This window comes from Paenibacillus sp. FSL H8-0122 (assembly GCF_038005345.1).
Taxonomy (GTDB): domain Bacteria; phylum Bacillota; class Bacilli; order Paenibacillales; family Paenibacillaceae; genus Paenibacillus_AQ.
The window spans coordinates 4,035,892-4,151,234 of the sequence record NZ_JBBOTB010000001.1 but is presented as its reverse complement, the minus strand read 5'-3'; the positions used below and the strand labels follow the sequence as shown (position 1 = coordinate 4,151,234).

General features: G+C 53.4%; 84 protein-coding genes and 1 tRNA gene (1 of these 85 running past the window's edge). 72 read left to right on the top strand and 13 right to left on the bottom strand.

Annotation, left to right across the window (positions count from 1 at the left end; all coding sequences use genetic code 11):
* Positions 1-331 precede the first annotated feature (331 nt).
* Both NSS64_RS17985 and nspC read left to right on the top strand, forming a co-directional pair.
* Entirely contained in the window at positions 332-1,531 is a 1,200-nt protein-coding gene (locus NSS64_RS17985) for a saccharopine dehydrogenase family protein (RefSeq protein WP_036702452.1), read from the top strand.
* A 26-nt stretch (positions 1,532-1,557) separates the two neighbouring features.
* A complete protein-coding gene (nspC, locus tag NSS64_RS17980; protein ID WP_341142838.1) occupies positions 1,558-2,694 on the top strand; it encodes a carboxynorspermidine decarboxylase in 1,137 nt (378 codons plus the stop codon).
* A 177-nt stretch (positions 2,695-2,871) separates the two neighbouring features.
* Here nspC and NSS64_RS17975 read toward each other — a convergent pair whose 3' ends face one another.
* Complete coding sequence (locus tag NSS64_RS17975; RefSeq protein WP_341141014.1) at positions 2,872-3,006, bottom strand: hypothetical protein; 135 nt, start codon at positions 3,004-3,006, stop codon at positions 2,872-2,874.
* A gap of 172 nt (positions 3,007-3,178) precedes the next feature.
* Positions 3,179-4,711: a stalk domain-containing protein gene (locus tag NSS64_RS17970; protein ID WP_341141013.1), complete on the bottom strand. Its 1,533-nt coding sequence runs from the start codon at positions 4,709-4,711 to the stop codon at positions 3,179-3,181.
* 192 nt (positions 4,712-4,903) lie between these two features.
* Between NSS64_RS17970 and NSS64_RS17965 the strand changes: the two genes are divergently transcribed.
* Entirely contained in the window at positions 4,904-5,527 is a 624-nt protein-coding gene (locus tag NSS64_RS17965) for a deoxynucleoside kinase (protein ID WP_340942078.1), read from the top strand.
* A complete protein-coding gene (locus NSS64_RS17960; protein WP_341141012.1) occupies positions 5,524-6,177 on the top strand; it encodes a deoxynucleoside kinase in 654 nt (217 codons plus the stop codon). Before NSS64_RS17965 ends, NSS64_RS17960 begins: the two co-directional genes overlap by 4 nt.
* A 93-nt stretch (positions 6,178-6,270) precedes the next feature.
* On the opposite strand, the gene NSS64_RS17955 is transcribed toward NSS64_RS17960, so the two are convergent.
* Positions 6,271-6,960 carry an SDR family NAD(P)-dependent oxidoreductase gene (locus tag NSS64_RS17955; RefSeq protein ID WP_340942075.1) on the bottom strand — a complete coding sequence of 230 codons (690 nt, stop codon included), beginning with the start codon at positions 6,958-6,960 and terminating at the stop codon, positions 6,271-6,273.
* A 154-nt stretch (positions 6,961-7,114) separates the two neighbouring features.
* On the opposite strand from NSS64_RS17955, the gene NSS64_RS17950 reads away from it, so the two are divergent.
* From NSS64_RS17950 to NSS64_RS17895, 12 genes are all read left to right on the top strand, one after another.
* Positions 7,115-7,702 (top strand): TetR/AcrR family transcriptional regulator, encoded by a 588-nt coding sequence (locus tag NSS64_RS17950; RefSeq protein WP_341141011.1) that lies wholly within the window; start codon positions 7,115-7,117, stop codon positions 7,700-7,702.
* A 353-nt stretch (positions 7,703-8,055) separates the two neighbouring features.
* Positions 8,056-13,647, top strand: a complete 5,592-nt coding sequence (locus tag NSS64_RS17945) for a hypothetical protein (protein WP_341141010.1) — start codon at positions 8,056-8,058, stop codon at positions 13,645-13,647.
* 27 nt (positions 13,648-13,674) lie between these two features.
* On the top strand, positions 13,675-21,444 hold the full coding sequence (locus NSS64_RS17940; protein ID WP_341141009.1) for an S-layer homology domain-containing protein: 7,770 nt from the start codon (positions 13,675-13,677) through the stop codon (positions 21,442-21,444).
* A gap of 85 nt (positions 21,445-21,529) precedes the next feature.
* Entirely contained in the window at positions 21,530-30,250 is an 8,721-nt protein-coding gene (locus tag NSS64_RS17935) for a chitobiase/beta-hexosaminidase C-terminal domain-containing protein (protein ID WP_341141008.1), read from the top strand.
* A 30-nt stretch (positions 30,251-30,280) separates the two neighbouring features.
* Positions 30,281-30,970 (top strand): S1 family peptidase, encoded by a 690-nt coding sequence (locus NSS64_RS17930; protein ID WP_341141007.1) that lies wholly within the window; start codon positions 30,281-30,283, stop codon positions 30,968-30,970.
* A gap of 265 nt (positions 30,971-31,235) precedes the next feature.
* On the top strand, positions 31,236-31,598 hold the full coding sequence (locus NSS64_RS17925) for a LytR/AlgR family response regulator transcription factor (protein WP_340992155.1): 363 nt from the start codon (positions 31,236-31,238) through the stop codon (positions 31,596-31,598).
* A gap of 87 nt (positions 31,599-31,685) precedes the next feature.
* A complete protein-coding gene (locus NSS64_RS17920; RefSeq protein WP_341141006.1) occupies positions 31,686-32,867 on the top strand; it encodes a MalY/PatB family protein in 1,182 nt (393 codons plus the stop codon).
* Between the two features lie 148 nt (positions 32,868-33,015).
* Positions 33,016-33,972 (top strand): nucleoside hydrolase, encoded by a 957-nt coding sequence (locus NSS64_RS17915; protein ID WP_341141005.1) that lies wholly within the window; start codon positions 33,016-33,018, stop codon positions 33,970-33,972.
* Positions 33,973-34,113: 141 nt separating this feature from the next.
* Positions 34,114-35,364, top strand: coding sequence for a stalk domain-containing protein (locus tag NSS64_RS17910; protein WP_340942064.1), 1,251 nt, complete (start codon positions 34,114-34,116; stop codon positions 35,362-35,364).
* A 163-nt stretch (positions 35,365-35,527) separates the two neighbouring features.
* The gene (locus tag NSS64_RS17905) at positions 35,528-36,481 is read left to right on the top strand and encodes a radical SAM protein (protein WP_340942061.1); all 954 of its coding nucleotides are present in this window, start codon (positions 35,528-35,530) and stop codon (positions 36,479-36,481) included.
* Between the two features lie 79 nt (positions 36,482-36,560).
* On the top strand, positions 36,561-37,595 hold the full coding sequence (locus NSS64_RS17900) for a bile acid:sodium symporter family protein (RefSeq protein WP_341141004.1): 1,035 nt from the start codon (positions 36,561-36,563) through the stop codon (positions 37,593-37,595).
* 257 nt (positions 37,596-37,852) lie between these two features.
* Positions 37,853-39,886, top strand: coding sequence for a methyl-accepting chemotaxis protein (locus NSS64_RS17895; RefSeq protein ID WP_341141003.1), 2,034 nt, complete (start codon positions 37,853-37,855; stop codon positions 39,884-39,886).
* Positions 39,887-40,021: 135 nt separating this feature from the next.
* On the opposite strand, the gene NSS64_RS17890 is transcribed toward NSS64_RS17895, so the two are convergent.
* Positions 40,022-40,615: an ankyrin repeat domain-containing protein gene (locus tag NSS64_RS17890; protein ID WP_341142837.1), complete on the bottom strand. Its 594-nt coding sequence runs from the start codon at positions 40,613-40,615 to the stop codon at positions 40,022-40,024.
* A 454-nt stretch (positions 40,616-41,069) separates the two neighbouring features.
* Between NSS64_RS17890 and NSS64_RS17885 the strand changes: the two genes are divergently transcribed.
* The 9 genes from NSS64_RS17885 (at position 41,070) to NSS64_RS17845 (ending at position 52,739) form a co-directional block, all read left to right on the top strand.
* On the top strand, positions 41,070-41,345 hold the full coding sequence (locus NSS64_RS17885; protein WP_209991123.1) for a CD3324 family protein: 276 nt from the start codon (positions 41,070-41,072) through the stop codon (positions 41,343-41,345).
* 485 nt (positions 41,346-41,830) lie between these two features.
* Positions 41,831-42,817, top strand: a complete 987-nt coding sequence (locus tag NSS64_RS17880; RefSeq protein ID WP_341141002.1) for a phosphotransferase enzyme family protein — start codon at positions 41,831-41,833, stop codon at positions 42,815-42,817.
* 129 nt (positions 42,818-42,946) lie between these two features.
* Positions 42,947-44,248, top strand: coding sequence for an ABC transporter substrate-binding protein (locus tag NSS64_RS17875; protein ID WP_341141001.1), 1,302 nt, complete (start codon positions 42,947-42,949; stop codon positions 44,246-44,248).
* Between the two features lie 92 nt (positions 44,249-44,340).
* On the top strand, positions 44,341-45,234 hold the full coding sequence (locus NSS64_RS17870) for a carbohydrate ABC transporter permease (RefSeq protein WP_341141000.1): 894 nt from the start codon (positions 44,341-44,343) through the stop codon (positions 45,232-45,234).
* Positions 45,235-46,068, top strand: coding sequence for a carbohydrate ABC transporter permease (locus NSS64_RS17865; RefSeq protein WP_340942049.1), 834 nt, complete (start codon positions 45,235-45,237; stop codon positions 46,066-46,068).
* A gap of 20 nt (positions 46,069-46,088) precedes the next feature.
* The gene (locus tag NSS64_RS17860; protein WP_341140999.1) at positions 46,089-47,870 is read left to right on the top strand and encodes a family 43 glycosylhydrolase; all 1,782 of its coding nucleotides are present in this window, start codon (positions 46,089-46,091) and stop codon (positions 47,868-47,870) included.
* A 44-nt stretch (positions 47,871-47,914) separates the two neighbouring features.
* Entirely contained in the window at positions 47,915-49,237 is a 1,323-nt protein-coding gene (locus tag NSS64_RS17855; protein WP_341140998.1) for an ABC transporter substrate-binding protein, read from the top strand.
* A gap of 30 nt (positions 49,238-49,267) precedes the next feature.
* On the top strand, positions 49,268-51,079 hold the full coding sequence (locus NSS64_RS17850) for a sensor histidine kinase (protein WP_341140997.1): 1,812 nt from the start codon (positions 49,268-49,270) through the stop codon (positions 51,077-51,079).
* A complete protein-coding gene (locus NSS64_RS17845) occupies positions 51,072-52,739 on the top strand; it encodes a response regulator (protein ID WP_341140996.1) in 1,668 nt (555 codons plus the stop codon). Before NSS64_RS17850 ends, NSS64_RS17845 begins: the two co-directional genes overlap by 8 nt.
* A 367-nt stretch (positions 52,740-53,106) precedes the next feature.
* On the opposite strand, the gene NSS64_RS17840 is transcribed toward NSS64_RS17845, so the two are convergent.
* A complete protein-coding gene (locus tag NSS64_RS17840; RefSeq protein WP_341140995.1) occupies positions 53,107-54,387 on the bottom strand; it encodes a histidine--tRNA ligase in 1,281 nt (426 codons plus the stop codon).
* Positions 54,388-54,674: 287 nt separating this feature from the next.
* Here NSS64_RS17840 and NSS64_RS17835 point away from each other — a divergent pair, with 287 nt between their 5' ends.
* From NSS64_RS17835 to catA, 3 genes are all read left to right on the top strand, one after another.
* Positions 54,675-55,328, top strand: coding sequence for an HD domain-containing protein (locus NSS64_RS17835; protein ID WP_341140994.1), 654 nt, complete (start codon positions 54,675-54,677; stop codon positions 55,326-55,328).
* Between the two features lie 90 nt (positions 55,329-55,418).
* A complete protein-coding gene (locus tag NSS64_RS17830; RefSeq protein ID WP_341140993.1) occupies positions 55,419-56,870 on the top strand; it encodes a DEAD/DEAH box helicase in 1,452 nt (483 codons plus the stop codon).
* A gap of 105 nt (positions 56,871-56,975) precedes the next feature.
* On the top strand, positions 56,976-57,650 hold the full coding sequence (gene catA, locus NSS64_RS17825) for a type A chloramphenicol O-acetyltransferase (RefSeq protein ID WP_341140992.1): 675 nt from the start codon (positions 56,976-56,978) through the stop codon (positions 57,648-57,650).
* A gap of 89 nt (positions 57,651-57,739) precedes the next feature.
* Here the strand turns inward: catA and NSS64_RS17820 are convergent, their stop codons facing one another.
* Positions 57,740-59,455: an ABC transporter ATP-binding protein gene (locus tag NSS64_RS17820; RefSeq protein ID WP_340942035.1), complete on the bottom strand. Its 1,716-nt coding sequence runs from the start codon at positions 59,453-59,455 to the stop codon at positions 57,740-57,742.
* A gap of 219 nt (positions 59,456-59,674) precedes the next feature.
* Here NSS64_RS17820 and NSS64_RS17815 point away from each other — a divergent pair, with 219 nt between their 5' ends.
* From NSS64_RS17815 to NSS64_RS17725, 19 genes are all read left to right on the top strand, one after another.
* Entirely contained in the window at positions 59,675-59,779 is a 105-nt protein-coding gene (locus tag NSS64_RS17815; protein ID WP_340942033.1) for a YjcZ family sporulation protein, read from the top strand.
* A gap of 192 nt (positions 59,780-59,971) precedes the next feature.
* Positions 59,972-61,204, top strand: coding sequence for a CynX/NimT family MFS transporter (locus tag NSS64_RS17810; RefSeq protein WP_341140991.1), 1,233 nt, complete (start codon positions 59,972-59,974; stop codon positions 61,202-61,204).
* A 157-nt stretch (positions 61,205-61,361) separates the two neighbouring features.
* Positions 61,362-62,372, top strand: a complete 1,011-nt coding sequence (locus tag NSS64_RS17805) for an ABC transporter substrate-binding protein (protein ID WP_341140990.1) — start codon at positions 61,362-61,364, stop codon at positions 62,370-62,372.
* 123 nt (positions 62,373-62,495) lie between these two features.
* On the top strand, positions 62,496-64,106 hold the full coding sequence (locus NSS64_RS17800) for a helix-turn-helix domain-containing protein (protein ID WP_341140989.1): 1,611 nt from the start codon (positions 62,496-62,498) through the stop codon (positions 64,104-64,106).
* A gap of 99 nt (positions 64,107-64,205) precedes the next feature.
* Positions 64,206-64,289, top strand: a tRNA-Leu gene (locus NSS64_RS17795).
* Between the two features lie 290 nt (positions 64,290-64,579).
* Positions 64,580-64,825, top strand: coding sequence for an acyl carrier protein (locus tag NSS64_RS17790; RefSeq protein WP_076078321.1), 246 nt, complete (start codon positions 64,580-64,582; stop codon positions 64,823-64,825).
* 12 nt (positions 64,826-64,837) lie between these two features.
* The gene (locus NSS64_RS17785; RefSeq protein WP_341140988.1) at positions 64,838-66,166 is read left to right on the top strand and encodes a hypothetical protein; all 1,329 of its coding nucleotides are present in this window, start codon (positions 64,838-64,840) and stop codon (positions 66,164-66,166) included.
* A gap of 33 nt (positions 66,167-66,199) precedes the next feature.
* Positions 66,200-67,309: a hypothetical protein gene (locus tag NSS64_RS17780; RefSeq protein ID WP_341140987.1), complete on the top strand. Its 1,110-nt coding sequence runs from the start codon at positions 66,200-66,202 to the stop codon at positions 67,307-67,309.
* On the top strand, positions 67,263-68,441 hold the full coding sequence (locus NSS64_RS17775; RefSeq protein ID WP_341140986.1) for a radical SAM protein: 1,179 nt from the start codon (positions 67,263-67,265) through the stop codon (positions 68,439-68,441). Before NSS64_RS17780 ends, NSS64_RS17775 begins: the two co-directional genes overlap by 47 nt.
* Before the next feature lie 2 nt (positions 68,442-68,443).
* Complete coding sequence (locus NSS64_RS17770) at positions 68,444-69,328, top strand: hypothetical protein (protein ID WP_341140985.1); 885 nt, start codon at positions 68,444-68,446, stop codon at positions 69,326-69,328.
* Positions 69,328-70,239 carry an FkbM family methyltransferase gene (locus NSS64_RS17765; RefSeq protein ID WP_341140984.1) on the top strand — a complete coding sequence of 304 codons (912 nt, stop codon included), beginning with the start codon at positions 69,328-69,330 and terminating at the stop codon, positions 70,237-70,239. The genes NSS64_RS17770 and NSS64_RS17765 overlap by 1 nt, the downstream gene beginning before the upstream one ends.
* Before the next feature lie 10 nt (positions 70,240-70,249).
* The gene (locus NSS64_RS17760) at positions 70,250-71,233 is read left to right on the top strand and encodes an ABC transporter ATP-binding protein (RefSeq protein ID WP_341140983.1); all 984 of its coding nucleotides are present in this window, start codon (positions 70,250-70,252) and stop codon (positions 71,231-71,233) included.
* Positions 71,230-72,033 carry an ABC transporter permease gene (locus tag NSS64_RS17755; protein WP_341140982.1) on the top strand — a complete coding sequence of 268 codons (804 nt, stop codon included), beginning with the start codon at positions 71,230-71,232 and terminating at the stop codon, positions 72,031-72,033. The genes NSS64_RS17760 and NSS64_RS17755 overlap by 4 nt, the downstream gene beginning before the upstream one ends.
* A gap of 90 nt (positions 72,034-72,123) precedes the next feature.
* The gene (locus NSS64_RS17750; RefSeq protein ID WP_341140981.1) at positions 72,124-72,846 is read left to right on the top strand and encodes an ABC transporter permease; all 723 of its coding nucleotides are present in this window, start codon (positions 72,124-72,126) and stop codon (positions 72,844-72,846) included.
* Positions 72,847-72,873: 27 nt separating this feature from the next.
* Entirely contained in the window at positions 72,874-73,932 is a 1,059-nt protein-coding gene (locus NSS64_RS17745) for a Gfo/Idh/MocA family protein (RefSeq protein WP_341140980.1), read from the top strand.
* A complete protein-coding gene (locus NSS64_RS17740; RefSeq protein WP_341140979.1) occupies positions 73,922-74,176 on the top strand; it encodes an acyl carrier protein in 255 nt (84 codons plus the stop codon). Before NSS64_RS17745 ends, NSS64_RS17740 begins: the two co-directional genes overlap by 11 nt.
* Entirely contained in the window at positions 74,170-75,660 is a 1,491-nt protein-coding gene (locus NSS64_RS17735; RefSeq protein WP_341140978.1) for a discoidin domain-containing protein, read from the top strand. Before NSS64_RS17740 ends, NSS64_RS17735 begins: the two co-directional genes overlap by 7 nt.
* A 116-nt stretch (positions 75,661-75,776) precedes the next feature.
* Complete coding sequence (locus tag NSS64_RS17730; protein ID WP_341140977.1) at positions 75,777-78,221, top strand: glycoside hydrolase family 38 N-terminal domain-containing protein; 2,445 nt, start codon at positions 75,777-75,779, stop codon at positions 78,219-78,221.
* A gap of 393 nt (positions 78,222-78,614) precedes the next feature.
* The gene (locus NSS64_RS17725; RefSeq protein WP_341140976.1) at positions 78,615-80,168 is read left to right on the top strand and encodes a response regulator transcription factor; all 1,554 of its coding nucleotides are present in this window, start codon (positions 78,615-78,617) and stop codon (positions 80,166-80,168) included.
* 573 nt (positions 80,169-80,741) lie between these two features.
* Here NSS64_RS17725 and NSS64_RS17720 read toward each other — a convergent pair.
* The 3 genes from NSS64_RS17720 to NSS64_RS17710 all read right to left on the bottom strand — a co-directional run bounded on the left by NSS64_RS17720 (position 80,742) and on the right by NSS64_RS17710 (position 84,520).
* A complete protein-coding gene (locus NSS64_RS17720; RefSeq protein ID WP_341140975.1) occupies positions 80,742-81,695 on the bottom strand; it encodes an ROK family protein in 954 nt (317 codons plus the stop codon).
* Positions 81,685-83,511, bottom strand: coding sequence for a class I mannose-6-phosphate isomerase (locus NSS64_RS17715; protein ID WP_341140974.1), 1,827 nt, complete (start codon positions 83,509-83,511; stop codon positions 81,685-81,687). Before NSS64_RS17715 ends, NSS64_RS17720 begins: the two co-directional genes overlap by 11 nt.
* Positions 83,512-83,620: 109 nt before the next feature.
* Positions 83,621-84,520 (bottom strand): AraC family transcriptional regulator, encoded by a 900-nt coding sequence (locus NSS64_RS17710; protein ID WP_341140973.1) that lies wholly within the window; start codon positions 84,518-84,520, stop codon positions 83,621-83,623.
* A gap of 81 nt (positions 84,521-84,601) precedes the next feature.
* Here NSS64_RS17710 and NSS64_RS17705 point away from each other — a divergent pair, with 81 nt between their 5' ends.
* The 7 genes from NSS64_RS17705 (at position 84,602) to NSS64_RS17675 (ending at position 95,460) form a co-directional block, all read left to right on the top strand.
* On the top strand, positions 84,602-86,134 hold the full coding sequence (locus NSS64_RS17705) for a response regulator transcription factor (RefSeq protein ID WP_341140972.1): 1,533 nt from the start codon (positions 84,602-84,604) through the stop codon (positions 86,132-86,134).
* A gap of 156 nt (positions 86,135-86,290) precedes the next feature.
* Positions 86,291-87,988, top strand: a complete 1,698-nt coding sequence (locus NSS64_RS17700; protein ID WP_340992194.1) for an extracellular solute-binding protein — start codon at positions 86,291-86,293, stop codon at positions 87,986-87,988.
* Positions 87,985-88,875: an ABC transporter permease gene (locus NSS64_RS17695; protein WP_340941995.1), complete on the top strand. Its 891-nt coding sequence runs from the start codon at positions 87,985-87,987 to the stop codon at positions 88,873-88,875. Before NSS64_RS17700 ends, NSS64_RS17695 begins: the two co-directional genes overlap by 4 nt.
* Positions 88,876-88,890: 15 nt before the next feature.
* The gene (locus tag NSS64_RS17690; protein ID WP_341140971.1) at positions 88,891-89,772 is read left to right on the top strand and encodes a carbohydrate ABC transporter permease; all 882 of its coding nucleotides are present in this window, start codon (positions 88,891-88,893) and stop codon (positions 89,770-89,772) included.
* A gap of 79 nt (positions 89,773-89,851) precedes the next feature.
* Positions 89,852-91,621, top strand: coding sequence for a sensor histidine kinase (locus NSS64_RS17685; RefSeq protein ID WP_341140970.1), 1,770 nt, complete (start codon positions 89,852-89,854; stop codon positions 91,619-91,621).
* Between the two features lie 213 nt (positions 91,622-91,834).
* On the top strand, positions 91,835-94,918 hold the full coding sequence (locus NSS64_RS17680) for a PAS domain S-box protein (protein ID WP_341140969.1): 3,084 nt from the start codon (positions 91,835-91,837) through the stop codon (positions 94,916-94,918).
* Between the two features lie 146 nt (positions 94,919-95,064).
* The gene (locus NSS64_RS17675; RefSeq protein ID WP_341142836.1) at positions 95,065-95,460 is read left to right on the top strand and encodes a NusG domain II-containing protein; all 396 of its coding nucleotides are present in this window, start codon (positions 95,065-95,067) and stop codon (positions 95,458-95,460) included.
* On the opposite strand, the gene NSS64_RS17670 is transcribed toward NSS64_RS17675, so the two are convergent.
* The 3 genes from NSS64_RS17670 to NSS64_RS17660 are packed head-to-tail and all read right to left on the bottom strand — an operon-like array spanning position 95,461 to position 98,414.
* Positions 95,461-96,318, bottom strand: a complete 858-nt coding sequence (locus tag NSS64_RS17670) for a TIGR03943 family putative permease subunit (protein ID WP_341140968.1) — start codon at positions 96,316-96,318, stop codon at positions 95,461-95,463.
* Between the two features lie 37 nt (positions 96,319-96,355).
* Positions 96,356-97,345 carry a permease gene (locus NSS64_RS17665; protein WP_340941984.1) on the bottom strand — a complete coding sequence of 330 codons (990 nt, stop codon included), beginning with the start codon at positions 97,343-97,345 and terminating at the stop codon, positions 96,356-96,358.
* Positions 97,346-97,376: 31 nt separating this feature from the next.
* On the bottom strand, positions 97,377-98,414 hold the full coding sequence (locus tag NSS64_RS17660; RefSeq protein ID WP_341140967.1) for a CobW family GTP-binding protein: 1,038 nt from the start codon (positions 98,412-98,414) through the stop codon (positions 97,377-97,379).
* A 215-nt stretch (positions 98,415-98,629) separates the two neighbouring features.
* Between NSS64_RS17660 and rpmG the strand changes: the two genes are divergently transcribed.
* From rpmG to NSS64_RS17625, 7 genes are all read left to right on the top strand, one after another.
* Positions 98,630-98,779 carry a 50S ribosomal protein L33 gene (gene rpmG / locus NSS64_RS17655; RefSeq protein ID WP_036702285.1) on the top strand — a complete coding sequence of 50 codons (150 nt, stop codon included), beginning with the start codon at positions 98,630-98,632 and terminating at the stop codon, positions 98,777-98,779.
* 48 nt (positions 98,780-98,827) lie between these two features.
* Positions 98,828-100,036 (top strand): GTP-binding protein, encoded by a 1,209-nt coding sequence (locus NSS64_RS17650; protein ID WP_341140966.1) that lies wholly within the window; start codon positions 98,828-98,830, stop codon positions 100,034-100,036.
* Positions 100,037-100,456: 420 nt separating this feature from the next.
* Entirely contained in the window at positions 100,457-101,164 is a 708-nt protein-coding gene (locus NSS64_RS17645; RefSeq protein ID WP_076078376.1) for a metal ABC transporter ATP-binding protein, read from the top strand.
* The gene (locus NSS64_RS17640; protein ID WP_445321994.1) at positions 101,116-101,976 is read left to right on the top strand and encodes a metal ABC transporter permease; all 861 of its coding nucleotides are present in this window, start codon (positions 101,116-101,118) and stop codon (positions 101,974-101,976) included. Before NSS64_RS17645 ends, NSS64_RS17640 begins: the two co-directional genes overlap by 49 nt.
* Positions 101,970-103,169: a metal ABC transporter substrate-binding protein gene (locus NSS64_RS17635; protein ID WP_341140965.1), complete on the top strand. Its 1,200-nt coding sequence runs from the start codon at positions 101,970-101,972 to the stop codon at positions 103,167-103,169. Before NSS64_RS17640 ends, NSS64_RS17635 begins: the two co-directional genes overlap by 7 nt.
* Before the next feature lie 21 nt (positions 103,170-103,190).
* Positions 103,191-103,460: a 30S ribosomal protein S14 gene (gene rpsN, locus NSS64_RS17630; protein WP_076078385.1), complete on the top strand. Its 270-nt coding sequence runs from the start codon at positions 103,191-103,193 to the stop codon at positions 103,458-103,460.
* Positions 103,461-103,631: 171 nt separating this feature from the next.
* Positions 103,632-104,255 (top strand): class I SAM-dependent methyltransferase, encoded by a 624-nt coding sequence (locus tag NSS64_RS17625; RefSeq protein ID WP_341140964.1) that lies wholly within the window; start codon positions 103,632-103,634, stop codon positions 104,253-104,255.
* A gap of 115 nt (positions 104,256-104,370) precedes the next feature.
* Here NSS64_RS17625 and NSS64_RS17620 read toward each other — a convergent pair whose 3' ends face one another.
* On the bottom strand, positions 104,371-104,955 hold the full coding sequence (locus tag NSS64_RS17620; protein ID WP_036702276.1) for a helix-turn-helix domain-containing protein: 585 nt from the start codon (positions 104,953-104,955) through the stop codon (positions 104,371-104,373).
* 199 nt (positions 104,956-105,154) lie between these two features.
* Between NSS64_RS17620 and NSS64_RS17615 the strand changes: the two genes are divergently transcribed.
* From NSS64_RS17615 to NSS64_RS17565, 11 genes are all read left to right on the top strand, one after another.
* The gene (locus NSS64_RS17615; RefSeq protein ID WP_036702274.1) at positions 105,155-105,442 is read left to right on the top strand and encodes a Dabb family protein; all 288 of its coding nucleotides are present in this window, start codon (positions 105,155-105,157) and stop codon (positions 105,440-105,442) included.
* Positions 105,443-105,661: 219 nt separating this feature from the next.
* Positions 105,662-106,102, top strand: coding sequence for a DUF86 domain-containing protein (locus NSS64_RS17610; RefSeq protein WP_340992208.1), 441 nt, complete (start codon positions 105,662-105,664; stop codon positions 106,100-106,102).
* Between the two features lie 43 nt (positions 106,103-106,145).
* Positions 106,146-106,811: a helix-turn-helix transcriptional regulator gene (locus tag NSS64_RS17605; protein WP_341140963.1), complete on the top strand. Its 666-nt coding sequence runs from the start codon at positions 106,146-106,148 to the stop codon at positions 106,809-106,811.
* 99 nt (positions 106,812-106,910) lie between these two features.
* Positions 106,911-107,390, top strand: a complete 480-nt coding sequence (locus NSS64_RS17600) for a YtxH domain-containing protein (protein ID WP_340941967.1) — start codon at positions 106,911-106,913, stop codon at positions 107,388-107,390.
* A gap of 202 nt (positions 107,391-107,592) precedes the next feature.
* Positions 107,593-108,399 carry a glutamate racemase gene (racE, locus tag NSS64_RS17595; RefSeq protein WP_340941965.1) on the top strand — a complete coding sequence of 269 codons (807 nt, stop codon included), beginning with the start codon at positions 107,593-107,595 and terminating at the stop codon, positions 108,397-108,399.
* Between the two features lie 265 nt (positions 108,400-108,664).
* Entirely contained in the window at positions 108,665-109,873 is a 1,209-nt protein-coding gene (locus NSS64_RS17590; RefSeq protein WP_341140962.1) for a M14 family metallopeptidase, read from the top strand.
* Between the two features lie 633 nt (positions 109,874-110,506).
* Entirely contained in the window at positions 110,507-111,865 is a 1,359-nt protein-coding gene (locus NSS64_RS17585; protein ID WP_341140961.1) for an FAD-dependent oxidoreductase, read from the top strand.
* The gene (locus NSS64_RS17580; RefSeq protein WP_340754807.1) at positions 111,862-112,800 is read left to right on the top strand and encodes a carbohydrate ABC transporter permease; all 939 of its coding nucleotides are present in this window, start codon (positions 111,862-111,864) and stop codon (positions 112,798-112,800) included. Before NSS64_RS17585 ends, NSS64_RS17580 begins: the two co-directional genes overlap by 4 nt.
* A 25-nt stretch (positions 112,801-112,825) precedes the next feature.
* Positions 112,826-113,662, top strand: coding sequence for a carbohydrate ABC transporter permease (locus NSS64_RS17575; protein ID WP_036702263.1), 837 nt, complete (start codon positions 112,826-112,828; stop codon positions 113,660-113,662).
* A 102-nt stretch (positions 113,663-113,764) separates the two neighbouring features.
* Positions 113,765-115,129, top strand: coding sequence for an ABC transporter substrate-binding protein (locus tag NSS64_RS17570; RefSeq protein ID WP_339255327.1), 1,365 nt, complete (start codon positions 113,765-113,767; stop codon positions 115,127-115,129).
* Between the two features lie 82 nt (positions 115,130-115,211).
* Positions 115,212-115,343: the start of a sensor histidine kinase gene (locus NSS64_RS17565; RefSeq protein ID WP_341140960.1), read on the top strand. 1,617 nt of this gene lie beyond the right edge of the window; only the first 132 of its 1,749 coding nucleotides appear in the window; its start codon is at positions 115,212-115,214; its stop codon lies beyond the right edge, outside the window.

Sequence of the window (115,343 nt, the reverse complement as noted above, 5' to 3'; positions counted from 1 at the left end):
AATAAATAAGTTGAACAACACCGCTGTTGTGATATAATTATCCGGTTGGCCTGATGCACTGGAAATGGACGGGACCCCAAGCTGTTTTCCATTCGGTTAAGGTTAAAAGCGAAGGAAAACGAAGGATTTCAGTGCAATGAAGTGAATTACAGAGTATTAATGTAGAAAACTGCAGATTTTACACGGAAGATCACAGTTTTTGTCGGATTTTATTGATTTATTAAGAAAGTTTCTGTATAATCAGCGTTGTTGATTTTTCATAGGATGTAGCCTGTTCCAGAGCAGCAAGGCTAATAACTAATAACTTAAGCATAATTAGGGGGTTATTATTTTGGGAAAAGCGTTAATTATTGGCGCTGGCGGTGTAGCGAGCGTTGTTGTTCATAAATGCTGCCAGAACCCGGATGTATTCGAAGAGATCTGCATTGCCAGCCGTACGGTGTCGAAGTGCGATGCGCTCAAGGAGAAGCTGGACGGGGGCCTGACTAAGATTTCTACGGCCAAGCTGGATGCTGACAACACGGAAGAAGTCATTGAGCTGATCAAGAGCTTCCAGCCGGATGTCGTGATTAATGTGGCTCTTCCTTACCAGGATCTGACGATCATGGATGCCTGCCTGGCTACCGGAGTGCACTATGTGGATACAGCGAACTATGAACCGCAGGATACGGCGAAGTTCGAATATTCCTGGCAATGGGCTTACAAGGAAAGATTCGAGAAGGCCGGAATTACAGCGCTGCTCGGCAGCGGCTTTGACCCTGGCGTAACCGGTGTGTTCACGGCTTATGCGCAGAAGCATTATTTTGACGAGATTCATACGATTGATATTGTAGATGCGAACGCGGGCGACCATGGTTATCCCTTCGCCACCAACTTCAATCCTGAGATTAATATCCGCGAGATTACTGCGAACGGACGTTACTTCGAGAATGGCGAGTGGATTGAGACAGCGCCGCTGTCTGAGAAGAAAGTATACGATCTCCCGGAGATCGGCCCGAAGGATATTTACCTTTTGTACCATGAAGAGTTAGAATCCCTGGCAGTTAACATTCCTGGCGTGAAGAAGATCCGCTTCTGGATGACCTTCTCGCAGAACTATCTGACTCACCTGAAGGTGCTTGAGAATGTCGGCATGACTTCTATTGAGCCAATTAATTACGAAGGTAAAGAGATTATTCCTTTGCAGTTCCTGAAGGCCATTCTGCCTGACCCGGCTTCCCTGGGACCAAGAACCAAAGGTAAAACCAATATCGGCTGTATCATTCAGGGCACCAAAGACGGCCAGCCCAAAACCTATTATGTCTACAATGTCTGCGATCACGAAGAGTGCTACAGAGAGGTTGGCTCCCAGGCCATTTCCTACACTACCGGCGTTCCTGCCATGATCGGGGCAATGATGATTATCAAAGGCATCTGGAACAAGCCGGGTGTACACAATATCGAAGAGTTCGACCCGGATCCATTCATGGATGCTCTGAACAAACACGGCCTGCCTTGGCAAGAAGATTTCTCGCCGACGCTGCTGGATTAAGGCGCATGACCATGAAGAACAAGGACATCGATATTGATATCAGCAATCTTCCGTCCCCTGCGTATCTGGTGGATGAACGGCTGCTGACGAAGAACCTGGAGACCCTGAATTATGTGCAGGAGAAGAGCGGAGCCAAGATTCTGCTTGCGCAAAAAGGCTTCTCCATGCACGCCATGTACCCGCTGGTCGGCAAATATCTGCATGGCGTAACCTCCAGCTCCCTGTTCGAAGCCCGGCTGGGCTTCGAGGAGATGGGCAAAGAGGTGCATGTCTATGCACCAGCTTATGTAGACCGCGAGTTCGATGAGCTGCTTCGCTACAGCGATCATATGGTGTTCAACTCGTTCGACCAGTGGAGCCGGTTCAAGCAGCGCGTGCAGAACGCGCCGAAGCAGATCAGCTGCGGGATTCGTGTCAATCCGGAGTATTCCGAGATTGAAGTGCCGCTCTATGATCCTTGCTACAACTTCTCCCGTATGGGCGTAACCCTGCCGAACTTCCGGCCGGACGAGCTGGACGGCATTGACGGCCTGCATTTCCATACGATGTGCGAACAGAACTCGGATACGCTGGAGCGTACGCTTAAGGTCGTAGAGGAGAAGTTCGGCCAATATCTGCACGGCATGAAATGGCTGAACTTCGGCGGCGGGCATCATATCACCCGTCCTGACTATGATCTGGATACCTTGATTAAGTGCATTCTGCATATGAAGCAGACATACAATGTGGAGATCTACCTGGAGCCGGGCGAAGCGATTGCCCTGAACACTGGTTATCTGGTTGCAACGGTCCTCGACACTATGCATAACGGCATGGATATCGCGATTCTCGATACTTCGGCCGAATGCCATATGCCGGATGTGCTGGCCATGCCTTACCGTCCGGGCATTATCGGTGCCGGAGAGCCCGGCGAATTCGCCTACACCTACCGGCTTGGCGGCATGACCTGCCTGGCAGGGGATGTGATCGGGGATTACTCCTTCCCGGAGCCGCTCAAGTACGGCGATAAGCTGATCTTCACCGACATGGCGCATTATTCCATGGTGAAGAACCACATGTTCAACGGCGTTAACCTCCCGGCCATTGCTTCTTATAATGAAGCAGAAGGCCTTAAGGTGATCCGCGAGTTCGAATACAGTGACTTCAGCGGCCGGTTGTCTTAACGAATAGCTGCGAATGAATATATAGATGCATAATAGAAGCGCCCCTTCAGCTTTGGCTGTTGGGGCGCTTTTTGGGTGCGCGGATAGGCAGGGGGAGCTTGCTTGATTGGCAGCCTGCGATATTGCCAATTTGCTATTTTTCTGATGAATCTCCGCTATATCCCCGCTAATCAGTAATTAGTCCTGCTCACCGCTCACCGTTACTTTCCCGGTGCCGCGCTGCTTTCCCTGCCGCTGGAAATGCTGCAATAAATGCAACAATGCCGCCGCTGATCCACCGGTCTGCGCGAAATCCTGCACAAAATTCAACAATATGCTGATCTCATCCGCTAATCCACCGGAAATGCTGCAAAAACTACAACAATGCCTAGATTAGTCCCCTAACCAGCCAATAATCCTGCATTTAGTGCAACAATGGAGGTCGAAGAGAACGCTATATCATGTGAGATAGCCCGTTTTGCTCTTTTATGGGAGGAAGACCTTCTTACTTCATACTAATCGCAATTCTGCTCTCCTGCGGCAGCCAGTCAACCTTCGCCCCAAGCTGTTCGCTGATGAAGCGCAGCGGCAGGTAGACGGTGCCATTCACTACAAACGGCGGCGTTGCCAGAGTGACGCTTTTATTATTTACGGTGGTGGCTCCGTTCACGGTCTTGATGACGATGGTTAGCGGAGTTTTGTCGGCAGCGGTACCGGTAATCGTTACTACTTTGTCCATGGAATAACCGATAGTAGCTCCCATCTTGGTGAACAGCGAACGCAGCGGAATGAAGTTCTGTCCGCCCCGGGTAATGACACCATTGGTGAAGGCGATGGATTCGCTATTCAGGGTAACAGAGATCGGCTTCTGCATTGGGACCGGCTGCTTATAGCTGAATTCATAAGTACCGTACCCGAGCTCAGCATTCTTGTTCACGCCCCAGCCCCAGAGAGTGCCGTCATTCTTCTGCATAATGACATGTCTTCCGCCGCCTTTTATCGACTGGATATCGGAAGCAAGCAAGGTGAACTTTGCATTCGGCGACATAAGCTCTGCTGCAATCGAAGCTGCATAGACCTTGCCGTCTGAGGTCAGGGCGACAATAGATTGTTCAACGATGTATGCATCGGTCACCTTGCTGATTCCTGAGAAGACAACCGGAACGGGTTCATCCTGATATGTGGTTCCATCCGAATATCCGGTGACCGTGGAGCCCCAGAACCATAGACGGGATTGCTTGTCAATCGCGAGCCGGCTGCGCCCGTTGTTGTACAGGGCCCGAATATCTTTTAAGCCGGAGAATGGAGTTGCAGTTAACTGGGCCGGGTCACTATAGGTTTCCGGTAAATAACTATCCTGGTCCGGCCAGGTCCAGACGCTGCCATCCTTGCTGAGTGCATAATTCTGTTCGAGCTGGACAATATCCTTCAGATTGGCGACGGGTGTAAAAGTGGCAAGTTCGTCAATGCTGGTCCAGACCGTCCCGTCTGTCTTCAGGAACAGATAGCGCTGCCAGTCGCTATCCTTATTGTTAAGCTTATTGCTCTCGTAATATTGAGAGATAGCTGCAACGTGATCCAGGCCCGGAACAGGCGCAAACGGTGGGGTCGTATTATCGTCAGTTGACGTAACTGAAGTATATACCGTACCCTCTCCGGTGACTGCTAAATGACGCGGGTATCTGCTTTGGAAATTGCTCATTTCCTTCAATTCCGGCACAGGCGTAACTTCGATGGCCATAGTCCGGGCATTGCTAGTCCATTTCCAGACCGAGCCATCCTTGGTGGTTACCAGCGCACCATTCCATAGCGGAAAAGAAGCCTGTACATCACTTAGTCCATGTACCTGTGTAGGTACAGACTTCGTCTCACCCCAGACCCACAGGGAACCGTCATCCTTGATCAGATAATCGGGTCCGTAGGAAGCGATGCCGGAGCCACCGCCACTAGCTGCTGCTGTTGCAGCCTCGGGAGTCCCAACAGTCAGACACGCCGTCAAACCCATCACCATGCTCACTAGCAAATTTCTTTTTTTCATCAAGATATCCTCTACTCTCTTTAGGAAATTACTGAATTAGGTAAATAAAAGAATATATTACCTTGAATATAGACGCTGCTTGTCCCTGAAAAGTTTCTTTGAAAATTAACCGTTCTTGGCGGCGCTCCTGTGGTACAATAATTTAGTCTGTTTTTTTGGAATTGTCCGTACTTGAGGAGGAAAATAGCGTTAATGAAACATGCACCTTTTATAGCCGTGGAAGGCCCGATTGGAGCCGGTAAAACCACCCTCGCCACGATGCTCGCCACCGAACTACAGCTTCCGGTCATCAAAGAAATTGTTGACGAAAATCCGTTTCTGGACAAGTTCTATCAGAATATGGACGATTGGAGCTTCCAGCTGGAGATGTTCTTTCTCTGCAACCGGTTCAAGCAGCTTGAAGACACGACGATCCAGTACATAGATCAAGGGAAGCCGGTCATTTCGGATTATCATATCTATAAGAATCTGATCTTCGGGGAACGTACACTGAAGGGATCGAAACGGGACAAATACCGGGAGATCTATCATATCCTGACCGATGATTTCCCCAAGCCGAACATTATTCTGTATATCCGCGCGGATCTGGATACGCTGCTGGCCCGGATTGCCAAGCGCGCGCGTACGTTCGAAGAGATCATTGCCCCTGCCTACCTCCAGCAGTTAATTGAAGATTACGACGATGCAATGGCATCACTGGCCCTCCGCGAACCGTCCACCGTAATCGTCACGATCGACGGAAACCAGGTGGATTTCGTGGAGAACCCGGAAGACTTCACCGCCATCGCGGAACAAGTAAAGGAGCTTATGAAATGAACAGTTACAATATCCCGAACAATGCCATTATCACTGTGGCCGGAACCGTAGGCGTTGGCAAATCGACGCTGACCGCAGCACTGGCAGAACGCCTGGGCTTCCAGACCTCACTGGAGCAGGTGGATCATAATCCTTATCTGGAGAAGTTCTATCATGACTTCGAACGGTGGAGCTTCCATCTGCAGATCTATTTCCTGGCGGAACGCTTCAAGGAGCAGAAGAAGATGTTCGAGCTGGGCGGCGGGTTCGTGCAGGACCGTTCGATCTATGAGGACACCGGTATTTTCGCCAAAATGCACGCCGACCAAGGCACCATGTCCCCGACGGATTATGCTACTTATACCAGCCTATATGAAGCCATGGTGATGACGCCATACTTCCCGCACCCGGATGTGCTGATCTATATTGAAGGCAGTCTGCCCTCCATCCTGACCCGGATCAATGAGCGCGGGCGCGAGATGGAGATCCAGACGGACGTCTCCTACTGGGAACATATGCACGGCCGGTATTCCCAGTGGATCAACGAATTCAGCGCCTGCCCGGTGCTGCGCCTGAACATTGACGAGTATGATGTGAGGGACCCGGCTTCCATGTCGGAGATTTTGACCCGGGTCAGCGCGGTAATTAACCGGACTGCTGTGGGGAAATAAATAGTTAGAGTGAAAAAGCAGCACCAGGGGTTGATCCTGGAGCTGCTTTTTTGATCCACCTTCCTGCAATGAGGCCAAATCCATCACAGAATGTTAAAATACAATGGTTTCGGGGGTTACACCCTTGGGATATTCTTCCTCCCATACGGTTTTGTCCATATAGGCTTGATACCACATGTCGCCAATCACATCCGGATCATTGATTGCGCCAGTACCCGACTCCTTAATCAACAAGCCTAAAGAACGGTGACCAACAAAAATGCCTTGAGCAGCCAATGAAGTATGAAGATTAGCTACATAATTGCGCAGTCCTGAAAGAGCAATACCGATATTCCCCATCATTGGGACGGGGTACATGGCAGATAATCCTGTGGTAAAGAGTAGGGAACCCTCTTTCTTAGCGAGCATATCAGGGAGAACAGCATTGACAACTTGGATGGCACTGACCACATAGGCCTCAAATGAGTCCCTTACATTCTCTACTGTTAACTCCAATACAGAGGTAGGAGGATAGTTGCCTGCTGTAGGACTGAATTCCAGCACATCAATCTGGCCATACTGTTCTTTAATATTGGTGATCGCCTGTTCAATCTGTTCTTTACTGAAAATATCCGCTATGAAATAAGAGGCTTCAATACCCTCCGCTTTCAATTCATCCACCATTTCTTGCAGCTTTGCGGCGTTTCTTGCGACTAATGCCACTTGGAAGTCATTTTTTCCAAAGCTTTTCGCAATAGACATTCCTAATCCCTTACCTGCACCAATGATCGCTAGTGTTTTCATATCTGATTCTCCTTTTATGAATACGTGAGTGTAATTGACAACTATAATAGTAAAATATACAATTATAATGCTCAATGGTTGATATAATGCGACATGACATTTAAACATCATTTTATATAAATTTGACTATTATTTATGAAGGAGTGGCTTATTATTGAGTAAGGATAAGGTGGATCTGCGTATTCTTAAAACGCGAAAAGCGATTAAGGAAGCCTTCTTGAGACTAATGCAAACCAAAGGCTACGAACGAATTACTGTACAAGACATTGCCGACGAAGCGATGATAAACCGAAACACATTTTATTTACACTATGTAGATAAACCTGAGTTCATGGACAAGTTATTTCAGGAGAGCGTACAGAATTTGAATGCTTGCTTGAGCCTGGAGGTGAGCTCGATCCATGAGATGGACAAGGATATGTTCGGTGCGATGATAAAAACGATTTTCGACAATATTGATGCAAACATGATATTCTTTAAAACCATGCTGACTCAAAACATCCAACCCAACTTCTCCATATATTTAAAAGATGCTTTTAAAACGTTCATCTTCGCCGGAATCGGCGATTATCACCACGATGAAAAAATGAAAATTGGTCTCGAGTACATGATATCGGGATTGGTAGGTGTGATTTGTCTATGGATTGTTGAACGAGAGAATTATAAGATGGATGGCTTTATCGAGCATCTGAGTGAAATTCATTATCACAACATGGTTGACTTGTTGAAGAATACTAGGTAGCAAAACAACACCAATAAACCGCAACTGAGCCGTTCTCAGTGCGGTTTATTTTGCTTTTCAGACATTTTCTCTTAAAAATTCAGGACTTTTTTCGTTTTCCGAGTGTATTAACCCTATTTTGGGGCGTTTGACGCAGATTTTGTCGAGATTTGTTAAGAGTTTGTTTAGAGCTGCCTGATAGAATAAACGCAGATATGAAAAAATAGGTAGTTTATAACTAGTATTTTTTGTCCACGGGAGGGCAGGGCGAAAGGAGAATGCGGAGCCATAGGGAGTGAATCTTAGACTACAGCGAAGCTTGCTGCACGCCGGACAGGAAATGATGAACGAATAAGGGGGAGCACCAATTGTTAATGAGCAGGAGATTGAAGAGATATACCTCGCTAAGCTTGATTCTTAGTATGTTGTTATCGTTAATACCCAGTTCCTTTAGTGGACTGGCAGAGGCTGCGGGTGATGATTTTGAGGTCACGTTTCCAAACGGACAACATGTCGGAAATCTAAGCTACCCTGCGGACAATACGTTTCTTAACTTTTATACCAAGGTGCAAGGCTTTAAGCAGACAGAGGAAGATAAAGATGCCAAGTACGACTGGGCTAAGGGAGATATCTTTGCCGGTGTCGATGATAATGAGGCTACGGTTCGTTTTCAGGTGAAGGTAGCCGATAATCCACTTCTGAAGAATATGGCGGAGAGCGGACATGCCGAGATGCTTACAGGCTTCTCTGTGCTGCGACGTCACTCCGGGGTCTTCTGGACGCGGCGTTCGGAAATTCAAGTGAGTATTGATGGAAGAGACATAATCAGTGAAAAAACCGGCAGCAGTCAGAAATACAATAAGTCAGCTAAGGCTATCATCAAACCTGACTCTATTATTAATATAATGGTGTATGGCCAAGGCGATGACGACGGTGAAGCAGCCGGTGTACGCGGATTCTACCTCAAGTTCCAGGATCTCAAGCGTCCGGTCATCGATAACTATACCTTCACCGGCAATGGTGCAGAGCGGCTCAACGAGAAGATTAATCAGAAAGAGCTGTATGTCAAAAGGGACGAGAACATCACGCTCAGCTACAACTTCAGTGAGCCGGTCAGACCGACTTCGGTAGTGAAGGCAAATTCTGATTACTTCCTGCGGCACAAGCTATTCGTTAATGATCCGGGCACTGGACTTCCGGCAGCCGGACAGCAGCAGTACCTGCAGAATATATCGTTCAATGAGAATAATCTGGATTCCTATCAGAAAAAAATTGCCTACAGATATACGGGAGTTCCTTTCCACAACAGCGGCAATAATCCGCTGAGACCGTTAATTACCGGAGGAACCACCGGCGGAGCGCAGATGGATCTGTCGCTGGATAATAAATTGAAAGAAGCGGTGCTCAGTGATGCGGCAGGCAATAAAGCGGTTGTCAATCTCAACACCGTACCGAGCAGCGGCAGCAATGCCTGGCTGGACCGGAAAAGCGGGAACCCGTTTGACTTCGACCGGGGCGGCTTCCGCGTCATTGTCGATGCCGTGCGTCCGAAGTATTCCAAGACAGCGAACGGCATTCAGCCGGAGATTCTGACCGGGGTTACGCTCAACAAGGGAGATGTGATTGACTTCACTCTGCAGATGACGGAAGAGGCGATTGCCAAGACCGGCTGGGACGAGAAGAAAACCTTCATCCTCTTCAATAACGGCATGAAAGCCTATTATGTTATAGGCAGGAATACACCGAATTGGAGCTTCCGCATGACTGTGCCTGATGGCAAAACTGTGGAAACCCCGCTTCTCAAGGCTGTAGCTATATCTAATGATGCCAAGGGTGGCAGTGAGCCCATCCAGATGGATACCGATGTTATCCAGGATTACGCAGGGAACCTGATGATTCAGCCTGCGAACTACGATGGAATCCATAAAGAGGAAATTAAACCTTACGGCAGTGATGATTCGCTCGCCAACTCCAAGATTGACTGGGCGAACCTGTTCATCGACAATACGGAGCCGGTGATCGGTTACCGGTTCGAGACTGGCGGCGCTACTGATCAGGAGTATGCCAAAAAAGGCAAGGTTACAATTGACGCCAACGATCCTTCCATTAAAGTACCGCATCTTGATCCTACCGTCCCTGACCGTGGTACGGAACGGCCGAGCCGCGGCATCTACCGCCCTTCCAACATGAGTGCGGAAGCTTCTCCTTCTGTGGGCCTGGTGTACTACTGGTGGAGCCAGGATAAGGCTGATCCGTTCGCCGGTGTAGCCGGAGATCATTATGCAGCACTCAAGCGTTACGCACTCTCCGCCAAGCAGCCGTCGGATGAGCTGTATCCCGGAGAATTCGAGAATATAGAGCTGTCGGTAGTGAATAACAAGACGAACCTGCTTGCTCCTCCGGCGGAAGCCTTCGAGGAAGGGAACAGCGGCGAGTGGTATCTGCATACCTGGACTGCCGATATGTCCTGGGATTCAGCCAGAGAATTGATGCAGCATGAGAAGAAAGATGTATACAAGAAAACCCATCAGGCGCAGTACGATGCTTGGATAGCAGAAGCGCCGGGTGAAGAGGCAGATAAGATCTTCTATGCCGACAATCAGGCTCTGGCCGCCGTTGGACAATACGGCGATAAGAGTGTCTGGCCGCTTGAAGATTTCAAGAAGGACGATTCTAACTGGAAGCATGAAGTTGGCGTTCTTAAGCTGGACAACCAGGGACCTGCCATTACATTGGCAGGCGAGGATACCGCAACGGTACAGGCCCTCGTGAAAGACCCGCATAGCGGAGTCAGCAGTGTACAGTATCAATGGGTTAAAGACGGGGATTCCCCGGACAGCGGGAAGTGGGCAGATACGCCATACACCGGTTCGACCGTAACCCGGTCTACCTATGAGGATATTGATGAGGACGGCTCGTACTGGCTCTATCTGAAGGCACTGGATAAAGCGGGCAATGAGACGATCAAGACACCGCAGGAAAGAGCGGTGGTTGTAAGTTCTGAGGCGGCTATTCCGACAGAGTTCACACCAGAAGCCAATCCTAACTATGTGAAAAGTCATGATGTTACATTCCGGATCAGCGGTGTGCATCCCGATTATGCGGGCTATGCCATCAGCGACAGCTCGCTTCGTCCAAAGGATAGTGATTTCACCGGACTGGAGGTTTCCGAGTCATCCGGCATATCTCCACTGTCTGAGAAAAGCTTGATTCAAGACGGAACGGAACCGGCAGAGCCTGGTGCCCCTACAGAGCCGAGTGCTCCGGCAGAACCGGAAGTTACAGCAAGCATCGGGCCGGTTGCCATTATGATGAAGTTCTTGTCCTCAGTGCCGTCAGCGCCTACGCTGACCCCGCTTGAACCGGAAGAGACTCCGGCACCGGATAACAGTGCTGAGCCGGTAACGACTCCTGCTGCTTCGGCCGAAGCAACTGAACCGGCAGTGACACCTGCGGTTTCGCCAGAAGCATCTGAACCGTCGGCGGCACCGGAAGCCAGCCCCGATGCCAAGCTGGCAGCCAAGGGTCTTGGCGCTTCAGTAAGTGAAGCCACTTACAGCTATGTCATTCCTGCTGATAAATTAAAATTGAACGGCACGCAATACATTCATCTTATGGTGAAGCACAGCGACAAAACGTACTACTACTCGAAGGCTTATTATTTTGACAATGAAGCACCGGTAGTATATTTCAGCCCTGATAGTGTTGCTTACCCGCTGCCGCTGCAGAAGACGAAGATCAGCGTGTCGGAATTCTACAGCAAAACAGGACTGGTCAGCAAGTATCAATGGGTCAGACAAGATGCAGGTGCAAAAGTACCTACAGAGTCTTCTACCAAATGGGAAGATGTTCCGGCAGGCGGCTCAGTATCCATCGACGACAAATCGCTGGATGCAGGAGAAATCTCTGAGTTCCGCTTATATGTACTCGCGGTTGATGGAGCTGGCAACAGCACGATCAAGGCAAGTGCAGGAACCTTCAAGGTCTCGGCAACGACCAAGCCGGATGCGCCGGTGTCGGATGCCAAGTCTTCTCTGATCTATCTGTCCGGTGATGCAGCGGACGGCTACACAGCCATTATGAAGCTGAGTCTCGAAACGGAAGACAAGACCGGTTACGAATATTCAGTCTCACCGGATAACGGGGTGAGCTGGCTGAACTGGAAGCCTTATACGAACTTCGTAGCCGTGAAGGTTCCGACGAGTAAGGCTGAGGAGCTTCAGGTGTGGGTCAAGTACAGAACGCCGGGCGGTCTGATCAGCAAGCCGGCCCAGCTTGAAATCAAGCTTCCTCTTACTACCGTACAGCCGGTCTATGCGCTTGCTTCACTCAGCGTGAACAGCCCGGTTAATGCCAAGGTTGGTGCGGATATTGAGATTACGCTCCCGCCGGGTATCCGTGTAACGCCTTCGAAGATTAACCCTTCGGTGCCTGTGCGGACCGGCAATTCATTCAAGATCTACGAGAATGGTTACTACAGCTTCGATCTGACTGATCTCAGTGATCCGGACCGGACAGATACTCTATATCTGGTCGTGAAGAATATTGACGGTACTGCTCCTGAAGGAACCGTTGAATATTCATACATGGAGAGTACGAACGGTAATGTGGTTGCCCTTCTTCAGAGCACCTCTGAGCCGGTGACGGTTGTGAACAATGGCGGCAAGACAGCCTACACCTTCACGGAGAACGGCAAGTTCGAATTCGAAATTAAGGATGCTGCCGGAAATGTCAATAAGGTTGAAGCAACGGTTGCGAACATTAACAAGGAAGTGCCTAGGGTGAAAGTTGTCCGTTCCTACCAATATGGCGAGAATGGAAGCCAGACCTTCGGCACCCTGAAGGATAATAGCGGCAATGTGCTGTTCTCCACAGGTGTAACACTTAACGTAGAGAAGGCAGATGCATCGGCTAAGGCATTCAATGTCATCAGTCCCGACAAGAGCATTACACTCATGGAGAATGGAACGGCTTCATTTACTGTGGTGGATGTGTACGGCAATACGACAGTTATCAAAGAGAAAGTAACCAATATTCTCTCTGCGCCGCCGGTACCGGACAAAGTGGCCTATACCTTTGTAGATGCCGAAGGCAAAGCGGTTCCGGCCGATCAGATTGTTACCATCGGCGGACAGAAATATGCCAAGGGCAAAGTGAAGGTCACGCTTAGTGGCACAGTAGCTGCCCCTAACCAAATGTTCTCAGGCGTAAGACCTATTTCAGATGGAGCCGCGTATACGAACCAGATCAGTAAAGCGGATGGAACGTACAGCTACTCGCGTGCTTTTGAGAGCAGCGGATCAGCGGTTATTGCGATCTCGGATCTGCTGGGCAATGTGAACAAGGTTCCGGTGACCATAGCCGGACTTGATAACATAGCGCCTGAGCTGACACTGAACAAGGAAACCGTAGGAATTGTTCAGAACAAGAAAGACTTTAGCTTCCGTACGGATCTCGGCGGGTTCACCGTATCTGATAATGTATCGGCTGAGGCTAACGTGAAAGTATCGGTCAGCGGGCTGGATCTGAGCAAGCTTGGACGCCAGCGCGTAGCGTACACTGCAGTTGATCAGGTAGGCAATAAGTCGGTGGTCTATCAGGATGTGGTGGTCGTGAAGGACGGCGGATTGCTGGTCTTCGGTAACGATACCTTAATCTCGGCTTCATCCGGCGAATCCGCATTGTTCAATACCAACACCATTACCTTCAAGGTATCCGGCTTCAACCTGATGAAGGTAGGCGGAGTAGACAAGGTCAATCAGGCAGGAACGTTCGATATTCTGTATTACCCTGGTCTGTACCGCGAAGGACAGCTGAAGCTGGTGAAGCAGAAGCTGACCTATGCTGAGCTGGTGAGCAGCAATTTCAAGGTCACCTTCCCGAAAACAGGCTGGTACACCATTGTGGTGAGAACCCAGGAGCGGGACCGCGAATTTGCTACTTTCTTTGTCGGCAATCTGAAATAGTTGAAACAAGAACAGGGGGAATACTTGGTGAAGTTGTTGAAACGCACAGTAGCGGTAATGCTCACCTTAATCATGGTATTTCTGTCCACCTCCGAGAGCTTCCATGCTCTCGTCGAGGCGGCCAGCAGTACCAAGACAACCATGATCCAGAATGACTTTATTAAGGTCACCGTGGATAACGAGACGGGCCGCTACGGCATTCGCACTGTAGAGGGTCAACCGATCCGCAAGAAAGATAATAATGTTAACCTGCTGTTCCAGGGTGATGACCCGGAGACGTCGTTCACGACGTTCCGGATCGATGGAACGGATTATATTTACGGCAATAAATACAAGTTCGACAGCAGCCATTATTCTGAGACTACTGCACCTAAAGTGGTAGGAAATTCAAATGGCACCAAGCAGCTGGAGATGATCTGGAAGATTAAGGGCGTAGAGATCAAGCAGATTCTGATGCTCTACACCGACAGCAAGGATGCTGTGAATTCCGGTAACGTCAACATCCGCTATGAAGTGAACAACAAGAGCGGGGCGCAGGTGCAGATCGGCAGCCGGATTCTGCTGGATACGATGGTCGGCGGTAACGACGGGCCGCAGTTCCAGATTGGCACAGCCTACAAGTCACCGCTGCAGGTAGAGCGGAAGCTGGTGCATAATCCGGAGGACGATAAGGGGATTCCCTTCGAAGATAGAGCTTACTTCAAGATTCCTGCTTATTGGGTGATGCGCGACAAGCTGGATCTGACGAATCCTCAGGCAACCAATGTGGTGGCCTACGGTTTCAATAACTTTGCCGAACAGAATATTAATATTGTGGATGAAATGATCGTCGGGCACTGGAACGGCCTGGCGAATACGAAGTGGGATTATAAAATTAATCCGAATCTGGACTTCACCAGAGATACCAATGATTTCGGTACGGCGGATTCCGCCGTTGCCTTCTACTGGAATCCGGAGAAGCTGGCACCGGGAGGCTTCCAGAGCTTCGAGACCGTATATGGCCTGGGTGAACTGACAGCCCCGGATAAAGTGTTCTCGATCCGTTATGTAGATCAGGTTCAGCAGCTGGCGACAGCTTCGCTGGGAACGGGGGAGACCGTTCCGTCGAAGTATGTGGATAATGGTGTCTTCACGATTACAGCCGAAGTAGAAAACTTGCAGGCCTACAATATGGAGCACTCCAAGATTGAAGTGGAGATGACGCTGGAGAGTGGTCTCAGCTTCGTCAGGCAGGATGAGTTGGGCCAGGATGTTAAGGATGCCAATGGCAATCCGGTCCTGGAGAATTCCCGCAGCAAAATGCTGGAGTTCAAAAAGTCAGCCACACCCGACGAAGCAGCCATGGGCATTGAGCCGAAGTACAAGCCGGGTGACGCAATTACCGCGACCTTCCGCGTTCAGGCCAAAGGCAGACCTTGGCCGGTTACCCGGGAGTATATGATTTCCGCGAGAAGCCCGGAAACACAAGGCAAAATCGAAGGCGTCAAGGATGAGGGCATCAAAGCCCAGTATGAATCGACCCGTACCAACTTCATTCTCCTGCCCCCGGTAGGAGAAGCAACAGCTACGTATTCCTATGCACTCGCTCCGGCAGAGCTGTATAGCACAGATGTGAAATATCTGACGGTCAATCTGTCGAATATTGAAGCTTACAATACGGGCAATGCAACGACCGCTCCGAACTTTGACCTGTACCTCAAGAATAAAGCAGACGGTAACCGGTATAAAGTCAATGTCCAGGATGCAGTGGTGATGCAGCCGACGGATGACGGATTCTCCGGCGCCATGCGGATTACGTACCGCGGTGGTGACCAGGTGGATTCAGGCGGCAATGTGCTGGAAGCCGGGCTTGGACCGGAATTGCCGCTTGGTGAATATCAGGTGGAGATTGATTACAAAGGCGACGCCGGAGGGGACGAGGAAGTAGCGGCTCTATATGATATGACGACTCCGCAATCCTTCCTGGTCACCGATAATAACGACACACGAATCCGTGAGGCCGGAGTGATGGCAGTCTATAAGGAAGCTGTAGATATCAGCGGCCTTGCGAACGGTGCTTCGGTAAAGGATGAGCTGGTGGATCAGCTGAACTCTCTGTTCCCGGGCAAGCCTTTCAAGGATGGTTCGTTCCTGTACAAGGCTGTTACCGAATATAAGAAAACCAAAGCCTTATTCGGCGCAGCGAGCAAAGCGGTTGATCCGAAGTTCGATATCAGCGAATTCATGGATGATGAAGCGCTGAAAGAGACTCCAATGTATGCTTACAAGCTGTTTGCAACGGAAGAGGACTTTGAGGAATTCAAGGAAGAAGCGGAAGCCAAGGACCCGGAATTCGACCGTGAGATTCTGGTTACCGTCCGCGGCATGATCAAGCAGGTGGGTACAGGTGATGAAGAGCAGGTCATCGTGGATACCAAGACAGAACCGGCCATTATTAATGATGCTGTAGCTTATAAAGGTAAGGACCTGTCTTTTGTACGCGGCAAGCTGGATATCTTCGGCAACACCCTGCCTGGCGATCTGCCCTTCCTGGATACCCTGTTTGTCAAGGGTGAAGGAACGCTGAGCGTAGCGAGCAGCGGATTCGTCTTCCATAAGGGCGAATGGACGCTCGATTTCTTCAACGGCTTCAACAAGTCGCTTGGAGAAGAGGACTTCGATCCGACGAAGGAAAAAGAGGAAGAGGATAAGGACAAGGATGACGATAAGAAGGACGAGAAAGGCAATGACGGCAATCCGGAAGACGACAGTCAGAACGGCAGCCTGAAATGGGCCATCGGCGGTGTGGGTGACAGATTGAATCCGCTGCGCCAGATTATGATTGAGGATGTGTACTTCAACAAGCAGTCTTTGTTCGGGGCACCAAGCTTCTCGATCGACGGCTTTGGCTTCTCCTTCAATGACTTCATTCTTAGAGAGAATGGGATTTCCTTCGGAGGCTCGCTGTCCCTGAAGATCATTAACTCCGAGATCAAGAATGTCATCTTCAACAGTGCCGGCTTCTATGGCGTCGATGCCTCACTGGGCTTCGATCTCAATCAGGAGATGGGCTTGTTCGGACCGGATAAGAAGAAAGATGCGAATAAGAAAAAAGGTCCGGATGCTCCTAGCGGCAAGGTTACGATCAAGCACGCTGTACAAGGCGGAGGCGTAGGCAATGAATACGGCCTGGAGTTCGCCGCACAGCTGAAGAATATGATGGGTGTGGAGATTGAATTCTCACTCAAAAAAGTAAAAGACGGCCGGATTCTTCCGGATGTGATTGCCTTCGGGGCAGAGCTTCCGCAGCCGGGTATCCTGGTGACGGGTGCAACGTACCTGACAGCAATACGGGGAGCTGTACGTGAACTGGCGGATACGATTGCCGGCGGCACGGCAGAAGACCCGTTCCCGTTGACGATTCAAGCAGGCGTAGGCATGCGGTTCGGGATTGCTCCGGCGTATTTCTTCGGCGATGTGGACCTGACGGTGAAGCGTACCGGCCTTAAGGTGGAAGGTAGGCTGGATTTCGCCGCCAAAGCCGATGCGGAGAAAGATGACCGGCTTCCAATGCTGACCAAAGCGCTGCTCGAAGCGCAGTGGGTAACCCCATGGTTCGTGCGCGTGGAAGCAGAGATGGATATCGGCGGATGGGATATCATCATCGGGAAGGCTGGTATCTTCGTCGGACAGAATCTGGAGAAGAACCGCACGGATTTTGAAGGTTATATCAGCTCCAAGGTGCAGATTCCGAACGATGTACCGGTTGTCGGCGGCATGCCGCTGTCCAGTATGTTCCTTGGGGTCAACAATGACAAGGTCTGGGGTAGCATCGGCATTCTGCTCATCTCCTTAGGCATTACCTACTACTGGAGTGGAGGCATTGAATTCGGTACTTCTACAGATCAGCTGCCGGAAGGTATGATCCATCTGGTGGTGGATGATCCTGAGCTTGGACCGCGTCTGATGGTGATTGGGGCAGGCGTGCAGACGCTGGCCACATCCAAGGTGGCTTCCGAGGAAGAGAATCAGGAGATTATCTACCGTGAGGTAGAAGAAGGCGTTAAATATGTCGAGAACGGCTCGATCAATGTCGGCGTAGGCGGCATTACGGTCAAGAACGGCGGCAGAATCCATGAGATTCCGATGGACGGCGTAGCCGGCAATGCCATCATTGAGATGGAGTACAGCAGCAAGGAAATGCCGGAATTCAAGCTGCAGGATGCATCAGGCAAATTGTATCCGGTGAAATTCGATAACACGAACACTGATCCTATGGCAAATGCTTTTACACAATATATTCCTGCAAGCTATAAAACAGATAATGGGTCCAAACTCAGCAGTGAAGTGGACATTCGCAGAGCATATATCATTATTCCTGAGAATGAAGCCACAAAAGGCGGCACTTGGAAGCTGACAGCCGTCTCGGCTGTTGACACCAAGCTGCTCAACGTTCCTACCCTGCCTACTCTGGGTGAAGTCAACCTGGCGAAGGACAGCTCGAATGCGAATAAGTTCACAGCCTCCTGGAAAGTCGCCAACGCAGCCGAAGGCGATACAGTGAACCTGTATCTGGCAGAGGATGCGGTGACAAACCGCAAGGAAATGCTGAATGGTCAAGAGATTCTGCAGACGGGTGATCCTGGTATGCTGATCGCCAAGGATGTACCGGTCGCAGCAGGCGGCTCGGTCAGCGGCGGAATCACGAGCGGCAGCAAAGTGATCGATGTCACCAATGTAACCTTGATGGGGAACCCGGAAGATATCCGCGGGCTGCTCAGGCAGGGCAACTATTACCTGCGGGCCGAGCTGAAATCCAGCTCGAACTTCGGGACGAAGACATCGCCGCAGCGCTTTGAGATCATTGATCCGCTGGCACCACAGAGTGTCAGTGATGTCATTGTTGAGCCTGCCGGCAACGGATTGTTCTCACTCTCCTTCAAGCCGGGAGCGAAGAAACCGGGACACAGCGGCTACGAGCACAGCTATGTGGTCGATGCGAAGCTGGATGATGGAAGCAAACTGGGTGAATATGCTCCGTTTGGAGAGCTTTTGTATACCGAACAGGAGCTTAAGCCTTACTGGAATGCCTCCACAGGCAAATACGAAGGTCTGTTGATTGGCGGCTGGAAGGCTGTATCTACAACAGATGAAGTCTATAAGGGCAGCCTTGAAGGCTCAGTGATTGATCTGAGCAAGGTGAAATATGTCGGCCTGGAAGTGAAGAAGAATTACGTCATCGGCGTCACTTCCGCAACGGTTCCAACCGAGGATGCCGACAAGCATCAGAACTATCATTATGCCGAGCGGCGGGACAGCAGCAGCACCTTGCTGCCAACTCCGAATCTGCCGGATCTGAAGGTATTGAGTTCATCGGGGACAGTAGATGCCTCCTCCGGGAACTACGTGAACCTGTTAACGAATGAAACGAAGCAGAAGCTGACGCTCTCTTCCAAACAGTCCAATGTGACGGTGGAAGCATTCTATGCTGACAAATCTATCGCTACATTGGCCTTGACGGACAAGGCTGGCGGCGGAAGCGAAGGCATACTGAATCTCGACCAGTTCCAGACGGACGGGCCGTATGCAATTGAACTCAGGGCCAGAAATACGGTGACCAAGGATATCTCAGTGACTATGCTGTATCTGACTGTAGATACAATCGCACCGGTCCTGTATCTGACGGAGCCGGTAACGGGCGAACGTACTGCACAGGGTGCCGTTCGTGTAGCCGGAACGACAACTACAGGAACGAAGCTGAGTGCAGTTTATACCGTGAGCCAGTTGCAGTCTGACGGCAAATACAAAGACAAGGTCATCTCCAAGGAGCTTACGGTAGATCCGAAGACGGGAGATTTCAATGGAATGGTGGAAGTGAATTCTGAGGAGCCTTCAGTGGCGCTAAGCATTGTCGCAACTGACGGTGCTACTAATCAGAACACAGCCATTGTGGATATTACGAATGCCGGATTCAAAGTACCGGTTGCCCTGGTTCTCAAGGGGGCGGAGACGCTGACGCCGGGTGCGGCAGGCCAAATCCAGGCTTATCTCAAGGTTTCGGATGGCAAGGACGGGAACGGCAAGCCGAAATTCAAGGAAGAGCCGATTGCTGGTAAAGATCTGCAGAATCTGACTTATGAAGTCACTGTAGGTGATGCAGTGTCATTGCTCGCAGATGGCAGTGTTACGGCACTTGCCACCGGCTCCAGTCTGATTGAAGCAGAGTACAAGGTGTCCGAAGGTGTAACGCTTAAGGGCATGCTTGCAGCAACCGTAGCTGTTCCAGATACGAAAGAATTGGGTACTGTGCAAGCTGTATCTTCTCCAATTGGCGGAGACAGCAACCGTACGAAGATTACAGTGACTTCCGCCGGAGATATGACTGGACAGCAGATCGCTTACAAGGTCTTCTCGTCGGGTCCGGCAGAACTGAAAAGGGATGACAATGTAAGCTCATGGAGTCTGCTTCCGCTCGATGGTATCGTGTCCGCTCATCCGGGCGCCACTGTTGTGCTGGCCAAGCGTACCTCCTTGGACAAGCTGGTTAGGGCTTCCGGCAGTGTAGCTGCATCGGTCTGGACCAGCAGCGGTTCAGGCGGAGGCGGCGGTGGTGGCGGAGGCGGTGGTGCCGTACCGGGAGTTGTTGAAGAACAAGCACCGGAACAGGCAGCCCGGATTACCGTCAACGGCCAGGCCGTGACAGCGGAGTGGGATGGACTTACAGCTATCGTCCGGATTACGGATAAAGAAGCTGTAGCAGGCAGTGACCTCACAGTAAGCTCCGCCGATCCGAATGCCAAAGCATTCAGTATCCGTGTAGACCAGAGTGTGGTTCAGCAGCAGCTGAGCGCGAAGAAGAAGATTGTGATTGAAGTTCCAATGGGACAACTGGTGATTGCTCCTGAGAATCTTGCAGGTGTAACTGCCGGACTTACTATCGGTATTGGTGCCAACAGTGCTGCCGATCAGCAGGCTATGAAGGCTATCGCCGATCAGCAAGGCTTCACCCTGATGGGGGCTGGCCAAGGTGTAACGGTGAACGTTAACCTGCCGAAGGGCAGCTGGACGCCGGCGCTTGCAGCCAAGATTGCCATTCCTGCGCCGCTTGCGGCCAAGGAAATTACAGCCATGGTGCTTAAGGATAAAGACGGCAACTGGACAACGGTACCGTGGAAGCTGGACAGCAGCGGCACGGCAGTGAATGTACAGCTGACAGGCGAAGGCAGCCTCTTCTTCATCCGCAACCTGAAGACCTTCAAGGATATGCCTTCAGGCTGGGGCAAGGAAGGCATCGCAGCGGCATCTGCCAAGCTGTTCGTGCTAGGGAAATCTGCGGAACTGTTCGATCCGTCAGGTAAAGTGACCCGGGCAGAATATCCAACCATTCTGTTGCGTGTTGCAGGTCTGATGAACAAGCAGGCAGCTTCGGCAGGCTTCAGTGATGTCAGCGCCAGCAGCTGGTATAACCGCAGCGTCTCCATTGCTGCAGAGCTGGGTATTATCACTGGTCTTGAAGGCGGCAAGTATGCGCCTAAGGATACGCTGACAAGAGTTGAAGCGATGACGATGCTCGGAAGATTGCTGAATCAGGTGAATCCGGGCAGTGAACTCAGCGAGGCCGAAGTCACTTCGATCCTCAGCGGTTTCACTGACAAGGGCAAGGTTCCGGCATGGGCAAGACAAGCAGTGGCAATGAGCATTAAGAACGGCATTATTCTCGGAGAAGGCAACAAGGTGAACCCGTCCACTCCGCTTACGCGTGAGCAGGCGGCAGCCATTGCCATCCGTCTGGATCAGTTCATTACAGCCAAGCAATAACTAGGATGTGCCCGTTCGCTCGCAAGCGGGCGGGCACACTCTGCTGGGAAATCCCTAATCACAATACTATTCAGGTGGTGTCAACATGGCTTTGAAGCGAAGATCATGGATAGGTTATCTAATAGCACTGGCGGTAATTGTCGTTGCCGCAGTTGCCGGAGGCATCATGGCCAAGGCTGATCCGCAGACCTGGGACAGCACGGCCGATACCAGGTGGTATGTGCCAACGAATGATACCTTCAAAATTAAGAATGCTGAAGAGCTGGCAGGTGTAGCCAAGCTCGTCAATGAAGGTACCGTAAACGGTCTAAGCGGTAAAATTCTGGAGATTACGGACAACCTTAATCTCTCTGCTTACCAGTGGGTGCCCATCGGTACCGCTGAGCATCCATTCCGGGGAACACTCATCACCGAGAACGGGTTGATGAAGAAGATTAACGGGTTGAATGTAGTAGCAAACCGTTCTTATCAGGGTCTGGTAGGGAACATGGTAGGCGGTACAGTAGGCGGCCTGATTTTTGAAACAGGTACCATCTCTGTTACCGGAGTGACCTATGATGTCTATGCAGGCTCTGCTGTAGGTAAAATGAGCGGCAGCAGCATTGTGTTTGACATTACTAACCAGATCAATATCACTTCGGACGCTTCTCCATACCACTCCTACGCGGGCGGTATTGTCGGCATGGGCGAAGGGATGATCTCGAATTCTATCAATAACGGGACGGTTACAGCGTATGGTTCAGCCGATGTTGGCGGAATTATGGGCTATGGCGATTCCAGAGGCATTATCATCAAAAAAGTGGTCAACAATGGAGCGGTTCTTGCCCAGGGAACGGACAGTTCTGTGCTTACCGCAGGCGGGATCGCAGGTCATACTACAGGACCGCTTCGTCTAAATGATGAAGACACTCCAATCATCAATACGGCGGCTGTTACCATCGCCGGAGGGAATCAGGTTGCAGCAGGCGGGATTGCCGGTAAAGTAGACAACACCGTCGTCTTCTCCAACATGACTACCAATAATGGTGCAATTACCGTGAATGCAGCAGCGGCAGTGAATTCGGCAGCCGGGGCGCTGGTAGGTGCAACAGGTACGGTAGCAAGCGAAGCGGCTTCCATTACCTTTGTAAATACAGCGCCGGTTACCAATAACGGCGGCAAGAACGTATATACAGGCGGGATTGCCGGATATACCGGCAGCAAATTCACCTGGACGCATCCTTATGCGAATACTCAGCAGATTACAGCAACAGGCGCAGAGAATGTAGCTACCGGCGGATTCGTCGGATATGCCGCAGGCGGCTTGGTTACCAGCAACGCTACGGCAGGAGTATTCGAGAATAGAAAGCTGATCTCAGTTAACGGCGGTAAAGGAGTCTACACAGGCGGAATTGCCGGTTACGATGCAGGCGGGAACATCACCCAGACCTCTTCCACAGGTGAACTGAAGGTTAATGGTACTGCGGATGTATACACAGGCGGTACCGTTGGTTACGAAATGGGCGGAACCATTGCTTCATCAGTTACCGGCACGACAGAAAGCAAGCCTCTGGCCATCACTTCCGATGGTACCATCGGCGGTATCGTTGGCTATCTGGAAGGAACCTTGAGTAATTCTTCTATTAAATATGCAACACTGCAAGTCACTTCTGCAGGCGGGGTTGCCGGCGGGATCGCCGGGAACGCACAAGGAACGGTAAGTGGAGTCACTGCCGGTGATGCTGAATCGGCAGGCTACAGCACTTTGGTGCTTCAAGCTGTGGTAGCGGATGCGGCAGACGGGCAGGACAATATCACATTCGGCGGACTCGTGGGCGTGAACACCAAGCCGCTGACGCTGACCGGCAGTAAGGCCTCGCGGATCAGCTTCCTGAATGAAGCGGGAAGAAGCGGGTATATCATCGGCGGCGCAGCAGGTAAGCTGAACGCTGATGCGGTAGTCGGGTCTGCTGCTGTGCCTGTGGATGTCCAGGATATCGTTACAGAGCTGAAGGCCGACAAGGTAAGCTTCGGCGGCGGCGCAGGGCATAACTCGGCTGCCCAGTTCAACGGGCACACGAACCGGATTGAGATTAAAGCTACAGGCGCTTCGGTAAAAGCCGGCGGTATGTTCGGCGAGAACCATTCGGCCGCAGCCGCTCCGTTCAATCATGCGGAGAATGTAGTTATCACTGCAAGCGGTGCGGATAACCAGCTTGGCGGGAATACCGGCTTCAATGCCGGACAGCTGGTTAACGCTACAGTGACTCAGTTGTCTATTCAAGCAAAAGGTGTACGCGCTGTAGCTGGCGGGATCACCGGATATTCGGCGGGGACAGAGACTCCTGACGCACGTGCAGGAATTACTTCTGCTGTGCTGAATGTTCCCGGAGCTGATCCGATGATTACGCTGACAGCGGCGGATGCCAAAGCGGGGGCGATCGTAGGTGCTGCTGTGACAACGGATATTACAGCACCGGAAGTGAATGCGCAAGATGGCGCGCTGATGCTCATCCAGGCGCAAGCAGCGAAGCCGTCTGTCGGCGGTCTGGCAGGTACCCTTACGAACAGCAGCATCAGCAGTGACAGCAAAGTCGTCAATGTAGAGAATATGCTGATTCTGGCAGGGCCAGCGGCTGCTGATGCCTATGTTGGCGGGATTGTAGGCTACAATGAGTCCTCCAGGCTGGAACGTCTAGTAGGTTCAGCGGTGAGTCTGACCCTTAATGCACCGCGCGCTACTGCAGGCGGAGTGGCCGGATATAACCACGGCAGTGCTACAGGCATTATTGTAGACACTTATATCAGCGGTCTGAATCTGAAGGCTAACGACGGTGCAGTCTCCTCTTATGCCGGGGGCATTGTGGGCCTCAATGCGGCTCAGAGTATTGATCCGGTACTGAATCCTGTGACCTCGGTCAGCACGATTCAGAATACCCGGACACTGGGTACGGTCTCAGCTACCTCCGCCAATGCCATTGTGGGCGGTATGGTTGGCGAGAACCGTACGCTGATTGCCAACAACAGCATTACCGATAAAATCTCGGTGATCTCCAGAGGCAATTCCTCCCTCATTGGCGGTCTGGCAGGTGTGAATACAGCATCAGGAACACTCTACTACACGTACTCCAATGCGAACCTGACCATTGAAGGGACAGGCACACATGCCGGAGGATTAGTAGGCAGCAATGCCGGTGCAGTCATTGGCTCTTATGTAGATATTGATGTGACGGGCAATGCCCAAGGAACATCAAGCGGTTCGGTCTACCTGGGCGGACTGATCGGCAGAAATACAGCCGGTACGGTGGAGCAATCCTACTCCGCTTCCAAGGTTACAGCGAACAAAGTCTATACCATTGTCGGCGGTCTGATCGGAGAGCTGTCCGGCGGAACGGTCAAGAATTCCTATGTAGCGAAAAGTGTTAACGCTGCGAACGATAATTCTTACGCCGGCGGCTTCGTTGGCCGAATTACAAACGGTAAAATAAACAACGTCTACTCAGCAGCAGAGGTTAATGTAGCGGAGAAAAAGACCGCTTATGCTGGCGGTTTCGCCGGACGTTATGATAATGCAAGTAAAGAACTGCTCTACAAGTCTTACTATATTAAAGACGAAGGACTGAATATCAACCGCGATCTGCCTGATTTCGCAGAGGGCAATCACCGCTGGCTGAATGTGCATGTCCGGCTGACCACCATTCTGTCGGAGACACTGAAGGACAGAACGGTATTCCCGGGCTTGTCGGGCTGGGATTTCGAGGGAGCCTGGAAATACGGCTCGCTCAGCGCGGCATACCGCTATCCTGAAGTCAACCGCACTGCCAATACCGGCGGCGGAGACAACGGCAATAACGTGAATGCCAATATCAACTGGTACACGAAGGATAAGGATGCAATCGGCTTCGAGATCACCTCGGAGGCTGAGCTTGCCGGTCTGGCGGGAATTGTCAACGGCACCATTGCCGGTGTAGAGCAATTCGGCTTCAAGGACAGAACGGTGACTGTGATGAATCCGATCCATATCCAATCCAAGCAGTGGGTGCCTATCGGTGACAAGGAGGCTAATCCGTTTGAAGGAATGTTCGACGGGAAAAGCCTGCTAATCGACGGCCTGACCCTGCAGCCGGTATACACGCATTCCGGGCTGTTCGGAATCATTGGAGCTACTGCTACAGTGCAGAACATGAACCTTGAGCCGCTTGCGGTTGGCGGCAACGGCTACACCGGCGTACTGGCCGGGACGAATCTGGGTACAGTCAAAAATGTCGACCTAAAGCTGCTTGGCGGCGTGAAGGTCAGCGGCAGCATTGTCGGCGGCATCATCGGCCAGAACTCAGGAAGTGTTGCCGGTCTGCAGCTTACGCTGGACGGCGGAAGCCGGATTGAGACGGTAGCTGAAGGCGGCATCGCCGGCGGTCTGATCGGCGACAACACAGCGGATATTACAGCTGACACTTATGTTATTCACGATAAGGACGGCAGCATCGGCAGCGCGGCTGACCATGCCGTTATCGGCGGAGTTATCGGGGTTCAGAATGGTAATGTGACAGGCCTGGCCCTTGAAGTGAACTCGAGATACCGGATCTCTTCAACAGGAATGGAAGCCACGGTTGGCGGACTGGTTGGACATTACCAGACGGGTCAAGCTGAAGGGCTGACCGTGAGCTTTGCAGACGGAACCCTGGAAGCGCGGGGGCTTGGCTCCATCCTTGGCGGTATGATCGGTCAATCCGATCAAGGGAACAGCATCCGCAATGTAATCGTAACCGGCTCCGGAAGCGGCGTACAGCAGACAGCTAATGGTACGGCTGGCGGTGTTGTTGGCGCGAAGGAAGGCAGACTCGGGGGAATGCTGACCCGTTCTGTGGATAACGGCAGCAGCTTCGATATTGAACATGCAGCAGTGTCAGGCGTGAAGCTGGCTACGACCAGCGACAGCTTGAAGGCTGTGCTCGGCGGGATTGCCGGATCGGCTTCCCGGACGGCGATCAATGACGCCAAGTTCAAGGCTTCGTTACAGGCAGCCGGTGAAGTGATCACTGCCGGAGGTATTGTGGGAGAGAGTGATAGCTCCATCATCTATAATGCAGATTCGTCACCTGAGCTTCAGGCGGCGGCGAAGAGCGGTGAGGTCGCGGTCGGCGGAATCGCCGGAACGATCTCAGCGGACGATATCGATCAAGGCTTTGACTTTGGCAAGGCATATCCGCTGTATAAGGGGATTTATATTGCGAAGGTTCATGATGGCCAGATCACAGTCACCGGAACAGATCATCGTGCAGATCTCTATGCGGGCGGTCTGACCGGCAAGAATACGGATGCCTCCATCTATAGCTCCGAAGTTGCCTCCGGTCTCAAGGTAACCGGCGGTAATACCGTGAGTGCAGGCGGAGTAGCCGGATACAGCAATGGTATCATTGTAGATACCATTGTCAGAAGCGGTGTGAACACGGATAACAGCAGAGTGATCAATACCGGCGGACTTGTCGGCTGGGGAGACGGCGGAGAGATTCATTACAGTAAAGTTATCTCCGGCTCAGGACAGTCCATCAACGTCGGATCAGCAGTTACTCTAGGTGAATCGGTACCGAATACACGCGTCGGCGGGGTCATCGGTATGGCCGATCATGTCCTGATTACGAATACCCATACGGATATTCCGGTAGTCATTACAGATACCAATCAGGATAACACGATGTATGCAGGCGGTTTTGCCGGACTGCTGGGTGAGAACGGCACACTTGCCGGACAGATTCAGAAGTCTTATGCCACAGGCAAGCTGAATGTCAGCGGCAGATTAGGCTCTTATGTCGGCGGATTCGCCGGGTCTGTAGATCATTACTCGATCACAGAATCCTATGCCTCCGGTGATATTAGCAATACTGGCTTCGACACACGCAGCGGCGGCTTCGCAGCATCCGTGGAGAGAAGCGGCAGCATTAGCAAGTCTTACGCTTTACAGAATAAGATTGCTACAGTCGGAGTGAAGTCTTCGACCCGTTCCTATAACGGCGGATTCGCCGGATATAATGACGGAACGTTAACTAGTGTATATGCCAATGTACCACAGATCACGGTTGCGGTAGCAGGCAATAATGTCTCTACTGGCGCACTGGTCGGCTACAACTTCCGGGACGGCAAAATTCTTAGTTCGTCCTACACAGGCACATTGGATGCTGTAGGACGTAACACAGGCGCGGCCGCAGCAGCCGTAAGTACAGCAGCAGTTGATCCGCTGGCTTCAGGACTCTGGAGTATCGACTATGATACTACCTTCCTGAACGACCTGACGGATGGGGCTATTACAGTGCAGACTCCGCTGCAGCTGGCGGGGGCAGTCATGTTCTATAACGAGACAGGACTGAATTATTACAAGCTGTTCAACAGAACGGCTGAGAACAAGCCGGAGCTGGCAACGATCCTGCTCGGCGCGGATATCGACCTTGCCGGACGCTTCTGGACGGCATTCGACAGCTTCACAGGTGTATTCGACGGTCAAGGCCATACGTTAAACGGACTGTCGCTGAAAGCCTCCGGGCAGCAGACCGCCGGATTCATCAAGGATAACCGTGGACAGCTCCTGAATGTGAACTTTACCGGAGCGGAACTCTCCGGTGCAGTGAACGCAGGTATTGCTGCCGGGATCAACCACAAGGGTGCAGTCATCCAGAATGTGAAGGTCAGCGGTTCCGTGACTGCCAGTGCTGCCGCAGGCGGGGCAGCAGGTGTGAATCAGGGTACCCTGGAGAAGGTCACGAATGAAGGTGTGACCCTTGCCGGAGCGGGCCGGATTGGCGGCATTGCCGGAAGCAACGCCGGTGTGATTCACCAGGCTGTATCCAAGGGCAATATTGATGTTACATCTGCACTGGCCGCAGGCGGAATTGCCGGTGAGAACAGTGCGGAAGGCACGATCACTGAGTCGATGGCCTATGGCGATATCCGTGTAGCTTCAGCCCAGGCGATCGCCGGCGGGATCAGCGGTCTGAATGCGGGAGAGATCAAGAACAGCTACTCTGCTGGGGCGGTCCTCGCTGAAGGCATGTCTACTGCATGGGCTGGCGGGATTGCCGGTCTGGCGGAGAGCGGGTCGATTACTTCTTCCTTGAATACCGGAGAAGTGAAGGCTGGAGTGAAGGGCAAGATTCAACCGCTGCAAGCCTTCTTCGGCGGGATTGCCGGACAGAAATCGGACAAGGCCACGATCAGCGGCTCCTTGTTCAACAGACAAATGCTGAAGAATAATATTGCGTACTACAATCTGAATGGTCAGGCAGTGTCCGGCAATGACAGCAGTGCCATGGGGCTGCCGGGTGCAGAGCTTACCGGCGCGAATCTGCCGGCAGGCCTGGATGCCAGAATCTGGACAGCCCAGAACACATTCTATCCGCTGCTTCAAGCCTTTAACGGAACAAATGAAGGGACACTGGCTTCAGCCGCTGTTATCCTGAACCCGCAGGATCTGATTAACCGCGTGGGTTCGGCATTCCACATGAGCAGCGGCGGAGCACTCTCCTGGAGCGCTGATCCGTCCAAGGCTGTAGTGAATGGTACAACCGGCAGCCTGATATCAGGTGGCAGTGCAGTGCTGAAGGCAAACGCTGGAGGACAAAGCAGAAGTATTGCTATTAATACAGCTGCATTCCAGTACCCGAGCGCAGCAGTTGCACCAACTGCAACTCCTGCAGATAAGAATTTCACCACTGAAGTGAAGGTGGAACTGGCAACAAGCGAGCAGGGAGGAAGCATCTACTATACACTGGACGGTACAACACCTACAGAGACCTCCCAGGTGTACAGCGGACCTATCGATCTTAAGAGCACAACAACAGTTAGAGCCGTTACCATTGCTCCCGGCAAAGAGTACAGTCCGGTGGCAACCTGGACCTGGACGCTTGTCGTCCCTAATCCCGGCCCTGGTTCCGGCCCTGGTACGAGCCCTGGGGGTGGTCCTGGCCCGGCAGCTCCGCTTCCGAGCCCGACACCTGCACCGGCAGCTCCGGCAATTACCGCTATTGCAGGCGCAACGTCTATTAATGGAGACAGCAAGGAGCCTGTGAAGATTGCCAAGAACAGCAAGCTTGCGCTGAAGGCTCCAGAAGGGCAGACAATCTATTACACAACGGACGGCAGCATTCCGACTGCCAAGAGTACGAAATACACCGGCGAGCTGCTGATCACCAAGAGTATGACGGTCAAAGCCATCACGGACAAAGACGATAAAGTCATTACCATCGAGTATGTGGTGGAGAATGCGAAGTACAGCCTGAAGAGTAACAGCGGCGAGATCAAGTATATGGCTGCCTATCCGAACGGCTTGTTCATGCCAAACGCTGCTATTACGCGGTATGAGCTGATCCAGTCCCTTGCGCCGCTGCTCGATATGGAAGAAGTGAATGTAGGCAATCTGTTCAATGATGTCAATGCCGAGAATGAAGGCCTGACCGGATTCTTCGCATCGGCGGGCATTATTGAAGGCTTCCCGGATGGCGGATTCGGCGGAACGAAGGGCTTAACCAGAGCCGAGTTCTCCAAAATCATGACCACTGTGCTGAAGCTGGATGTAACTCAGACAGGTGTGACGAAGCAGAAGGATATCCGCGGACACTGGGCTGAGAAATACGTGAATGCCCTGTCGCAGGCGGGATATGTGCAAGGCTTCCCTGACGGAACCTTCAAGCCGGGAACACCGATTACCCGTGCGCAGGCCGTAGTGCTGATCAACCGGATTGCCGGCACGAAGAAGCTGACGGTAACGGCTGTACGGTTCAAGGATGTTCCGGCAACCCACTGGGCTTACAAAGACATCATGTCAGTTGTGAAATAACAGAAATTCATAAGTGAAGGAGATCGGCGGATGAAAACAAAGCTGCTTGCCGTAAGCCTGGTCCTCTCATTGATCTCGGCGATACTCTTCTATTCGGGCACCACCAGTGCGGATACACCTGAGGCGTTTAGCGCTGAACAAAGCTATGGAATAGCGGGTAAGGCGATCTTTTATCTGCGTGTGCTGAAAAGCGACGGTACTGCAAGCTCTACCGGAACAGGAATTATCCTGTCTCCGGCCGGTACCGCAGCAACGGCGTATCATGTGGTCAAAAGCGCACAGCGCATTGAAGGAGTCATGGCGGACGGAACGGTGATCAGTCCGATTAAAGTCACGAAGTCCGACGAGCTGAAGGATGTGGCCATCCTTGAACTGCCAAGTCCCGCTGCGATGAAGCAAAAGGATAATGCCTATGCTTATCTGCCGCTGCGTAAGGACAAGCTGAGACATGGTGAAGCGGTGTATGCCCTGGGCTATCCGCTCAAGAATACAGCGATCATCACGGAGGGGATTGTCAACACTCCGGCAGCCGACATTAACGGCAGAAGCCGGATTCTGACCTCGGCCCAGGTGGCAAGCGGAATGTCCGGGGGTCCTTTGCTCGATACGCACGGCGAGCTGGCCGGTATCATCTCCGGTTCCCTGCGGACGATGACTAACATTCATTTGATTGTGAATACGGAGGATCTGCGCAGCCTGCTGCCGGCTTCCTTCAACTAAAAGCATTACCAGAAGCAGCTTACACTTGCGGCTGCAATATAATACCGACTATGGCTGTCCTCAGGCGTTTCGTTGAAAACGCGGGGACAGCACTTTTTTTAAAAATATAAGAAATTATATGTTTCACACAATAATTTATCCTTCTATTTCTCGCTGAAACGGTACCGTCCTTTACAAGGACGGCAAAGCCGTTTCCACTTGAATATAGAATGTATGGGCTGCTCTTGTAACCGCAATTCACCGTATGGAAGGAGGAGGAACCCGGGTGATTAAGGCCTATTTGCTGGATGTGAATCAGAAGGATCTCTATAAGCTGTCATCGATGCTTCAGCATACAGGCAAGGTGAATGTGATCGGCATGTCTGCTTATCCCGAGAATGTGGTGGACCGGATTGTTCTGCTGCAGCCCGATGTGCTGTTTCTGGATCTTCAGCTGCCCGGCCACCAAGGAGTCGTCGTAGCCGAGCTGGTGAAGAAAAAGCTGCCGGATATTCAGATTGTGGTGGTCACAGAGACGAAGCAGCATGCCCTGTGGGCCTTCGACCAGGATATTGTGGATTATGTGCTGAAGCCGCTGGAGGAGGTCCGGCTGGGCCAGTCTCTGGAGCGGCTGCGCCAGGGAAGCTGAAGCAGGCTGGCGGATGGAATCAGGATGCCGGATGTCCTCTGCCCATGGTACAATGTACGGACAAGCAGAAAGGATGGGTGATTTTAGTTGAAGTATGATTTTAACCGTATCATAGACCGCCGCAATACCCGTTCCTACAAATGGGATCAATCCGAGCAGCTGTTCGGGGATAAGGATATTCTCCCGCTGTGGGTGGCCGACATGGACTTCGAGAGTCCGCCTGCGGTACAGGAAGCCATTCTGCGCCGGGTGCGGGAAGGCATCTACGGCTACAGTGTGTCGGACGATTCTTACCGGGAGGCAATCGCGGGCTGGTACCGCAGACGCCATGACTGGGAGATTCAGAAGGACTGGATCTCGGATTCCCCGGGAATTGTCACCTCGCTCAGCCTGTCTGTAGAGCTGTTCAGCCAGCCGGGCGATCAGGTGATCGTGCAGTCGCCGGTATATTATCCGTTCTATGATGTCATCCGCATGAATGACCGCAAGGTGGCGGCGAATCCGCTGAAGCTGGAAGACGGTCATTATGTGATGGACTACGTGCAGCTGGAGGAGCTTATGGCCGGTGGCGCGAAGCTGCTGCTGCTGTGTAATCCGCATAACCCGGGCGGCAGAGTGTGGGAGCGCGAAGAGCTGCTGCGTCTGGGCGAGCTATGCCTGCGGTACGGGGTAACCGTGATCTCGGATGAGATTCATTGCGACATGATCATGCCCGGACACAAGCATATTCCGTTCGCTTCCCTGTCGCCGGAATTGTCAGACATTACGCTGACTACACTAGCGGCAACCAAGACCTTCAATCTGCCGGGGCTGCAGACCTCGTATATCGTCACCTCCAGCCCGGAGCTAAAGCGGAAGTTTGATTATAAGATTAAGGCGCTCAGCCTGCATATGTCGCCCTTCTTCACGCCGGAGGCTGTGGAGGCGGCTTATAACGAAGGAGGAGAATGGCTCGATGAGCTGATCCCGCATATCAACGGCAATGCCGAATACGCGATCAGTTATCTGACAGAACATCTGCCCCAGGTGAAGCCGATGAAGCCTGAGGCAACCTATCTGCTGTGGATCGACTGCCGGGCGCTCGGACTCGATGCGGACGGGCTCAAGCAGCTGATGTACCGCGAGGCTAAGGTGGCTTTCAATGAAGGTTCCGTCTTCGGAGCGGAAGGCCAAGGCCATCTGCGGATCAATCTGGCCTGCCCGCGCTCCCTGCTGGCTGAAGCGCTGGAGCGGTTCGTCAAGGCTGCGGCGGCTTATGTAACCCGATAATCTGTAATGAAGAGTCCGTCGCCTGATGAGGCTGGCGGATTCTTTGTTGTGTACAAACCATATTGAGCCAGGGGAAGCCCCATGTTAAGATGGGCAGTGCGACTAAGCCAAGAGAGCAAAGTAAATATAGAGATTGGGAGAGATAGAGATGAGCACCAGCACAACTAGAATCATCATCGATTGTGATACAGGGATAGACGATGCACTGGCCATATTGTACGCGCTCCGGGCACCGGGTGTGGTGGTCGAGGGGATTACGACCGTGTTCGGCAATATTGATGTGCAGCAGGCGGCGGATAACACGCTGCGGCTGCTTGAGCTGGCGGCTCCGGGCTATGAAATCCCGGTAGCGCTTGGCGCTTCCCGTGCGCTGGTACGCGAGCTGACCGGCTTCTCCACCCATGTTCACGGGGAAAATGGCATCGGCGGCGTTCAGCTGCCGCCCTCCCGGCAGGTGCCGGTGCAGGAAACGGCGGCAGAGTTCATTGTGCGGATGGCGGACGAGAATCCGGGAGAGATTGTGCTGGTGATGCTTGGACGGCTCACTAACCTGTCGCTGGCACTGGATCTGGACCCGCAGCTGACCTCCAAGCTGAAGAAGGTAGTAGTTATGGGCGGTACGGTCTTTAAGCCGGGCAACGTCACACCGGTGGCCGAGGCCAATCTGTGGGGCGACCCGGAAGCGGCTGACCGAGTATTCACCTCAGGGCTGCCTGTAATGATGATCGGGCTGGATGTGACTCTTCAGACGCGGATCACTTCTGAGCATGTGGAGCTGCTGAAGCGGCATGGACGGGAAGAGAATAAGGCGGTCATCGACTTCATGGAAGAGTCGCTGGCGTATTATTTTAAATTTTACCGCGAGGCGAACTATCTGATTAACAGCGCTCCGCTGCATGATCCGCTGGCCCTGATGGCTGCCTTGCAGCCGGATCTGGTAACCTGCCGCCGGATGAAGGTCCGTGTAGAGCATCAGGGGGCGTTCACCTCCGGTATGGTCGTAGCAGACTTGCGGGCACAACCCAAAGAAGGCGGGTTCATCGAAGTGGCTGTAGAGGTGGATGCTGAGCGGGCGGTTGGTGTCTTTTTGAGCGTGTTCATATAGGTGTTAAGGGAACCCCGGACGGGTGAATCTGCAATGGTTACAATCTCTTCATTTGCTATATTTATCTAGTTTGCTAGAATAGTAGGGGATGTAAGGTTGAGAGATTCACAATCTATCTGAGAGAATGGGGAACCTACTTATATGAAGCATTTGGCCAAAATAGTATTATGCGCAGCGATCTCACTCGGCAGCCTCTCGGCACTTCCGGCAAGCGCGGTCCATGCGGCACCTGCGGGTGTCAGTATCATGCTGGACGGATATCCGCTGCCGTTCCCGGTGGAGCCGGTGATGATGAACGGAACGACCATGGTGCCCTTCCGCGCCATCTCTGAAGCCTTGGGAATTCAGGTGGAATGGAATCAGAAGGCCCGCAAAATCACCGCCACCCGGAAGGACGCAGCTGGCACCGCTCCAACCGTAGTGGTCCTGACCCTCGGCAGCAAAAATGCCGTCGTGAACGGGACGGTAGTGAAGCTTGCGGCAGCGCCGCAGGATATCCGCGGAACGACGATGCTGCCGCTCAAATTCTTCAGCCAGCAGTTCGGGGCGGCTGCCTCCTGGGATCAGGCGTCCAAGACCGTATCCATTACCTCCCCGAAACGGGACATGTACACCTTGGGCTTCTACGCTCAGAAGGCCTACAGTGAGGTCTCGCTTATTCCAAGCTTCGATGCGGTTGCTTTTGGCTGGGCGCGAATTGATAAAGACGGCCAGTTCACCACCACCGGCAAGGATTTCTGGTGGCCGGAGGCGGCAGGCGAGGTTACGCCGGAATCGATTGTGCAGAATGCGGCGGCGGGAGGGACCTCTCCCTACCTGATGGTCTATTCCAGTGACTCGTCCCTGGAGCTGAGCAAGAATCTGGAGGACCCGCAGCTCCAGCAGCAGACGATCGCCAGTATTGTTGATTTGGCCTCGCAGAAGGGCTTCAAGGGCATCGGACTGGATCTGGAAGGACTGGGACTGACGGGGGATAAGGCGCTGGTACAGAGCCAATATAACGCTTTTGTCCAAAAGCTCTCCACAGCCGCCCGCGCCGCCAGCCTCAAGCTGACCGTCATTCTGCATCCGCTGAACAGCTCCTACAAGGGGTATGATTACAAGACGCTGGGGACACTTGCGGATGATCTGGTCATTATGGCTTACGCCTATGAAGGAGAGACCGGGCCGGAGCCGATGAATAAGGTCGATGAGAGCATCCGGCTGGCGCTTGATCAGGTCAGCAAGGAGAAGCTGATTCTCGGGATATCGGTCTACAGTGAGAACGAAGCCTCCGTCAATGCCAAGATCGGCCTGGCTAAGCGGTACGGCCTTAAGGGGATTGCGATCTGGCGTCTGGGTATCATCGGCCAGCCGGTGCTGAACCGGATGGGAGAAGCTATCGAGCTGTAGCAGGATATCTATTATAATGAAGACTGCCGTATGGTGAGCCTATACCCATACGGCAGTCTTTTTGCACATATTAAATGTCACATTAACCTCGCGGGCTAACCTGTATAATTCTATAGTTGACCTTTGAACAGGAATAATCAGCATCCAAGGAGGACTATAGAAGATGAGTACGAAATATAAAGCGCTGGAACTGGATAAGCCGATGACTTACGAGCTGGAAGGGCTGGAGGTCGGAGTGACCTCGAACTGTAATTTCCGCTGCGACTATTGCTGCGCTTATAATAGAAATGACGGCCAGACCCTTGACGGCAAGGAGGTCATCCGCATTCTGGAGGAGCTGCCTAATCTCAAGCGGGTGCGCCTGTCGGGCGGAGAGGTTACGCTGAAGTTTCAGGATTGCGTGGAGATTGTGGCATACTGCTCTTCGCGCGGCATTCAGACCCAGTTGAACTCGAACGGCAGTCTGCTGAATGAGCAGCGGATCGGGCAGCTGGTGGACGCAGGTCTGACGACGATTCATATTTCTTTTAATTTCACCACGGCTGAAGGCTTCTCGCGTTATTATAATATTCATCCGAGTGTCTATCACAAAATCAGAGAGAACATCACCATGTTCGCCAAAACCAATGTCAATGTGGTGCTGGAGACCCTGCTGTTCAATGAAACACAGGATCATATGCAGGAAATCAGTGAGCATGTCTATTCGATGGGCGTAAGAACGCATGAAATCCAGAACAGTATTATCATGGGACATACCGGCTGGAAGGCGATTGCCGCCCGCGAGCAGTTGAAGAATGCCGTCAATGAGCTGATTGCGCAGAAGCCGGAGGATACCACTCTCTACTTCACCTGTATGGACCGGTTCATGGACGCGATGGGCTTCGGGGAGCAGCCGGGCGTCTACTTCCCGCATTGCATTGAAGGCATGAAGCAGCTTCATCTGCACGGCAACGGCGACATTCTGATCTCCGAGCTGTGCCACCCGGTCATTATCGGCAATATCTATAACGGAACATCACTGAAGGATTTATACAGCAATATGCCGGCACCGCTGTCGGACTATCTGGAGAAACGGCCTTGCCCGGCGCTGGACGCCTTGTTCCCGCAAGGAGTATAGCTCCCTTACCGGACCTTGCAGCAGAGACAGTCAGTGCAGCAGAGTATAATGGCATAGTTCACATAGGGGGATGAAATACATGCTTGGTGCAGTAAGACGCGGATTAGTATCTTCCAATACGGTGCTGGAGCGGATCATGCCGCTGCTAACACCCGCAGCCATCGTAGTTGGCGTGCTCAATGAGGCGTCCCTGCTTCCGTTAACGTGGCTGGTGCCCTGGATTTTTGCGGGTATGACGCTGATCGGCAGTCTGAAATCCAATTTCCGGGATCTGCTTGCCGTGCTGGTCAAGCCGCAGAAGCTGATTCTTTTGCTGGTGATCCTGCATGTGGTAATGCCGCTGATCGGCTGGCTGGCCGCGATGCTGTTTTTCCCGGGCGATCCTTATACGGTTACAGGGTATGTGCTGCTGTTTGCGATTCCAACCGGGGTGGTCAGTGTAGTCTGGGTATCCATGCATGGCGGGAATATTGCGCTTACGCTGGCCCTGATTCTGATCGATACGTTGTTATCGCCGTTGATTGTACCCGCTACCCTATATGTGCTGATGGGCGCAAGCGTCCAGATGGATGCCGGTGAGATGATGCGGGGTCTGCTCTGGATGGTGGTGCTGCCCTCCGTAGCGGGAATGCTGCTGAATCAATTCAGCAAAGGCAAGATCAGCACGGTCTGCGGCCCGCCGCTGGCCCCGTTTGTCAAGGTGGGCTTGTTCACCGTGGTCTCGATCAATGGGGCCAGCATTGCCCGGTATCTGAAGCATCCGGACGGCAAGCTCGTGCTGATTATCGCGGTGACCTTCGTTACGGTTGCCCTCGGCTACGTTATTGGAGCATTCGTCTCGCGCCGCCTGCACTATGATCATGAGAGCTCTGTGGCCGTACAGTTCAATTCCGGTATGCGTAATCTCAGTGCAGGTGCAGTGTTAGCTGTGCGCTATTTCCCGCCCGCCGTAGCGCTGCCCGTGATCTCCGGTATGCTGTTCCAGCAGATTCTGGCTGCCTGCTCCGGCATGTTCATCCGCAGCAGGGTGAGACGGCGGCAGCAGGCTGAGCTGCTGGCCGACCGGCTGGCAGCCCCAGCTTCATCCGACATTCGTAGCACGCTCACTAAATAGAACCTGTCTGTGTATATGAACCCGCTTTTCCTGTTCATGCCGTAGTCTGCGGCGGCAGGGAAGAGCGGGTTTTGCAGTGTTTGGAATGAAATGTATATTTCATACTACCATTCGACAAAAAACGATAATATTTCTGAAAATACTACAAGGAATATTCATTATTTTCGAGGAAAATCCGATAATTATTGTAATAAAGTTAGCATTTTGGCTGATTAGAAGCGAGTGGATAAGAAAAGGGCGGAAGGAAGTAGAAGAGCATGAAGATTCGTATGAAGCTATCGGTTATGATGATTGTCGTTACACTTATTTCTACAGCATTAATGGGGATTTTTACGTATACCAAATCCACAGGCACCATCATGAATCTGACCGAATCTTCCATGGAACAGGTGGGCACCAATAAAGCGCAGACCATTGCCGCCATGATTGATAAAGAGAAGCGGAGTATGCAGCTGGTTGCCGGGGACAGCGAGATTGTGCAGCTGTTGACGCAGGCTGGTAATAACGGATGGAGCGGCGGGAATCCCCTGCAGAATCAAGTGAATGTGAAGCTTCAGAGGCTGGTGAAGGATGCAGGCAACCTGGAGCATATGTTCGTGGTTGATCTGAAGGGAACGGCGGTGGCGGATAGCGATACCAAGCTGGTCGGCGCCAACTTCAGCGATAGAAATTATACGAAGAATGTTTTGAAGACCGGGATGCCTGTAATCAGCGAGACGCTGAAGTCCAAGTCAACAGGGGCATATATTGTGGCTTTTGTCCATCCGGTGACAAGCGGGGAGAAGATGATCGGGTTCGTCGCTTCGGCAGTCCGGGCGGACAGTCTGGTGACCAATCTGGCCGATGCCAAGGTGGCGGGTGCACCTTCCTCTTATGCCTACCTGGTGGATGAAACGGGGAATACGCTGTATCACCCCGACGAGAAGAAGATAGGTTCACTGGTGGAGAACGAATCCATCAAAGCCGTGGTCGAGCAGGTGAAGGCGGGGCAGACGGTACCGGACGGGAATGTCGAATACACTTTCAACGGGGCCAAGAAAAAAGCGGCCTTCACCGTGCTCCCCGAGACGAAGTGGACCCTGGTGCTGACCGGAGATGTGGACGAGGTGCTGCAGCCGGTGAGCGAAATGACGAACTTCATTCTGCTGCTGGGCCTGGGAAGCCTGCTGCTCACACTGCTGACCGGGACTACGGTGGCAACCCGGATCTCCTTGCCAATCATCAAGCTCACGGAGCTGGTGAACCGCACGGCAGAGCTTGATCTCAAGTATGATCATCAATATGAATATTTGACTAAGAATACAGACGAGACAGGAACCATTGCCAAGGCCATGTTCAGCACCCGCGCGGCGCTGCGTGAAATGGCGGGCAGTCTGATTGCGATCTCCTCCAAGGTGCTGGACAATGCCGAGACGCTGGAGAAGCTGTCGAACGAGGTCAGAGAGAATGCGCATGATAATTCAGCCACGACAGAGGAGCTGTCCGCTGGGATGGAGGAGACAGCGGCTTCTACCGAGGAGATGACGGCGGCTATTCACGAGACCCTGAGCAATGTCAGAATGATCAGTGCTAAGGTAAAAGAAGGCGCGGATGTATCAGGCCTGATTACGCAGCGGGCCCTGGAGCTTCAGCATGATGCAGTGACATCCACAGAGAATGCGAAGCAGATTTACAGCACGGTCCGCAGTGAGATGCAGCAGGCTATTGAGCAATCAGGAGCGATCCACGAGATCAATATATTGGCCGATACGATCCTCTCCATTACAAGCCAGACCAACCTTCTGGCGCTGAATGCGGCGATTGAAGCCGCGCGGGCAGGCGAGGCGGGCCGGGGCTTCGCCGTAGTAGCCGGGGAGATCCGCAAGCTCGCGGAAAAGTCCTCCGAGACGGCGTCAGGCATTCAAGAGGTGGTCAAAAATGTCTATGCCTCCGTGGAGCAGATGACCCGGCATTCCGAGGCCGTACTGAGCTTCATCGACCGCAATGTGCTGGGCGATTATGAGCGCCTGACCGAGGTCAGCCAGCAGTATAATGAGGATGCTTCCACGATTAACGGGCTGATGAACCAGTTCGAGGAAGCGGCCGATCATCTGAACGAGACCGTCTCCAGCATCGCCATCGCCGTCAATGAAGTGGCAGCTACCGTGAACGAGGGGGCCATCGGGGTGCAGGATATCGCCGAGAAGACGGCGGACATTGTGGAGAAGACCTTCCATGAAGCCACCATGGCTGACGAGAATACACAGAGCGCTAAGGAAATGCAGCAGCTGGTTGAGAAATTCAAAATCTGAGCGGGTTTCAGCAGATCTTTACCTGGGCTTCATCTGTTTTTAAGCTTGAGGGGGTATAGTACTCACATACCCCCCTTTAATATAACTTTTGACCCCGCCGGACGCTGGCGGGGTCCTTTTTTTGATTCCAGTTGTTTATGAGCGGCTTGCCGTCTCCAGCATAGCGGCCATTTCTGTATAGCCCTGCGACCGGGCATGGGCCAGCGGCATGATGCCCTCGCGGTCGGCTATGGCTGGATCGGCTCCGTGTGTCAGCAGTAGCTTAACAATTGTCTGATGCCGCTCCCTGCCGTCGCCGAGGATGACGGCTTCCAGCAGCGCGGTCCAGCCCAGATTGTTGATATGGTCGATGTCTATATCCGAATGCTCCAGTAGATATTTGACGACCTCGACATGCCCCCGATCTGCGGCAGGGATCAGTGCGGTCCCGCCATAGCGGTTGGTCAGCGTCGTATCCGCTCCCGCCTCAATCGCCATTTTCACGATGTCCAGATATCCGGATGCTCCGGCATACAGCAGCACATTGTTAAGCATACGATCACGGATGTTGATATCGGCACCTTGGGCAATAAGCGCCTCGACCGTCTCGGCATGATTGCCATAGGTCGCGGCGACAACCGCCGTTCTGCCGCTTTCGTCCTGCGCCTGTATATCCGCTCCGGCCTCCAGCAGCGGTAACACCTTAGCGGTATCCCCTTGCTCTGCCGCTCCGATTAATTGGTTATTCACGTTTATAACCTCCTCCTGCAGTTGGTTGTCATCAGCGTTCTCCTTCATCAGTCCGGCACTTCCGCTGCATCCTGCAGACACCACCAGCACTGCCGCCAACAGCAGAGATAGTAGATGCAACCTGACCATTGCTTATCCCCCTGTCAGATTCGACCTTGTTTGTATTATGGACAAATCTATGATGAAATGTCAAAAGCCGCGGGTAAACAACATTTGCGCTGAAGCCGGGGTTTCCGGTATGCTATATGTAAGTATAATACTGGAAGGAGGACACTTCATGAGCAGATTAATGCTCAGCTCTGCGCAGAGTCTACGGACCCACACACAGCGGTTAATGTGCAGAGCGGACAGCTATACTCCGCTGTAATAATGTAATGCTTCACCTGTGAACGTCAGTCCGATAGACTCTGCTGCCTTGATAAGTTGAAATAACTTAAGAGGAGCGGAGCGAGCAATGAAATATGTAAATGCAGATCTGGTATTACCGCAGCAGCTGCTGCAGGAGGTTCAGAAATATATGCAGGGCGGGATGCTCTATATCCCGAAGCCCGAGGGACAGCGCAAGCGGTGGGGGGAGAATTCAGGCGGCAGATCCTATCTGAGCGCCCGGAACCAGTCCATTCGTGAGCATTATGCCAGCGGATTGAGCGTAACCGAGCTGGCGGAACAATTCTGCCTGTCGGGCGACAGCATCAAGAAGATTGTATATGGAAGCAAGCAGAGAGGGTAGAGGTCTAAGGCCGTGTGACGCAGCCATTTCTGCTTGTGAGATTCAGCCACGAGCTGGCTTCGATTGCACTATATACACTAGATTCCTCCAAAACCTCCCGAAAAATAGCATCTGCTGCACTCTGTACAGTAGAATTTTGCGTTGGCGGCCTTTTGGAGCATATTTGCAGAAATCTAGTGTATGAAATACAGCAGAATGAGTTTTTAGACCGATTAAATCATAATCTATTGCAGAAAATACAATCGCAGCGTTCAAACACATGCGTTTGTACACATGCGTCCACACAAGCGCCTACGCAAGGCACACAAGTATCTCAACCTGATCCAACCGTAACACTGAGGGCTGTCCCAAGAAGTCGCGTCGTGACTTTTGGAGCAGCCTTTTCTTTTTGTGCAAAAGTCAGGTTATACCTGTCTATTATCTATGTCCGCCGCCACCGCCAACCCTATAATGAATGCAGACATCCATATGAGGGAGGCAGGAAGATGAAACTAGAAACAGCAGCAAGGGATATAGTACTGCGGGCGCTTAAGGCGTACGAATTAGATTGGACGAAGATTGAATATATTGGACAATCCGATAGCGTCACCTTCAAGATAGAGACGGAAACAGCGGGCAAGCTGCTGCTGCGGATTCATGGCGAACGGTGCAGCCGGGCAGAAATTCTGTCGGAGCTGGAGTGGCTCAGACATCTCAGTGGGGCAACAGAGCTGGTAGTTCCCGTAGGGCTGCCTCATTCAAGCGGCAGTTATATCCTGGAGACTCGAAGTGAAGCTGGCGGTGGAGAGCAGCTTAACTATGTCACCCTGATGCGCTGGGTGGAAGGGGAGCATGCAGAGTCTAGTCTGCCGGATGAGCAGCTATACGCTGTAGGCGTTATGCTGGCCGGGATGCATGAAGCGGGCGAACAGTTTGTACCCTCAGCAGAGTTCACCCGTCCGGCTTGGGGAGCGGACAGCTTCCGCAAGGAATGGGACAAGCTGGAGAAGTATCATACGGCTATGGTGTCACAAGCTTCATGGGCGCTCTATCAGGCGGCTGCTATAAGAATCCTTGGTGAACTCGATGCTATGACGCCGGACCCCGGCAGCTATGGCCTGATCCACGGTGATTTGCACGGCGGGAATGTGGTGTTTGCTGAGGGCCAGCCCCGGGCGATTGATTTCGGCCTCTGCGGCTACGGCTTCTACCTCCATGATCTGGCCGCTGCTCTGCTGGAGCTGTCCACGGAGCAGCGCAGGAGCCTGATTCGAGGCTATAGCAGCGTCCGTGCGCTGGAGCCGGATTATGAACGGAAGCTGGAATGCTTCTTTGTCAAAATCATGATCGGGAATTACAGCCACCACATCTCTAATCCGGACGAACTCCCCGGCTTGCGGGAAGAGCAGCCGTATGCTTTAGCCTATCTTAAAGAGTACTTGGCAGGCTCCCGTTTTTTGTTCAAGAGAATTGAACCTGCCCAAGTAGGATGAATTGTGCAATCTGTAAATATGTCCATTGAACCTAGCCTGAGGACATTTATTGCCCCCCCCCTGCGGCGGTAACATAAAGATATCAAAGAGCAGTCAGCTTTGAATCACCGATCAAAGGGGAGTATACAGATGAAGCGATCCATGCAAAAGGGAGCATCACTATTACTGATGGTCATGTCGCTGGCATTGGTTGTAACCGCTTGCGGCGGCAACAATGCGAAGAATAACGGCGCGAACGGCGGAGAGGCCACACAGGGCGCGGACGGGGGCAGCGGCAGCGGCAAGAAGACAGAGCTCCTGTTCTGGTCTCCCTTCTCCGGCTCGGACGGACCGTTCATGAAGAAAATCGTCGATAAATACAACAGCTCCCAGGATCAATACAAAGTGAAATTCGTCATTCAGCCCAACGGCGAGTATTACAAGCAGCTGGATGTGGCGCTCAGCACGGGGAAGGAGCGGCCGGACCTGATGATTATGCATGTCGATCAGGTGCCGACCTACCAGAGCAAGGATCAGCTGCAGCCTGTGGATGAGCTGGCAGCGGCAGCGGGCATTAATCCGGCTGATTTTGCCGAAGCCCCGGTGAAGTACGCCACCATCGACAGCAAGCTGTACACGATTCCACTCGATATTCACCCGGTCGTGATGTATTACAACAAGGATCTGTTTGAGCAAGCGGGAGTCACCGCACCGCCAACCAACCGGGCTGAATTCGATGCGGCCGTACTGAAGCTGACGGATAAAGCCAAAGGGGTCTACGGCTATGTCGTGCCTACCCTCTGGCCGCAGCAGTTCATCTTCCCGTCGCTCGTCTGGCAGAACGGCGGAGAGCTCTGGAACGGCACGGATGTAGCCTATAATTCTCCTGAAGCGGTAGAGATGGTACAGTGGCTGCGTGATATGGTAGACAAGGGCATCTCCCCGGCCAATGTGCAGCAGGACGGCGAGAATACCCTGTTCCTGCAAGGCAAGAACGCGATTCAATTCAACGGGCCGTGGATGAAATCACAGTTCGATGAAGCCGGGCTGAATTACGGCGTAGCCGTCATGCCGCAGATCGGCAAGGCGAAGCAGGCGATATACGGAGGCTCACACGGCTTCGTGGTTCCGAAGGCAGTGACCGACAGCAGCGCGCTGGCCGGCATCGGCGACTTCCTGAAATATGTCTCCGGCAATTCCCTGGACTGGGCGGAATCGGGCCAGGCGGTAGCCTCCAAGACGGTGATGGACAGTGCGGAATTCCAGGCGATGGAATTCCAGAGCACCGTATCCAAGAGCTTCCCGTCCGTACAATTTGCACCGAATGTCCTGAACTGGGGCACCATCATTGAACCGGTATGGGGAGAGCTGAGCAATGCGATTCTCGGCAAAAAATCACCGCAGCAGGCGATGGATGATGCGGTAGCCAAATCCCGTCAGGCGATGAAGTAGCCTCAGGTGAAGCGGAGCATTTCGGCAGAACGGGGCGGGGGGCGGTGATACGCTCCCCGCTTTACCCTGTACGAAGAAATGGAGGAATCCTTTTGAATAGCACATGGACTTCACGGTTAACCTCATTCCTGTTCATCCTGCCCTATCTTGCAGCCTTCGGCCTGTTTCTGCTCTTTCCGATTCTGTACGGCTTGGTGATCAGTCTGCAGGACTTTGAATTGCTGTCAGCCGAACATCCCTTTGTTGGACTGCGCAATTATATTACAATTCTTACGCCGGGAACGTATGAGAACAGCCTCTTCTTCAGCGGCCTGTGGACCACCCTCCAGTTCGTCCTGTATTCCGTTCCGCTGCTGATCGTTGCGGGCTTAGGGATGGCGCTGCTGGTGAATGCGCTCCCGCGGAAGCTGCGCGGGCTGTTCCGTACCTTCTATTTCCTGCCTTATGCGATGTCGGCTTCCGTGATGGCTGTCATCTGGCTGATGATGTTCGATACGAATGCCGGATTCATCAACAGTCTGCTGCAGAAGCTGGGGCTGAGCGGGATTCCATGGCTGACCGCTACACCGTGGGTCTGGATTGCGCTGGTCCTCACGACGCTCTGGTGGACGATCGGCTTCAATATGATTATTTTTGTGAATGCGCTCAATGAGGTGCCTGAGGATTATTATGAAGCGGCTTCCATTGATGGAGCAGGGGCCTGGAACCGGTTCGTGTCCATTACGCTGCCGTCGATCCGGCCGGTGATGCTGTTCGTGCTGATCACCTCGACCATCGCGTCCTTCAATGTGTATGCACAGCCGTTTCTGCTGACGCGCGGCGGGCCGGGAGATACGACCAGGGTGCTGCTGATTAATGTACTGGACCAGGCATTCGCGCGCAAGGATATCGGCTCCGCTTCGGCGATGGCGATTATGATGGCGCTGCTGATTATGATCATATCCATCGTGCAGTTCCGTCTTACGAACCGGAAGGAGAAGGTCTAAATGGGAAAAATCAAAAGAACGGGCCTGCTGCTGCTGGCCATTCTAATTGCCCTGTTCGTGCTGCTGCCGCTGGTGTGGATGCTGTCCACAGCCTTCAAGAATGACTTCGAAGCCCTCTCTGGACGGATGAACTTCCTGCCTCAGAAGCCTACGCTTGATAATTTCATCCAGGGGCTGAGCGGCGAGCTGATGAATACACCGATTCTGCGCTGGATTATCAACTCCCTGTCCGTTGGGATCGCGGGAACGGCGATCGTGCTGCTGATTGATTCCATGGCGGCCTTCGCCTTGGCCCGGCTGCCGGATCTGCCGCTGCGCCGTACGCTGCTGGCAATGTTCATCGCCTCGCTGATGATTCCCGGCGTGCTGACGTTCCTGCCGATGTATATCGAATTCAATACCCTGGGGCTGATCAACACCTACCAGGCGCTGATTCTGCCCGCTACCGCCGGGGCGTTCGGGGTGTTCCTGCTGTACCAGTTCTTTGTCTCCTTCCCCAAAGAGATTGAAGAGGCGGCCCGCATCGACGGGGTAAACAAATGGAACCTGTACGCCCGGATTCTGCTGCCGTCGGCGGTGTCGATCATGATGACGCTGGGCATTTTCACCTTCATGGGGATCTATAATGACTTTGTGTGGCCGCTCTATGCGACTACCTCACCGGAGATGCGGACGATCACCGCAGGAATTGCGATAATGGCTACCGGAAGCTATACCCAGAGCTACGGCAAATTAATGGCTATGACCACCATTGCCGCGCTCCCGGTGCTGATTATCTTCATTATCGGCCAGAAGTCGTTCGTGAAGGCGATTACCAGCTCGGGTGTGAAATAGCAGATGACGGGAGGATGCAGATGGAAAAGAGTTCAGCGGGACCCCGGAAGGCATGGGTAGGAGGTGAGAGATCACGTAAACGAATCTACTCCCTTGCGGCAGTACTGTTACTTATTCTGGCGGGAGGTGCTTATCTGTTGCTGCAGCAGAATCAGGACGGAGGGCAAGAGGTCTACAAGGGCCACGGCGGGACATTCAAGAATACGCTGGCTGAGATCGATACGCCTGATCCGAGTGTTATCTACAAGGATGGATATTATTACATGACCTTCACCCATAACGGAACGGATATTATGGTGATGAAGTCACGAACGTTGGACTTCCGGCAGGCTGAGCGGAAGGTAGTCTGGTACCCGCCGGCGGAGACCGCATATTCGGCGAATCTCTGGGCTCCCGAGCTGCAATATATCCGGGGCCAGTGGTACATCTATTTCGCCGCAGATGATGGACATAACGAGAATCACCGGATGTATGTGCTCCAGGGCGACAGCGGTGATCCGCTGGGCGGCTATACGTTCAAGGGGCAGGTAACCGACAACACCAACAAGTGGGCCATCGACGGGCTGGCGATGGAAGTGGACGACGCGCTGTATTTCGTCTGGTCCGGCTGGGAAGGGGATATGAACGCTGCGCAGAACACCTATATTGCCCCGATGAGTGATCCGCTGACGATCAGCGGGCCGAGAGTACTGCTCAGTGAGCCGCTGCTTGCGTGGGAGCAGGCTGGAGGCCCGCCGTATATTAATGAGGGCCAGTCCATACTTTATCATGACGGCCGTGTCTTCATCGTCTATTCCGGGGCGGGCAGTTGGACGCCGTATTACAGTCTGGGGCTGCTGGCCCTGAAGCCGGGCTCAGACCCGCTGGAGACGGCAAGCTGGACCAAGGCGGAGCTGCCGCTGCTGACCATGGATGAAGCCGCCGGAGTATACGGACCAGGGCATAATTCCTTCACCGTATCGCCTGACGGGAGCGAGCAGTGGATCATCTATCATGCCACGGCAGGGGCGGAGGACGGCTGGAACAACCGCAAGGCGCGGGCACAGCGCGTTAGCTGGGACAAGGACGGCCTGCCGCTCTTCGGCAAGCCGCAGCCCTTGAGCGCGGCGCTTCATGTGCCTGCGGGAATGGGCTTATTCCTGGCGGAGCACGCTGTGCAGAACGGGAAGCGGCTGGAATTCCCCTCTCTGCCGTCCGCAGTGGACAGCGATACCCCGCTGCTGGTGCATTATGTGAATCCGGGTGAAGCAGCGGTGGAGGCCGCAATATCGGTGAACGGCGGGCAGCCGATGCCCCTTCAGCTTCCGCCATCCGCCGAAGGACAGACCGGCTACGCCTATCTGCTCCTGCCCTTTGCAGCAGGGGAGAATACGGTATCGCTGGAGCTGGCTGCGGGAACCTCCGCTAAGCTGAGCGCAATCGAAATTCCGCGTTATGAGGCGGAAGCCCAAGCGTTGATGGGGGAAGCGGCGGCGGAGGATCATCCGTATGCCTCGGGCGGAGCCGCAGCCAGCTTGAATGCCGGCGGGGCGTCACTGCACTTCGGCAACCTTCGTGTGCCGCGCGGCGGAACCTACACCGCCATAGTAGCGGTCATGAATGCTTCCCCGGATGCGAAGCTGGAGGTGTCCGTGAACGGCGGCCGGAAGGCCGGATATCCCCTCAAGACGCAGGGGCGTAACGAGGCCGCCTTTCTGGAGCTGGAGCTGACATTGCAGAGCGGCGCGAATGAAATCATTCTTTTTGACAGTCAGGGCAGCTTCGGTATAGATTATATGGATATATGGCAGAAGAGTGAATGAAGCGCTAGATTCATAGCTTGCAAGTAAGACGGGGGCTTGATCAGATGAGAGATTCGGAACGCTGGCGATTCGCAGAGCGTTATAAATTGGTTGCGCTCTCATTATGGCAGCCGGTGCTGCTTCTGGCTCTGGTGCTGAGCGGCTGCGGCGCAGGGCAGAAGGAGGAGCCGGTGCCGCCTGCCGCTCCGCCGGTAACGCTGGAGTACTGGACGCCGTTCAGCGGAGGAGACAACATATTCATGACTGAGCTGGTGGAGCAGTTCAATGCCGAGCATCAGGAGATCCGGGTGGATCAGATTAACTCCCGGCTGGATGATTATTATTCCCGGCTGCGTACAGCCATTCTGTCCGGCAATGCGCCGGATCTGGCGATTATCCATGCCACCAACCTGCCGCAGTTCGTGCAGAACGGCTATATCGAATCTCTGGACGGGCTCGCTGCGGATGCCGGGCTGGACTGGGAGCAGTTCAATGCCAAAATTGCCGGGTCTACCGTCTACGCCGGTGCCCATTATGCCGTCCCGCTGGATACGCATACCCTGGTGCTCTATTACAACAAGAAGTATCTGCGGGAGGCGGGATTGCTGGATGCCGCGGACAAACCGCTGATCGGGCGGGGGGAGCAGGGGTTCACCGCTTTCCTGCAGAAGCTGAAGGATGCCGCTCCGCCCGGAGTTGCGCCGCTGGCCCTGCCCAGCACACGGATCGATTCGGTGTGGCTGTGGTGGAGCCTGTACAATCAGATGCAGGGCGGCGGTGCCTTTTACAATTCCGAGGGGACGCAGGCGGTCTTCAACAATAAGCATTCTCTTCAGGCGCTGGAGTTCGTGAACAGCCTGTATCAGCAGAAGCTGATTCCGCCGCATATCAACGATGCCTTCAAGCTGTTCTATGACGGTGAGGCGGCTACCCTGATTACGGGGGTGTGGGGCACCGGTGCATTCGAGAAGGATGAGCAGCTGGAGCTGGGCGTCGTGCCGGTTCCGGTCATCTATGATCATCCGGGGGTCTGGGGGGATTCGCATACGCTGGCTGTTCCGGCCAAAAGCGGGCTGAGCGCGGAGAAACGCAGAGCGGCGATGATCTTCGCCCGCTGGGCGGTGGAGCATGGGGTGATGTGGGCGGAAGCCGGGCATGTGCCAAGCTCTCTCAAGGTCGTCCAGAGCGAAGCTTATACGGCGCTGAAATTCCGCAGCGACTATGCCGCCGCCGCGAGCTCCGTAGCCTATTGGCCGAGAAATGTGAAGCAATGGAGTATTAATGAAGAGATTATCCGCCAGTTCGAGAAGATGATCTACAAGGAACAGACTCCGCAGCAGGCGCTTGCGCGGGCGGTGGACAGCATTAACCTTCAGCTAAAGAAATAACGCTGCGGGAGCAAAGGGGGGGGATAGCGGTTGAAATCCGTTCACAGCTGGTTCCGGAATCTAGCGCTTGCGCGCAAGCTCATTCTGATTAATGTGGTGTTCATTGTGCTTCCGCTGGGACTGATGGGCTATTTCGCCTTCGCCCGCTTCACCGCAACGACGGAGCGTAAGGTGGGCGATTATCAGCTTCAGACGCTGAAGCAGCTTACGCTGAATATCGATACCTATATGAATGAGCTGAACCGGCTGACGGTGATGCCCTATCAGTATCCCAAGGTGACCGATTATCTTGCAACAAAGCGTGCCCCAGGCGAACCCCTTACGCTGGATGAGATCAGCGGACTCAACAGCTTCGTCACCCAGGTGTTTCTGAACGGCCGGGTCGATATTCTGGGCGTCTCCCTGTATGGTACGGGCGGAGCTTCCTATGTGGTCATGCCGGAGAGCCAGTATGTCACGACCTACAAGCTGGATGAGAATGTGAGCTGGCTGAATAAGTTCAAGGGGCATTACGGGAAGCCGGTCTATGTGGCGACGCATGACTTAAGCGCAAGCAGCGGTACTGTCTATGAGGCCTTCTCCATTGTCCGGGAGCTGCGCAGCTTCGATGACGGCGTGACGCTCGGATACATTGTCATTGATGTGGACCCGAAGTTCATCAGCGAGATTCTGTCGAAGGTTAAGCTGGATGCCAAGGAGCTGCTGTATATTACGGATGAATCCGGCAACCGGGTCACCGGCAAGGATTATGGATACCTCCAGACGGCGTCTGCCGTAACTCCGGGGCGAACCGGTGAGGGGGTCAGCCATGTGAAGTCGGAGGGGGAAGGGCTGTTGGTCGCCCATGTGACCTCTGAGGTTACAGGCTGGACGACGGTAGGCGTTGTTCCGGTGGCCAGTCTAATGAAGGAGACCGAGGTTCTGCGCACGTATATTATTCTTACGGGCATTATCTGCGTAGGACTGGCCCTGCTGCTCTATGTGTTCATCGCCTACCGGATCACGCAGCCGCTGCGCAAGCTGAGCCGGCTGATGCGCAGTGTGGAGCGCGGAGACCTCAGCATGGCTTTTCCGGTGAGCGGCAGGGATGAAGTGGGTATGCTCGGCCATTCGTTCAACGGCATGCTTGCCAAGCTCAGCGAACTCGGTTACCTGCTCTATGAGACGGAGATCCGGGAGAAGGATGCGCAGATTGCCGCGCTGCAGAGCAAGATCAATCCGCATTTTCTGTACAATACTCTCGGGTCTATCAGCATGTATGCCGAGCTGGAGGGCAGCCCGGAGATCATCGCCATGTCCAACAATCTCAGCAAGCTGCTGCGTTATAGTCTGAGCGGGCGCAAGGAGCAGGTGACGCTGCAGGATGAGCTGGACCATGTAGGCGGCTATATGACAATCCAGCAGATGCGCTACGAGGAACGGATTCAGTTCAGCATGGCGGTTGAACCGTCCCTGCTGGACTGTGAGGTCATTCCGTTGATGATTCAGCCGCTGGTCGAGAATGCCATTAACCATGCGCTGGATAAGGGCGTTGGCCGCGGCCGGATCTCGCTGAGTGCAGAACGCCGCGGGCAGGTGCTGAGGATCGCCGTCGAGGATGACGGGATCGGTATGAATGCAGAGGCGCTTGAGGCACTCCGGCTGCACCTGCGGGATACGCAGGAGCTTGGCGGGCGCTCCGGCAACGGGCTGCTGAATGTCCACCGCCGGATTGTGCTGCATTATGGCGAGGCCTATGGCCTATCCCTGGAGAGTATGCCCTATCAGGGCTTCAAGGCAGTGCTTAAGCTGCCGGTACTGAGCCGGGAAGGCAGAGGAAGGGAGGGTGACGGGGTTGCCTAGAATACTGATTGTTGACGATGAATCGGTCTTCCGTAAAGGCCTGCGCAAGATGATCGCCGCCGTGGGTGCCGGCTGGGAGGTGGTTGGTGAAGCCATCGACGGCTACGATGCCCTCGACAAGCTGGCCGAGCTGACCCCAGAGGTGCTGCTCACCGATATCCGTATGCCGCGGATGGACGGCATCCAGCTTCAGCAAGTGGCCGGGGAGCGCTTCAAGGATCTGATGACCGTTGTGGTCAGCGGCTATGATGAATTCGCTTATGTGCAGCAGTCCATGCGGGAGGGGGCGAAGGACTATCTGATGAAGCCGGTCGAACGCGAGGAGCTGGGCCGCGTACTGGAGCGGCTGGGCCGGGAGCTGGCTGAACGCCAGGCGCTGCCTGCGCCCAAGGAGGAGCCGTGGCAGGTCCAGCCGGTGCTGAAGCGGCATGTAGCCGGCCACCTGATTGAGAGTCTGCTGAAGGGCCGGGCGCAAGGCAGTGACCTCCAGCTGCTGCGCGAGCTGGGCCTTGCCTTCGGGCACCGCTATTTCATCTGCATGGTGATCAAGCTGGATAAGCATTCGGTAGAGAAGGAGCGTTACCTGCGGGGCGACCCTTCCCTGTTCCTCCTGTATATCCAGCAGGTGGTTCAGGAGATGATTGACCGCCATGCTACAGGACTAAGCTTTGTGCTGTCGGATACCGAGGTGGTGGCGCTGCTGAATACAGCAGATCCGCAGCACCCTCTGTCCGCGCCGGGCACCCTGGGGGATATGATCCGCAGGCAGATCCGTTCGCTGTCCAATCTGACCGTGACGATTGGGGTCAGCAATCCCGCCGAAGGCCTGCCGGGAATCCCGAAGGCCTACAATGAGGCCGGGATTGCCCTCTTGTACCGGCTGATTGAAGGCGGCGACAAGCTGCTGGAGTATGCCAGCATGACGCAGCGTCCGCATTCCGGCGGCCCGCTGAAATGGTCCTGGGAGCTGCTGGAGAAGTCGATTACCGCTGGCAGAGTGGCGGGGATCGGCCCGATTGTCGAACATATGATTGAAGAGCTGTGCAGCATGGCGGAATCACCGGAGAGCATCCATCAGCAGCTCTGCAAGCTGCTGCTGTACTACTACGAATTGTCCGAGGAGCTTGAGGTGACCGAAGCGTGGCTGGGGTCGAAGGATATCCGCAAGGTGCTGTTCGATGTCTGCAGCCTCTCCTCGCGGCAGGAGCTGGCTGAGAAATGCCGGGGGCTGCTGCTCACACTGACTGGCTGCATTGCGGAGTCCAGAGCCGCGAAGGATATCGATCCGGTCGCAGCCGCCCAGCGTTATATTTCGCAGCATTACGATCATCCGCTGAGCCTTAAGGAGGTAGCAGATGCGGTATATCTGAACCCGGTCTACTTCAGCAATCTGTTCAAGCAGAAGACCGGCATCACCTTTATTGGGTTCCTTACGCGTATCCGCCTGGAAGAGGCCTGCAAAAAGCTGGCCTTCACGGATGACAAGATCAGCAGAATCGCGGAGGATACCGGCTTCGGCAATGTACGGCACTTCAACCGCGTGTTCAAGAACAGCAGCGGATTATCGCCCAAGGAATACAGGGACAGCACCCGCATGGTGCAGGCGGCTTCTATGGGTGGCCGGAAGTGGCCAGCTGACGGACGTAGAGCAGGAGATTAAGGGCCTGCCGACCTGCGACTGCACAGCGGAGCGCCGCTTGCGCTGATCCGCGCGATTGTGGAGCTAATGGAAATGGTGCATAAATTGCAACAATGTGTGTTAACCTGGGGCCTAGCTGACAGAAATCCTGCACAATTTACAACAATGTGCGCTCAGCAGGAGCTAATTTGAGGGGAATCCTGCAATAAATGCAACAATCCGCGTTATCTGGAGCCGGACTGACGGGAATCCTGCAATTAATACAACAATCAGCTATCGGCATCCGTAATCCGAAACTGGCGAGGGAGCATGCATGACCACACTCGCCTGTCCGGTGAGAAGCCGGGCCTGGAGCCAGTGTGTTAGCCCGGGGCTGTCTCATCCAGAATCACAACGCAATCGAACGAACCGCCTCCTCCGCTGTAACCAGCTGCTCGCTTCCCAGCTCCATATCCTTCAGCCGCAGCTTACCCTCCGCCGCTTCGCTCTCACCGACCATAATGACATACCGGATGCCTTTGGCGCTGGCTGTTGCCAGCGTTTTTTTGAGCTTGCGCGTGCCCGTGTCCACCGTGGTCCGGATACCTGCGGACCGCAGGCTAGCTGCGGCAACCAGAGCCTGAGGCAAATACCCGCCAATGGGAATGATCAGCACGCCGGAACGCTCCGCCGCTGCCTGCTCCCGGCGTTCGCCGAGCAGGGCCATGATCGACTCCATCCCGAAGGAGATGCCGACTGTAGGATACTCTATATCGTCGCGCCCCACGAGCTTGCCGATGATCGCGTCATATCGCCCGCCGCCGCCGAGGCTTGAGGGATAGCCGCCGGAAGCATCGAAGATTTCATAGACTGTCCCCGTATAGAATGACAGCCCGCGTGACAGAAATGGATCGAAGACGCACATGTCCGCAAGTCCAACCGCATCAATCAGCTGCTGTAAGGCCTGCACCTCAAGCGCACCAGGCTGCCCGTCCAGCTTATACCGCTCCACCAGTTCCTCGAATCCCGGGTTCGTCAGCTCCAGGAGCTCCGAGATCAGTGTAACCGTCTGAGCGGTTAGCTGCTTGTCCTTCAGCTCGGCCAGCACCCCGCCGCTGCCGATCTTGGCCAGCTTGTCGAGGGTCAGCATGACTGAGAGCTGCTCCTGCTCCGGCACACCAACCGCCCCCAGAATCTCGCCCAGGAAACGGCGGTTGTTCCACTTCAGCACCACCGGAATATCTAGTCGGCGGAAGGCTTCCGCTGCCAGCTGCATCAGCTCCGCTTCCGCCTGCGGTCCGGCAATGCCGGCGACATCGGCGTCACATTGCAGGAATTCGCGCAGGCGGCCTTTTTTGACCGGACCATCCCTGAACACCTTGCCGATCTCATACCGCCGGTAGGGGAATTCAATTCCCGGATTTAAGGCAATCACCTTGGCAAAAGGGATCGTCAGATCGTAACGCAGCCCCAGCCTGCGCCCGCCCTGATCGGCCAGCTGGTACATCTCGCGCAGAATCTCATCGCCCCCGGCGTATTTGGAGGTCAGCAGCTCCAGTTCATTCAGCAGGGTCGTATCCATCGGCTCGAAGCCGTACAGCTCGAACAGCTCCTGAAGCGTAGTCCGCACCTTCTGGCGGATGGCCTGCTCCCGGCCGAAATAATCATAAGTTCCTTTAATATTCTGCATGATTAGCTCTCCTTTGTAAGTGAATTCCGTGTAAATAAAAAACGCGCCGGACCCCGTGGTCCCGCGCGCTTATCTATGCCGCAGGGAGGTCAAACGCGAAATGCGTTAGCCCTCCCTGAATGAATTCAGGTGTGTGCTAACGCTGCTTGTGATGATGAAGTTGATTCGTTATGATGGACAAGCGGTTCATATGAATCAATTCCCTTCCGGCTGGATTACAGCACATTATAGCGGATCAGGAGCAACCGCGCAAGACCTGCATTATTTTCCATAAAGGAGCAATCATAATGAATCATACAGAGCTGATTACAGCAGCAGAGGACTTCGCGAAGGAGCAACTCGGCCAGGATACCACCGGCCATGACTGGTTCCATACTAACCGGGTGCGGAATACTGCGGCGCTGATCGCAAGAATGGAAGGGGCGAGTGTGGTCATCTGCACGATCGCTGCCCTGCTGCATGATGTAGCCGACGAGAAGCTGAACCCCTCCAAGGAGGCGGGGCTGCTCAAAGTACAAACTTGGCTCACCGCACATCTGCCGGATGAAGCTGCGTGCAGGCATATTATGGAGATCATCGGGACAATGTCGTTCAGTGGCGGCGGGGGGGAGCCCATGTCAACGCTGGAAGGGCAGGTGGTCCAGGATGCGGACCGTCTGGATGCGCTGGGGGCCATCGGCATTACGCGGACCATGGTCTTTTCGGGAGCCAAGGGCCGTCCGGTCTATGATCCGGAGATTCCACCGCGTGGCGAATCGCTGCAGAAGGAATACCGTGATTACTCCAAGGGCACGGCGGTCAATCATTTTTATGAGAAGCTGCTGAAGCTGAAGGACTTGATGAACACCCCGTATGGCAAGCAGCTCGCGGAGGAGCGGCATCAGTTTATGCTGATTTTTCTGGAGCAATTCTATAAGGAATGGAATCAGGGGGCAGAGTAGGTGTTATAATGGAATAATGCGCAAGATGGATGGAACGCGGGAGACCCCGCCTGAACCGGAACAATCAGCATAGAAGAGGTTGAGTATATAATGAGTGAAGAACAAGTGAAGTTTAGTGATTATGGTCTGGATGAAGAGATTATCCGCGCGCTGGAGGTTCTGAAGTATGTGGACCCCACCGAGGTGCAGCGGAAGGTGATTCCTGTGGCGCTGAAGGCGCAGGATCTGATCGTCAAGTCGCAGACCGGCAGCGGTAAGACCGCAGCCTTCGCCATCCCGCTCTGCGAGCTGGCCGATTGGGCGGAGAACAAACCCCAGGCGCTGGTGCTGACCCCCACCCGGGAGCTGGCCCAGCAGGTGAGAGAGGATATTACGAACATCGGGCGCTTCAAGCGGATCAAGGCGGTAGCGCTGTTCGGCAAGCAGCCTTTTGCCCCGCAGAAGCTGGAGCTGACCCAGAAGACACATGTGGTCGTAGGCACGCCGGGCCGTGTATTTGACCATATTGAGCGCGGAACGCTGAATCTCAGCCGGATACAATATCTGGTGATCGACGAAGCGGACGAGATGCTCAGCATGGGCTTCATCGAGCAGATCGAGAAGATCATCAAGCAGCTGCCCAAGGAACGTGTAACGATGCTGTTCTCGGCGACGCTGCCCGAAGTGATCAAGAACCTGTGCCGCAAGTATATGACGGAGCCGGTGGATATCGAGATTGAAGCGAGCGGAATAACGACGGCATCCATTGAGCATGCGCTGATTGAAGTCGTACAAGCTGCCAAGTTCGGACTACTCAGCGACCTGCTGACGGTGGAGAACCCGGATAGCTGCATTATTTTCTGCCGGACCCAGGAGCAGGTGAATGCCCTCTTCCGCGGGATGGCCGACCTCGAATATCCGGTGGACAAGATTCACGGCGGCATGGAGCAGGACGAGCGGTTTGAGGTGATGAATGCTTTTAAGCGGGGCCAGTTCCGTTATCTGATTGCCACCGACGTTGCTGCCAGAGGGATTGATATCGAGAACATTACCCATGTCATCAACTACGATATCCCGCTCGAAAAAGAGAGCTACGTCCACCGCACCGGCCGCACCGCCCGCGCCGGCAAAAGCGGCAAAGCCATCACCTTCGTGACGCCGAATGAACACAAATGGGTCAGGGAAATCGAAGGCTATATCGGCTTCAGCCTGCCGGAGATGAAGGCTCCTTCGGATGATGCCGTGGCCTATGCCAAACCAGCCTTCGACCAGAAGCTGGGCAAGCAGCAGGTCCGCAAAGCCGGCAAAACCGAGGTCATGAATCAGGACATCATGAAGCTGTACTTTAACGGCGGGAAGAAAAAGAAGCTTCGCGCGGTCGATTTCGTCGGCACCCTTGCCAAGCTTGAGGGCATTTCGGCTGAGGACATCGGGATTATCACGATTCAGGATAACGTGACCTACGTCGATATTCTGAACGGTAAGGGCTCGCTTGTACTGCAGGCGATGAAAGAGACTACCGTGAAGGGCAAGCTGCTGAAGTGCCATATCGCGAAGAAATAAACTACAATAACAGGAACTCTTTTTAAAGGATGGGCTTCTAATGAAGAAAGCAGACAAGTCAGCCTCCTAAATTCAGTTTACACAACCATTTAGGAGGCATAGCCAATGAAATTTAATCCGATTGATATGGAGAACTGGAAGAGACAAGAGATTTTTAATCATTATCTGAACCAGGGCACGACCTTCAGCATGACGGCAGAAATTGAGATTAGCGGTCTAGACCGGAAGATAAAGCAACAAGAATATAAACTGTATCCTGCCCTTCTATTCTTAATGACCCGTGTGGTCAACTCCAATACAGCGTTCAGAATGGGGTACAATAGTGCGGGGGAATTAGGGTATTGGGACAAGGTAGACCCGCTGTATACGATTGCTGACAGTGTCTCGGAATCCTTCTCTGCAATTTGGACGGCTGGCACGGGTGAATTCAGAGCGTTCCATGATTCTTATCTGTCTGATGTGGAGAATTATAAGGATTCCGGGAGATTGTTCCCCAAGACGCCGATTCCTGAGCATACCTTTTCTGTATCTATGATTCCGTGGACGTCCTTTACCGGATTTAACTTGAATATCAGCAATAACGGGACTTACCTTCTGCCCATTATTACCGCAGGGAAATTTATGACTAAAGGCGATTCCATATACCTGCCGCTGTCGTTGCAAGTCCATCATGCGGTCTGTGACGGTTATCATGCAGGATGGTTCATGAACGAGGTTCAGGCCATGGCAGATCGTGCTGAGGAATGGATTAATTATGCACCACATTTTGATTCAAAATAAAGAAACCTTCCGGTATACGGCTTAAGCCGTATACCGGAAGGTTTTTCTGGGTCCAATAGTCTTGTCCGCTCCGGCATCAATAGAAGCCCCTAAGCATTATACTGCGCCTGATACAGGCGGCTGTACGTGCCTCCGGCGTTCACCAGCTCCTCGTGGCGGCCTTCCTCGGAGATGCCGTCCTCGCTTACAACAACGATCCGGTCGGCGTTCTTGATCGTCGTCAGGCGGTGGGCAATGACCAGCGTGGTGCGGCCCACCGACAGGTCGGCCAGTGACTGCTGGATCGCTGCTTCTGTCTCGGTGTCGAGCGCAGAGGTCGCTTCATCCAGAATCAGAATCGGCGGATTCTTCAGGAACATCCGGGCGATGGCCAGGCGCTGCTTCTGTCCGCCGGACAGCTTGACGCCGCGTTCACCGATCACAGTGTCCATGCCATCAGGCAGGCTGTTAATCAGCTCCTCCAGGCGGGCCTGACGGGCAGCCTGCCAAATTTCCGGCAGTCCTGCATCAAGCTTGCCGTAGGCAATATTCTCACGGATCGTGCCGGAGAAGAGGAACACATCCTGCTGCACGATTCCGATCTGCTTGCGCAGCGAGCTGAGCTTCAACTCACGGATATCGATCCCGTCGATGGAGATCGAGCCGCCGGTCACATCGTAGAACCGGGGGAGCAGGCTGCAGATGGTTGTTTTACCTGCACCGGAGGGTCCGACGAAGGCGATGGTTTCACCGGCGTTAACCTCCAGGCTAATATCCTCCAGCACCTTCCGGTCCGCTTCATAGCCGAAGCTGACATGGCTGAAAGAGATATCTCCGCGAAGCGGACCTGCCTCTACGGCATCCGGTTTGTCGGCAATGTCCGGTTCAGTGTCGATGACCTCCAGATAACGCTTGAAGCCGGCAATTCCCTTCGGATAACTCTCGATTACAGCATTAATCTTCTCAATCGGCCGGAAGAAGACGTTGGACAGCAGAATGAAAGCGACGAATTCCCCGATTTCCAGCTCTCCCTGAATGAAGAACCACGCCCCGCAGACCATCACGACAATGGTGATCAGACGGGTCATCATATAGCTGACCGAGGAGCTTTTGGCCATCAGCTTGTACGCCATCAGCTTGGTCTCGCGGAACTTCTGATTGTCCACCGCGAACAGCTCTTTCTCGAATTCTTCATTGGCAAAAGACTGGACCACACGGATGCCGCCGACATTATCCTCAATCCGGGCATTGAAGTTCCCTACGTTGCCGAATAGACGGTGATAGGTTTCAGTCATGCTGCGTCCGAAATGGATAATGACCCAGGCCATAATCGGCACGATGATGAACGTAATCACAGCCAGCTGGAGATTGATATCGGCCATCAGCACAAATGCGCCGACCAGCGTCATGACGGCAATGAACACATCCTCCGGCCCGTGATGCGCGACTTCCCCGATATCGTTCAGGTCATTGGTTATTCTGCCGAGCAGGTGACCTGTTTTGTTGTTGTCGAAGAACCGGAAGCTGAGCTTCTGGATATGATCGAACATTTTTTTGCGCATATTGGTTTCAATATTAATGCCCAGCATATGCCCCCAATAGGTAACGACATAGTTCATTGCTGTATTGAGTGCATAGATCCCGAGCAGGGCAACGCAGGCAATCAGAATCAGCGGCCAATCCTGACCCGGCAGCAGATCATCAATGAATTTATTGACAGCCACCGGAAAAGCAAGCTCCAGCAGACCGGCACCCACCGCACAGGTGAAATCAAGGATAAACAGCTTCTTGTAAGGACGGTAATAGGAGAAAAAACGACGCAGCATCTCTTGTTCACTCTTTTCTGTAATATGTTATGTATCTGGTTATTGAGATTGATTCTCAACTGAACCTATGTTTAGGATACTAAAGCGGGTTACACGTTTTGTCAACGGTGAGAACATTTAAATTAGAAATATACTGCGGAATTCATTGCCGTTTAACCCATACCGAAAGGCGGTTTCATACATATTTTAACAGCATCCAGGCATAAAGGAGGAGTTAACATGAGCGAAAATATTGGGGGATACGGCGGAGCTTTCACTTCGACTGGAGCGATTCTGGTTCTGTTCATCCTGCTCGTAATTATCTCTAAATCCCTCTGGGTGTAATTCGGGTTCACCTGCTCTGCTGCCGCTGGTCACTTGACCGGCGGTTGTCTTCTGTCCAGGAGGCTGCTCCATCAAGCGATATGGTATAATGAAATAATGCGCCTTGGTTGAAGGGCGTAATACATATAGCGGCTGTATTCCCTGACAAGCCCCGGGCTTGACGGGTGCTTTGCTGCGACCTGGAGGTACAACATGAAGCTCGGCCGTGAAAATAACAAGAGGACAAGCCCGGCCTTGTCCTCATCTGCTGCGGATATCCGCAGCAGATGGATGCTAGTTACCGGAATCATCTGTGTGGCCGCTGCCCTGCGTGCCCCATTCACTTCCGTCGGACCTCTGCTGGAGATGATCCGGGATGACCTGGGGTTATCTAATACTCTGGCGGGAGCGATTACGACTTTGCCTTTACTGGCGTTTGCCCTGCTGTCACCGTTTGCACCCCGGCTTGCCCGCAAGCTGGGACTGCCCAATATCCTGGTGCTGGCCATGCTCACCCTGTCCATGGGAATTCTGGTCCGTTCGGCTTCCGGCACGGTAACCTTCTTCGCAGGTACAGCGATGATCGGTCTGTCGATTGCCGTCTGTAATGTGCTGCTGCCGGGACTGATCAAGGGGAGATTTCCGCACCGCATCGGTCTGATGACCGGAATCTATACCGTGTCCATGAACATATGTGCAGCGGCGGCTTCGGGGCTGAGTGTTCCCTTGGCCACCCGTGCGGGGCTGGGGTGGAGAGGGACGCTGGCGCTCTGGTTCATGATTGCTGCACTGGCTACGATCTTCTGGATTCCGCAGCTGAAGAGTCTGGGTGCGGGACAGGCAGACACTGCCTCCTCTTCAGCGGCACGGGTCTGGCGCTCCCCGCTCGCCTGGCAGGTTACGCTGTTCATGGGGCTGCAATCCCTGCTCTATTATGTGCTGATCGCCTGGTTCTCGGTGATCCTAGGTGAGCGGGGGATGTCTGCCGGCCATGCCGGCTGGATTCTCTCGCTGATGCAGCTCGCCCAACTGCCGTTCACCTTCTTCGTGCCGCTCTGGGTGGGAAGGATGAAGAACCAGCGGCTGCCGGTGGTGATCACTTCGGTTCTGTTTATCACTGGCATCCTTGGCGTCTGGCTGGGCAGTACCGCACTGATGGCATTATGGGCTATCTGCATAGGGATTGCCGGAGGCTTCGCCTTCGGTCTGGCGATGATGTTCTTCAGCCTGCGCACCCGGACCACACAGGAGGCCAGCGAGCTGTCAGGGATGGCCCAGTCTGCAGGATATTTGCTGGCGGCGGCGGGACCTGCACTGTTTGGCCTGCTGCATGATGCTGCGGGGAGCTGGAATGTACCGCTTGCGCTGCTTGTCTTAGCAAGCGTACTGCTGTTCGCAGCCGGTATGGGGGCCGGACGCGACAGATATGTGGGAGACCGGTTATAAACGATGGGCCCGTCAGCTTGGCGGGGTCAAACGATAAGTTTGTATAAGATTTTCGCTGAGAAAGTGCATTGTAAGCTGATCACGGCATGCTACTATTGTGTTTAAGATCATCTGAGAATGATTATCAATGAAATTAGACACAGGAGTGAAGAGAGATATGAACAATTGGGGCCGGAAAATCATTTGGACCGCTGTACTTATCCTGGCAATGTCCGCTATCGCGGCGTGCGGAAATAAGAATAAGGCTGCGGACAGCAAGGATGTGCAAACAGGGAATGCGGTAGCTGCCACCGCAGCTCCTGCGGAGACTGGCGGAGCGGCAGCTTCAGAAGGGGCGACACGGACGGTTACCGGAGAATTCGGGGAGGTGGAGATTCCGGCGAACCCTAAGCGGATCGCGGGAATCTATGTTGAGGATTACCTGAAGGCGCTCGGCGTTACCCCGGTGGTGCAATGGTATCATCCCAGCTGGGGCAAGCAGGATTATCTGAATCTGGATGTGCCGGAATACGATATCAGCGGCAGCATGGAAGCCCTGCTTGAGAAAAATCCGGATCTGATCATTACCGATGGTGGTGTAGATGCCGCTAAGTATGAGCAGTATGCCCTGGTAGCTCCAACCTTCCGCCTGCCGGAGAGCGTATTGCAGGATTCAAGGCTAATCCTTACAACGGTCGCAGACGCGCTGGGTATTCCTGAGAAAGGGAAGGCTGTACTGGCAGAATATGACCAGAAGGTGGCAGCTGGCAAAGCCGCGTTGCAGCAGGCACTGGGACAGGAGAAGGTGGCTGTGATCCGGCTTAATGTGGCAGACAAAACCGTTGCTCTTTTTGGAGTCAAAAACCGCTTTACTGGTGTGCTCTATAATCAATTCGGTCTGACACCTGTTCCTATGGCCGCTGAGATGACGGAATTCCAGTCGATCATCTCCGAGGAAGTGATCCCGGAGCTTGGGGCGGACCATATCATTATCTTCCCTGACAACGGCGGATGGGACAGTGAAGCCAATCAAGAAGCCATCAAGATGCTGGATGGACCCCTCTGGAAGAACCTGCCTGCGGTCAAGAACGGCAATATCTACCGGATGGAGCGTTCGCACTGGCAATCCGGGGGGATTACCGCCAACCAGATGAAGCTGGATGATCTGCTTAAGGCAATGGTGAAGTAATTCAGCGTTAAGAGGCCGTGAGTCTATGAGTGAGAAGAAGGTCTATCCGCAAGGTTGATAGATCTTCTTTTTTGATTTACACTGGAGTCTATGATAATGATTCTCAGTCAGGAGGGGCGGCAGATGACCGAACAGTTGCAGGAACACACCAGGAGAAGGCTGCTCCACAGCCTGATAAATATAGAAGCGGTTACACGCTCCCCGTCCGGGAAGGATCAGACCGAAGTCTATCAGGAGCATACTCTAATCATTGTGTCCGAAGGGCAGGGGTGGCTGAAGGCAGAGGACAGAAGATACTTTTTGGACAAAGGGGCCGGGTTCCTGATCGAAGCCGGATCACTGAACCGGATTCAGGCCGGCGAGCAGGGGATCAGCTGGTACCGGATGGAGTTCGCGCTGATTCCCGCAGGGCACGTCAAGCTTGGCACCGGAGATAAGGGGCAGGAGGAACATGCAGAATATTTGCTCTGCCCGGGATATCTGGACTGCCGGCCGTTCTCACAGTGTGCTCTGCTGCTGGATTCCATCTATTATAGCTTCCGGCGCCCGGAGGATATTGAATGGTTCACGGCTCAGACCCGGTTCCAGGAGCTGCTGCTGTTGATTATGCGGGCGAATACTCCGGTACTGAAGGCTAAGGATGACCGTGAGGCCGTGGAAGCCTCGATCCGCTATATGGAAGAGCATTGCAGTGAACCGTTATCTGTCGATCAGCTGGCTGAGATTGCAGGGATCGGGCGTGCGCGTTATACGCAGATGTTCAAAGAAATTACCGGCCGGATGCCCTTGGAGCACCTGAACGGGCTGCGTATTGAACGGGCACAGCAGCAGCTTCTGCTGACCCGGGACCGGCTGCACGAGGTTGCCCTGGCTGCAGGCTACAGCAATGAGTATTATTTCAACCGGCGCTTCAAAAGAACAGTAGGGGTGACTCCCGGACAATACAGAAGCCTCCATCAGGAAGGCGTCCGGGTATTTGCCCCTTTTCTGGAGGATTATCTGCTGGCGCTCGGCATTACTCCGGTCGTGCAGTATTGCCATGCCAAGTGGGGCAAGCAGGAATACCTCGGGCTGGATCAGGTTCCGGCGTTCGATATCTCCAGCGGAGACTGGCAAGGACTCAGCCGTTACAGTCCTGAGCTGATTATGCTGGATGACGGCTTCCAGCGCTGGCAGCTTGGAGAGTGCCGCCAGGTGGCTCCATTATTCCGGCTCCCGTTCCATCAGGAAGACTGGAGGGCCACGCTCCGCAGCGCAGGTGCAGTCTTCGGGAGAACGGGTCGGGTGCAGGAGGTCATCAGCGAATATGAACAGCAAGCCCGTCAGGCCAGGCGGCTGCTCAGCCGCAGCGTCCAGGGGCAGACAGTGGCATTGCTGCGGATTTCTGCCCATGGTGTTGCCCTGTATGGCAGTGAGAATCTGGGGTACTCAGCCCATGTTCTGCATGAAGATCTGGGGCTGCAGCGGCATCCTGCTGTCCAGCGTCTTACCCGGGGACAGAAGCGTGTCAATCTGACCAATGAAGAGCTGTCAGGGGTGACCGCAGATCATTTGTTCATCACGTTTGACCTTCAGGAAGGGGAGAGCCGGGAGCTGCTGGAGACACAGCTCTGGAGAAGCCTGCCTGCTGTTCGCAACCGCTGTGTGTACGAGGTGGATTTCATGGCCTGGATGAATTACGGTGTCCTGTCGCATCAGCGGAAGATCGCGGATGTGATGAAGGTATTGGCTTGAAGAAGACCTCTGTGCAGTAAAATAAAAAATGCTTGCAATTCCGCTCCAAAGAGAGTATATTCTTAATTACGGTGATTGAATCACTGCAATACATAATATGCGGTCATGGCGGAATTGGCAGACGCGCTGGCTTCAGGTGCCAGTGATAGCAATATCGTGGAGGTTCGAGTCCTCTTGACCGCATCATATCTTACAATACAGGTTCTTGCTTGGCATTTATGCCGGCAGGGACCTGTTTTTGTTTGGGTATTTTAATGATTATTTCTATCCCCGCTTAAACATCGGTCCGTTCGCGGAGCGTCCATCCAAGTGCCCAAGCTGATCCTACTCAAAATCTTTTAAAGTGTAATCATTCCAATAAAAATCCTATACATATCATAAAAATGTGAGTTAGATGCCGGAACCCTGAGGCTGTATCATAACTAGTAAGCAATTCGTTTATTTAAAATTCATGATGCGAGGAGAACGGTGATATGCAGGATACCATTGTGCGGATCTTGAGTGAAATTAAGAACAATCCAGAGCTGTTGCTCACGGCCACTGAAGCCACCGATATTGTGAATGAGGTAGGTCTGGATTCCCTGCAGATGATTAATTTCATTCTCCGGATTGAAGACGAATTTGAAATTGAGTTTGATTTTGATCATTTTGCCTATGAGGATTTCCAGTCGATCGGGGATTTCATGGGGTTCATCACAGCCACACAAACCGCTTCTTAAGGGGGCTTCATTATGAAGTCAACCGTGTATCTGGGCACCTTTGATTCCGAAGCGTGGTGGCGGAGTCCGCATGGATCTATGCTTCCTTCTATGAGCAGCAGTCAAGCTGTGACGATGGGCATGGATGAATTGTTGTTTCCGTTATGCAAGGAGCAGGACATTCTGTTCACCCGGCAGCCCATGGACGAGCATCTCAGAAGCTATTTATCGCAGCTCGGCTATTCCTTCACCAATGTTCATTGCAGAAATCCCGTTCATGCGGATGACTACACGCTGCATGTGTTTGATCTTCTAATGGCTGATGCAAGCTACTACCAGCAGCTACTCCCTACAGAGGCTCTGATCTCTCCCTATTCTATACTGTCCGATACCAGTGAGTTAGTGCGCAGGTTCATTTTCGGTAATCATTTTCCCTCCTTAGATACAGTTCGAGCAGTGAATTCAAAGATTTATTCTCATGAACTAAGACAACGATTGGGCACTCGCAATAGTTCCTTTATAGCTGACAGCTCGGAGGAACTGCTGACCCTGGGCTCAGAGCTGCTACAGACCGGACAAGTGCTGGTGAAGGACCCGCTGGGTGTCTCAGGCCGGGGCAATATGCTAATTTCGGGCGAGCGAATGCTGAAGAGAATTGCAGCCTATCTGCAAGAGCAAGAGAATCGAGGCAAACAAACACAGTTCATTATCGAACCCCTGCTTGATAAAACGGAGGATTTCTCCTGTCAGCTGTTCATTACGGCGCAGGGGGATGTGCAATACCTCTCTGTTCAAAAGATGGTAAACGACGCCTTCTCTTATTCAGGCTCCTATCCTGCCGATGCCGGGTTTATCGAGGCGCTCTGGAACAATCATTATTTCAGCATCATGGAAGAAGCCTGCAAGGATTTATTTAAGACAGGCTATCACGGAGATGTATGCATAGATTCCATGCTGCTGGCTGGCGGTGAAATGGTACCCATCGTTGAGATTAATGCCAGAAAGTCCATGGGGCTGATTAATCATCATATCAATCAATATGTCCGGCAGTATTCCATGTTCAGCTTTTTGACCTTTATCTCGGCAGGCTGCTCTACAGAAGTGACCATGATGCAGATTATCGAGGCTCTAGGTTCCAACAAATTGTTGTTTACGCAAGAGAACAGGCAAGGAATTATACCGCTGGGTGCAAGCACGCTTATAGGCTCAGGACATACAGCATTCGCTGAGGCGGAGTCTGAATGGCGGAAGGGGAAGCTTTATGTAGCTGCTCCCTATACCTCAGATGTGAGTGAAGCATTAACTCTAGTTCACCGGGTGAAGGATGTCTTGAAGTCTCTGTCGATGAAGATTTATAACTGACCAGTCTTTATTGTACAACGAGGGAGCTGACAAATGATTACCATTTTATGCTCATCTGTCGCATTGGGGGTATATACGCCCGCGGTCCTGTTACGTGAAGAGCTAAGCGGGTACTATGAGGCCGATCTTGAAGTGCTGGAAAACCTGTATCCGCTCGGGACAAGACTGAAATTAACCGAAAACAAAAAGGTTTTCTCTAAGAGGTTTGAAGTAGCCAAGCTGGGTCACAGAATGATCAGGGATATCACACCGAATCTGGACCCGGATCGGGTAACCCGGATTTTAGGCAAGTGGGCTGAAGAGAACCGGAGGGTGTTTATGGTTTTCTCGGGGTTCTGGATGCCCATTCTAGAAGAGTACGCGAAGAGTTACCGCAAGGATGTGCATGTGGAGCTGATTCATATGGATGCGGTCATATCCCCTTCGTGGAAGCTGTATTCCAACAATATCCGGAATGATCTATTTACGGTGAATGATGTCTGGTTTTTTGACGGGGCGGCTGAGCGGGTGAATTATACTATTTCCATGGGTCTTGCTGCCCCTAAGGATTATAAGGAACGTGACAACCGGCTCGTTATCCATGGCGGCGGCTGGGGAATGGGGACCTACAAGGAAACGGCAGCAGAGCTGAATCACTTCCTGGATTTGAACATCGTCATTCATGAGCTGGCGGATGATCAGGCCTATGGAGCCGGCCACCGTTACTACATGGTGAAGCCGGGCTGGTCGCCCTGGATGAAGAACGAAGAGAATGAATATACCCTGCCGCCGTTCGGTGAAGTGATCCGTCAGTGCTTCAACGAGGATACCGGGGTGAAGCATAGCTTCTATCAGCTGATCTGTAACTCGAAGGGGATCATCAGCAAGCCGGGGGGAGGAACCCTGCTGGATTCGCTAGAATCCTTCACGCCGGTTATTTTCCTGGAGCCGCTGGGTGAGCATGAAGCCTGCAACGCCGAGCTATGGGAGCGGCTGGGTTTTGGCATAAGGTATGAGCAATGGATGAGTATGGGCTGTCCGCTTGAGATTTTGGAGGCATGCAGTGAGAACTTAAGAAGCTATAAGGCTCAGGTGTTAAATTATGGGAGGTGCTTTCATGAGACAGCCGCAAACATCCGTAGTGCTGGACCGGGATTCCTTTGAACGGTTAAAGAAAACCATCAAGCATATGTCGGTCACGCACAAACAGGTTCACCTTAACCCTACGTATTCTACGAATCTTCCGGTCGAGGTCGGGCTTAAATTAACCAATGGCTGCAATCTGCGCTGCAAGCATTGCTTTGAATGGAACGCTGAGGGGTATCACCGGGATTTGGGCAGAGCCGAGCAGAGAGAAGAGCTGGATTTCGCTGTGATTGAGAAAGTATTCCGGCAGACCAAAGAAACGAACGCCAATATGTTTCTGTGGGGAGGAGAACCTCTATACTACAGCCGGTTCAATGAACTGGCCGACCTGCTGGAGCAGGACCCCAGATGGACGGTGTTATGCACCAACGGAATTCAAATCATCGAGAAGCTGGATTCCATCCTCAAGATGTCCAAAAGTCTGGTCTGTCTGATCAGTCTGGAAGGCTTCGAAGCGGAGAATGATGCGATCCGGGGAAAGGGCACCTTCAAGAAGGTGATGGCGGGCATTGACAAGCTGCTGGAGCTGGAGAAGGAGGGTATCTACCAAGGCAAAATCTCCATCCATCTGACGATCAGCGATGTCATGATTGATAAGCTGTATGATTTTGTGGAGTTTTTTGAGAATAAAGGAATTGACTCGGTGTATATTACCTTCCCGTGGTATTTGCCGGATGAGGTATCGAATAATATGGACCGCTATTTCAACGAGCATTTCAAGTGGCTGGCGGATGATCTGGAGGAAGGGCACCGCAACAGCTGGCATTCGTTCAAATATCGCATCTCACCGGACAGGATTGATTCGCTGCTTGCACAGATGGAGAGGATTAACCAGCGAACCTGGAATTTAAGAACACGTTATCAGCCCGCGCTTGAACTACATGAGGTACGGGACTTTGTACTCGGTTCAGAGAAGCCTGCCCAGAACAAAACGCAATGCCTGTCGATCCGCACCAGACTGGATGTGCTGGCTGACGGTGAAGTCAGTGCCTGCAAATTATTTCCGGAGTTCTCCCTGGGGAATCTGGCCGACCAGGATCTCAAAGAGATATGGGATGGCGACAATTTTGAAAGGGTCCGGGAAACCCTGCAATGCGGCCTGATGCCGGTATGCTCCAAATGCATTCTGCTGTATCTTCACGGAAAATAAGGATGGAGGCTATAACGAATTCCGCTGTGAGCCGCAAGCTGACGGATTGGGCGGTTCCCTTTGGCCCCTATGATTGTTTGTTGAATGCGGTTACACTATGGCTGTCTGTTCATCATGCCGATCCGAATCCGCTGTACAGGTATAATTTCTCCATTAATTATTATGCAGGCTATGACTGGTTCGACAGTACGGTGCCGGTGAATGAGCTGTTTAGCTTCATCCGGCGTGCTTATGGGGTTGAAGGGAAGCCTTGCCGTTTCGACTCGTTGGATCGCGGAGAGATGTATCTGCTGCCGGTGGACGCCTATTATGTGCCCTACATGAAGGAATTTTACGGGAAGGGCCATATGCTGCATTATGTGCTGGCTGAAGCGGCAGACGATCAGAGCTTGAGAATTACAGATCCTTATTTTGCAACAAGCCTATTGGCAGAACGGACTTGCGTGGAGCAGGCCTGGCGCACCTTCAGTGAACCGGTTATGGAAATCAGCCCGCCTCTCAGCCTGAATCCTGACCTGAACGCTATCCGGCCTTACTTAACTACACAGCCCTATGAAGAGTTACTCACCAGTACCTTTGCCCAAATTGCGGAACGGATCATGGATGTTGGAGCTTATAGGGGGCCGGAGAATTTAATGGATAACCCTGTGTTCAAACAACGGTTTGGCTGCATCCGTACGATTGCTCTATCGCGGTTCAGGCATTTCGGTACCTGCAGCACCATGGATGTTGCTCACCTCGGCTCAGCCTGGAGGAAGCTTGAAGTGAGCTTTATGAAGATGACGATAAGCGTGGACAGAGGGGTAACGGCTACCGTGAAGCAGCTGAAGCAGCTTGCGGAGGATGAGCTGGCTTATTTACATTCCTATGCAACAGGAGGCCGATGATGCCGGACGAAACCAGATATGAGCAAATCCAGCGGATGTTTTGGGAGAAGAGGGTCGAGGCTGTCCAATTGCTTAGACGGGCGCTGAAAGAGCAGGTGGAGCAGATTGAGATTCATAAGGAGGAGACCCGGATCAGGCTTACAGATGGGAGACGGTTTCTCTGGGATCTCGGGCACTTGAACAGTCTAGGTTTTCTCATGCGGGATGGATTTGTGGAGCGCGGGGAGAGCCGGTTGTTGTCCATACTGATCCGTGAAGGATTTGAAGTGTTTGATATCGGGGCGAATTATGGATGGTATTCCACGTTATTCGCACAAGCGGTGGGGCAGAAGGGCAGAGTTCATAGCTTTGAGCCGGTAAGCCCCACCTTCTCTGAACTGGCAAGAAACATCCAATTAAATAACCTGCAGAACGTCGTTCTTAATCAGCTTGCGCTGTCTGACTATAACGGGGAAGCGGAGATCTATCTGCCTGTAAGAAGCGGATCTGAGGATGCTGCGTTAATTATTGACCCGGCCTTGCAGCATGAAACCTACCGTTGCCGGGTGCAGACGCTGGATACGTACATTGAGCAGCAGCATATCAGCCATATTGACCTGATCAAAATCGATATTGAAGGCGGCGAATTAAAAGCATTACAGGGATTGGAGCAGTATTTGCAGCAGCATCATGAGAAACCCATGCTCATGCTGGAAGCGACGGAAGTTCTGGCTTTACGGTTCGGGAATTCGATAAGTGATGTATTCCGGTTTTTGAAGCAGTATCAGTATCAGCTCTTTCAACTGTCCGCAGAGGAGCTTGTTGAGCTGGATAGCGCTGCGGAAGTGCAGGCACAGAATATATTTGGTCTGCAGCCGGAGCATATCCGGAGGTACAGCCCGTTCATCAGATTGATAACCATTGCAAAGTAGGGATGCCGGTATGGTCATTCATGTGGATCAATTGAGCAAGTCCTTTGACTACTACAAAAAAGAAACGGGAATCCGAAACTCGGTCAAGAATTTGTTCCACCGGGAGAAATTAACCAAGGATGCCGTGAACAAGGTCTCGTTTGATATTAACGAAGGCGAGATGGTTGCGTTTCTGGGTCCGAACGGAGCAGGCAAGACGACCACTTTGAAAATGCTCTCCGGCATTCTGTATCCGACTTATGGCAGTGCGGAGGTGCTGGGCTACACGCCCTGGGAGAGAAAAAATGACTTCAAGAAGCAATTTTCCATTGTTATGGGCCAAAAAAACCAGCTGTGGCTGGATCTGCCGGCAAGCGATTCCCTGTACTTAAACAAATGTATTTATGAAATCAGTGATCAGAAGTATAAGGATACCCTTGACGAGTTAGTGACGCTGATGGATGTAGGGCACCTGCTGCATGTACAGGTCCGAAGACTGTCCCTGGGTGAACGGATGAAGATGGAGCTGATCGCTGCTTTGCTGCACCGGCCCCGGATTATTTTTCTGGATGAGCCGACGATTGGCCTGGATCTGGTGTCACAGAAGAACATCCGCGAGTTCCTCAAGGCTTACAATCATGAATTCCGCACGACCCTGCTGCTTACGAGCCACTATATGAAGGATATTGAAGACCTGTGTAAGCGGACCATCGTGATCAATCAGGGCAAGCTGGTGTATGACGGGGAGATCCGCAAAATCAACGAGGTCATGAATGAGAAAAAACGAATGAAGCTGACCTTCTCGGCCATCGTCGAGCGGAAGGATCTGGCCGTTATGGGTTCGATTAAAGAATATAACGGACATGATGTCATTCTCGAAGTGGAGCGTGCGAAGTTCAAGGAGTATTCCAGAATGGCCATGGATCACTTTCCCGTCATTGATCTGAATCTGGAGGATATTCCCCTGGAAGAAGCCATTGCACGTTTATATGAACAGCCGGAGCCGCGCAGATGAACAATAAATTTGCCGTCAGCTTTTCGCTGGGAATCCAGAACTCCATGGAATACCGCTTTAACTTTTTTATGGGTTTTGCCAGTCTCTTCTTCCCGATCTTCATCCAGCTCTTCCTGTGGAAGGCGGTGTACAGCCATGCCTCCAATATGAACTTATATGGCTATACCTACCAGCAGATGATCGTCTACACCATCGTAGCTGCCCTGATCTCGCGGCTGGTGGCTACGGGTCTGGAATATGACATTAACCATGATATCAAGAGCGGGGGGCTCAATAAATATCTGGTGCGGCCGATCGGTTATTTTCCTTATAAAATATGTGTCTACCTTGGCGGGAAGGTCCTCTCGTTTGCCATTACGTTAATCATGCTGCTGGGCGTGGTGCTGTTCATGGTTTATTACTTCAAAGCGCCAATCAGCGTATCGCGTATCCTGGTTTTTGGTGTCGTGCTTATGCTTGCGGTTGTGCTTAATTTCATGATCTCCTTCTCGGTCAGCGCGATTGCCTTCTGGTTAACCGATGTCTCTTATTTTTTTCATGTTACAGCGTTATTAATTCAAATTTTTAGCGGCGGGATCTTCCCGCTCGATATTTTTGGGGCGACATGGCTGGCGGTCTTCGATTTCCTGCCGTTCAAGTATACGATCTACATGCCGGTGAATGTAATCAACGGCAAGCTGACCCTGCTTCAGGCGTTGCATGTGATAGAGCTTCAACTATTATGGATTGGACTCCTTCTGTTGCTTACGCGCTATATCTGGAAAGTGGCGATCAAGAAATATATTGCCGTAGGGGGTTAAGGGAACCCGATGCTCAGATCACTCCGGAAGTACGGTTTCATATACAGCTTGTTCATCAAAAATTCCCTGATGTCCCAAATGGAGTATCGAGTGAATTTCCTGATGGGCCTGCTGGTGGAGACCTCCTATCTGTTCGCCAAATTCCTGTATGTGATTATTGTCTATGAGGCCGGTTTGACGCTGGATGGCGTGCCCATTGATGCGATATTGCTGTTTATTGGCACCTATACCTTGATGACGGGGTTGTATTGGGGACTGTTTGCCATCAACTTCGTGCAGATCCCGGAGCATGTAAGAACGGGGTCACTCGATCTTTTGTTAACGAAGCCGATTTCCCTGCAATTTATGATGACGTTACGGAATGTGGACTTTGGCCTGGCGATTCCGAATGTGCTGGGCGGCGTGACCATGATTGTGGTGGGCTGGAGAAGACTGGGGCTTCCGGCCGATGCCGCTTCAATAGGCGGGTTCATCTGCTTCCTCGTGCTGGGGCTGTTCGTGACCTACACCCTGTTCCTGATCCCGCAGTTATTATCGTTCTGGTTCATTCAGATTGCTGCTGTCAATGACATCTCCAATGGCCTGTTCGAGCTGAATAACATGCCAATGATGATTTACTCCAAATGGATACAGCGAATAGGGATATTTGTTATCCCTGTTCTATTGATTACTAACTTTTCACCCTTATTCGTGCTGGACCGGTTACATCCGGGCCTCTTCCTCTGGGCCATTCTGTCTCCCATCCTGCTGCTGGGAATCACGAGATGGATCTGGTCCAAAGCAATTCGTAATTACAACAGCTCAGGCGGCTAGATATCCGGAATCACAGGAGGTAAGGATATGAATACTCAGAAGCAGTATAAGATTGGAATTTTGGGCTGCTCCACGATAGCGCCGTTCTCGATTATTAACCCGGTCAGGGAGCTTGATCAATTTGTAACGTATGGTGTGGCTTCGCGTGATGTGGACCGGTCTGCAGCCTATGCGCTGAAGCATCAGATTCCGCATGTTTTTGAGAGCTACGATAAGCTGCTGGCATCGCCGGACATTGATGTGGTCTATATACCATTATCCAATTTCCTGCATAAGGAATGGACGCTGAAGGCGATTGAGGCGGGCAAGCATGTCTTGATTGAAAAACCGATAGCCTTGCATGCCGATGAGGTGCTGTTCATCAATGAACGGGCCAGGCAGCAGGATGTGCATGTCCTTGAAGCGCTAATGGTCCAGCATCATTCGTGGCAGCAGGATATAACAGACATGATCACTGCTGAAACCTACGGCAAACTGAAAAAAATCAAAACCCGGATCTCCTTTGAAATTCTGCAAAGCAACTACAGCGCGGATAATTACCGGTTCAAGCCGGAGTACGGCGGCGGCTGTTTCATCGACGAATGCTCGTACTGGCTGCAGTTTATCCAAAAGGTTATCGGCCTAACCCCGCAGACACTGGACGGATTCTCGACATTCTCAGGCATTAATCAATGCGACTGGACCTTTCATGCGGCGCTGCAATATGAGGGGGGCGTCGAGGCAGAGTTCCTGGGTTCGTTTGAAATGCCGAACAATGCCACCCACTGGCTGGAGTTTGAGCGGGCCAAGGTAAGGATCAGCGGCTTTTTTAAGCCTTGCTATGGGGATTATAAGATCATTATTCAGGTTGAACATACGGAAGAGGGAACAACAGACAAGCTTGTATACTCTCCGCAAAATTACTATGTGAACCAGCTCAGGTTCTTGGCTGAGGTTCTTGGGGGCACCAGAGAGAACATTCCCTTATCTGAATCCTATGAACGGGTGGCAACCATGAACGCCATCTATGAGATTGCCAGGAACAAGCATGCCGGGCAGCCTCCCCTGGAAGATAGAGCGGACGGGGAGGCTGTGAATGTTGGATAACCGAGAACAGGAGCTGCGTAAGCTGCTCGCTCAATTGCCCGGCGGTTCTCCCCGTCTGAAGAATGCAGGTATGGACGCGGATTTGCGAGGTTATGGCATGGATTCTTTGCTGTTTATTCATTTTGCGGTGGCCCTGGAAGAGCATTTCTCAATAGAGGTGAGCCCGGAATTTCTCGATATAGATAAACTATACAGTCTTCAGAAGTGGAGAGAATATATTGATTCACAGGATCTCGTATGTTAGTAGCCCTGGAGATGGACTATTACAGCGAGGGCTACCGGACCATGCACTCCAATTGTGTGGATTTGCCTATGGCGGGTGCCGCAGGCTTTCATCAGTATGAGAATTATTTCTACTATACCTTTTTGTATGCAGTCATGATGAATTGGGGAGAGGCAGCGGGCGGGGACTGGGTGGCCTCCAGGTGCACTATTCTTAACAAGCTGGGACTAACCCTTAAGGTAACGGAGGTCTCGGATGCTGCTGAGCTTCTGCCGGCGATTCGCATGAACATTGATCAGCAGTGCCCGGTCGTGATGATTGCCAACTACAACTACCTGTTTTTTTTGAGCCAATACGGGACGGTCATTGATGATCATGCCTTTCTAATCACGGAATATGATTCTGCCAGAAGGCTGTTTGTGATCCGGGAGAATCAGCTGAACAAGGAGGTCACCTTGAATGTGATGAAGGGGGAGCCTTTCTTCAAGCTGCAGCTGACCGAGGAATTGATAGCGGATATCTGGAGTAAATCCAATGCTTCTTTTAAGGAAATCAGGAATTATTGTTATAACAAGCTGTTCAGCGTAGCGAAAATAGGCGAACCGGAGGTTCACAGCTATCTGGAGCTGGTTGAGGATTTCGCACAGTGCTATGAGAACTGTTCTAATCATTTGATCGAAGCGGTGGATCGTTTCAATGACAATGTCTCTCTTATGGAGGGGCTTAATGACGCAAGTGCCATTGCGGTTGAATTTGAAACCATGCGCAGGAGCTACCATGGCTCGGCGATCATTATGTTCGATATCTTTGAGAAGGCGCTGCCCTGGTTATCCTCTCATGAAGAATGGCGGCAGATCTTCGGCGGGTTCCGGGATCGATATATCAAATTCAGATACCAGCTCATCTCTGGCTGGCATGCGGATACGCTGAGACGGAAGCTGATGCCGCCGGGTAGAGTGCTTCAGCTTAAAAAGGAGATTAGACAACTGGATACGGAGCTGTTCTCTCTGCTGGGCAAGCTGCTCGCCTATCATCATAAGGAGCAAGAGGCGCACAATGCCGCATCGGCTTGGACGAATTATGCGGCTTGTGCTGCGGTGTCGGCGGATAGTGAGTATAGCCTTGACCCGGCGACAGTCTGTCAAGCCAGCCAGGCGGTGAATGGCAGATGGGAGAATTGGGTCACGGATTCCTGGCATTCGGACACCGCCCAGCCTGTCCATTGGCTGCTGCTGGATCTGCTGAAGCAGAGAGATATTCTGAAATTTGTGATCAGGCATTCGCCTGCCCCCGGTTATATCACGATGGATTATGAGCTTCAGGGAAGCAACGACACAGAGCAGTGGGAGCAGATAGCGGCTGTACGGAATAATGAGTCTGTCTTAACCGTGCATGAGGCTGACGGCTGTTCGTTCAGATACATCAGACTATATATTACTTATCCGGCCCAGAATGATTTTCAGGCGCGGATCTTTGAGCTTGAAGTGTGGGGGCTGCCTGTATAATCCAACCCTCAAGAATCTGATATGTTTCAAAAAAAAGTAGGATATCCTTCCATTTGGCCTGCTGGATATAATGGAAATGTGAAAAATAAAATGCCATATTGATTGGAGAATCAAGCATGAACAACAAGAAGAAATGGACGATTTATGTGATTCATCATTCCCATACGGATATTGGCTACACCGAGCGGCAAGAGAAGATTGAGCAATATCACGTGGACTTTATCAGGCAGGCCATTGCGATCTGTGAGGCGGCTCAGACGGAGGACCGTAAGGAATGGGCGGGCTTTAAATGGACCTGCGAAACCTTCTGGGCCGTGGAGAAATTCTTGGAGGAAGCCACGGAAGAGGAGAAGGAACAATTTGCAGCCGCGCTCAGACGCGGGGATATTGAGCTATCGGGCACCTACTTGAATATGACGGAACTGATTAATTTCGAGCTGCTGGGCAGTATGCTTGCACGGGCTGGGCAATTCGCCCGGCCGCTGGGGCTTCAAGTGAAGTCGGCCATGACTGCGGATGTTAACGGATACAGCTGGGGCTATGCACAGGCTTTGGCAGACGCAGGAGTCGAGAATTTGCTGTCCAGTATCCACACGCATCATGGAATGTTTGCCATCGGGCGCAAGCAATTCCCCTTTTATTGGGAGACGCCCAAAGGCAACCGCCTGCTGGTGTGGAGCGGCGAACATTACATGATGGGGAATGATCTGGGGATCAATCCGGATGGGGCATTATCTTATACCATCAAAGACGAAGACCCGGTATGGGGGATCTCTAAAGATCACTGGAAGCTGGCCGAGACCCGCATTGCCCGCTATCTGGATCAGCTGGAGAAGGAGCAGTATCCCTACGATTTCGTATTGGTGAACGTCATGGGGCTGTTGCGGGATAACTCGGCGCCGAATCCCGGAATCATGACCTTCATCAAGGAATGGAATCAGAAGCACGGGGACCGTGTTGAGATCGAAATGACAACGCTTAACCGGTACTTCGACCTGTTGCGGCAGCAGGAGGCCGAGATTCCTGTCTATAGCGGTGACTGGCCGGACTGGTGGTCCGATGGTGTGGCTTCAACCGCGATGCACACCCAGATCTTCAGGAATGCCCAGCGAACCCTGGACGTCGTCAAGCGGCTGGACCCGGAGCGCAAGCTGGTGGCGTCAAGCGATATTGCCCAGGCAGAGCAGCAATTAATGATGTATGCCGAGCATACCTGGGGATATCACTCCTCCATCTCGGAGCCCTGGCACATCATGGTACAGGAGCTTGCCGTCCGCAAAGAGGCGTATGCCGCCAATGCCAGCAGACTCGTTCATGCCTCGCTGGATACGGTACTGAAGGCGCGGGGCGATGTGCTCCTGCGGGCAGACCGGGCATTCACCTATAAAGTAATCAATTCCTTCGATTACCCCGTAGAGGATCTGGCTCATTTCTATCTGGAGGAGCAGTGGGAAGCGGATTATTTCCGGCAGGGGCTTGAGGTGGTCGATGAGCAGAGCGGAGAAGTGGTCCACCATCAGCAGGAGAAGGTAAGCAGGGGATACCAGATTGCGGTCATGGTCAAGCTGGGCGCGAAGGAAGAGAAGCGGTTCAGTATCCGGGAAGCCTCGAAGACCGTCCCGGTGACGACGAGCAGCACCCGCTTGCGGGGAGCCGACCGGATTCATGATATCCGCGATATCTTCCCTCCTGTGCAGGAGGAGACTCCGCGGCTGTTCATCACGGAAAACCACATAGAATCGCCTTACGTACGAATTGCGTGGAGAGCCGGAGAAGGCATCGTCTCCTGGATGGATACACAAACAGGCCAGGAATTCATTGATCCCCGTCAGGCTCACGGAGCCTTCACTCCGGTGAATGAAGTGACCCCCGGCGGCGGTGACGACCAGATGACCGTTCGGAGAATCATGGGCAGGAACCGCAAAGGCATGAATGTGGAGCGTTCGGAGGGTGTCCTCTCAGGCGTGAAGGAAATAACGAACGGCCCGGTGTACGGCATCATTGAATTGAAATATCAGGTTCAAGGGATGAGCCACTATTCGTTATTCCTGAAGGTGTTCAAGGACCGGAAGCGAGTCGATGTTTCCGTCCGCATCCACAAGGATAGCGTGTGGGACCCGGAGAATGTATACGTCGCCCTCCCCTTTAGTGCAGGCGGCAGCAGTGAGCTGTGGTTCGAGAAGGCCGGGGCTGTCCTAAGGCCGGGAGTAGATCAGATCCCGGGCACCTGTACGGATTTCTATTGTATTCAGGAAGGGCTTGCGGTGATATCCCCTCAAGGCGGGCTGTCCATTGCCACCCCGGATACACCGCTGATGCAGACCGGACCTTTGGAATATGGCCCGAGGCTCGTGCAAGGCCAGCAGGAAGAGAACGGCCATACCTCATTATATGCCTGGGTACTGACTAATTATTGGGAGACGAACTTCAAGGCCACCCTCGGGGGCTTCTACGAATTCCGCTATATGCTGCAATGGGGAAGCGAAGCGGGTACGGCAGAGCAAGCTATTCAGTTGTGCCACAGCGCCAATGCAGGCACGGTTGCATTCAGAACCACATAAATTCCGGCGGACATTAGAAGGGCTGAATCTTTTATAGAGAAGCCCTTTTTTTGTCTAATTTATAGGCTTCAAGCTATGTAAGAAGCACTAAAAGAAATTAACAAAAAGCAAAAGAAGCGAAGGGGAAATTTGGAACTGTAGGAGCGGTAGCGACCGCCTTTGTCACGGATTTCCACCGCGAAGAGCGGAATAAATCAAGAAATCTGGGGACAACAGCGGCCGGAAGTCCAAATGTTCACCGCAGTGACGATGAAGCTTCAAGTTCATATCTTAAGGGCGTTTTATTTATAGATTGAACTTGAAAATATACGGACAGGGAAAAGTGACGGAGGAGAATTTGGCACCACACTCTATATAGAAATGAGCCTTGTGTAAAAAGGGGAGGCGTGCGCTGTGTACCGTATTCTGATTGTGGACGACGAACGCATTGAGAGAGAGGGCATTCAGCAATTAATACAGGAACACTATCCGGAAGTGGAGACCATCCTGGCGGCGAATGGCGAGATTGCGCTGGAGATCATCGGGAAGCACAGGATTGATATTCTGATTACGGATATCAAGATGCCCTTTATGGATGGGCTGGAGTTGTCGGAGAAGGTTAGCAGCCTGGGTCTGGATATTGAAATGATCATCTTCAGCGCTTACCATGAGTTTGAATATGCGAGAAGAGCCTTGCGGACCAACATATCGAATTATTTGCTCAAGCCGGTTCATATCCCGGAGTTTCTCAGTGTGGTGAATGAGGCGGTTCAGGCCTGCGAAGACAAAGCGGCAGAGAAATTGCGGAACGAACAACTGGTGGAGGGATATAACCGGGGACTTCTGTATGAGAAGGAAAAAATGCTGCTGGACTCCCTAAACGGAGTGAAAATAAATACGGAGGCATGGATGTCCCCCGAACTGCTGGAATATGTCCAACACAAGCATTGGCTGCATATGATTCTGGTGGATTGCCGCCGGAAGTTTTTTGATATTCACAACGATGAATTCATTAGGCTGTTACACGATAACCTCAGCTACGCCTTCGATTATGTCAACTTGAGCGAGCACCAGAGTATGCTGTTCGTCAAGCACCCCTGTCCTCTCCCCAAAGAGACGCTGCGGCTGCTTGGAGATCAGCTTATCCGCGCCGCCGCCGGGAGCCTGGAGCTGAATGTGGGTCTGGTGATCGGCAGAGCGGTGAATCAGCCGCAGCAGTTATATGATGCCTATACCGGGATGGAGCAGATGCTGGAATTCAAGTTTTTCATGGATGAGTATACCCTTCTATTTGCCGATGAACCCTTTGAGCAAGCGGGCTTTGACGAGATCGAATTGAATCCGATTCTGGATAAGGTCTACCAGTGTCTGGAGTATAACGATTTTACCGGTGCGAAATACAGTATAGAGCTGCTGTTCACCTACCTGAGAACCAAGGGGCAATTCTCGTCCCTGTACACCAAGTTCATCTGTTCGGAAATTATGAAAAAGGTGGTGACGAGAGAGAAAAACCATGAGCCTGCGGAAATGAATCATTACTTGGACCAAATTCATAAGACCGTATCTCTTCAGGATCTGAAGGATCATATGTTTGCGATCCTGTCCCTCATGGAAACCGGCAACGGAGCCAGCCCAAAGAGGTCCGCCAATCTCAAGCTGATCCGGACCATTACAGATGTAATCGACAAGGAATACGATCAGGATCTCTCTTTGGAGGGCATCGCAGAGAGGGTCTATTTGACACCAAGTTATCTGAGTTATTTGTTCAAGAAGGAGACAGGTCAAAGTCTCATCCGGTACATCACGCAGGTGAGAATGGACAAAGCCGTCGAGCTGCTGAATACAACGAATATGAAGATTGTTGATATCTATAAGAAGCTGGGCTACAGAAGCTCTACCTATTTTATCCAGACGTTTCGTAATTACCATGGAGTCACTCCGGCCAGGTTCAGGGAAGGCTCTCCTTAGGGTTCACTCCGTCAGCTTCATCAATCATTAGCGGTTGCCGGAAAAGCTCCAACTATTTCTGTTTGTAACGGATACGGGGAATAGTTGGAGTATGTACATTATTGTAGTATCAGATGTAATTCTGTGAATACGGGCAAATCTCTGTGGTTTCATATAACGAAGCTGCACCGGCCGTTTGAGGTTGCTCCTAACGGACCTGAGAGACCCTATTCCCGGGAAAAGGCCACCTTTTACGGGTTAGCGGACTGAGGAGCCTTTATCGTCTCTCGATGAGAGGTCTAGGAGTAGAAATTCCATGAATAAGACCCATGGGGTCCGTTACTTTCAACAAGTGGTGCCTTCATCCGGAATAAGCGCGCCTCAGTCCGTTACGCTGGGTTAAATGCCCTTAAGGAACAACTTCCGTCTTCATCTGGGAATGGTGGAGGAGCTGGTCGCCTGGGAATGGCAGAAAAAGGAACCTGAAGGGGTTGGCTCCACTCCTGTGTCCTTCAGGCAGCATAGCGCCTCATCCATCAGTTTAAATCTGACGCTCTACCAGGGTGCATTAACGAAACGTGATGATGCCCCCGCCTATCCCTCGCCGAACATCCGGGCAATGCCCCGGAAGGTATAAGCGAGAACATGCTCTGCCGTGCGGACGGTCAAGGCGGGGGAGGAAGGCCTCCGCAGGCGGTCCAGCAGAGCAGGCCCGAACAGGTCATGGCTTCGGGAGATTTGCCCGCCCAGCATGATGAAGTCCGGCCGGTAGCCGTCTACGTAAGGCTGGAGCAGCTCCCCGAGCCGGGCTCCGAATTCGGTGAATACCCCGCGCGCGGCAGCATTCCCCTCTCTGGCTTCATGGGCAAGCTCCTTCACATCCATGTCTGCTCCCGGAAGCCCCGCCTCCCCAATCCCCGCTTCACGGGCCAGCTTCAGGATGCCTCTCCTGGAGAACCAATCATCCGCCCTGCCGTCAAGATAAGGCTGGTCATACAGCCAGCCGTCCGGCGGGATGCCCGGTCCGGATTCCATGATCCGGGAGCTGTCGATGAAGGCGGAACCGAGGCCGGTTCCTAGCGTCAAGGCGATGAACCGCTCACGCGGGAATTCGGCGCTGACTCCCAGCGCAAACAGGCGTGCGTCATTCTCGAAGCGGATATCCATGTCCGGCAGCGGGCCGGCCTCACCGGAGGTGCCAGTGTGCCAGCGTGCGCGTAAAGCTTGGCCCAGATTCAGCCCGTAGATCGCCTCGAATTTGGCAAGCCCCCGGATCATGCAGATCCCCTGCCTGTAATCGAACGGGCCGGGAAAAGCCATCCCGATATGATAGCGGCACTCCGTTACAGTGTCCCGGCGTTGGTGCTGATACAGGTCGTACTGGGCCTGAAAGATAGATCTGAAATGGTCAAGGATCGTTTCCCGGTCCCGGTCAGCCAGGGCGGGGAATTCCATGTCACTGCCTTGCAGCGGAAGGCCGTCCTCCAGCACGCAGGTCTTAATAAAAGTTCCGCCCACATCCAGCGCGAGTACGATATTACGGCTCAAGGAGACTCACATCCCATGCTGCGGAGACACCGGCCTTGATTAGCTTGCAGGGGCCGGAACCGGTATTGACGATGGTGTATTCCCCTAGTACAGCCGGGAGAATATACGATTCCGCATAATGCAGCTCCACATACACCGCCTCGTCCTCAGCAGACACAATCCGCACGCCCTCTCCTTCAACGAGGTTATACATGGTCATTTCGCCGCGTGTATCGTCTTTCCAGGTATCCTTCAGGTGAACACGGTGGACATAGAACAGCAGATCATCGCGCTGTCCCAGCACATACTCTTCATTCTCCCCTTGCTGCTGCAGAAGCACCGGCGAAGGCATAAGCTGATCTTCAACCCGGGCGGTCTTCTGAGTGAAGTCAATATTGTCGAAGGCGAAGTCGATGTTGATCGGCCGGGGTTTGCCGTCCAGATCCTTGCGCAGAAAATCATAGATTTTGAAGGTGAACCACCAGGTGGTCGAGGAAATCTCCAGCACCAGATTATCTTTGCCTGCGGAATGAACGGTTCCGGGCGGGATCAGGAACAGCTCGCCCTTCCGGGACGCATAACGGTTGACATAATCGGTCAGCGGCAGCGGGATGCCTGTCTCCTGAGCCTTCTGCACCTCATGGCGGAACTGCTCAGGTGTGCAGTCTTCAGTCAGTCCCAGATAGACCCCGGAATCCCCCTGCTGCTCCATGATGTAATAGGATTCCTGCTGGGCCATGAATTCATTGAACCGGCTGCGGATATAGTCCTGGGTAGGGTGGACCTGGCAGGACAGATTGTCTCCGTCCATCGTGTCCAGATAGTTGAAGCGGATCGGGAAATAATTTCCGAATAAGCCGGTCAGACGTTCCCCCAGAATCGCTGGATGCTCCTGCTGCATGACCAGCAGAAACGGAATTTCCATCTCTTTGCCTTCATACCCTACAAGAATGGAATTCTCGGGGGCAATCGGCTCGAAGCTCCAGGCGCAGTTCACCCAATCCTCCGGCAGATCGGCCAGCTGTTTGAGGAATTGCCCGCCCCACACCCCCGGTGCATAAAAAGGCTTCACCCGCAGCGGTGACCCGGCAATATCCGAGATCATCCGGCGCAGAGACGGCACGGCAGTCATGACTGGCTGCTTGGGCTGATTCAGGTCGATGTAGTAGTCCATTTGATCCAGGATGTGTTTGCGGTAGGTTTCGAGAATAGGCCATTCCACGAACAGGGCGATTTTATATTTCTCCACCGCATCCCGGTTCCAGTTGAGGCCGAAACTCAGCAGCTCCTGCCGGTGGCCGGCCTGCTGGTATTCACGCGAGACATCCAGGTAGCAGGAAAGATCGAACCGGCCCTCTCCAAGCCAGTAAGCTCCCGGTCCAAAAACTATACAGAATGCAGCCGAATCCGCGCCCGGCTCTGACTCATCCAGCCTGCGGGCGGCGTCTGCCCTGGCCCCGGCCCGGAAATAATCCTCTATACTACCATCAGTGAAATAGCCGAAGGCACGGTTATCCGTAATATTGGCGGCAAAAAATTCCCGCAGCTCTTCGCCTGACTTGAGATAGCTGCCCGAGCCGATGAGGGACACGGAATGACCCGCTTGCTCAAGCGCTTCCACTGCCCGCTGCAGAACGGTTTGAAACGGGGCGCCGTGGGTTCCGTCAAAAGCAACATACAGCGTGCCGCTTCCCTTCACACTGGCGAGCTGAAGCAGGGAAGCGGTAATCGCAGAATAGCCTTCCCGGAGCACTGCGGGAGGAGCAGCCAAGGGTATGCCGTCCTGAGGAACAGGAATGGGGCTGCGTACAAGGTTGACCGGTCGTTTAACAAACATGGGGAAACTCACTCCTTCTAAGGGTCTACCACCATTGTAAGGAGTCCGTGCGGGATTATCTTTGAATACGGTGTCTGATTTTTTGTACAATCCGGACATTTGGTGATGATTAGCTCAGGTTCTGTCTTCCGTCTGCAAACTGCGACCTGCGGAACCGGGCGGGGGAGACACCAAGCTGCTTGGTGAATACGCGGGTGAAATAGTGCACAGACTCGAAGCCGCAGCGCTCGGCGATGTCTTTGATGGGCAAGTCGGTGTGCAGCAGCCAATCCTTGGCTTGTTGGATTCTTCGTTCCTGAATATAATGGACGAAAGTCTGGCCCAGGCAGGCCTGGAAAATCCTCGACAGATGACGCGGAGAGATATCCAGTTCCAGGGCCACTTGGGCCATGTGCAGCGGGGAGGACAAATTGTCGCGGATATAGCGCCTCGCCCGCTCCAAATGGCGGTGCTCCCCGCTGTCCTCCTTGATCGCCCCGGCCTGCAGATGGGGTTCGGGGGAGAACGCCTGCGGGAAGGAATGCAGCAGGGCAAGCGCCAGATGGTTCATCGGCAGCCGGGACACCCCCGCTTCGCTCTCGGCCAGGCTGAAGAGAGTCCGCCAGATTCGGGCAGAGAATGCGGCGGCCTCATGCGGGGCTATGGCCTGCCCTCCGGCGGCGAGATCCTGAAACGGCTTGCGGCCGGCCGCAGAGCTTAGAGCTTCGTCGATTTCAAAGGCAATGAAGAACAGGACCAGCCCCTGCTCACTGCGGATCTGGTGCCAGATGCCCGGACGCGAGCAGAACAGGGTTCCCGGCTCCAGGGGGAAGAGCGCATCGTCATCCTGGTAAGAGCCGGTGCCTTGCTGGACATAACAGACTTCAAAAAAAGAATGGCGGTGCAGGGAATTATTATAATGATTCGGCATGAAGCCCCAGTAATGAATATGAAATGAGGTTTGTCCGTCACTGACATTTGAGATATGCTGATTCAAAAGTGCATTGGCTTTACGGTACGCAAGGCGCATGGCGGGACCTCCTCATGGTGTAGGCTTCAATGAATGGATAACGTTTGCTTATGATTCTATCAGACATCAGGAGGGAACTCTATGTTTACCATATTGATCGTGGATGATGAGAAAATTGAACGGGACGGCATCCGGGGGCTGATCGCTGACATGAACTACGAGCTGCATGTTATCGAAGCAGAGAACGGGGAGAAGGCGCTGGAGTCTCTTCGTCTGAACCCGGTGGACATCCTGCTCACAGATATCAAAATGCCCTTCATGGGCGGACTGGAGCTGGCGGAGCAGGCCAGCCTGGCGCAGCCCTCTCTGGAAATTATTATCTACAGTGCTTACGGGGAATTTGACTATGCCCGCCGGGCGCTCTATACCAATGCTTCCAGTTATCTGCTGAAGCCGATTGATATCGAGGAGTTCGCCGGGGTGATGTCAGGCGTGATACAGAAATGCGCAGATAAGGCCACCCAGCAGCGCCGCACTGCCGAGATGATGCAGGGGTATCACAAGGGCCTGGAGTATGAGAGGGAGAAGTGGCTGACCGATGTGCTGAACGGGGTTCAGGTGATCGTGGATGATGCTGCTCTGCCGTTCGGAGGGCAGCCGGCCGCTCTGCTGCTGATTGATTTCAAGGAGCGTTTCTTTGACCGCAGCTACGAGGCATTTGAGCAAGCGGCAGAGCAGCTTGCAGCCGGTGAATATGAGCTGCTGAACCTGAATGAATATCAAAGTGTGCTTATGGTCCCTTGCCCAGGCAGCGGCGGACAGAAGAGGATCAGGGAGATGGGGGAAGCACTGGCGGAGCGGATCGCGGAACGCTTTTACCGGCATTGCTGCATCGTATACAGCCCCGTGATCTCCGATTGGCAGGGGATTTCAGCGTGTTATGAGCAGATGGAGCAGACGCTGGACTACAAATTCTTTTTTGAGGATACGGTGGTGCTGTTTGCCGGAGATGATCTGGCAGGCCGTGTCCCGGAGCTTGTCAGCACCGAGACGCTGATGGCCGATATCAACCAATTCATTCACCATGGGGAATATGCAGGCGCTGCCAAAAGCATTGAGCTTCTGTTCAGCCACTTGAGCCGGAACGGCGGATCTTCTGCAATCTATGTCAAGTATCTCTGTTCGGACCTGGTGCGGAATGCGTTTGAACAATCGTCACGCAGGCAGAAGGAGGATTTCCAGCGAACGGTAGAGCGTATCTTCAAAAGCGATTCGATTTTCGGGGTGAAGCAAGTGCTGCTGCAGGCGCTCTCGGAAATAGAACCGGACAACGGCCCTCCCGATGAGAGCAAACGTCATATTGTCCAGCAGGTCATCCGGATTGTGGAGAAGGATTTCAGGGAGGATATCAGTCTGGAGGTTATAGCAGGGCGCGTATCGCTCAATCCCAGCTACCTGAGCCATTTGTTCAAGAAAGAAACCGGGCAGAGCCTGATCAAATTCATCACTCAGCAGCGTCTGGAACGGGCACGGCATCTACTGGACAGCACCAATATGAAAATCGTCGATATCGCTGAACATGCCGGCTACTGGAGCTCCTCCTACTTCTGCCAGACCTTTAAAAAATATTACGGCATCAGTCCGCAGAAATATCGTGAAATACTGAACGAATAATAGTACGGCTTCTTGGAGAGCACCTGCGGGTGCTTTTTACTTCCAAATTAATTGACGCGTATCCAAAGAATTTGGGATTTCGCTCCCTTCCACGCTAATCTACAATTTAACTGTAAGCATGAAAGCGTTTTATAAAAAAGTTTGGGAGGGGCATCTATGAGATTGAAGAAAATTCGTGTTATGGCAGTGCTGCTGTCCATGGTGATGATGCTGGGAGTGCTGGCAGCCTGCGGCAGCAGTTCTAAGGAGGAGAAGGTTGCTGCGCCCGCCGGCAGTGAATCCACGAATGCCGGAGGCAATGAACCATCCGCCGCCGCCAAGGAGGACGATGGACCCTTCAGCAAATATGAAGAACCCGTTACCGTGTCTCTGGGGAGACAGGGGGTATCGGGGAACAACCTGCCGGCAGGAGATACGCTGGAGAATAACAAGTATCTGAAATATGTTGAGGACCGCCTGAACGTAAAGGTGAAATACGATTTCTCGGTGGAAGACCAGGATGCGTATAACCAGAAGGTTACCCTGGCGATCTCAAGCAATTCCCTGCCTGACATTCTGGTGGTGGATGAACAGCAGTTCAAGAGAATGGCCAAAGCGGGTATGCTGGCCGATCTGACCGAAGTATTCGATCAATATGCCTCGCCGCTGATTAAGGATTATTACAACTCCTACACGGGAGACCGGGTGCTGAACACCGGAAGAATCGACGGCAAGCTGATGGCGCTGCCCAATACCAACATCGACGGCAATTATCAGCTCCTGTGGATACGCCAGGACTGGCTGAACAAGCTGAAGCTTGAGACCCCCCGTACCATGGATGAAGTGAAGACTGTGATTAAGGCGTTCAAGGAGCAGGACCCTGACGGTAACGGGAAAGCGGATACCGTTGGTCTGCTGGGCGACAAAAGTGTGGTCGCAGACGGCGGCTTCTTCACCTTCGATCCGATCTTCAATGCCAATCATGCCTATCCGAAGAACTGGTTCAAGGATGAGGGAGGAAACATCTTCTACGGCTCCACGACTCCAGAGACCAAGCAGGCGCTCTCTGAGCTGAGAGCGATGTACGCGGACGGATTGATTGACAAAGAGTTCTTGACCCGGAAATACGAGGATAATGCCGGGCTGGTGTCAAGCGGCCGGGCCGGTATCCTGTTTGCCCCCTGGTTCGGAGGCTGGGCGTTGTCTGATGCGGTGAAGGCCAACCCGGAAGCGGATTGGGTGCCGCTGGCTGTGCCGCTGGACGGAGACGGCAAACGGAATATCGTACCATCCACGCCGTCGGGAACCTTCATGGTGGTGAACAAGAAGGCGGAGCATCCCGAAGCCGCCTTGAAAATGCTCAGCGTGGAGTATGAAGGCATCCGCCTGATTGACCCGGCAGCACAGGAGCTGTACAAGGATCTGGGGGTAGGCTGGCTCAATTATCCGATTAATGTACAGCTGGATTATCAGGATTCCCTGGCACGCGATGTGCCGATCTATGAGAAGGCGATTAAGGACAAGAAGCTGGACGATCTGCCGGCCCGCATCCTGCCGAGAGTCAAGGCGGTCTTGAAGAATAATGAAAATCCGAAAAAGGATATTCCCGCCTATGCCGATTCACTGGCCTTCTATACTGCCGCCTCCATCACCGGAGCGAAAGAAATTGTGAAGGTGGAGCCTGTGTTCTACGGCAAAACAGAAGCGATGCTTAAAAAGGGAGCCAATCTGGAAAAACTCGAAAACGAGACCTTTTTGAAAATCATTACCGGCACTTCTCCCCTTGAAGAATTCGACAAGTTCGTGGAGACCTGGAAGAGCATCGGAGGGGAAGAAATCACCAAAGAGGTTGCTGAGGCAGTTGAGTCACCATGAGAAGCAGAGCTTCCATCTGGAATTACCACCTGATGCTGCTCCCCGGCATATTGCTGCTTATAGCATTCAGTGTAGTTCCGATGTTCGGAATTGTGATTGCCTTTCAGGACTTTCAGCCTACACTGGGCATCTTCCACTCGGAATGGGTGGGCTGGGAGAATTTCGAGTATATGTTCAGCCTGCCGGACAGCAGGCTGATTCTCGGCAACACCCTGAGCATTGCACTGATGAAGATCATTGCCGGACTGACCGTTCCCTTTGTATTTGCACTGCTGTTCCATGAAGTGGCGAATATTAAATTCAAGCGCACCATCCAAACGATTGTGTACCTGCCCCATTTCATGTCCTGGGTCATTCTCTCAGGAGTGCTGATTAACCTGCTTAGTCTGGACGGCATTATCAATCAGATGATCCAGTGGTTCGGCGGCGATCCGGTTATGTTCCTCCAGAGCAATCACTGGTTCCGCTTTGTGATCGTATCGAGTGATGTATGGAAGGAATTCGGCTTCAATACGATCATCTATATCGCTGCCCTGACTTCCATCAACACCAATCTGTACGAAGCTGCCGCCATTGATGGAGCGAACCGGTTCCAGCGGTTAACCAATATTACGATTCCGGGCCTGATGACCACGGTGATTCTGCTGGCGACCTTAAGCCTCGGCAATGTGCTGAATGCGGGCTTCGAGCAGATTCTCAACCTATATAATCCGATTGTCTATGAGTCGGGGGATATCATTGATACTTATGTATACCGTTCAGGATTGCTTGAAATCCAGTATGGACTGGCAACAGCGGTAGGCCTGCTCAAATCGGTCGTAAGCTTTGTGCTGATTGCCGCTTCCTATGGTCTGGCTGCCCGGTTTGCCAACTACCGTATTTTCTGACAGAGGTGATTTGCTGTGATCCGAGGAACCAGCCGGACTGTTGATATTGTGATTTATTCTATTCTAACCGTGATTGCTTTTCTCTCCTTGGCCCCCGTACTGAATACCCTGGCTATTTCGTTCAGCGGCAAGGTGGCGGCCATGTCGGGGCAGGTCTTCTTCTGGCCGGTTGATTTCAATCTGGAGGCCTATAAGTCGGTCATCAGTGACCGGAGCTTCTTCACTTCCTTTGGCGTATCTGTGAAAAGGGTACTGCTCGGAGGAGCCATCAATCTGCTGGTTACGGTGCTGATGGCCTATCCTTTATCGAAATCGAACAAACATTTTCCGGGCAGAAATATCTATATGTGGTTCGTGATCTTCTGCATGCTGTTCAACGGCGGGCTGATCCCGTGGTATATGACGATCAATACGTACGGGCTGCTCGATTCCATCTGGGCGCTTGTGCTGCCTACCGCCGTTCCGGTATTTAATGTGATTCTGCTGATGAACTTCTTCAAGGGCGTTCCGAAGGAGTTGGAGGAGGCTGCCGGGATGGATGGGGCGGGGGCGTGGAGAACGCTGGTGACGATTTTTATCCCCATCTCCCTGCCCTCACTGGCGACAGTCACCCTGTTCTCGGTCGTCGGCCACTGGAATGCGTTTTTTGACGGGATGATCCTGATGAACCACAAGGAGAATTGGCCGCTGCAAACGTATATCCAGCAATTGATTATCAGCGTGAATTCGATTATGAACACCACCGATCCGGAAGAGATCAAGCGTCTGTCTAACATGTCGAGCCAGCTGCTCAATGCGGCCAAGGTGATGGTCTCGATGATCCCGATCATGCTGATCTATCCGTTTCTGCAGCGGTATTTCGTCAGCGGAATCGTGCTCGGCGCCGTCAAAGAGTAAGCGTACACTGCATGTAAGCGGGTGTCCCGTAAGCCGGAAACGGCTGGGGACACCCCTTTGCTATTTGGGGGCAGAACTCATGCGGCGGACCGCTGCTTTTACCGATTGTTATTTGCCGGGGGCAATGCTACGTTATAAGGACAAGAGGCTTAAGACAGGAGGGGTAGATCTGGAGCGCCCAGGCCGGTTCATCAGGAATTTAAGAATTAAGCATAAGCTGTTTGTCTCTTATTTGCTCGTTATCATTATTCCGCTCAGTGTGCTTGGCTGGTATTCGTATGACCAATCCAGGAGTCTGCTCGTTCAGCAGGCCCGGCTGACCTTAACCGACAATGTGTCGGAGATCGCCGCCAATCTGGATTATAAGTTCGGCAAGCTCAATGCCGCGCTGGACTCGTTCACCTTCAACTCCAGTGTAGTGTCCGTCTTCAACAATGATTACTCGGATAATTATTACTATATGTACAATGATCTGAACACCATCGTGGAGCCGCTGTTCAATACGCTTCTGTTCCTGAACGAAGAGATCCGCCAGTTGACGGTGTATACAGGGAACAACATCACGGAGCGGAAGAATACGATTCTGCCGATTAGCAGCGTATCCGGGAAGCCATGGTATGAAGCGGCGATGGCCAGCGGCCAGACGCATTGGATCAAGGAGGGAACAGCCTTATCCGCGGTGCGGAGAATGGTGGGCGGCTCGGGAACGCAATATGACAACCTGATCTACTTAGGCTTTGACAGCAAGGATATGTTTGCGGGTCTGACCAATGTGGTCTCCGGTGAGTACGGCGTTCTGGTCGAGAATGGAGCGGGAGAGCCTGTGTATGACTATCACAACGGGCTGCCGTCCTTCGAATCGGCTAAGGAAGCGGAAGAGCACGCGAGCGATTTCATCGTGATCTCCCAGGCGCTTGGCGTGACGGGGTGGAAGCTTGTCTTTTATATGCCCAAGAACTCGATCGGTGTTGATGCCAAGACGATTCTCCGCGCCACCATGCTCACGGTCGGGATTTGCCTGCTGATTCTGGTGCCTGCGGTCTGGCTGTTGTCGAATGCATTCGTGAGAAGGATCTACCGTCTGAACCGCACGATGAAAAGGGTGACCCGAGGGGACCTGCATGTGGATATTGTGGTCGATTCCAATGACGAGATCGGCGAGCTGACCTCACGGTTCAAGGATATGCTGCAAAGTCTGAATGAGCTGTTCAATGAAGTCTACCGCAGCAAGGTTGTGCAGAAGGACGCGGAGCTGAAGGCGCTTCAGGCCCAGATCAATCCGCATTTTCTCTATAACTCTCTGTCGCTGATCAACTGGAAGGCTATAAGCATTAAAGCGTATGACATCAGTAAAATCACCACAACCCTCTCGAAATTCTACCGGACGACCCTGAACAGGGGGCAGGATGTCATCAGCGTCCAGGATGAACTGGAGAATACGAAATCTTATATTGATCTGCAGCTGATTATGCATGACCACAGCTTCGATGTAGTGTACGAGGTGGACCCGGAGGTGCTGGGCTATCACATGATCAAGCTGATTATGCAGCCTATTGTAGAGAATGCGATTGAGCACGGCGTGGACAACAAGCGGGAGGGGCGCGGCAGGATCAGCCTGCGGGCTGGCTTCGAAGAAGATACGATTGTATTCAGCATTGAAGACAACGGTCCGGGAATGACCCAGGAGACGATGGATACGGTCTTAAGCAGGCAATCCAAATCGTATGGACTGTTCAACGCCCAGGAGAGAATCCGGATTTATTTTGGCGAGGCGTACGGGATCACGATCCACAGCGAAATCGGCCAGGGTACGACCGTGGTGGTGAGAATTCCCAGAAGGGCCAAGTAACGAATTCAGGAGACTGGATTAACCCATAATCAACGCCTTGATGTCATGAAAGTGACCAGGGCGTTATTTTGTGTGCGGATATGCATGTTTCCAGCGGCAAGCTTGCCCTCTGTATCTTCATTAGCGGGACTTTAGGTCTGGAGCATAAATTCCGAAAAAAAGGTATAATGTTACTAAATTATGTCCCCCATTTTCTCAGAGGAGGCTCTAGCTTTGTCCGACACACTATTTAAGCACTTGTATATGCGGTCCTCAATAGGATATGCGGCAGTATCCATTACGGATGGAACTATGCTCATGGCCAACCCTGCGCTTTGCGGGATGTTTGGATACACCGAGACCGAACTCAAGGAGCTGCGTTACCAGGATATCGTCTTTCCGGAGGAAGGGTCTACCCTGGATCACGGGCAGATTGTGAACTATTTAATAAGCAGCCCGGATATGGCTGTAGATACCGAAAAGCGGTTCGTACATAAGAATGGCGAGATGCTCTGGGTTGCCCTGCATCTTTTTCTGATCATTGATGAACAGACCGGCCCTCCCTCCCATCTGGTTGCGGAGATGACTGATATTACCGCACGCAAGATGGCGGAGAAGAAGATAGAGGAGGACCGCCAGCTCTTCGAGCTGATTACGGAGCACACCCCGGATATGATTTCATTCGCCGATCCCGATGGAACGCTGCGCTACGTCTCCCCGTCAGTCGAAACGCTGCTCGGTTATACGGCAAGCGAAATGATCGGCCGCAACAAAACGGATTATTACCATGAAGCGGATGCGCTGGAAATGACCGAACCGGGTAAGCTCTACTCCGACAGTGACACCTTTACACGCAGGGTCAGGCATAAGGACGGCCATTATCTTTGGACCCAGAGCTCCTTCCAGGTGGTGCGGAATCGTGAAGGCGAAGTGCGGCAGATCCTGACGATTGCCCATGACATCACCGAGCGGAAGAAGGTTGAAGATATGCTGGCTGCCGCGCAGGAGCTGGGGCAAATGGGCTCCTGGGAGTGGAATTCCGTACATGAGCAGCTGATCGTCTCCAGCCAGCTGATGGCCATCTTTGAATTAGGCGGGAACTGCGGAAATCATACCGTGATTCATTATGCTCAATTGCTTGACTGTGTAGTGCCGGAGGACCTGGACAGATTGCGCGAAGAGCTGCGTTATACGCTGAAGTCCGGGGCTAAGGGCGAGGCGATTTTCAGAGTGAAGGGCAGCGAGGAACGTAAGTCTATCTATGCGCACTGGGAGGTAATCCTGGATGCCTCCGGCAAGGTTCAGCTGATCCGCGGTATGGTGCAGGATGTGACCGAGCGCGAGCGGATGGAGGAGCAGCTGCGTGAGAGCGAGAACCGCTACAAGTCGCTTTTCGAATATAACCCGTCTGCCATCAGTGCCATGGATCTGCAGGGGTACATACAGTCAATGAACGCCAGTCTGGAGCAGCTGACAGGATACAGCAGGGAGACCCTGATGCATTCAAGTTACTGCGAGATTATTGAAGAGGATGAACTGGAGCATGTGAATATGCGGTTTCTGGCGGCAGCCGGAGGCATGGCCCAGACCTTTGACACCCGGGTGATCCGTCACGACGGGGAGAGGGTGGAGGTAGGGATGATTTATGTCCCTATGCTCATTGATTCTGAAGTGGTCGGCGTATTCGCCATTACCAGTGATATTACAGAGCCTAAGCGGTATCTGGAGCAGATTGAGAAGCTTAGCTATGAGCATGCGCTGATCCTGAACTCTGTATCTGAGGGGATATTTGGCATGAATCTGGAGGGGGAGACGGTATTTATCAATCCCGCTGCGTCTGTCATGCTCGGATATAACCCTGGGGAGCTGGCTGGAAATATCAAGCTGCATACGATAGCGCAGACCTGGATGGACGGCGAGCTGTATCCCGGAGGACACCGGACGCTGGCAGAGCTGCTGAAGACCAACCTCTCTTATGAGCAGGAGCAGGAAGGGATCTTCTGGCGTCAGGACGGCTCCAGCTTCCTGGTCAAATACCGGATGACGGCATTATATGATAACGGAGAGCACAAGGGGGCGGTGGTTGTTTTCCGAGATATCACCGAGGAGAAGGCCGTGGAGCGCGCCAAGGAATCTGCGGAGAAGGCTGACCGGGCCAAGTCGGAGTTCCTGGCGATTATGAGCCACGAGCTGCGTACGCCGATGAATGGAATTATCGGGATGGCCGATCTCCTGTCGGGAACAGAGCTTACGGAGGAACAGCAGTATTACACCCAGATTATCAATAAAAGCGGTGCCGCGCTGGTACATATTCTCAACGAGGTGCTGGATTTCAGCAAGATTGAATCCGGCATGATGACGCTGGATCTGCAGCCGGTGGATATCCGGCAGGTCGTACAGAACGTCTGTGAGCTGTTCTATCCGCGTATCCAGGAGAAAGGGCTGGTTCTGCGCAGCCATATTGAGCCCGATATTCCGGCTGTTGTCATCACCGACGAAACCAGGCTGAGGCAGGTGCTGGTGAATCTCGTCGGCAATGCGGTCAAGTTCACGGAAGAAGGCGAGGTCGGCGTCTCAGTGAAGCTGGAGGCTGCCGGGGAGCCGGGCTCGCTGATTCTGAGGTTCTCGGTAACCGATACCGGTATAGGCATTCCGCAGGGCAGCCAGAACCTGTTATTCCAGTCCTTTTCCCAGCTGGACCCTTCGATCAACCGCAAGTACGGCGGGACGGGACTGGGTCTGGCGATCAGCAAGAAGCTGGTGGAGCTGCTGGATGGCGCCATCGGTGTGAACAGCGTCGAAGGGGAAGGCTCGGAGTTCTACTTCACCATCGGCGTGATGTATTCGGTGGAGGAACCGGGCCAGGCGCAGCTGGCAGGAGCTGCTGCCACTCAGGAGTATAAGGGCGGAATCTTCAATCTGGATTATCCCGAGGGTCAATACGGGCCGTTGTCCATTCTTGTCGCGGAGGACCATCCGGTGAATCAGCAGATCCTGCAGACTTTTCTCAAAAAGCGCGGCTACACCTCTGACCTGGCAGTGAACGGCGAGCAGGCGGTAGAAGCTGTACGGTCCCGGCATTATGATCTGGTGTTCATGGATATTCAGATGCCGGGCATGGACGGGATTGAAGCCACCCGGCAGATCCGCGAGGCGATGGGGCTGTCCCCGGTGATTATTGCCGCCACTGCCTTTGCACGCAAGGAAGATGAAGAGATGTGCCTCCGGGCAGGGATGCAGGACTTTATTCCCAAGCCGATCCGTGGAGATGAGCTGGACAGAGTGCTGAGGGAATGGTCCGGCAGCATCCGCAGATAGTCTATTAATATAAAAGGCCGGATAGCTGGCAGGCAAAGCTAGCGCTATTCACGTTGACAGCTTTCCCTTGTCTGCATTACTATTATATAAATCGTAAGAATTACGAATATATAACGGTAAGCGAAAGGGTCAATAGAGTGAAAACGATGAAGCGCGGAGATTTCCTGCTGATTCTCATTGTATTGCTGGCCGCCGGTTCCATCTACGGCTACAAGTGGTTCTCTAACCACAATCATCCGTATAAGCAAGGGGAACTGGAGGCCGTAATCACCGTGAACGGCAAAGCCTACAAGACTGTACAGCTGACCAAGGAAGAGCAGATTATTGATATCCGCACCAAATATGGTCATAACACGCTGAAGGTATTCGATTATGGTATTCAGATGACCTATTCGGATGCTCCGCTGACCATTGCGCTGGACATGGGATTCATCTCCCGGCCGAAGCAGCAGATTATCTGTATTCCGGCCCGTCTCCTGGTGGAAATCTCGAACCCGGAGTCTTCGCTGGAGGATGACGATGCGCTGGATGCGGTCATCTAGTCAAGGCTGCAGCTCTGTCCATGCCGCTGCGGCATCGGCGTTCGTGTACACATAAGGTGTGGACGGTGCTGCCACTGCGGTTATGCTCTGCGGAGCGATCTGCAGAGTCTCTACGCCCTCACGGAGCGTCACATGAAGCTTGCCCCGAACCTCAATCCAGGTATCGGCGGGCAGGCTTATTTGTGTACCCGGCTCTAGGAGAATGCCAAAAGGAGTGGCATCTGCCGTACAGCACTGGACCAGGAAGCGGCTGACTGCGTAACCGGATTGGCCGGACCCTTGCGGCTCACGGTACAGGAAGCCTGATACAGAGATCTCCTTACCCTCGAATTGCGATTTGTACAGGTTAAGGGCGCCCAGCGTTTCCGAGAAAATCTCAGGGAACACAGGGATGACGGGCTGCCTGTAGAGCTGGCCGGCCAGCTCTGCAAATTCAGCCTCATAAGGGTTGGCCGGTGTGAAGCTAGCCCTGGTGCCGGGCTCAACGGCAGTGTAAGACAGGGCAAGGCCCTTCTTGGCCGCTGCGGCACTGCCGAGTGCCCGGTCGGGCAGCAGGAACCCGAGCAACAACGGGAGCAGGAACAGGCTGTACAGCGCGGAGCTGCCCAGGAATGAACGGGGCAGGCGGTGCTCGCAGTCGCACAGGGCAGAGCTTCTGCCAAGCACAGCTTGGAGCCCGAGGCTGAGCGCCATCAGGGAGAGCGGAACCGGGCATAATCTGATCCAGCGGGCCAGCTTAGGAGCAACATAATAATGGAGGGCATCCTGCTGGACCAGATGTCCGATATAGAGGGCGAAGGCGAGCAGAATAACCGCCCTGAGTACATAGTGAAACCGGATGCTTCCGGAGCTATTCATGCAGATCCTCCTCCAGTTATTCGGAATTTCAGGGCAGCTACAGCCAGAATGAAGCGAGCACGGAGCCGGTGAAGACGGCCGCGGCAATGAGGAAGAACAGGTACAGGGCGAATCGGGTTTTGAACAGCGCGAGCAGCATCAGGGCGTTCTTGAAATCGAGCATCGGTCCCAGCACCATGAAGGCGAGCAGCGCCCCGGCCGGGAAGGTATGCAGGAAGGTGGACGCAACGAAGGCGTCGGAGGTAGAGCAGAGCGAGAGTGCGAAGGCCAGTCCCATCATGAACACGTAGGAGCCGAGCGGACGGTCACCAATGGCGGACAGGCTGCTCTGATTCATGAAGGTCTGGATTCCCGCAGTCAGCAGACAGCCGATGATCAGGAATTTGCCCATCTCAAAAAATTCATCCGACGTATGCACCAGGACCGCCGCCGCCCGTCCCCCGCGTAGTGTGCCATGCTGCTCTTCGCTTCCCTCCCGGCGGATGGACAGGCGCAGCGGCGATCTGCGGACGGTCCCGTAGATGATCAGGCCAATGCATGCCGCTACGGCAAAAGCCAGTCCCATCCGGGTGTAGGCCAGCTCCGGATGGGAGCGGAAGGCTGTCAGGGTTGCTCCGTAGACGACCGGATTGAGGATCGGACCGGACAGAATGAAGACGATGGCAACGTAGAGCGGCATCCCTTTGTGCATGAGGCGGCGGACCAGCGGAATCATCCCGCATTCACAGACGGGGAAGAGTATCCCGAGCAGGCAGCCGAAGAGAATCGCCGGAAGCGCGCGGCGCGGAATCCAGCGTGAGATCAGCTCGTCCGGCACGAAGACGCGGAGCAGGGAAGAGAGCAGCGCGCCCAGCAGGACAAACGGCAAGGCCTCCAGCAGAATGCCGAGGAATGCGGTTTTGAACGTGTCAACATAGCCGTTGTCCAGCAGGCTTAGATGCCCGGGCAGCCACAGACTGCCCGCTGTGAGCAGAAAAGCGGCGGAAAAGAGCAGCGGCAATATTTTAAACGGCGTAAGGGTTGTCAAGGGTTCATCGGCTCCTTCCCGCACAGGGTTCTTAGCTGAATAACGACGCCCAGCTGCGGCTGATTGCCTTCTCGTCCAGATTCAGACCGATGCAGACGATATAAGGCTGGCCCGGGTAGCTTGATGCCTCCCAGGAAATACGGTTACCCGCCAGCTGCACCAATTGCACGGACTCCCGGCCTGCCAGCCGTACATGGCCCTTGGCCCGGAGCAGACTGTAGCCCCATTGCCGCAAAAATTGCTCCAGCTCCTCCTGACGGAGGCTCCCGGTCCATGCCGGGGGAACGGTTAACGTCACTGCTGCCACTTGGGCGAAAGAGCCGTCCGTTTCGGATTCAGGCTCATGTACTGCCGCCATGCTGCCGCCGCTCCTACTGCCCGTGTTCATCCGCTGGAGGGTGGCGCCGCTGATATTGCCGGGACCGCGCCGGGGAGCAGAGCCCTTAAATCCGCGTACAGCGATGCCTGTCAGCAGCGGGGCGAGATTAATCTGGCTGTAGTGGGTGAATACAATCTCGGATTCCGAATTTTGCTTGTAGACCATCTTCTCAATCTTCCACAGAGTCTCCGGTTCTACCAGATCGCTTTTGTTGACGATGATGAGATCAGCGGTGGTGATCTGCTTGCGCAGGGTGCGGACGAGCTGCTTGTCGGACGAGAAGCGGCTGCTGTACTCCAGTGCATTCTCGGCATCCAACAGTGTAATGGCGTGGTGCAGCTGCAGCCGGTCTGCCAGCGCCGGTGCCAGCAGCGACTTCGTGATCTCGTCCGGGTCAGCTACCCCTGTAAGCTCGATGTAGATGATATCCGGACGGCGCATTAGCAGGGCGGTCAGGCTGCGCGGCAGTTCCTCCTTGCGGCTGCAGCAGATACAGCCGTCCAGCAGCTTTTCCACACTTGTGCCGGTACTCTCCTGCAGGATATAGCCGTCCACATCCTTTGCGTCCAGCTCATTCATGATAACCCCCGGGTTCAGCCCTCTCCGTTGGCTCTCCTTCAGCAGACTCAGCAGCAGGGTTGTCTTTCCGCTCCCCAGAAATCCGCTCAGTATAATCACAGGTATCTTCATGGCTCACTCTCCCGCTCCAATAGTACCGTCCCCATAAGAAGGCGGCCAAGCCGCTTCCGCTTGTAATTCCATCTATACGTCAAGCTTATTCAGGAAAGAACACTAATCTAAGAGAGTTCAAATGTTCCTGGACAGCTGTTGACAGCGGAGGGCGGGAGCGTGTAGAATGTGTAAATCGTAATAATTACGATTAAACAGAAGGGAGCTTGATTGAAATGAGAGTAATCGTTACCTTAGCCTGTACGGAGACGGGCGACCGCAACTACACCACTACGAAGAATAAGAGAACGACACCGGAACGCCTGGAGATGAGAAAATATTGCCCGCGCCTGAAGCGCATCACGCTGCACCGGGAGACCCGCTAAGCTGCGGAGTGTTTCTAGCATGAAAATATAAAGTACAAGGAGAATACAATGGACAAAATTCCTGTAACAGTGCTAAGCGGATATCTTGGCTCCGGCAAGACTACACTGCTCAATCATATTTTGCATAACCGTGAGGGCCTGAAGGTCGCTGTTATCGTCAATGATATGAGTGAAGTGAATGTGGATGCGAATCTGGTGAAATCCGGCAGCAGCCTCTCCCGCACCGAGGAGAAGCTGGTGGAGATGTCCAATGGCTGCATCTGCTGCACCCTGCGCGATGACCTGCTGCGCGAAGTGAATCATCTCGCCTCGGAGGGGCGCTTCGATTACATTCTGATCGAATCCTCCGGCATCAGCGAGCCGGTCCCGGTGGCCCAGACCTTCACTTACCCGAACCCGGAGCTGGATATCGACCTGACAGAGCTGGCCCGGCTGGACACGATGGTTACGGTGGTCGATGCCAATCGCTTCTGGCATGATTTCGCCTCGGGCGACAGTCTGCTGGACCGCAATATGACGGCGGGCGAAGACGACTTCCGGGATATCGTCGATCTGCTGATTGATCAGATCGAGACCTGTGATGTGCTGCTGCTCAACAAGTGTGATCTCGTGGAGGAGGCAGAGCTGAACAAGCTGGAGGCCGTTCTGCGCAGTCTTCAGCCGCGCGCGAAGATCATCCGTACGGTGAACGCACAAGTGGAGCTATCCGAGATTCTGAATACGGGATTATTCGATTTCGAACAGACCAGCCAGTCGTCCGGCTGGATCGCAGAGCTTGCCAAGGAGGAACACACACCGGAGACTGAGGAATACGGCATCACCTCCTTCGTCTACCGCCGGAGAGTACCGTTCCACCCGCAGCGGCTGAGCTTCTTCTTCAGTAACTGGCCCTCTGAGGTTGTCCGGGCAAAAGGATTGGTCTGGCTGGCAGCCAGCGGTGATCTGGCAGCGACCATCAGCCAGGCAGGGCCGTCGATCCAGTTCGGTCCCGCCGGTTATTGGCTGGCTACCCTGCCGGAGGAGCAGCAGCAGGAAGTGCTGGCTGCGGAACCGGATGTGCTGGCGAAGTGGGACGAGCAGTGGGGAGACCGGCTGAATGAGATCGTCTTCATCGGAGTTCAGATGAACCGTGAGGATATCGAAGCCCGCCTGGACCGCTGCCTGCTGACCGCAGAGGAGATGAAGCAGGACTGGACGGCATTCAACAACCCGCTTCCTTGGCCTGTCGAGGAACTGCTTGCTGCCGGACAGGAATAGCTGCTTCTGTAAATGATAGTCTGCAAAGCCGGAATCCTTTGTGCGGATTCCGGCTTTGTGCTGTATAAGGATTAGGCGCTACGAAGGCGCGTGGGCAAAGGCGAATGTATGCGAAAAACTCGGATCGAATAAGGTTAATCAGTGCGATTACGATTAATTTATGGTTTTGGGTTTACAAATCGTAATGATTACGATAATATCAATGAAGTTGAAACATAATCGTAAATATTACGAATAATAATTAATACTTCATTTGTTTAATCCGTGGAACAGGGTTGGGCCGAATTACAAGTGTCTAACAATAGACGCGGTAGTAACTACGGCAGCAGCCGTAGGACCAAGCACGGAATCAGGTACGGAATCAGGCACGGAGCAAGCACGGCAGCGCTACAGCGGGCCGGAAAGAGAGGGGGAGGAACGATGATTTTGTCATCCATCAGGGATGTGGTATTCGGTTACGGGGATGAGCCGGTCATTGACCGCTTGTCGCTGGATCTGGAGGCCGGACAGTTCATTGGGATTACCGGACCGAACGGGGCAGCGAAGACCACGCTGCTGAAGCTGATGCTGGGCCTGCTGAAGCCTTGGAGCGGAACGGTTACGCTGAACCGGGAAATTACCGGAGGGGGCAGGCTTACAATCGGGTATGTGCCGCAGCAGGTTGCCTCCTTCAATGCCGGATTTCCGAGCAAGGTGATTGAGCTGGTCCGTTCCGGCTGCTATTCGGGGCTGGGATTGTTCCGCCGCTTCACTAAGGAACAGGAGGCGCTCGTCGAGAGCAGCCTGCGGCAGGTGGAGATGTGGGAGTACCGTAACCGGAGAATCGGTGAGCTGTCCGGCGGGCAGAAGCAGCGGATCTGCATCGCCCGCGCGCTGGCCCAGCAGCCGCAGGTGCTGGTACTGGATGAGCCGGTAACCGGGATGGATGCTGCCAGCCGCACCGGATTCTATGAGCTGATGCGGCATTATGTCAGCCGCCACGGCCGGACCGTCATTATGGTTACACACGGCCTGGAAGAGACAAGTTCCTATCTGGATACCGTGATTACGCTGGAACGCAAGGAGCAGGAGGGCTGGACATGCTTGGTTACGAATTCATGCAACGCGCATTTTGGGCAGGAGGCCTGATCGGGCTGATTGGACCCTTGCTGGGAGTGTACCTGATGCTGCGCAGGCAGGTACTGATGGCCGATACGCTGTCGCATGTCTCCCTTGCCGGAGTAGCACTGGGTTCCGTACTGGGATGGAATCCTGCTCTGAGCGGATTCGCTGTAGCTGTAGCAGGAGGTCTGATTATTGAACAGCTGCGCCGCTCTTACCGTACATACAGCGAGCTTCCGGTTGCTATTATTATGACCTCCGGCCTGGCGCTGGCCGTTGTGCTGATGAGCCTGAAGCAGAATCTGACCAAGAGCTTCAGCTCCTATCTGTTCGGCTCCATCGTTGCCGTAAGTGATACTCAGCTTAAGCTGATCGCCGTGGTGGCCGCAGCCGGTCTTCTCTACTTCATCATTCTGCGCCGCCCATTGTACAGCCTGACCTTCGACGAAGAGACGGCCGCTATCAGCGGTGTTCGTACCGGGTGGTTGTCCTTCTCGTTCGCCGTCCTAACCGGCATGACCGTTGCCGCAGCTATGCCGGTGGTGGGTGTGCTGCTCGTATCCGCTCTGATTGTGCTGCCCGCTTCTATAGCGCTGCGGATTGCATCGGGCTTCACGGCAGCCATAATGATCTCCGTCGGTGTGGGGCTGACCGGTGTGTTCAGCGGGCTTACAGCTTCCTACTATATTAACACGCCTCCAGGAGGCACGATTGCACTCATTCTGCTGGTATTTCTGCTAGCTGCCATTACCGTACAGAAGCTGATCCGGTTGCAAAGCCGCCGGAGCCTGTATTCCTCCAAAGCCAATGAAGAAAAGGGGTCTCACAACATATGTTAAAATTCAACACCAATGCAAAATCCACTTCGGCTGCACAGTCCACATTCAGAATCCGTCATCTTGCCGCCTTGTCCCTGACTGCCATGCTGGTGATCTCCGGCTGCGGCAACAACACTGCGACGAAAGCTGCGTCTACCAGTAGTCCGGCGGCTTCACCATCGGCTGCAGTTGAAGCCTCACCAGTACCGGCAGCAGATAAATTGAACATTAAGGTTAGCTTTTATCCGATGTATGAATTTACGAAAAGCATTACCGGTGACCTCGCCAATGTGGAGGTGCTGGTCCCGCCCGGAGTCGAGCCGCATGACTGGGAGCCAACGGCGAAGGATATGGCCGATATTACAGATGCAGATGTGCTTGTATATAATGGCGCAGGCATGGAGGGCTGGGCGCAGCAGATTGTGGACGGTGCTGCCGGAAGTGATCTGATTACGATAGAGGCGAGTAAAGGACTCCAGATTATCGAAGGAACAGAGCATGAACATGAGCACGAGCATGAGCACAGCCATGAAGAGGGAGCTGCGGGAGAAGCTGACCACGACCATGATCATGAGCACCATCATGATGAATCCGCAACAGAAGGAAGCGGCCATGACCATTCCCATAATGATTCCTCTGCCGGTGAAGCAGACCATGATCATGACCATGACCACGATCACGACCATGGCGGGCTCGATCCGCATGTCTGGCTGGACCCGGTGATGGCTATCAAGGAGGTCCGCACCATTGAAGCAGCACTCTCCGCAGCTTTTCCAGGGAATGCAGCCGCCTTCCACGCTAACAGTGATGCTTACATCGCCAAGCTGGAGAAGCTGGATCAGGATTTCAGAGCCGGGCTTCAGAACACAAAGCGTAAGGACTTTATTACCCAGCATGCCGCCTTTGGTTATCTGGCACAGCAATATGGCTTGACTCAGGTGCCGATTGCCGGGTTGTCGCCCGAGCAGGAGCCGTCTGCTGCACAGATGGCCAAAATTGTGCAGTTCGCCAAGACGAATAAGGTGACTACGATCTTTTTTGAAACCTTGGTCTCCTCCAGTGTCGCCGATACTATTGCCCAGGAAATAGGAGCCAAGACCGCCGTGCTGAACCCAATTGAAGGATTAACAGAGGAAGACGCTGCCCGTAATCTCGATTATCTGAGTCTGATGCGGCAGAATCTTGAAGCGCTAATCCAGGCGTTGAACGAATAAGAACGAAGGAGCTGATCTATAGTGGCCAAGAAGTCAAAGGTTGTAAAGGAACAGAAGCGGCAGGAGCTGGTGGCGAAGTACGCTGACAAACGCAGAGAGCTGAAGGCGGCGGGCGATGTGATGGCACTGCAGAAGCTGCCCCGGGATTCCTCAGCCACCCGTCAAAAAAACAGATGCAGCGTGTCCGGCAGACCGCGCGGCTATCTGAGTACATTCAAGATATCCCGGATCGTCTTCCGGGAGCTGGCACATAAAGGGCAAATTCCGGGCGTTACCAAGTCCAGCTGGTAGGCTGTTAACTTCATAGATGCTATAACGTTAAGACGGCTGATCTCTCTGGTCTACAGGAGCCAGCCGTTTTGCTGTGTTCATAGACTTTGCCGGATCTGGCAGAGTGGACTATGATAGAGAAGAGGGAACAGCTATATAGATACATAATCTGAACAGGAAAGAAGGAGCTGCATGACCGGGTATTGGAGTAAGAGATTTGCGCAGGAGGGAATGATCTGGGGCAGTGAGCCAAGCCCGTCGGCAGAATGGGCGAAGCGGAAATTCCAGGAGGCAGGAGTATCCACTGTACTCGTTCCGGGTGCCGGGTATGGGCGGAATACCAAGGTATTCTCTGCTGATTTTACTGTATACGGGATAGAATTAAGTGAACCGGCGCTTGAGCTGGCCGCAGCATGGGACCCGGGAACTAGCTTTATTGCAGGCTCGGCACTGGAGCCGCAGCTGGGGCAGCCTGTAGATGCCGTCTACTGCTACGATGTTCTGCATTTATTCCTCGCCGGGGAACGCCGCAGGCTGATTGAGGCCAGTCTCAGTCAGGTCAGGACGGGAGGACTGCTCTATTTCACCAGCTTCTCCGATGAAGACCCCCATAACGGCTGCGGACGAGAGCTGGAGCCGGGCACTTTTGAATATAAAGAGAATAAATATGCCCACTTCTTCAGCGATGCCGATTTGCGGGAGCATTTTGCCGGGACGGAGATTCTGGAGACAGGTTCATTTACCGAGTCGTTGCAGAACCCGCAGGGCGGGACTCATGAATACATACTAAGAACGATCCTTGCGATCAAACGGTAACTGCCTTCTGCGAAAGAAACGTCAACATGGCCCCTCCCTGCGGCGAGAAGGACCCTACTGTGAACCTGATGCGTGCGTGTTCCCGCTTCTTCCTGCGGCTTCCTATTAATGAAGGTTAATGCAGCTCGCAGTCGGCGAACAGGATATGCCGCGGAATGCGGAAGAAATTCTCGGCCTTCTCCTGCAGGGCCAGGGTAGGCAGATGGCAGTGGTGCAGCCACTTGCGGAAGGTGCCGGGATGGACGCCGATCCAGATGCTGACATCGGTTACCGAGAAATCATATACCATGCAGAGTCCGGTCAGAATCGCGTTGTGCTGCGGTGAATGGGCGAGCGTTCTTTTCATGAAACGGGATGGGGTCGGCTGGCACACAATCGGACTTTGCCGCAGAAGAGCTTCATTGAACAGGATATGGGGCGGATAGCCTAAATGGCGGCAGACCTTGTCCAGATTGGTTCTGGAGGGAATGCGTCCTTCATATACCCATGCGCTTACGCTGCGTGAGGAGACGGAGAGCTCTTCTGCGAGCCGGGAGAGCTTCATGTCCTTGGCCATCAGGATGGCCAGCAGAACGCGGTTGCGGATCTGGCTGCGTTTGGGGCGGCGAAATCTTTTGACCCGTACGCCTTGTCCAAGATATTTGCGGTTGATCAGAGACCAGGCCTGAATTTTATGTGTTTCTTGCTGATTTTTAGCCATAATACCTCCGGGTGTACTGATTTAATGAAGTGACGGATCATCTAGTTTAGCTGTTATGACTTTACCATTTCATCACGGCATTCGTCCAGAGTGCAAAGCTCCTGTTTTGGCCATGAACCAAGATTGTTTCAGTAATGCTGCAGTTTATGATATATTTTGAGTAATCAATTTCACATTAATCAGGCTGGGAGCGGGATAGATGATCAAGCATATTGTTTTCTTCAAATTAAAGGACCGGTCCCCGGACAAGGTCGCAGAGACTGTTGCAGTCCTCCGTAATATGGAAGGAAGAATTCCGCAGCTGCTGTCCATTGAAGTCGGGGCCGATCTGATTCACTCGGAGCGTTCGTTCGATATCGCCCTGGTCACGGTGGTGGCCTCGATGGAGGATCTGCAGGCGTATCAGGTGCATCCGGCCCACAAGGAAGTCATTGCCCATATCAACGAGGTCAAGGAGCTGTCGGTAGCGGTCGATTACGAGATCTGAGACTGTACGTACTTGCAAGGCTGGAACCCATTAAGCACGGAAAGCGGTGAGCGGAATGCGTGAGCTTGAGTATCCGATGGAAGCATTGACGTATTTGATTGTTTTTATGGCGGCGTGTGTCGTGATGGTGTTCTGGCTGAAGCGCCGGGGCAGGCGGGGGAAATAACGGCAGTTCATGTTAAGGAAGATCACTAAATACCGCAGGGTGGAGGGTCAGCTGTGTATTATGTCAACCGGAAGCAAATAGAAGTTATTCTTGAACAGATCCCTGATCTTAAGCGAGGTCTAGCACATGCAGCTTCTGCCTGGGACGGCAGTACGCTCTTGGGTCTGGTGCAGGAACGGTGCTTACATCTGGCCGTTGAAGTCGTGACGGATGTGGGCAGCTGTCTGATTGACGGGTTCATTATGCGTGATGCCGGAAGCTACGAGGATATTATATCTATTATCCATGAGGAAAAGGTGCTGGGAGACAGCGGGATCTACGAGGATCTGACCTCGCTGGTCGCCTTGCGCAAGCCGCTGGTTCAGGATTATTTCGTGTGGGAACGCAAAGAGCTGCACCCTATGACCCGGACGCTGCCGGATATTCTGGAGAAGTTCGCCTGCGAGGTGCGCAGGTATCTGGATCAGGAGCTGGGCAGCGGGGTCACGGGCTAGCTGAGCCGGGGCTGTGTGCATACAGACAGAAAGGAGGTCCTTTATGGCGAAGAAAAGTCAGGAGAGCGGTTCAACCCGGCGGATGATTATGACGCTGCTGAAGATGAGAGGTCCGCTGACGATCAGCGCTCTTGCTGAGGAATTGGGAATTACCGAGATGGGAGTCCGCCGCCATGTGCTTCAGCTGGAGCAGGAGTCGCTTGTAAGGACCAAGGTTGTGCGCCAGGCCATGGGACGTCCGATGCATGTATATTCGCTTACCGAGCGGGCGGAGGATCATTTTCCCAAAAGCTATCACAATCTGGCGATGGAGCTGCTGCGCGAGCTGGACCTCGGAAGCGGAGTGGATGCGGTCAATATGCTGTTCGAAGGCCGCAAGCGGCGGATGCTTGCCCAGTACAGCAAGGTGATGCAGAGCCGTGAGCTGGAGGAGCGGGTTGCGGAGCTGACAACCATTCAGAATGCCGGGGGCTATATGGCGGAGTGGGGCAGGGAAGAGGACGGCTCTTACACACTGCGGGAGTATAATTGTCCCATCCGTCAGGTGGCTACCCAGTACCGCAAGGCTTGCCAGTGCGAGCAGCATTTGTTCGAGGAGCTGCTGGAGGCGAAGGTGACGCGCAGTGAGTGTATGGCGGAAGGCGGCCAATGCTGCCGGTATGCAATCACGCCGATTCCCAAGCAGAAAACTTCCGAAATCAAGGGCTGAACAGTCACAGGACATCCTCTCTATGCTTATGATATAGCAGAAATAGGCGATCGCCCGGGTGGCCGGGCAGAGGCACAATAGAATCCAAAGGAGAGATTGATGATGAAAAAAGATAACAAAAACTTGCTCTGGGGCGTACTTGCCGGCAGTATTGTAGGATCGGTGACAGCGCTGCTGTTCGCCCCTAAACCGGGTAAGGAGCTGCGTAAGGATATTGCCGAAGGCACAACGGATGCGGTGGATAAGGTTCAGGTTATTGCCGGCCAGGCCAGCGAGAAAACTACAGAGATCTACGGTAAGGCCAAAGAAGCAGTAGTCTCCGTAGTAAGCGAAGTTAAGGATTGGAGCAAATCCGTCAAGGATGCGGTGGAAGAAGCAGATGTAGCTACTGTTAGCGGCATTGCGGAGCAGGCTGTGGAAGTTACCGATGCAGTGGAAGCTGTACGCGACGAGGTGGCTGCATATGAGGCTGCTGAGGAAGCGGCAGTGGTGGAGGCTGAGATCGAAGCTGTGACCGGTACAGATGCAGCTGTAGCGGAAGCTATCGAGGACGGCAAGACCGCAGGAAAGCTGTCCTAAGCTTGATGTAAAAGGTATGGAGCCGTTTTCCGCTGCACAGGCGGGAGGCGGCTTTTGCGTGTGGTTAGGGCTCCGCTTATCTTCCCTACTTGAACTGAACCGGCAAATGGGGTAATATCTGCAATTGGGGCTGAAATCCTGGTACACATTATTCCAGCCTTACATAAGCTACACAAAACGAGTTAAAGGATGCGGTGTGTTCGTGCAGCAGGCAATAGCAATATTAGACTCAGGCGTAGGAGGATTGACCGTAGTCAAGGAAGTGATGCGACAGCTCCCCCGGGAGAAAATCATCTATTTCGGCGATACGGCAAGAGCCCCGTACGGACCCCGTTCCACTGAGGAAGTGAAATTGTTCACTGAACAAATCGTGGACTATTTAATTCAATTTAATCCTAAAATGATCGTCATTGCTTGCAACACAGCAACAGCAGCAGCGCTTGATTATATCTCCGCCAAGGTAGCCATTCCTGTGATCGGAGTCATTCACCCCGGTGCCCGCGCCGCCATCAGCGCATCCAAGACCGGACAGGTCGGCGTGATCGGGACCATCGGCACGATTACAAGCGGTGCCTATACGGCGGCGCTGAAGCAGCTGTCTCCCTTTGTTCAGGTGGTCAGCCAAGCCTGCCCGGCGCTTGTGCCCTACGTGGAGCAGGGGTTATTCCGCTCGGAGGAGAGCCATCTGGCAGTGGCCAAATCACTGAACGGGATCAAGTATGAGCCAATCGATACGCTGATTCTCGGCTGCACCCATTATCCGTTCCTGGTCGAGCCGATCAGCAAGGTGATGGGACCCGGCGTCAAGCTGATCAGCTCGGCGGATGAGACGGCCCGGGAGATCAGCACCATCCTCTACGATAAAGGCCAGCTGGCGCGCGGGGATGAGAGTCCGATTCACCAGTTCTTCTGCAGCGGAGATGCGGAGATCTTCCAGCGGATCGCCCGGGACTGGCTGGGCGAGCAGATCAGCCGGACGCCAGTAGTCTGGCAAGTATCTACTATGTAGGCTTGGGAGCATTACAGCGGCGAACTGAATAGGGACAAACCCTTTGCGGGAATGTCCGGAGGATGAGACCGGGAGGGCTTCCCGGTCTTTTGCTGCCGGATTCTTCGTGGACAGCTCTGCACAGATCAGATCCGGGTTCCGGGTTGCTACATTTCCACATGACCCGCTGCTGCTGCTCATATACTAGGCATGAGGGCCGGGTCCCGCATGTCATCACGGAGGATGTTAGGGACGCCGGCACAAGAGGGCCGGGAGGATGAGACCTATGCAGCAATACATTGCCCGCAGGGGAGATACCGTAAGCCGTATCGCCGCAAGACACGGATTGACACCGGAGCATGTCATACAGGGGAATCCATGGGCTGGCAGCCAGCCGTATTTATATCCGGGGCAGGTGCTGTTCCTGCCGTCTGCCCCGCGCAAGCGGTATGCGGTGCAGGCAGGGGACGATGCGCAGAGCATCGCGTCCTTGTTCGGGGTTGGCATAGATGAGCTGGAGATGCTGAATCCCGGGGTAAGCTCGGGACGTATCTGCCTGCCGGGCAAGGTGCTGGTGATTCCGGCGGCCACCCGGGGGACAGAGGTTTATCTGCACGGGGAATACGGACCGGCTGAGGTGGATGCGGATGCTGCAAGACTTGCAGACCGCTATTCTTGTGTCAGCAGCGAAGTAATAGGCCACAGTGTGCTCGGCAAGCCGCTCCGTCTGCTGCGGATCGGCAGCGGCCCGCGCCACCTGCATGTGAATGCCGCGCTGCATGCCAACGAGTGGCTGACGTCTCCGTGTCTGATGCGCTTCCTTGAAGAATATGCGGCTGCCTATGCTTCAGGTGCGGACTGGCACGGGCGTGAGCCAGCGGACTGGCACCGGGACTGGACGCTCTGGGCTGTGCCGATGGCGAATCCCGACGGCGTCGAACTGGTGCAGGAAGGGGCGATGGCGGACCATCCCCATTATGCGGAGCTGATGAGGTGGAACTGCGGCAGGCGCAGCTTCCGGCACTGGAAGGCGAACATCCGCGGTGTCGATCTTGGAGACCAGTTCCCCGCACACTGGGAGGAGGAACGCGACAGGAGGCAGGTGCCCGGCCCGGCGCCGCGCGATTACAGCGGCCCTGCGCCGCTCAGTGAGCCGGAGGCGGCGGCACTGGCGGCGCTGGCCGAGCGGGTTCCGGGCGATGCCGCCGTATCCCTGCACAGCCAGGGGGCTGAGATCTACTGGAACTACCGGGGCTATGAGCCGCCGGAGAGTAAGGAATGGTCGGCCCGGCTGGCAGCGGCCAGCGGCTACCGGGCGGTGGAGCTGACCGGCAGCGATGCCGGCTACAAGGACTGGTTCATCGAGCGCTTCCGCAAGCCGGGCTTCACCGTAGAGCTGGGAGTGGGCAAGAATCCGTTGCCAGTGGCTGATTTTGAGGATATGGCCCTGGACACAGGCCTGATTCTCAGTGCTATTCTGTCAAATTTGAAATAAAAATGAAACAATGTCTGCAAATTTGCGTAAGATAACAGCAAAGGGTACGGCCGCAATCTTGACCAAATGATGCTTTGCGGCTGTATCCTTTTTTGTGCGTGGGGATGAAGAGCAAAAGTGCTCCTGATTTCCGCGAAAGTCGGCTGGATGAGCCAATGAAGTGTATAAGTGCTCCTGATTTCCGCAAAAGTCGGCTGGATGAGCCAATGAGGTGTATAAGTGCTCCTGATTTCCGCGAAAGTCGGCTGGATGAGCCAATGAAGTGTATAAGTGCCCCTGATTTCCGCAAAAGTCGGCTGGGTGAGCCAATGAGGTGCAAAAGTGCCCCTGATTCGCGGGATGCTGCCCACCACATACCTGACCTGAGAAACTGTTCTTTCATAGAGTTGGAGGGAGACCTCCTACTTCTGTAAGAACGGTTTCTTTAGTATGCTAACGCCTATCTGCGCTTGTTAGCGCAGGCGCTTAGGCTGGAAATGAGGGTCAAAATAATACACATCAACCCGTATGAAAGCTATACCGTACTCCTCCGGGTCTCTTGCTAAAATTAGCGTATAGATGAGCGGCGGACGGCTTCACGGAAAGAGGACTATCCGCCGGGAAAGTGAGAGCCAAATGGAGAACGATACGTATATGCTGAAAAGTAAACCCATCCCGCTGAACGCCTCCTACGACGTAATTGTAGTCGGAGGCGGGCCCGCGGGCTGCACCGCTGCAGCGGCGGCGGCCAGGGAAGGGGCGCGGACACTGCTGGTCGAAGCGACCGGGAGCCTTGGCGGAATGGGAACCTCCGGCCTGGTACCGGCCTGGTGCCCATTCTCGGACAAAGAGAAGATGGTCTACCGTGGTCTCGCGGCCAAGGTGTTCAATACCTTAAAGGCTCAAATGCCGCATGTGCCGGAGGATGCGATGGACTGGGTGCCGATCGAACCGGAGAAGCTCAAGCGGGTCTATGACGATCTCGTAACGGAGTCGGGTGCCCACATCCTGTTCCTGACCGCGCTTGCGGATGTGGACAGGGACGCTCACGGCAACATCACCACACTCCTCCTTCTCAATAAAAGCGGCCTGCAGGCCTTCCGGGCAGCCGTGTATATCGATTGCACAGGAGATGGCGATGTTGCTGCATGGGCAGGTGCCGAGTACCAAATGGGAGACGAAGAGACCGGCGATCTTCAACCCGCCACCCATTGCTTCATCCTTGGCAACGTGGATGATTATGCTTATGTGAACGGGCCGAAGCTCCATGCGGAGAACCCGCACAGCCCGATCCATGAGGTGGTCCGCTCAGGAGAATATCCGGGCATTCCGGATACGCATCTGTGCAACAATATGGTAGCTCCGCGTGCCGTAGGCTTCAATGCCGGACATCTCTGGGGAATTGACAACACGAATGCCTTCTCCGTATCCGGGGCGCTGGTAGAGGGACGCAAGATGGCGGCGGCCTACCGGGACATGCTTGCCGCTGTTCACCCCGCAGCCTTCGGCAATGCGGTAGTGATGAGCACTGGCACACTGATCGGCACGCGGGAATCCCGGCGGATTACCGGCGATTATATCCTGACGGCGGAGGATTACATCTCCCGCAGAAGCTTCGATGATGAGATCTGCCGCAACAGCTACTTCATTGATGTGCATGGCACACAGAAGGAGCAGCAGAGCGGCGCCGGATCCAGTCAAGCTATCACGCTCTACGGGCCGGGTGAATCGCACGGCATTCCGTACCGCTGCCTTACGCCGCGCGGACTGCGCAACGTTCTGGTCGCCGGGCGGTCCATCTCCTGTGACCGCAGGGTGCTCGGCAGCGTGCGTGTGATGCCGGTCTGCCTGGCGATGGGCGAAGCTGCCGGACTTGCTGCGGCACTGGCTGCCGCTCATACCGGCGGAGATGTTCATGCCGTGGATGTCCCCCGCCTTCGCGCCCGTCTCCGGGAAGAAGGCGGCTATCTGCCGGACAACCAAGCTGAAACTGTAGGGGAGAGAATGCAATGAGTCAATCTGCCGTTACCCGCAAGACCGTTAAGCCCGCAGCCCGAACCTACTGGACGCGCAAGAGACGGGAGCAGCTCGCCGGATGGCTGTTCATTGCGCCGGAGGTCATCGGGATGCTCGTCATCGCCGTGTTCCCGCTGCTGTTCAGCCTGTTCCTCAGCCTGACGGAGTGGAACCTGGTCGGCGGCTTGTCGGCGATTAACTTTGTCGGTCTGGATAACTTTATTGAACTGTTCAGGGACAACCGCTTCCTGCTGGCCCTGAAGAATAATGTGCTGTTTACGGTCGGCACGGTGCCGGTCACGATGCTGCTGGGGGTGGTGCTCTCGGCGCTGATCCATAAGAAGCTGTACGCCAAGACGTTCTTCAAGGTTGCCTTCTTTGTACCTTATATCTGTTCCACGGTAGCTATCGCCGCAGTCTGGCAAGCGCTCTACCATCCGTCCAAGGGGCCGGTCAATCAGATTCTGATGCAGCTTGGAGTATCCGAACCGCCGCGCTGGCTGGTTGATACCAGCTTCTCGCTGATTGCCATTATGATTATCTATGTCTGGCAGCTGCTGGGCTATCAGATGATTATTTTCCTGGCGGGGATGACGAATATTCCCGAGGAGCTGTATGAGGCGGCGACGATTGACGGGGCCAGCGGGATCGGACAATTCCGGCGGATTACGCTGCCGCTGCTGGGGCCGACCACCTTTTTCCTGGCGATAACGAGCACGATCTCTTCCTTCAAAATCTTCGATATGATCAAGTTCCTGACCGGCGGCGGGCCTAACTATTCCAGTACCGTTATCGTGTACCAGATCTACGAAGAAGGATTCGAGCGCTTCAAAATGGGCTATGCCTCCGCGATGTCCTGGGTGCTGTTCCTGATCATTATGCTGGTGACCTCCATTACCTGGATAACCCAGAACCGCAAGGTCCATTACTAGTCCAAGGCGAAAGGAACGAAAGGCAATGACAATGAAAAAACTTAAGCCCGGCAATCTGATCTTCACGGTCCTGTTCGCCCTGTGCTCGGTATTCTTCCTGATGCCGCTGGTCTGGATGCTGTCGGCGGCCTCGAAGACGGAGAAGGAGGTCTGGACCTTCCCGATTCAGTGGATTCCCACCGACTGGAATCTGATCGCTAACTTCAAGGCGGTATGGATGGGTGATGTGGCATTCGGATTATTCTATATGAACTCGCTCAAAATCGCCCTGATCTCCACCCTGGCGACAATCGTCATCTCGGCCATGGCCGGGTATGCGCTCGCCAAGCTGGATTTCAAAGGCCGGGCGCTGATCTTCACCCTGATGCTGGCGTTCATGATGATCCCGGAGCAGGCAACACTCGTTCCGCGCTATATTATGATTAAGGAGCTGGGTCTCTATGACTCCCATGCCGCGCTGATCCTGATGGGGATGTTCTCCAGCTACTTCACCTTCCTGCTGCGCCAGTTCATGATCGGGATTCATAATGATATGCTGGAAGCGGCGGAGCTGGACGGCGCCGGGTTCTTACGGATTTTCTGGAGCGTGGTGCTGCCGCTGAGCCGCCCGATTCTGGCAACAGTGGGGATTATCAAGTTCATCTGGACCTGGAATGATTACCAGGGGCCGCTGATTATGCTGAATTCGACCAAGCTGTATACGATTCCGCTCGGGATGCAATTTTTCAAGGAGGAATTCGGTACACAGATCTCCGTCATGATGATGGCCTCCGTCGCCGCGATTCTGCCGCTGCTGGTGCTGTTCCTGATCCTCCAGAAGCAGGTCATTAACGGGATTGCTATCGGAGGCGTGAAAGGGTAAAGGTCAAAAAAGTGTACGCGCACACCGCATAGCTGTACACGGTGTGCGCAAAGCTTAGATTGTATAATGAGCCTGCAGACAACAAATCAAGGGGGAATTGCTTTGAAAAAACTACCATTAATGCTTGCCAGTATGCTCCTCATGCTCTCCGTCACCGCTTGCGGCGGGAATGGGGGCAACACCTCAGCAGCAACCGATGCACCAGCCTCGGCTGATCCGTCTGCCGGAACCGCCGGCACAGCCCAGCCCGCAGGCAAAGCCAAGATCAAATTCTACACCTTCAAGGCCGATAAGCCGGAAGAGCCGATCTACCAGGCCGTGCAGGCTTACAATGAAGCTCAGGATAAAGTGGAAGTGGAGTATGAATCTCTGGTCCAGAACAGCGACAGCACAGATTTCATGAAGAAGCTGGATATTCTGGTCGCAGGCGGCGAAGTGGTCGATGTGTTCATGACCGGGAACGAGGATGAGCTGCTGGAGCGCGCTTCGCGGGGAGTTGTGGAACCGCTTAACTCCTTTTTTGAACAGGAGAGTATTAAACCCGAGGATGAATATTCCAAGCTGCTGAAGCTGGACGACAAGGTCTACGGCATCCTGCCCAGCTCCACGCAGTGGCTGACGGTCTTCAATAAGGATCATCTGGAAGCCGCAGGGCTGACCCTGCCGGAGATGGGCTGGACTTGGGATGATTTCCGTGAGTATGCCAAGAAGCTGACGACACCCGAGCACTTCGGAACCTACTTTCACACCTGGGGCGAATATCCGAACATTATCGCATACACCGAGAAGCCGCATCCGCAGCTTAGCGCAGACTTGAAGCCGATTTTTGACGATCCGTCCTTCGAATACTTCTTCAACCTCCGCCGCACAATGGAGAAGGAAGATAAGAGCGCGGAGCCGTATGCCGATGTGCTGGCCTCGAACTACCATGTGCTGCAGCAGTTTTTTGCCGGAAATGCCAGTATGCTGGCCGTGCCAAGCTATGCTGTCCGGGCGGCGCTGAACCTGGAGAAATTCCCGCATGAGTTCCAGAGCATGTACGCTCCGCTGCCGCGTTCGGTGGACAGTAAGGAACTGGGCATGACGAATATCTCCGGCGGCGGCCTGGCGATGGGTGCGAAATCAGCGAATAAGGAAGCCTCGTATGACTTCATCCGCTGGATGTCCAAGGAAGCCTACAAGTTCACCAAGGAGATTCCTTCGTTCAAGGGCGTGGACGGGGCGGAGCTGATTAACGGCTTTTTCGGGGAAAATACAGATCTGATCGATACCGCCTCCCTCACCAAAACGCTGTTCGATCCAAATATTAAAATGCCGGACACCTTCAGCGTGCCGTACGGCAGTGAACTGAAAGCGATTGTGGAGAACGGCTTCGCCAGCTTCATTCTGGATAACCGCAGCTTCGATGAGGTCAAGAGTGAGATGACAGCGGAAGTCGAGAAGGTAGTTTCTGCCAATCAGAAATAACGGATGAAGTGCAAAGGCAGCAGGGATTTTGGATTATAATAGGGACGTTGAAGCTTTCATTACAGTGCGGGGTGGAATTCTTATGAAATGGTTAAGCCGTTTTTCCTTCCATCGCAGACTGCAATACACGTTCCTGATCCTGATCCTGCTGCCTTTTGTTGTCGTTACGTTCTGGTCGTATACCTCTGTGCGGGAGAATGTGAGTGAGAAGATC

Coding starts and splice junctions, on each gene's coding strand:
- NSS64_RS17755 (WP_341140982.1), top strand. CDS start 71,230: ATGAACAATAAATTTGCCGTCAGCTTTTCGCTGGGAATCCAGAACTCC.
- NSS64_RS17705 (WP_341140972.1), top strand. CDS start 84,602: ATGTTTACCATATTGATCGTGGATGATGAGAAAATTGAACGGGACGGC.
- NSS64_RS17945 (WP_341141010.1), top strand. CDS start 8,056: ATGAGCAGGAGATTGAAGAGATATACCTCGCTAAGCTTGATTCTTAGT.
- NSS64_RS17805 (WP_341140990.1), top strand. CDS start 61,362: ATGAACAATTGGGGCCGGAAAATCATTTGGACCGCTGTACTTATCCTG.
- NSS64_RS17775 (WP_341140986.1), top strand. CDS start 67,263: ATGAGACAGCCGCAAACATCCGTAGTGCTGGACCGGGATTCCTTTGAA.
- NSS64_RS17955 (WP_340942075.1), bottom strand. CDS start 6,960: ATGAAAACACTAGCGATCATTGGTGCAGGTAAGGGATTAGGAATGTCT.
- NSS64_RS17970 (WP_341141013.1), bottom strand. CDS start 4,711: ATGAAAAAAAGAAATTTGCTAGTGAGCATGGTGATGGGTTTGACGGCG.
- NSS64_RS17790 (WP_076078321.1), top strand. CDS start 64,580: ATGCAGGATACCATTGTGCGGATCTTGAGTGAAATTAAGAACAATCCA.
- NSS64_RS17965 (WP_340942078.1), top strand. CDS start 4,904: ATGAAACATGCACCTTTTATAGCCGTGGAAGGCCCGATTGGAGCCGGT.
- NSS64_RS17895 (WP_341141003.1), top strand. CDS start 37,853: ATGAAGATTCGTATGAAGCTATCGGTTATGATGATTGTCGTTACACTT.
- NSS64_RS17880 (WP_341141002.1), top strand. CDS start 41,831: ATGAAACTAGAAACAGCAGCAAGGGATATAGTACTGCGGGCGCTTAAG.
- NSS64_RS17625 (WP_341140964.1), top strand. CDS start 103,632: ATGACCGGGTATTGGAGTAAGAGATTTGCGCAGGAGGGAATGATCTGG.
- NSS64_RS17820 (WP_340942035.1), bottom strand. CDS start 59,455: ATGCTGCGTCGTTTTTTCTCCTATTACCGTCCTTACAAGAAGCTGTTT.
- NSS64_RS17915 (WP_341141005.1), top strand. CDS start 33,016: ATGAGCACCAGCACAACTAGAATCATCATCGATTGTGATACAGGGATA.
- NSS64_RS17785 (WP_341140988.1), top strand. CDS start 64,838: ATGAAGTCAACCGTGTATCTGGGCACCTTTGATTCCGAAGCGTGGTGG.
- NSS64_RS17645 (WP_076078376.1), top strand. CDS start 100,457: ATGATTTTGTCATCCATCAGGGATGTGGTATTCGGTTACGGGGATGAG.
- NSS64_RS17640 (WP_445321994.1), top strand. CDS start 101,116: ATGCTTGGTTACGAATTCATGCAACGCGCATTTTGGGCAGGAGGCCTG.
- NSS64_RS17855 (WP_341140998.1), top strand. CDS start 47,915: ATGAGAGATTCGGAACGCTGGCGATTCGCAGAGCGTTATAAATTGGTT.
- NSS64_RS17740 (WP_341140979.1), top strand. CDS start 73,922: ATGTTGGATAACCGAGAACAGGAGCTGCGTAAGCTGCTCGCTCAATTG.
- NSS64_RS17675 (WP_341142836.1), top strand. CDS start 95,065: ATGAAGCGCGGAGATTTCCTGCTGATTCTCATTGTATTGCTGGCCGCC.
- NSS64_RS17840 (WP_341140995.1), bottom strand. CDS start 54,387: ATGCAGAATATTAAAGGAACTTATGATTATTTCGGCCGGGAGCAGGCC.
- NSS64_RS17685 (WP_341140970.1), top strand. CDS start 89,852: ATGCGGCGGACCGCTGCTTTTACCGATTGTTATTTGCCGGGGGCAATG.
- NSS64_RS17695 (WP_340941995.1), top strand. CDS start 87,985: ATGAGAAGCAGAGCTTCCATCTGGAATTACCACCTGATGCTGCTCCCC.
- NSS64_RS17875 (WP_341141001.1), top strand. CDS start 42,947: ATGAAGCGATCCATGCAAAAGGGAGCATCACTATTACTGATGGTCATG.
- NSS64_RS17905 (WP_340942061.1), top strand. CDS start 35,528: ATGAGTACGAAATATAAAGCGCTGGAACTGGATAAGCCGATGACTTAC.
- NSS64_RS17650 (WP_341140966.1), top strand. CDS start 98,828: ATGGACAAAATTCCTGTAACAGTGCTAAGCGGATATCTTGGCTCCGGC.
- NSS64_RS17635 (WP_341140965.1), top strand. CDS start 101,970: ATGTTAAAATTCAACACCAATGCAAAATCCACTTCGGCTGCACAGTCC.
- NSS64_RS17670 (WP_341140968.1), bottom strand. CDS start 96,318: ATGAATAGCTCCGGAAGCATCCGGTTTCACTATGTACTCAGGGCGGTT.
- NSS64_RS17700 (WP_340992194.1), top strand. CDS start 86,291: ATGAGATTGAAGAAAATTCGTGTTATGGCAGTGCTGCTGTCCATGGTG.
- NSS64_RS17575 (WP_036702263.1), top strand. CDS start 112,826: ATGACAATGAAAAAACTTAAGCCCGGCAATCTGATCTTCACGGTCCTG.
- NSS64_RS17780 (WP_341140987.1), top strand. CDS start 66,200: ATGATTACCATTTTATGCTCATCTGTCGCATTGGGGGTATATACGCCC.
- NSS64_RS17770 (WP_341140985.1), top strand. CDS start 68,444: ATGGAGGCTATAACGAATTCCGCTGTGAGCCGCAAGCTGACGGATTGG.
- NSS64_RS17815 (WP_340942033.1), top strand. CDS start 59,675: ATGAGCGAAAATATTGGGGGATACGGCGGAGCTTTCACTTCGACTGGA.
- NSS64_RS17710 (WP_341140973.1), bottom strand. CDS start 84,520: ATGCGCCTTGCGTACCGTAAAGCCAATGCACTTTTGAATCAGCATATC.
- NSS64_RS17935 (WP_341141008.1), top strand. CDS start 21,530: ATGGCTTTGAAGCGAAGATCATGGATAGGTTATCTAATAGCACTGGCG.
- rpmG (WP_036702285.1), top strand. CDS start 98,630: ATGAGAGTAATCGTTACCTTAGCCTGTACGGAGACGGGCGACCGCAAC.
- NSS64_RS17765 (WP_341140984.1), top strand. CDS start 69,328: ATGCCGGACGAAACCAGATATGAGCAAATCCAGCGGATGTTTTGGGAG.
- NSS64_RS17960 (WP_341141012.1), top strand. CDS start 5,524: ATGAACAGTTACAATATCCCGAACAATGCCATTATCACTGTGGCCGGA.
- NSS64_RS17730 (WP_341140977.1), top strand. CDS start 75,777: ATGAACAACAAGAAGAAATGGACGATTTATGTGATTCATCATTCCCAT.
- NSS64_RS17660 (WP_341140967.1), bottom strand. CDS start 98,414: ATGAAGATACCTGTGATTATACTGAGCGGATTTCTGGGGAGCGGAAAG.
- NSS64_RS17605 (WP_341140963.1), top strand. CDS start 106,146: ATGGCGAAGAAAAGTCAGGAGAGCGGTTCAACCCGGCGGATGATTATG.
- NSS64_RS17715 (WP_341140974.1), bottom strand. CDS start 83,511: ATGTTTGTTAAACGACCGGTCAACCTTGTACGCAGCCCCATTCCTGTT.
- NSS64_RS17745 (WP_341140980.1), top strand. CDS start 72,874: ATGAATACTCAGAAGCAGTATAAGATTGGAATTTTGGGCTGCTCCACG.
- NSS64_RS17865 (WP_340942049.1), top strand. CDS start 45,235: ATGGGAAAAATCAAAAGAACGGGCCTGCTGCTGCTGGCCATTCTAATT.
- NSS64_RS17735 (WP_341140978.1), top strand. CDS start 74,170: ATGTTAGTAGCCCTGGAGATGGACTATTACAGCGAGGGCTACCGGACC.
- NSS64_RS17800 (WP_341140989.1), top strand. CDS start 62,496: ATGACCGAACAGTTGCAGGAACACACCAGGAGAAGGCTGCTCCACAGC.
- NSS64_RS17830 (WP_341140993.1), top strand. CDS start 55,419: ATGAGTGAAGAACAAGTGAAGTTTAGTGATTATGGTCTGGATGAAGAG.
- NSS64_RS17615 (WP_036702274.1), top strand. CDS start 105,155: ATGATCAAGCATATTGTTTTCTTCAAATTAAAGGACCGGTCCCCGGAC.
- NSS64_RS17590 (WP_341140962.1), top strand. CDS start 108,665: ATGCAGCAATACATTGCCCGCAGGGGAGATACCGTAAGCCGTATCGCC.
- NSS64_RS17580 (WP_340754807.1), top strand. CDS start 111,862: ATGAGTCAATCTGCCGTTACCCGCAAGACCGTTAAGCCCGCAGCCCGA.
- NSS64_RS17810 (WP_341140991.1), top strand. CDS start 59,972: ATGAAGCTCGGCCGTGAAAATAACAAGAGGACAAGCCCGGCCTTGTCC.
- NSS64_RS17860 (WP_341140999.1), top strand. CDS start 46,089: ATGGAAAAGAGTTCAGCGGGACCCCGGAAGGCATGGGTAGGAGGTGAG.
- NSS64_RS17885 (WP_209991123.1), top strand. CDS start 41,070: ATGAAATATGTAAATGCAGATCTGGTATTACCGCAGCAGCTGCTGCAG.
- NSS64_RS17620 (WP_036702276.1), bottom strand. CDS start 104,955: ATGGCTAAAAATCAGCAAGAAACACATAAAATTCAGGCCTGGTCTCTG.
- NSS64_RS17760 (WP_341140983.1), top strand. CDS start 70,250: ATGGTCATTCATGTGGATCAATTGAGCAAGTCCTTTGACTACTACAAA.
- NSS64_RS17835 (WP_341140994.1), top strand. CDS start 54,675: ATGAATCATACAGAGCTGATTACAGCAGCAGAGGACTTCGCGAAGGAG.
- NSS64_RS17930 (WP_341141007.1), top strand. CDS start 30,281: ATGAAAACAAAGCTGCTTGCCGTAAGCCTGGTCCTCTCATTGATCTCG.
- catA (WP_341140992.1), top strand. CDS start 56,976: ATGAAATTTAATCCGATTGATATGGAGAACTGGAAGAGACAAGAGATT.
- NSS64_RS17585 (WP_341140961.1), top strand. CDS start 110,507: ATGCTGAAAAGTAAACCCATCCCGCTGAACGCCTCCTACGACGTAATT.
- NSS64_RS17900 (WP_341141004.1), top strand. CDS start 36,561: ATGCTTGGTGCAGTAAGACGCGGATTAGTATCTTCCAATACGGTGCTG.
- NSS64_RS17910 (WP_340942064.1), top strand. CDS start 34,114: ATGAAGCATTTGGCCAAAATAGTATTATGCGCAGCGATCTCACTCGGC.
- NSS64_RS17600 (WP_340941967.1), top strand. CDS start 106,911: ATGATGAAAAAAGATAACAAAAACTTGCTCTGGGGCGTACTTGCCGGC.